This window comes from Flavobacterium quisquiliarum (genome assembly GCF_019308285.1).
Taxonomy (GTDB): domain Bacteria; phylum Bacteroidota; class Bacteroidia; order Flavobacteriales; family Flavobacteriaceae; genus Flavobacterium; species Flavobacterium quisquiliarum.
Genome location: NZ_WWEM01000033.1, coordinates 230,686 through 333,675 on the forward strand (window position 1 = coordinate 230,686; position 102,990 = coordinate 333,675).

The 102,990-nt window shown below is 33.3% G+C and carries 102 protein-coding genes and 3 tRNA genes (1 of these 105 only partly in view); 56 read left to right on the plus strand and 49 right to left on the minus strand.

Annotated elements, in window-relative coordinates:
- The 8 genes from GSY47_RS16330 to GSY47_RS16365 form a co-directional block, all read left to right on the plus strand.
- A protein-coding gene (locus GSY47_RS16330) for a hypothetical protein (RefSeq protein WP_179001341.1) crosses the window boundary here: on the plus strand, positions 1–180 show its 3' end. 285 nt of this gene lie to the left of the window's left edge; the window shows 180 of its 465 coding nt (coding positions 286–465); the start codon falls outside the window, past its left edge; it ends in the stop codon at positions 178–180.
- Between the two features lie 297 nt (positions 181–477).
- Complete coding sequence (locus tag GSY47_RS16335; RefSeq protein ID WP_246611343.1) at positions 478–1,746, plus strand: TMEM143 family protein; 1,269 nt, start codon at positions 478–480, stop codon at positions 1,744–1,746.
- 95 nt (positions 1,747–1,841) lie between these two features.
- A complete protein-coding gene (locus GSY47_RS16340) occupies positions 1,842–2,306 on the plus strand; it encodes an Mpo1 family 2-hydroxy fatty acid dioxygenase (protein ID WP_179001343.1) in 465 nt (154 codons plus the stop codon).
- Between the two features lie 7 nt (positions 2,307–2,313).
- Positions 2,314–3,180 (plus strand): class I SAM-dependent methyltransferase, encoded by an 867-nt coding sequence (locus tag GSY47_RS16345; RefSeq protein ID WP_179001345.1) that lies wholly within the window; start codon positions 2,314–2,316, stop codon positions 3,178–3,180.
- A gap of 166 nt (positions 3,181–3,346) precedes the next feature.
- Positions 3,347–4,549 carry a hypothetical protein gene (locus tag GSY47_RS16350; RefSeq protein ID WP_179001347.1) on the plus strand — a complete coding sequence of 401 codons (1,203 nt, stop codon included), beginning with the start codon at positions 3,347–3,349 and terminating at the stop codon, positions 4,547–4,549.
- On the plus strand, positions 4,546–5,175 hold the full coding sequence (locus GSY47_RS16355) for a TlpA disulfide reductase family protein (protein ID WP_179001349.1): 630 nt from the start codon (positions 4,546–4,548) through the stop codon (positions 5,173–5,175). Before GSY47_RS16350 ends, GSY47_RS16355 begins: the two co-directional genes overlap by 4 nt.
- Before the next feature lie 114 nt (positions 5,176–5,289).
- Positions 5,290–5,970 carry a metal-dependent hydrolase gene (locus GSY47_RS16360; protein WP_179001351.1) on the plus strand — a complete coding sequence of 227 codons (681 nt, stop codon included), beginning with the start codon at positions 5,290–5,292 and terminating at the stop codon, positions 5,968–5,970.
- Between the two features lie 148 nt (positions 5,971–6,118).
- The gene (locus GSY47_RS16365; protein ID WP_179001353.1) at positions 6,119–6,970 is read left to right on the plus strand and encodes an alpha/beta fold hydrolase; all 852 of its coding nucleotides are present in this window, start codon (positions 6,119–6,121) and stop codon (positions 6,968–6,970) included.
- Between the two features lie 36 nt (positions 6,971–7,006).
- Here GSY47_RS16365 and GSY47_RS16370 read toward each other — a convergent pair whose 3' ends face one another.
- Positions 7,007–7,720 (minus strand): zinc-dependent peptidase, encoded by a 714-nt coding sequence (locus GSY47_RS16370; protein WP_179001355.1) that lies wholly within the window; start codon positions 7,718–7,720, stop codon positions 7,007–7,009.
- A gap of 236 nt (positions 7,721–7,956) precedes the next feature.
- Here GSY47_RS16370 and GSY47_RS16375 point away from each other — a divergent pair, with 236 nt between their 5' ends.
- The 3 genes from GSY47_RS16375 (at position 7,957) to GSY47_RS16385 (ending at position 10,115) form a co-directional block, all read left to right on the plus strand.
- A complete protein-coding gene (locus GSY47_RS16375) occupies positions 7,957–8,559 on the plus strand; it encodes a dihydrofolate reductase family protein (protein WP_179001357.1) in 603 nt (200 codons plus the stop codon).
- A 27-nt stretch (positions 8,560–8,586) separates the two neighbouring features.
- Positions 8,587–8,784, plus strand: coding sequence for a hypothetical protein (locus GSY47_RS16380; protein WP_179001359.1), 198 nt, complete (start codon positions 8,587–8,589; stop codon positions 8,782–8,784).
- Between the two features lie 122 nt (positions 8,785–8,906).
- Entirely contained in the window at positions 8,907–10,115 is a 1,209-nt protein-coding gene (locus GSY47_RS16385; RefSeq protein ID WP_179001361.1) for an outer membrane protein assembly factor BamB family protein, read from the plus strand.
- Between the two features lie 43 nt (positions 10,116–10,158).
- Here GSY47_RS16385 and GSY47_RS16390 read toward each other — a convergent pair whose 3' ends face one another.
- Positions 10,159–10,563, minus strand: coding sequence for a winged helix-turn-helix transcriptional regulator (locus GSY47_RS16390; RefSeq protein ID WP_179001362.1), 405 nt, complete (start codon positions 10,561–10,563; stop codon positions 10,159–10,161).
- 100 nt (positions 10,564–10,663) lie between these two features.
- On the opposite strand from GSY47_RS16390, the gene GSY47_RS16395 reads away from it, so the two are divergent.
- Both GSY47_RS16395 and GSY47_RS16400 read left to right on the plus strand, forming a co-directional pair.
- Positions 10,664–11,104: a nuclear transport factor 2 family protein gene (locus tag GSY47_RS16395; protein ID WP_179001363.1), complete on the plus strand. Its 441-nt coding sequence runs from the start codon at positions 10,664–10,666 to the stop codon at positions 11,102–11,104.
- A gap of 262 nt (positions 11,105–11,366) precedes the next feature.
- Positions 11,367–12,158 (plus strand): hypothetical protein, encoded by a 792-nt coding sequence (locus GSY47_RS16400; RefSeq protein ID WP_179001364.1) that lies wholly within the window; start codon positions 11,367–11,369, stop codon positions 12,156–12,158.
- Positions 12,159–12,524: 366 nt separating this feature from the next.
- Here the strand turns inward: GSY47_RS16400 and GSY47_RS16405 are convergent.
- From GSY47_RS16405 to GSY47_RS16475, 15 genes are all read right to left on the minus strand, one after another.
- Positions 12,525–12,598 (minus strand) — tRNA-Arg (locus GSY47_RS16405).
- Positions 12,599–12,672: 74 nt separating this feature from the next.
- Positions 12,673–13,122, minus strand: a complete 450-nt coding sequence (locus GSY47_RS16410; RefSeq protein WP_179001365.1) for a GatB/YqeY domain-containing protein — start codon at positions 13,120–13,122, stop codon at positions 12,673–12,675.
- Between the two features lie 205 nt (positions 13,123–13,327).
- The gene (gene ftsZ / locus GSY47_RS16415) at positions 13,328–15,343 is read right to left on the minus strand and encodes a cell division protein FtsZ (RefSeq protein WP_179001366.1); all 2,016 of its coding nucleotides are present in this window, start codon (positions 15,341–15,343) and stop codon (positions 13,328–13,330) included.
- A gap of 91 nt (positions 15,344–15,434) precedes the next feature.
- Positions 15,435–16,841 carry a cell division protein FtsA gene (gene ftsA, locus GSY47_RS16420; RefSeq protein WP_109191954.1) on the minus strand — a complete coding sequence of 469 codons (1,407 nt, stop codon included), beginning with the start codon at positions 16,839–16,841 and terminating at the stop codon, positions 15,435–15,437.
- Positions 16,842–16,847: 6 nt separating this feature from the next.
- A complete protein-coding gene (locus GSY47_RS16425; RefSeq protein ID WP_179001367.1) occupies positions 16,848–17,570 on the minus strand; it encodes a cell division protein FtsQ/DivIB in 723 nt (240 codons plus the stop codon).
- Positions 17,557–18,906 (minus strand): UDP-N-acetylmuramate--L-alanine ligase, encoded by a 1,350-nt coding sequence (gene murC, locus GSY47_RS16430; protein WP_219071483.1) that lies wholly within the window; start codon positions 18,904–18,906, stop codon positions 17,557–17,559. The genes GSY47_RS16425 and murC overlap by 14 nt, the downstream gene beginning before the upstream one ends.
- Before the next feature lie 26 nt (positions 18,907–18,932).
- Complete coding sequence (gene murG / locus GSY47_RS16435) at positions 18,933–20,024, minus strand: undecaprenyldiphospho-muramoylpentapeptide beta-N-acetylglucosaminyltransferase (RefSeq protein WP_179001369.1); 1,092 nt, start codon at positions 20,022–20,024, stop codon at positions 18,933–18,935.
- A 45-nt stretch (positions 20,025–20,069) separates the two neighbouring features.
- Positions 20,070–21,380 (minus strand): FtsW/RodA/SpoVE family cell cycle protein, encoded by a 1,311-nt coding sequence (locus GSY47_RS16440; protein ID WP_179001370.1) that lies wholly within the window; start codon positions 21,378–21,380, stop codon positions 20,070–20,072.
- A gap of 85 nt (positions 21,381–21,465) precedes the next feature.
- Positions 21,466–22,797, minus strand: a complete 1,332-nt coding sequence (murD, locus tag GSY47_RS16445) for a UDP-N-acetylmuramoyl-L-alanine--D-glutamate ligase (protein ID WP_179001371.1) — start codon at positions 22,795–22,797, stop codon at positions 21,466–21,468.
- The gene (mraY, locus tag GSY47_RS16450) at positions 22,798–24,030 is read right to left on the minus strand and encodes a phospho-N-acetylmuramoyl-pentapeptide-transferase (protein WP_179001372.1); all 1,233 of its coding nucleotides are present in this window, start codon (positions 24,028–24,030) and stop codon (positions 22,798–22,800) included.
- 80 nt (positions 24,031–24,110) lie between these two features.
- A complete protein-coding gene (locus GSY47_RS16455; protein WP_179001373.1) occupies positions 24,111–25,574 on the minus strand; it encodes a UDP-N-acetylmuramoyl-L-alanyl-D-glutamate--2,6-diaminopimelate ligase in 1,464 nt (487 codons plus the stop codon).
- Positions 25,571–27,586, minus strand: coding sequence for a penicillin-binding protein (locus tag GSY47_RS16460; RefSeq protein WP_179001375.1), 2,016 nt, complete (start codon positions 27,584–27,586; stop codon positions 25,571–25,573). The genes GSY47_RS16455 and GSY47_RS16460 overlap by 4 nt, the downstream gene beginning before the upstream one ends.
- Positions 27,577–27,924 carry an FtsL-like putative cell division protein gene (locus GSY47_RS16465; RefSeq protein WP_008467159.1) on the minus strand — a complete coding sequence of 116 codons (348 nt, stop codon included), beginning with the start codon at positions 27,922–27,924 and terminating at the stop codon, positions 27,577–27,579. Before GSY47_RS16465 ends, GSY47_RS16460 begins: the two co-directional genes overlap by 10 nt.
- Before the next feature lie 23 nt (positions 27,925–27,947).
- On the minus strand, positions 27,948–28,856 hold the full coding sequence (gene rsmH, locus GSY47_RS16470; protein ID WP_179001377.1) for a 16S rRNA (cytosine(1402)-N(4))-methyltransferase RsmH: 909 nt from the start codon (positions 28,854–28,856) through the stop codon (positions 27,948–27,950).
- Entirely contained in the window at positions 28,831–29,304 is a 474-nt protein-coding gene (locus GSY47_RS16475; protein WP_179001379.1) for a division/cell wall cluster transcriptional repressor MraZ, read from the minus strand. Before GSY47_RS16475 ends, rsmH begins: the two co-directional genes overlap by 26 nt.
- 377 nt (positions 29,305–29,681) lie before the next feature.
- Between GSY47_RS16475 and GSY47_RS16480 the strand changes: the two genes are divergently transcribed.
- The 3 genes from GSY47_RS16480 to GSY47_RS16490 all read left to right on the plus strand — a co-directional run bounded on the left by GSY47_RS16480 (position 29,682) and on the right by GSY47_RS16490 (position 31,887).
- Positions 29,682–30,446, plus strand: coding sequence for an alpha/beta fold hydrolase (locus tag GSY47_RS16480; protein ID WP_179001381.1), 765 nt, complete (start codon positions 29,682–29,684; stop codon positions 30,444–30,446).
- 47 nt (positions 30,447–30,493) lie between these two features.
- Positions 30,494–31,126 carry a ribosome biogenesis GTP-binding protein YihA/YsxC gene (yihA, locus tag GSY47_RS16485; protein ID WP_179001383.1) on the plus strand — a complete coding sequence of 211 codons (633 nt, stop codon included), beginning with the start codon at positions 30,494–30,496 and terminating at the stop codon, positions 31,124–31,126.
- Between the two features lie 122 nt (positions 31,127–31,248).
- Complete coding sequence (locus GSY47_RS16490) at positions 31,249–31,887, plus strand: hypothetical protein (protein ID WP_179001385.1); 639 nt, start codon at positions 31,249–31,251, stop codon at positions 31,885–31,887.
- 951 nt (positions 31,888–32,838) lie between these two features.
- On the opposite strand, the gene gldC is transcribed toward GSY47_RS16490, so the two are convergent.
- Together gldC and gldB are read right to left on the minus strand one after the other, a co-directional pair.
- Positions 32,839–33,174 (minus strand): gliding motility protein GldC, encoded by a 336-nt coding sequence (gene gldC / locus GSY47_RS16495; RefSeq protein ID WP_167365406.1) that lies wholly within the window; start codon positions 33,172–33,174, stop codon positions 32,839–32,841.
- Positions 33,174–34,133: a gliding motility lipoprotein GldB gene (gene gldB, locus GSY47_RS16500; RefSeq protein WP_219071484.1), complete on the minus strand. Its 960-nt coding sequence runs from the start codon at positions 34,131–34,133 to the stop codon at positions 33,174–33,176. The genes gldC and gldB overlap by 1 nt, the downstream gene beginning before the upstream one ends.
- Positions 34,134–34,233: 100 nt before the next feature.
- Between gldB and nadE the strand changes: the two genes are divergently transcribed.
- Together nadE and GSY47_RS16510 are read left to right on the plus strand one after the other, a co-directional pair.
- The gene (gene nadE / locus GSY47_RS16505; protein WP_179001389.1) at positions 34,234–35,040 is read left to right on the plus strand and encodes an NAD(+) synthase; all 807 of its coding nucleotides are present in this window, start codon (positions 34,234–34,236) and stop codon (positions 35,038–35,040) included.
- Positions 35,041–35,133: 93 nt separating this feature from the next.
- Positions 35,134–35,763, plus strand: coding sequence for a response regulator transcription factor (locus tag GSY47_RS16510; protein WP_091492550.1), 630 nt, complete (start codon positions 35,134–35,136; stop codon positions 35,761–35,763).
- A 92-nt stretch (positions 35,764–35,855) separates the two neighbouring features.
- Here the strand turns inward: GSY47_RS16510 and dnaG are convergent, their stop codons facing one another.
- The 5 genes from dnaG to GSY47_RS16535 form a co-directional block, all read right to left on the minus strand.
- On the minus strand, positions 35,856–37,934 hold the full coding sequence (gene dnaG / locus GSY47_RS16515; RefSeq protein ID WP_179001391.1) for a DNA primase: 2,079 nt from the start codon (positions 37,932–37,934) through the stop codon (positions 35,856–35,858).
- Positions 37,935–38,063: 129 nt separating this feature from the next.
- Positions 38,064–39,092, minus strand: coding sequence for a hypothetical protein (locus GSY47_RS16520; RefSeq protein ID WP_179001393.1), 1,029 nt, complete (start codon positions 39,090–39,092; stop codon positions 38,064–38,066).
- A 75-nt stretch (positions 39,093–39,167) separates the two neighbouring features.
- Entirely contained in the window at positions 39,168–39,866 is a 699-nt protein-coding gene (locus GSY47_RS16525) for a hypothetical protein (protein WP_179001395.1), read from the minus strand.
- A complete protein-coding gene (locus tag GSY47_RS16530; protein ID WP_091492544.1) occupies positions 39,853–40,413 on the minus strand; it encodes an RNA polymerase sigma factor in 561 nt (186 codons plus the stop codon). The genes GSY47_RS16525 and GSY47_RS16530 overlap by 14 nt, the downstream gene beginning before the upstream one ends.
- A 198-nt stretch (positions 40,414–40,611) precedes the next feature.
- Positions 40,612–41,589, minus strand: coding sequence for a polyprenyl synthetase family protein (locus GSY47_RS16535; RefSeq protein ID WP_179001397.1), 978 nt, complete (start codon positions 41,587–41,589; stop codon positions 40,612–40,614).
- A 159-nt stretch (positions 41,590–41,748) separates the two neighbouring features.
- Between GSY47_RS16535 and GSY47_RS16540 the strand changes: the two genes are divergently transcribed.
- The gene (locus GSY47_RS16540) at positions 41,749–42,609 is read left to right on the plus strand and encodes a hypothetical protein (RefSeq protein ID WP_179001398.1); all 861 of its coding nucleotides are present in this window, start codon (positions 41,749–41,751) and stop codon (positions 42,607–42,609) included.
- 141 nt (positions 42,610–42,750) lie between these two features.
- Here GSY47_RS16540 and rlmN read toward each other — a convergent pair whose 3' ends face one another.
- Complete coding sequence (gene rlmN / locus GSY47_RS16545) at positions 42,751–43,797, minus strand: 23S rRNA (adenine(2503)-C(2))-methyltransferase RlmN (RefSeq protein WP_179001400.1); 1,047 nt, start codon at positions 43,795–43,797, stop codon at positions 42,751–42,753.
- 333 nt (positions 43,798–44,130) lie between these two features.
- On the opposite strand from rlmN, the gene GSY47_RS16550 reads away from it, so the two are divergent.
- The 7 genes from GSY47_RS16550 (at position 44,131) to GSY47_RS16580 (ending at position 49,679) form a co-directional block, all read left to right on the plus strand.
- Entirely contained in the window at positions 44,131–44,691 is a 561-nt protein-coding gene (locus GSY47_RS16550) for a YceI family protein (protein WP_179001402.1), read from the plus strand.
- A gap of 308 nt (positions 44,692–44,999) precedes the next feature.
- A complete protein-coding gene (locus GSY47_RS16555) occupies positions 45,000–45,569 on the plus strand; it encodes a YceI family protein (protein ID WP_246611344.1) in 570 nt (189 codons plus the stop codon).
- 5 nt (positions 45,570–45,574) lie between these two features.
- Positions 45,575–47,026 carry a hypothetical protein gene (locus GSY47_RS16560; protein ID WP_179001406.1) on the plus strand — a complete coding sequence of 484 codons (1,452 nt, stop codon included), beginning with the start codon at positions 45,575–45,577 and terminating at the stop codon, positions 47,024–47,026.
- 10 nt (positions 47,027–47,036) lie between these two features.
- Positions 47,037–47,588: a hypothetical protein gene (locus GSY47_RS16565; protein ID WP_179001408.1), complete on the plus strand. Its 552-nt coding sequence runs from the start codon at positions 47,037–47,039 to the stop codon at positions 47,586–47,588.
- A gap of 179 nt (positions 47,589–47,767) precedes the next feature.
- A complete protein-coding gene (locus tag GSY47_RS16570; protein WP_179001410.1) occupies positions 47,768–48,133 on the plus strand; it encodes a hypothetical protein in 366 nt (121 codons plus the stop codon).
- A 117-nt stretch (positions 48,134–48,250) separates the two neighbouring features.
- The gene (locus GSY47_RS16575; protein ID WP_111284805.1) at positions 48,251–48,892 is read left to right on the plus strand and encodes an O-methyltransferase; all 642 of its coding nucleotides are present in this window, start codon (positions 48,251–48,253) and stop codon (positions 48,890–48,892) included.
- 64 nt (positions 48,893–48,956) lie between these two features.
- A complete protein-coding gene (locus tag GSY47_RS16580; protein WP_179001412.1) occupies positions 48,957–49,679 on the plus strand; it encodes a phytanoyl-CoA dioxygenase family protein in 723 nt (240 codons plus the stop codon).
- 160 nt (positions 49,680–49,839) lie between these two features.
- Here the strand turns inward: GSY47_RS16580 and GSY47_RS16585 are convergent, their stop codons facing one another.
- The 8 genes from GSY47_RS16585 to GSY47_RS16620 form a co-directional block, all read right to left on the minus strand.
- Positions 49,840–50,403, minus strand: a complete 564-nt coding sequence (locus GSY47_RS16585) for a phosphatase PAP2 family protein (RefSeq protein WP_179001414.1) — start codon at positions 50,401–50,403, stop codon at positions 49,840–49,842.
- Positions 50,403–50,750 (minus strand): Sec-independent protein translocase subunit TatA/TatB, encoded by a 348-nt coding sequence (locus GSY47_RS16590; RefSeq protein WP_179001416.1) that lies wholly within the window; start codon positions 50,748–50,750, stop codon positions 50,403–50,405. The genes GSY47_RS16585 and GSY47_RS16590 overlap by 1 nt, the downstream gene beginning before the upstream one ends.
- Before the next feature lie 153 nt (positions 50,751–50,903).
- On the minus strand, positions 50,904–53,147 hold the full coding sequence (locus GSY47_RS16595) for a M1 family metallopeptidase (RefSeq protein WP_179001418.1): 2,244 nt from the start codon (positions 53,145–53,147) through the stop codon (positions 50,904–50,906).
- A 65-nt stretch (positions 53,148–53,212) separates the two neighbouring features.
- Positions 53,213–53,719, minus strand: a complete 507-nt coding sequence (locus GSY47_RS16600; RefSeq protein WP_179001420.1) for a DUF6702 family protein — start codon at positions 53,717–53,719, stop codon at positions 53,213–53,215.
- Complete coding sequence (locus GSY47_RS16605) at positions 53,716–54,471, minus strand: hypothetical protein (RefSeq protein ID WP_179001422.1); 756 nt, start codon at positions 54,469–54,471, stop codon at positions 53,716–53,718. Before GSY47_RS16605 ends, GSY47_RS16600 begins: the two co-directional genes overlap by 4 nt.
- A complete protein-coding gene (locus GSY47_RS16610; protein ID WP_317197935.1) occupies positions 54,461–55,189 on the minus strand; it encodes a carboxypeptidase-like regulatory domain-containing protein in 729 nt (242 codons plus the stop codon). The genes GSY47_RS16605 and GSY47_RS16610 overlap by 11 nt, the downstream gene beginning before the upstream one ends.
- On the minus strand, positions 55,176–55,946 hold the full coding sequence (locus GSY47_RS16615; RefSeq protein WP_317197936.1) for a hypothetical protein: 771 nt from the start codon (positions 55,944–55,946) through the stop codon (positions 55,176–55,178). The genes GSY47_RS16610 and GSY47_RS16615 overlap by 14 nt, the downstream gene beginning before the upstream one ends.
- A complete protein-coding gene (locus GSY47_RS16620; RefSeq protein ID WP_179001424.1) occupies positions 55,933–56,700 on the minus strand; it encodes a hypothetical protein in 768 nt (255 codons plus the stop codon). The genes GSY47_RS16615 and GSY47_RS16620 overlap by 14 nt, the downstream gene beginning before the upstream one ends.
- Positions 56,701–56,863: 163 nt before the next feature.
- Here GSY47_RS16620 and pepE point away from each other — a divergent pair, with 163 nt between their 5' ends.
- Entirely contained in the window at positions 56,864–57,571 is a 708-nt protein-coding gene (pepE, locus tag GSY47_RS16625; RefSeq protein ID WP_179001426.1) for a dipeptidase PepE, read from the plus strand.
- A 135-nt stretch (positions 57,572–57,706) separates the two neighbouring features.
- On the opposite strand, the gene GSY47_RS16630 is transcribed toward pepE, so the two are convergent.
- A tRNA-Gly gene (locus GSY47_RS16630) sits at positions 57,707–57,779 on the minus strand.
- 106 nt (positions 57,780–57,885) lie between these two features.
- A tRNA-Gly gene (locus GSY47_RS16635) sits at positions 57,886–57,958 on the minus strand.
- Between the two features lie 135 nt (positions 57,959–58,093).
- Here GSY47_RS16635 and GSY47_RS16640 point away from each other — a divergent pair.
- Both GSY47_RS16640 and GSY47_RS16645 read left to right on the plus strand, forming a co-directional pair.
- Positions 58,094–58,531, plus strand: a complete 438-nt coding sequence (locus GSY47_RS16640; RefSeq protein WP_179001428.1) for a GNAT family N-acetyltransferase — start codon at positions 58,094–58,096, stop codon at positions 58,529–58,531.
- A gap of 2 nt (positions 58,532–58,533) precedes the next feature.
- Entirely contained in the window at positions 58,534–60,117 is a 1,584-nt protein-coding gene (locus tag GSY47_RS16645; RefSeq protein WP_179001430.1) for a L,D-transpeptidase family protein, read from the plus strand.
- Here GSY47_RS16645 and GSY47_RS16650 read toward each other — a convergent pair.
- Positions 60,106–60,831 (minus strand): murein L,D-transpeptidase catalytic domain family protein, encoded by a 726-nt coding sequence (locus GSY47_RS16650; RefSeq protein WP_179001432.1) that lies wholly within the window; start codon positions 60,829–60,831, stop codon positions 60,106–60,108. The genes GSY47_RS16645 and GSY47_RS16650 overlap by 12 nt on opposite strands.
- Positions 60,832–61,128: 297 nt before the next feature.
- Between GSY47_RS16650 and GSY47_RS16655 the strand changes: the two genes are divergently transcribed.
- Together GSY47_RS16655 and gpmI are read left to right on the plus strand one after the other, a co-directional pair.
- Positions 61,129–63,558 carry a DUF5916 domain-containing protein gene (locus tag GSY47_RS16655; RefSeq protein WP_179001434.1) on the plus strand — a complete coding sequence of 810 codons (2,430 nt, stop codon included), beginning with the start codon at positions 61,129–61,131 and terminating at the stop codon, positions 63,556–63,558.
- A gap of 141 nt (positions 63,559–63,699) precedes the next feature.
- On the plus strand, positions 63,700–65,217 hold the full coding sequence (gene gpmI, locus GSY47_RS16660; RefSeq protein WP_219071485.1) for a 2,3-bisphosphoglycerate-independent phosphoglycerate mutase: 1,518 nt from the start codon (positions 63,700–63,702) through the stop codon (positions 65,215–65,217).
- Between the two features lie 115 nt (positions 65,218–65,332).
- Here gpmI and GSY47_RS16665 read toward each other — a convergent pair whose 3' ends face one another.
- On the minus strand, positions 65,333–66,583 hold the full coding sequence (locus GSY47_RS16665) for a DUF445 domain-containing protein (protein WP_179001438.1): 1,251 nt from the start codon (positions 66,581–66,583) through the stop codon (positions 65,333–65,335).
- A 236-nt stretch (positions 66,584–66,819) separates the two neighbouring features.
- Here GSY47_RS16665 and map point away from each other — a divergent pair, with 236 nt between their 5' ends.
- The 8 genes from map to GSY47_RS16705 all read left to right on the plus strand — a co-directional run bounded on the left by map (position 66,820) and on the right by GSY47_RS16705 (position 76,598).
- On the plus strand, positions 66,820–67,638 hold the full coding sequence (map, locus tag GSY47_RS16670; protein ID WP_179001440.1) for a type I methionyl aminopeptidase: 819 nt from the start codon (positions 66,820–66,822) through the stop codon (positions 67,636–67,638).
- Between the two features lie 125 nt (positions 67,639–67,763).
- Positions 67,764–68,111, plus strand: a complete 348-nt coding sequence (locus GSY47_RS16675; RefSeq protein WP_379786698.1) for a GxxExxY protein — start codon at positions 67,764–67,766, stop codon at positions 68,109–68,111.
- A 41-nt stretch (positions 68,112–68,152) separates the two neighbouring features.
- Positions 68,153–68,926 (plus strand): class I SAM-dependent methyltransferase, encoded by a 774-nt coding sequence (locus GSY47_RS16680; RefSeq protein ID WP_057117668.1) that lies wholly within the window; start codon positions 68,153–68,155, stop codon positions 68,924–68,926.
- Positions 68,927–69,048: 122 nt separating this feature from the next.
- On the plus strand, positions 69,049–71,949 hold the full coding sequence (locus GSY47_RS16685; RefSeq protein ID WP_179001442.1) for a DEAD/DEAH box helicase: 2,901 nt from the start codon (positions 69,049–69,051) through the stop codon (positions 71,947–71,949).
- 75 nt (positions 71,950–72,024) lie between these two features.
- Complete coding sequence (locus tag GSY47_RS16690; RefSeq protein WP_179001444.1) at positions 72,025–73,284, plus strand: type IX secretion system plug protein; 1,260 nt, start codon at positions 72,025–72,027, stop codon at positions 73,282–73,284.
- A gap of 79 nt (positions 73,285–73,363) precedes the next feature.
- Positions 73,364–73,750, plus strand: a complete 387-nt coding sequence (apaG, locus tag GSY47_RS16695) for a Co2+/Mg2+ efflux protein ApaG (RefSeq protein ID WP_008467225.1) — start codon at positions 73,364–73,366, stop codon at positions 73,748–73,750.
- A 155-nt stretch (positions 73,751–73,905) separates the two neighbouring features.
- Positions 73,906–75,531: an L-glutamate gamma-semialdehyde dehydrogenase gene (gene pruA / locus GSY47_RS16700; protein ID WP_179001446.1), complete on the plus strand. Its 1,626-nt coding sequence runs from the start codon at positions 73,906–73,908 to the stop codon at positions 75,529–75,531.
- A 335-nt stretch (positions 75,532–75,866) separates the two neighbouring features.
- Positions 75,867–76,598, plus strand: a complete 732-nt coding sequence (locus GSY47_RS16705; protein ID WP_179001448.1) for a hypothetical protein — start codon at positions 75,867–75,869, stop codon at positions 76,596–76,598.
- Positions 76,599–76,665: 67 nt separating this feature from the next.
- Here GSY47_RS16705 and rsmG read toward each other — a convergent pair whose 3' ends face one another.
- Positions 76,666–77,295 (minus strand): 16S rRNA (guanine(527)-N(7))-methyltransferase RsmG, encoded by a 630-nt coding sequence (gene rsmG, locus GSY47_RS16710; protein WP_179001450.1) that lies wholly within the window; start codon positions 77,293–77,295, stop codon positions 76,666–76,668.
- Positions 77,296–77,402: 107 nt separating this feature from the next.
- Here rsmG and GSY47_RS16715 point away from each other — a divergent pair, with 107 nt between their 5' ends.
- The 8 genes from GSY47_RS16715 (at position 77,403) to GSY47_RS16750 (ending at position 86,092) form a co-directional block, all read left to right on the plus strand.
- Positions 77,403–78,500: a fatty acid desaturase family protein gene (locus tag GSY47_RS16715; RefSeq protein ID WP_179001452.1), complete on the plus strand. Its 1,098-nt coding sequence runs from the start codon at positions 77,403–77,405 to the stop codon at positions 78,498–78,500.
- Positions 78,501–78,576: 76 nt separating this feature from the next.
- Positions 78,577–79,767 carry a pyridoxal phosphate-dependent aminotransferase gene (locus GSY47_RS16720; RefSeq protein WP_057123704.1) on the plus strand — a complete coding sequence of 397 codons (1,191 nt, stop codon included), beginning with the start codon at positions 78,577–78,579 and terminating at the stop codon, positions 79,765–79,767.
- 369 nt (positions 79,768–80,136) lie between these two features.
- Positions 80,137–80,592: a ferritin-like domain-containing protein gene (locus GSY47_RS16725; RefSeq protein ID WP_179001454.1), complete on the plus strand. Its 456-nt coding sequence runs from the start codon at positions 80,137–80,139 to the stop codon at positions 80,590–80,592.
- Between the two features lie 320 nt (positions 80,593–80,912).
- Positions 80,913–81,512 carry a hypothetical protein gene (locus tag GSY47_RS16730; RefSeq protein WP_179001456.1) on the plus strand — a complete coding sequence of 200 codons (600 nt, stop codon included), beginning with the start codon at positions 80,913–80,915 and terminating at the stop codon, positions 81,510–81,512.
- Positions 81,513–81,684: 172 nt separating this feature from the next.
- Positions 81,685–83,553: a peptidase U32 family protein gene (locus tag GSY47_RS16735; RefSeq protein ID WP_179001458.1), complete on the plus strand. Its 1,869-nt coding sequence runs from the start codon at positions 81,685–81,687 to the stop codon at positions 83,551–83,553.
- Positions 83,554–83,960: 407 nt separating this feature from the next.
- Positions 83,961–85,193 carry a formate-dependent phosphoribosylglycinamide formyltransferase gene (purT, locus tag GSY47_RS16740; RefSeq protein ID WP_317197938.1) on the plus strand — a complete coding sequence of 411 codons (1,233 nt, stop codon included), beginning with the start codon at positions 83,961–83,963 and terminating at the stop codon, positions 85,191–85,193.
- A 3-nt stretch (positions 85,194–85,196) separates the two neighbouring features.
- The gene (locus GSY47_RS16745; protein ID WP_179001462.1) at positions 85,197–85,517 is read left to right on the plus strand and encodes a DUF6370 family protein; all 321 of its coding nucleotides are present in this window, start codon (positions 85,197–85,199) and stop codon (positions 85,515–85,517) included.
- Positions 85,517–86,092, plus strand: a complete 576-nt coding sequence (locus GSY47_RS16750; RefSeq protein ID WP_179001464.1) for a Crp/Fnr family transcriptional regulator — start codon at positions 85,517–85,519, stop codon at positions 86,090–86,092. Before GSY47_RS16745 ends, GSY47_RS16750 begins: the two co-directional genes overlap by 1 nt.
- Positions 86,093–86,172: 80 nt before the next feature.
- Here GSY47_RS16750 and aceA read toward each other — a convergent pair whose 3' ends face one another.
- A complete protein-coding gene (gene aceA / locus GSY47_RS16755) occupies positions 86,173–87,453 on the minus strand; it encodes an isocitrate lyase (protein ID WP_179001466.1) in 1,281 nt (426 codons plus the stop codon).
- Between the two features lie 322 nt (positions 87,454–87,775).
- Positions 87,776–89,377, minus strand: coding sequence for a malate synthase A (aceB, locus tag GSY47_RS16760; RefSeq protein WP_179001468.1), 1,602 nt, complete (start codon positions 89,375–89,377; stop codon positions 87,776–87,778).
- A gap of 209 nt (positions 89,378–89,586) precedes the next feature.
- Between aceB and GSY47_RS16765 the strand changes: the two genes are divergently transcribed.
- The 5 genes from GSY47_RS16765 to GSY47_RS16785 all read left to right on the plus strand — a co-directional run bounded on the left by GSY47_RS16765 (position 89,587) and on the right by GSY47_RS16785 (position 93,576).
- Positions 89,587–91,068 carry a helix-turn-helix domain-containing protein gene (locus GSY47_RS16765; protein WP_179001677.1) on the plus strand — a complete coding sequence of 494 codons (1,482 nt, stop codon included), beginning with the start codon at positions 89,587–89,589 and terminating at the stop codon, positions 91,066–91,068.
- Between the two features lie 6 nt (positions 91,069–91,074).
- Positions 91,075–91,434, plus strand: a complete 360-nt coding sequence (locus GSY47_RS16770) for a hypothetical protein (protein WP_179001470.1) — start codon at positions 91,075–91,077, stop codon at positions 91,432–91,434.
- A 330-nt stretch (positions 91,435–91,764) separates the two neighbouring features.
- The gene (locus GSY47_RS16775) at positions 91,765–92,481 is read left to right on the plus strand and encodes a pirin family protein (protein ID WP_219071486.1); all 717 of its coding nucleotides are present in this window, start codon (positions 91,765–91,767) and stop codon (positions 92,479–92,481) included.
- 162 nt (positions 92,482–92,643) lie between these two features.
- A complete protein-coding gene (locus tag GSY47_RS16780) occupies positions 92,644–92,871 on the plus strand; it encodes a (4Fe-4S)-binding protein (RefSeq protein ID WP_179001474.1) in 228 nt (75 codons plus the stop codon).
- Between the two features lie 171 nt (positions 92,872–93,042).
- Entirely contained in the window at positions 93,043–93,576 is a 534-nt protein-coding gene (locus GSY47_RS16785; RefSeq protein ID WP_179001476.1) for a YceI family protein, read from the plus strand.
- 207 nt (positions 93,577–93,783) lie between these two features.
- Here GSY47_RS16785 and GSY47_RS16790 read toward each other — a convergent pair whose 3' ends face one another.
- On the minus strand, positions 93,784–94,647 hold the full coding sequence (locus GSY47_RS16790; RefSeq protein ID WP_179001478.1) for a helix-turn-helix domain-containing protein: 864 nt from the start codon (positions 94,645–94,647) through the stop codon (positions 93,784–93,786).
- Positions 94,648–94,778: 131 nt separating this feature from the next.
- On the opposite strand from GSY47_RS16790, the gene GSY47_RS16795 reads away from it, so the two are divergent.
- Positions 94,779–95,141: a DUF983 domain-containing protein gene (locus GSY47_RS16795; RefSeq protein ID WP_179001480.1), complete on the plus strand. Its 363-nt coding sequence runs from the start codon at positions 94,779–94,781 to the stop codon at positions 95,139–95,141.
- Positions 95,142–95,214: 73 nt separating this feature from the next.
- Complete coding sequence (gene fabD / locus GSY47_RS16800) at positions 95,215–96,087, plus strand: ACP S-malonyltransferase (RefSeq protein WP_179001482.1); 873 nt, start codon at positions 95,215–95,217, stop codon at positions 96,085–96,087.
- Between the two features lie 90 nt (positions 96,088–96,177).
- On the opposite strand, the gene GSY47_RS16805 is transcribed toward fabD, so the two are convergent.
- The 6 genes from GSY47_RS16805 to GSY47_RS16830 form a co-directional block, all read right to left on the minus strand.
- Positions 96,178–96,504 carry a hypothetical protein gene (locus GSY47_RS16805; RefSeq protein ID WP_179001484.1) on the minus strand — a complete coding sequence of 109 codons (327 nt, stop codon included), beginning with the start codon at positions 96,502–96,504 and terminating at the stop codon, positions 96,178–96,180.
- Positions 96,489–96,683 (minus strand): hypothetical protein, encoded by a 195-nt coding sequence (locus GSY47_RS16810; protein WP_179001486.1) that lies wholly within the window; start codon positions 96,681–96,683, stop codon positions 96,489–96,491. The genes GSY47_RS16805 and GSY47_RS16810 overlap by 16 nt, the downstream gene beginning before the upstream one ends.
- A gap of 53 nt (positions 96,684–96,736) precedes the next feature.
- Positions 96,737–97,642, minus strand: a complete 906-nt coding sequence (locus GSY47_RS16815; RefSeq protein WP_179001488.1) for a DMT family transporter — start codon at positions 97,640–97,642, stop codon at positions 96,737–96,739.
- Positions 97,643–97,719: 77 nt separating this feature from the next.
- Positions 97,720–98,736, minus strand: coding sequence for a UDP-glucose 4-epimerase GalE (gene galE / locus GSY47_RS16820; protein WP_179001490.1), 1,017 nt, complete (start codon positions 98,734–98,736; stop codon positions 97,720–97,722).
- A 14-nt stretch (positions 98,737–98,750) separates the two neighbouring features.
- Positions 98,751–99,191, minus strand: a complete 441-nt coding sequence (locus GSY47_RS16825) for a nuclear transport factor 2 family protein (RefSeq protein WP_179001492.1) — start codon at positions 99,189–99,191, stop codon at positions 98,751–98,753.
- Between the two features lie 3 nt (positions 99,192–99,194).
- A complete protein-coding gene (locus GSY47_RS16830) occupies positions 99,195–100,328 on the minus strand; it encodes a DegT/DnrJ/EryC1/StrS family aminotransferase (RefSeq protein WP_179001494.1) in 1,134 nt (377 codons plus the stop codon).
- Positions 100,329–100,463: 135 nt separating this feature from the next.
- Between GSY47_RS16830 and GSY47_RS16835 the strand changes: the two genes are divergently transcribed.
- Both GSY47_RS16835 and GSY47_RS16840 read left to right on the plus strand, forming a co-directional pair.
- Positions 100,464–101,705 carry a 3-deoxy-D-manno-octulosonic acid transferase gene (locus GSY47_RS16835; protein WP_179001496.1) on the plus strand — a complete coding sequence of 414 codons (1,242 nt, stop codon included), beginning with the start codon at positions 100,464–100,466 and terminating at the stop codon, positions 101,703–101,705.
- Positions 101,706–102,044: 339 nt separating this feature from the next.
- Complete coding sequence (locus GSY47_RS16840) at positions 102,045–102,260, plus strand: PG1828 family lipoprotein (protein ID WP_091492463.1); 216 nt, start codon at positions 102,045–102,047, stop codon at positions 102,258–102,260.
- 124 nt (positions 102,261–102,384) lie between these two features.
- Here the strand turns inward: GSY47_RS16840 and GSY47_RS16845 are convergent, their stop codons facing one another.
- Together GSY47_RS16845 and GSY47_RS16850 are read right to left on the minus strand one after the other, a co-directional pair.
- A complete protein-coding gene (locus tag GSY47_RS16845; RefSeq protein WP_179001499.1) occupies positions 102,385–102,768 on the minus strand; it encodes a DUF1508 domain-containing protein in 384 nt (127 codons plus the stop codon).
- 16 nt (positions 102,769–102,784) lie between these two features.
- Positions 102,785–102,990: hypothetical protein (locus tag GSY47_RS16850; RefSeq protein WP_219071487.1), on the minus strand; the 206-nt coding region annotated here is incomplete at its 5' end.

Sequence of the window (102,990 nt, forward strand, 5' to 3'; positions counted from 1 at the left end):
GTAGACTATCTTATACAGTATGCAGAAGAACTTTACCTCAAGCAAAACATGGATGCCGAAAGCATTGCAAATCTCTATTTAAGCACAGAGGAAGAAAACGCTACTTTTTCAGTTACTAAAGAAGAACTCATTAAATATGTTCAAGGCGTAATCGAATTAAAAAATTCTGAAAGGAATTAAGCAGAAACAAAATACCCCTGAATCTTTGTCTCTTTGTCTCTCAAAAAGAAAAATACCGTATAAATACGTATAGCCAGCCAAATTTATAGTGGTAATATTGCTATGAATAATTTTTAGTTTAAAATTTAGTTTTCACCAAGAGAGCTTTTTTAAATTTTTGTCACTTTTTTTGGAACATAAAATGGGATTTCAAATCGCTGGTAACGATTGGAAATCCCATTTTTTATTTTACTCTTTTTTGCCCTCCTAAAATTTTAAACTTCAAACCTGAAACAAAAAAATCAAACCTTTGTATCTTTGCAGCTTCCACGCCAGAAAAAATTAAAGCCTAGAATCGACATGATGCGAGAACATTATATTCCGTTTAACAAAGAGTTTTTATTAGAACAGCAGATTGCTTTAGCAAAAGATCCTAAAAGTGCAGATGATTTCAAAAAGTTATTCGATATCATCGAACATTATTATCACTACGAATCTTTTAATCTAAACCGAAATTTAAAACAGCACTATGCACTTTATGATCCTGATTTAAGCGAAAGAGAACGTGAAGGTTTTATTGGCAAAAGTGATTTCAGCATTTTCAAAAAAACACTGCTTACGGTTTTAGAGCGAGGCAATTATTACAGAATCGACGAAGAAACCTTAAAAGCCGCTTTTGAAGAATCGGACTTGATTGGCTTAAATCTCGCAATAGATTTTAATACTTTTAAAGATTTCGAATTATATGCCCGAGGTCATCATAAAGCGAAAGAAAAAGTTAAGAAGTTTTTTTTCTGGAAAAAAGAAGTTGAAATCGAATATTACGATCGTGTTTTAATTTACCTCAATTACAGCGATGCAGATTATCTCGCCGCTAAGAAAGTTAAACTAGGAAAAATGCCGATTGATCCAGGTTCTATCGCTTTGAAAATTTTTAAGCGTGTTCCTAAAAATGACCTCGAAACTGTATTCCCAAATGCCGTTCCTAAAATGTCTTTTAAAGACAAAATGCTGCTTTGGGTTCCTGGTGTTTTTGGCGGAATTTCACTCTTAAGTGCCAAAGTAATTCCGGCTCTTATCAACATGTACGAAGCTTACCAAACTGGTGAAACTATCGATTTGTTGAATAGTAAAACTTCATTAAATCAAGGTTTAATTGCACTAGGAATTTTATCAGCTTACTGTTTTCGCCAGTACAATAATTTTGTCAATAAAAAAATCAGATATTCTAAAACTCTTTCTGATAGTTTGTATTTTAAAAATGTCGGTAATAACAGCGGTGCGTTTTATTCACTTTTAAATTCGTCTGAAGAAGAAGCTTTAAAAGAAACTGTTTTAGCTTATGCCTTTTTAAACAGAAGTCAAAATTCTTTGACTGCATCTGAATTAGATTCTCAAATAGAATCTTGGTTTGCCTCTCATTTAAAAACAGATCTAGATTTTGATGTGAACGATGCTTTACTGAAACTAAAAAGCATTGGTTTAGGAATAGAAAATGATGGGAAATGGAATGTCATTCCGTTAAACGAAGCTCTAATTAAAATTGATGAACTATGGGACAACGTTTTTGACTATAATCAGAATTAGATTTATGATTTATGGTTAATAGTTTTAGTTTGTTGTTCTGATAATGTATAAGAAATTTCATTAGATTTACAGCAACTAACTATAAAACCACAAAAATGAGAACCTTAGACCAATGGTTTACAGAATATGCTGTAAGCCACCAAAACCCGACCAATAAAGCCATACACTATATTTGTGTTCCAGCTATTTTCTTTTCTATTGTAGGACTTTTAATGAGTATTCCGAGCGGGATTATTGCCAATATTTTAAAACTAAATTTACCCATTATCGAAAACTGGGCTTTTGTGGTTTTATTATTTGTTTTGGTTTTTTATATTCGGTTATCCATTGCAATGGCATTTAAAATTGCTTTGTTCTCAGGAATCTGTTTGATTCTAAATTATTATATCGGGCAAGTTGTGCCGTTATGGATATTTTCGATAGCTGTTTTTGTTATTGCTTGGATTGGGCAGTTTTACGGACATAATATTGAAGGTAAAAAACCTTCTTTCTTAAAAGATCTCCAGTTTTTATTAATTGGTCCTGCTTGGGTTGTAGAAAATTTATTTTCTAAGAAATAAGATTCCAATGAAAGCAGAAAAAACAAGTAGAACGGCACAATACATGGCGTTCTTTCGAGCATTGGAAACACAGCAAAAAAACAGCTTATTTTCAGATCCTTACGCTATACATTTTATAGATTCAAAACTGAGACTTGCAACGCGATTGTACCACTATCCAATTGTTGCAAAATATATTAATAATACAATAAACAAAAAGATTCCCGGTGCTTTCTCTTCTGGAATTGCGAGAACAAAATATATCGATAGTTTACTGGAAAATGCCATTTCAAAAGGAGTAAAACAAGTAATAATTCTAGGTGCTGGTTTTGATACGAGAGCTGTACGTCTTGATTTTTTAAAACCTATTCCTGTAATAGAAATTGATCATCCCAATACTTCCAATTTTAAAGCAGCAATCTATAAAAAACGAATTGGTAAAATACCGCAAAACGTAACCTTTCTTCAAATTGATTTTAACAAGCAGGGATTAGATCAATTAGCATCAGAGCACAACTTAGACTTTTCAAAACCTACAGCAGTAATTTGGGAAGGTGTAACGAATTATCTAACGGAAGAAGCAGTAAAAAGCACGTTTTCTTTTATTTCTAAATTCGCGAGCGGAAGTCATATTATTTTCACTTACGTACACAAAGATATTCTTCAAAATCCCGATTCTTTTTTAGGTGGAAAAAAATTACTAAAAGATCTCGAAAATATAGAGGAACATTGGACTTTTGGCTTTTTTCCTGAAGAACTTCCGGGATATTTACATCAATTTCATATTGAACTTTTAGAAGATTTAGGAGCCAATGAATATCGTGAAAGATTTCTTGCTAAACGTTCTGAAAGCGGCTATGAGTTCTACAGAACTGCAGCTGGGATAAAAAAATAATGATCCGTTTTCCGTTAAAAAAATATACTTTAAATACATAAATAAGCAAAACTATTCCATTCATATTGCTAATATTTTCTTAATAAAAAAACAACTGAATGTATAATATTTAATTTTACAATTCGTTAAACAATTAAGAAACAAACAAATAAAAAACTACAAAAAGATGAAAAAAATCTACATTTTGTTATTCTTTACCGTTGTTAGCAATCTATTTTCTCAAAGCGGAAAAATCTATCTAAAAAATTCAAAATTTAAAATTGGTGCCGAAAATACTTATGTTTACGAGCCTCCACAGGGAATCACTATTAATGATAATTTTAAAGCTACTTTTATAGATTCTTATTACGATTCTCACTCTCAAAAATTAATTAAAAAAGGAAAACTGTATGAGTTTTCAGCAAAAGTTGCCGACTCTGCAAGAACACTTCTGGTTATCATCACTAACGCACAACAAGTTATAGATAATAATAAAGACCAAGGTTATACTGTTTATCTAAAAACTCAAAATGCTTCCGAACTTGGCAAAACTCTGGCAAGTGAAATTAATATGAGAAATTATGCGAACTATTTTTTAAAACTAAAAATAGATATCAAACCTGAATCTCAGATTGCAGCGTACGATAAATTATTTGAAAAATATCCAGAGCTAAAAAGTGATAAATCGTATATGAGCTATCTTTTTCAAAAAAGCTTAATCAACAAAGAAGAAAGCAATAGAGAAGCTTTAATTTTTGCAGAAAAGTGTCTTAAAAAAGATAAAGAGGAATATTACATGCTGGCTAATGATGCCTATTCTATGAACAAAATGTCTGATGAAAAAGCTAAATTAGAAAAAGAAATTTTAGCCAAATATCCTTCAGGTACATTAGCAAAAAATCAATTTATTAATCGCTTTTTTGCTAAAAAAGATAAAACAGAAGATTACATTTTAAAATGTATTGACACTTGCCAAACAAAGTATAAAGGAACTTCGAGGAGAACTTTAGGCCTTTTTTATAACAGTTTAATGGTACAATATCTTAATGACAAAGATTTTGAAAAAGCACAAAAAATTGAATCCCAAACAGATAATCCTGCAGGGCTTTATAATGATTTTGCCTGGGGATTAACGGGAGGCGATTTAAGCTCTTCTGGAAAAGACATTGACTTTGCTTCCAAGATTTCTAAAAGATCATTAACTCTTCTTGCAGAAAAAGAAAAGGAAATCTTTAATCCGCAATACGAGTCACAATTTAATATGTATGCCGATACTTATGCCCTAATACTTACAAACAAGGTAATTATGAAGAAGCTTTTAAATATCAAGACAATATTAGAAAAGCGAACGGATTTGATTCTGGCGGAAAAGAACGTTATGTGGGCATGATGGAAAAAGTAAAAAGTAAAGATGAAGTAAGAACTTATCTTGAAAATGAAATTAACAGTAATACCGTTCCTCCTTCACTGGTTGCTAAATTAAAGGAGATTTATATTGCCGAAAACCTTCCGATTGCTGATTTTGAAAAACTAAAAGAAAAGTCAGACAAATTAAATGAGGAAGAAAAATCTAAAAAAATTATGGAGCAATTTGGAGGTACAACCCCTGCTGATTTTGCGCTGAAAAATTTAGAAGGTAAAGAAGTTAAACTTTCTGATTACAAAGGAAAAGTTGTGGTTCTAGACTTTTGGGCAACTTGGTGCGGTCCTTGCAAAGCTTCTTTCCCTAAAATGCAAGAATTAGTTACTAAATACAAGGATAAAGATGTGACTTTCTTATTTATAAATACTTGGGAAGATAAAAAAGAAGAAGAAGTCTTAAAAAACGTTACAAATTATCTAACGGAAAAAAAATACACTTTTCATGTAGTATTTGACTCCAAATCTGAAGTAGTAACTAAGTACAAAATACAAGGAATACCAACCTCTATTCTAATTGGAAAAGATGGAAATATTTTATTTTCAGGGCATTCTAATAGCAACTTAGGAGAACTTATTGATCAACAATTAAAATAATCTTTAAGAGTTTGAAAAAACTCTAAATGCGCAATAAAAACCTATTGCGCATTTTTAATGGTATCTTTATTGAATTCAAAATCAATAACTTATTAATCCTAAAAATATATTTTTATGAAAATAACTTATTACGGTCATTCTTGTTTTTCTGTTTTTGCTAATGGAAAACACCTTCTCTTCGACCCTTTCATCACGCAAAACGAATTAGCAAAAGATATTAATGTCGATGAAATAAAAGCCGATTATATTTTTATTTCGCACGCCCATTACGACCATATTCTAGATGTGGAAAGAATTGCTAAAAATACCGGAGCCAAAGTCCTTGGAAACTTTGAAATCTATAACTGGCTCTTAAAAAAAGGAATCGAAAATGCGCATCCTATCAATCCAGGCGGAAAGTTCAGTTTTGATTTTGGAACCGTAAAATGTGTCATTGCCCAGCATCCAAGCAGTTTTATGGATGGCAGTTACGGTGGTATTGCCTGCGGTTTTGTGTTGACAACTCCAGATGGAAATTTCTATTATAGTGGCGACACCGCTTTGACTTTTGATATGCAGTTTATACTGAAATTTACCAAACTTGACTTTGCCGTTTTCCCAATCGGTGATGGTTTGACAATGGGAATTGAAGAAGCTATTGAAGCTTCAAAACTGGTGGAAGTCAATAAAATTTTAGGCGTTCATTATGATACTTTTGGTTTCATTAAAATGGATCATCAAAAAGCTTTAGACGAATTTAAAAAAGCAAATCTGAATCTTTTCCTGCCTAAAATTGGCGATACAATCGAATTGTGAGTTGCTGTATTTCGTGAAAAGGTATTTTTTTTAGCGAAATAAAACCAGAAAACGGGCATCAAATTCTGTCAAACCCTGATATCCATTATTTTTTTCAGAAGGCATTAAAATTGTTTCTTATTTTATTATTAATCAAAACTTTAAAATAATGAACACATCAAAAATAAATGCCACCAATTCAGAAACGCAATATGCTGCTTTTTCAGACCGAACAATTGCGTATCGATCTATTGGCGAAGGAAATCCGATTATATTAATTAATCGTTTTAGAGGAACACTTGATACCTGGGATCCTCTGTTTTTAGATCTTCTTGCTGCAAAACATCAAGTCATTACTTTTGATTATTCAGGAATTGGATATTCAACAGGAACACTTCCGACTGATGTAAAAGTAGTTGCAAAAGACGTAAAAGATCTGGCCGATTTTCTAAAAATCAAAAGTGCCATTTTTATGGGCTGGTCTTACGGTGGCTTGGTTACGCAGGCTGCAACACACCAATATCCAGAATTGGTTACCCATACTATATTGTTAGGAACAGGTCCAATAGGAAAAAGAGTGGCGCCATTGGAGCAATCCTTTTTAGATCATGCCTTGAAACCAATCAATGATTTTAACGACGAAGTGATTCTTTTTTTCGAACCAGAATCTGAAGAAAGCGTAAAAGCGGCAAAAGCTTCTCATGACCGTATTGCGCAACGAATCGATGTCTCTAAAATCCCTTCGACTATGGAAGTGTTCCAACTGTATTTTGCTGGAGGCGAAAATGCTGCTGAAGACAAAGAGAACTACAGGGATAAACTGAAAACAACCCAAACACCAATATTAATAATTTCCGGAGATCACGATACAAGTTTTGCTGTAGAAAATTGGTATCCGCTGACCAAACAGCTTCCAACATCACAGTTAATTTTACTGCCGCAAACTGGGCACGCTCCCCAGCATCAAAATATTCCACTGGTAGTAAATTACATCGATAATTTTTTACAGTATACAAAATAGATTTCCAGAATTTCTTTTGAAAATAAATCCCTTATTTTAGAGGTCTTCTCTAAAGTTAATCATTGTTTTTACATTTTTATACAACTCCGGAAATTCAATTTTAAAGATTTCCGGGGTTTCAAAAAAATGCTCTAAAATCACTGCCAAAAATTCAAATTTATTAGTGTAGGCATACTCTCTAAAATACTGTTTTTCTCTAAGTTTATTCGTTAATTCTTCTTGATCAAAATACTTTTCAATTTCTGTAAATTCGTCATGAAAAATAAGTGCGCCAGGATAGGAACTTCTTCTGGAATGAACATGCAGTACATGCGTAAATTCATGTAAACCTAGATTGATATTGTCCTTGGTTTCATGTCCGCTTAAAAAATCTTCCCACGAAAAAACAATCGTTTTCATCCTTGGATTATATTCTCCTTTATGATACTCCTGATTTATAGTAGAATAATATACTGAGGGATAAACAACTATATTTTCGAATAACTCAAGAAGATAATTTCGCATTCCAAAAGTGAGCATAACATAAGTTCCGGCAATAATCAGTTTCATTTCCCTAGTCACTTCAATGCCTTTTCCTTCAAAATTATAATACTCAATAAAACTTTCTACGCGGTGTTCGAAATAACTTTTCTTTTTAACAGACAAATTAGAATAATACGAAAATTCACGTCTCAGCAGTGCTTTATCTTCTGGATCTAATTTCTTCAAAACGGGATACCAAAATATAAATAATGGTTTATTGAACAACATTAAATACATTGGTTCAATAATCCTGAATACAAGTATGAAAAGAAATAAGATTCCAATTAAAAGGAAAAACAGCATAGCTATAATGGCATGAAAAAGCAGAAACCTTTAGCGGTCTCTGCTTTGCTAAAATATAAAAATATTGAACAGTTTTAGTTAAAAAGATAGATTGCCTCAATAATCTTTTAATAAAAATTAGATTTGTTTGCTAAATTTGTATACACAAAACCATTACTATTATGAGAAAAATAATTGTTTTGTCCATGATTTCTTTAGACGGCGTCATGCAGGCACCAGGCGGACCAAAAGAAGACAAATCAGACGGTTTTAAATACGGAGGATGGACAGCTCCTTATGGTGACGAAGTGTATCGTAAAGCCGTAGAAAATGAACTTCAACCTTCGGCTTACCTTTTGGGGAGAAAGACATTTGAAATCTGGGAAAATTACTGGCCAAAAAACAAAGAATTCTGGCCAGGAATTAATGAAGGCAGTAAATATGTTCTCTCAAAAACCAGAAAAAAATCAGACTGGAAAAACACTATCTTTATCAAAAGTCTGGCAGATATAAAGAAACTTAAAAACTCGGATGGTCTAGACATTCAGGTTTGGGGCAGCAGTGAACTTGTTCATCTTTTATTAAAGAATGATTTAGTTGATGAACTTAGATTGAAAATTCATCCATTAATCCTTGGAAAAGGAAAAAAGCTTTTTGCTAATGATGCCCATCCGTCAGGATTTAGTTTAACAGAAAGTGTTGTTACAACCACAGGAGTAATTCTTGCCACTTATAAACGAACTGGCAAAGTAAAAACAGGAAATGCAGAAGATACTATTAAATAATCCTCTTTTATAAATCAAACCTAAAAAATGGAGAATAAAAATAATGCACCAATATTTACTTTACGAATTGTAGCAATCATAGTTGGAATAGCTTTGTATAAACAATTTGATTTTCAAACGATGCAGTTTCAAAAACCTGCATTAGCAGCCGTTTACGCCATTACTTTTCTGTTTTCAGTTTATGTTATAATAAAGGATTTTAGAAAAAAACGATCTGAGAAATAAACCTGATAAAATATAATAATTAAATAATCAAAAAGTTATAAAGAAATATTACAATATTTGTTTTTTTTGAAAGAGTAATTTTCTCTGCCTCAAAATAAAAATATCAACCCCAAATCTTAAAAATGAAAAAAAAACTAATAACTCTTTTATTTATATTTAGTGTTTTAAATATATTTGGACAGGCACCAGCGACTTCCAAAACGGGAAAAACCATTACTTCTAATGCAGGTTTATCTCCCGCTGAAATGGTTACCAATAAAGCCATTCGCCCGATAAAAAAAATTCCTTTAGACGATACCTCTATTCTGATTTATGATTACGACGGTTCTCTTTTTTCATTTGATTTAGTATCTGAATCTATTAATTGGACTGTAAAAGCTACAGATGCTCCTTCCGAAATGTGCGCTAATAAAATAACGCTATTGAATGGCGTTTTATATGTTCCGTTTATTAACGGTGAAATTTTTGCCATAGACAACCAAAGCGGTGATCTTTTTTGGAAATCAAGATTAGGCAATATTACAGATCAGATTGTTCTTAAAGATCAAACACCAATCATAAACGATGGAAAATTATTCATAACAGCTCAAAATCAAAATCAAGGCAGTAACCTTTATGCTTTGGATATAAAAGATGGCAGTTTGGTATGGAATTACAAATTAGATTCGGCACAAAACGACATTCAGCCTCTTTTCTTCAACAATAAAATTTTCCTTCCAAGTGCAACAAATCTTTATAGTTTTGATGCGAAAACAGGAAAAGTGCTTAGCCAAAAAACTTTTGAAGAAAATATAACCGGAAAACCAATAACGGATGGCGAAAATATATTTATCGCAAGTGAAAAAAATACTCTTTACGCCTTAAGTCCTGAAAAACTAGATATTTTATGGCAGTTTAAGTTTGATGAAAATCAAAATAATGTGAAGGAACGCATCTTATATAAAGACAAAAAAATCTTTATTGGCGTGCAAGGTTCACAAATTAGTTCGGTTTACGCTATTGATTCAAAAGCAGGAACACAAATCTGGAAAGTAGATTTTAAAGACGACAACATCGAATACATTACCGAAGAAGTGAATAACATTTGGGGCTATACCAAAAAGAAAAAACTTTTCCAATTAGACTTCAATGGCGAAACAGTATTCGAGACCAAATTGACAACGCTTCCAGTTTCAAACATTGAATTTCCTGCTGATGACAATTTACTTTATTATTATTGCGACGCTGGTTTAATTCAGTTCGATTTAACCGAAAAAGATGAAAACGTATATTATATGCGAACTACTCTTGGTGATAATGTTTATACATCATATTTGAAAATAATTCGATAATACAAAGAGCCACTTACTTAAGTGGCTCTTTTCATAAAATAACTTATTTAGTGTTTTTCTTCGAGATTTCCAGATGACTTTCGGTTCTAATTTTATCTCGATGTTGCATTCCCCATTTTTTCATCGCTTCTACAACTTCTTTCAGTGTTTGACTGTAAGGCAATAATTCATATTCAATAGTTACAGGATAACCTACAGCAACTTTCTTTACAATAAAACCATTAATTTCTAATTCTTTCAGTTCATTTGAAAGTACTCGAGCAGAAATACCATTCACCTTTCTTTGAATTTCTGTAAAACGTTTGTTTCCTCTAGCCATAGCAATGATTATCATCAATTTCCACTTACCTCCAATTGCATAAAGAGCATCAGATACCGCCATTAAAACAGTGTTACATTCGTCAGTAAACTCTTTATTATCAACCACTTCTTTTAATATTTTTTTCATAGATTCATTTTTATAAGCTACTAACCTTTAAGTAACTACTAACAAAAAGTAAGCTAATATACTATAATTTTGGCTTAATCAATTTTAAAAAATTAAAATCATGACATTAGAAATTTTCAAAGCTAAAGAAGAATTAAGAAACTTAATTGACAGTTATGCCTCTCTAGGAGATGAGAAAAAAATTGCAGCAGTAATGGATTTATTTACTGCTGATATAAACTACAAAGTTTATATGAATAACTTTTTAGTCTCAGATGTTTCTGGAAGAGAAAACATGGAAAAGGACTTTAATAAACATGCAAGCGAAGTAAAAACATATTTTACATTGAACGGTCAGCATCAAGTAGAAATTAACGGTAATAATGCAAATGGTGTTTCTTTTTCGCAACTAAAAATGGTTAGGGAAAATGACGGAAAAGATATATTAACAGATTATAGTGTTAAGTATGAGGATACCTATGTTTTACAAGATGGCAAATGGTTAATAAAAAATAGAATTGGCTATTTTTTTATTATTGAATCCAGAGTTCTAAATAATTAGACAAAAAAAGCCTGAGAATATAGATTCTCAGGCTTTCAAAATTTATAGTGACCTTGACGGTACAGAATTCGAACCTTTTATTGGGAGATTTAAAGATTTCAAATAAGGTGTAATTTCCTGTTTGATCGTTTATAAAATAAAAATCCTATTTTTGAAAATAAATAGCACTGACAATTGTCAGACATGGTGACCCAATCCAGCGTAGATAAGTCGTATGTAATCAGGCATATATGTAAGTTTCGTGATATTAAAGAAAGATAGAATGAAAACAAGATTTTTAATAGTAATATTGATATTCAGTTTAAATACAAGTTTATTTGGACAATCAGATTATTTTTTAGGTAAATGGACATACTGTGAGATGCCTTCTGATAGTAAAACTAAAGAATTATTTAATTTAGGTATGGATTGTATTAAACAAAACTACGCCATTGGAGCTGCAAATAATATTTTTCAAGATTTAATAAAAAAAGATAAAACATTTTGTGACGCATATTTCTTTGCAGGTTATACTTTTCGTTTAAGTAATATGAATAAAGAAGCGGTCGTAATGTATTACATGGCGGATAGTTTATCACAAAATAAATCAATAGAATTTAAACAAAATTTGGCAACAACAAGTATGTTAGTTGGTAAAATTGATTTATCAAGAAAAAAATTTAAAGAAATAACCACATTTTTTCCTGAAAGTCCCGAAGGATATTATGGTATTGCTTTGACAAGCACTGTAATTGGTGATATAGATTATGGATTAGAAAACATAAATATTGCGGAAAAAAAATATGCAACGGAAAATAAAGATGTTTATTTTCTAAAAGCCGTTTTACTTACTCTCAACAATAAGCATAAAGAAGCAATTTACTATTATGAAAAAGTAAAATCAAAATTTTCTAAAGATGATAATTTTAATGGAAATTATGCCTTGAGTCTTTACGAAGTTGGATTTATTGCAAATGACGAACAAATGCTAAAGAGAGCAACCAAACATTATGAAAAAGTGAAAGACAAAAGTGCTTTAACAGAATATGCGAAATCAAAATTTGAAAAAAAATAAACATCGTACGCCACACTCTACAAGCAAGCTGAGCATTTGGCTTAATTTAAAGTTGGTCTTGTACTTGGAGAATAGTTTTTAGCGAAAGTTTAGGCTTTCTTAATCCCTGCCTGAGTGTAGCGCCAGAACGTTATGGGTAAGCTAAAAACTAGATGTGCTAACATAGCATAGAATTCAAGTTGGGAACTAAATCTAAACTTTAGAACCTGAAAAAGAATCGTAAAGCTTAACAGATCCATGATGGGATTCGAACCAAAATCTCCTTTAAATACAGAACTCTTTCAAACTATAAAAAAATCTTAAAAATTTTCAAACCATAAAAAAAGCCTGCAAAATATACACTTTGCAGGCTTTCAAATTTTATAGTGACCCCGGAGGGGTTCGAACCCCCAACCCTCAGAGCCGAAATCTGATATTCTATCCAGTTGAACTACGAGGTCAGTTTTATTTTAGATTTATAATTTTAGAATTCAGATTCAATCTAAAATCTGAACTCTAAAATCTAAAATTATATTTACGAAAGTAATTTTTTCACAATTGTAGAAATGGTTTTTCCTTCAGCAGTTCCGCCTAATTGAGCAGATGCTAATCCCATCACTTTACCCATTGAAGCAATTCCAGAAGCGCCTGTTTCAGCAATGATTTTTGCTATTACAGCTTCTACTTCTTCTTCGCTTAATTGAGCTGGTAAAAACTTCTCGATTACCGCAACTTGCGCCAATTCTGGTTCAGCTAAGTCTGGACGGTTTTGCTCGGTAAAGATTCTTGCGCTTTCTTTACGAGTTTTAACCAATCTCTGCAATAATTTAATTTCTTCGTCTTCTGATAAATCTTCTTTAGAACCTGAAGCCGTTGAAGCTAATAACAATTCAGATTTTACTGCTCTCAAAGCTTCTAATGCTACTGTATCTTTTGCTTTCATGGCCGCTTTGATCTCGTCCATGATCTGTGTTTGTAAACTCATCTTTATGTTTTATTTTAAATAAGCCAACGCTTATTAATTGATATATTAATTTGGAATTCGTTCTTGACTCCTATCGAGCTGACAATAAGATTCACTTTAAAAACCTATTTAGGAAGTCAAATTTTTAAATTCTGTGCGAAGATAAAAAAAATAACCCGAAAATTAAATCCAATTTTCGGGTCATCCTATATTATGATGCTAAAAATTAATCTACGTTATCGTGCAAAAATGAATTGTTTGAACGCAATTGTAAATCATTATTGCTATCGGTTCCAACAGAGATTCTAGAATTTGTATTATTTGATTGCGAATTTGACAAATCAATTCCTAATCTTTTGTAAGCTGGTTCTTTTTCCAACTCATCAATTCTAGAAACATTGTTATGGAATTTATAGTTAAACTCTTTTAGTTTCTTTCTTCTTTCTTCAGCTCTTAAACGAAGCGTTTCTTCAATTGTCAATTCTAATGGAGAAACTTCAGAAGTTGTTGAAAAATCAGGCTGGCTAGCAAAATCAGTTCTTGGTTTCAAAGTGATATTCAATTCTTCTGGAATTGTATCTTCAACCTTTTTCTCTACTGGTTTAGAAGACAATAAGTCATTCTCCACTTCCATATATTCTTCAAGAGAATATTTGATGATTCCGTTCTCAGAAACTTCTGTTACAGGAACAAACTGTACTGGATCGTTTACTTTAATCTCACGAGTTTCATTTGTCAATTCAAACAAAACTCTGTTATCCTCAACAACTGGCTCTCTTTTTACAGGTTCTTGTTTAAACAAAGGAAGATCAAAAGAAAAAGCAGTTTGTTCTTCTTTTTCAAATACTCTTTGCTGCTGTACTGGCTGTTGTTGTACAGGTTGCTGTTGTTGAATTGGCTGTTGTTGCTGAAATTGCTGAACAGCTGGTTTCTCTGGTGAAGAAATTGTAAAATCAATATCCGTAATCGGCGAAACAATTTCAAAAGTCACATCTAGATTTTTAATAAACTCAGACATAACCACCAACTCTTCCTGATTAATTGCTGGAGCAACAGCATTTGTAGGAGTTGGAGTAAAAGTTTCATCGTCGTCTATTAAATCAAAAACAACTTTGTCTTCTACTTTTGTAGTTGGAGTATCCACTGTTAAGTCGAAAGATGAAATCGGTCTGTTTGTTAAATTATGAACACTTCTCTGCTCATCTTCTAACGTATGAATGATTTTCTTTGGTTCTGTATTTACAATTTCATTTTGTTGTTCCACATCAAAACCTGTAGCAATAATAGTTACAGCAATAGCTTCCCCAAGAGATTCGTCTTCACCAACTCCCATGATGATATTGGCATTGTAACCTGCTTCGGCCTGAATGTGATCGTTGATTTCTCCGATCTCATCAAGAGTAATCTCGTTAGTTCCAGAAACGATAAGCAACAATACGTTTTTGGCACCTGTAATCTTATTATCGTTTAACAAAGGAGAATCTAAAGCAGAAACGATAGCGTCTTTTGCTCTGTTTTCACCTTCTGACACAGAAGATCCCATGATCGCAGTTCCACTGTTAGCCAAAACAGTTTTTGCGTCACGTAAATCGATATTTTGAGTATAGTGGTGCGTAATTACTTCGGCAATACCTCTAGAAGCAGTTGCCAAAACTTCGTCCGCTTTAGAGAATCCTGCTTTGAAACCAAGATTTCCGTATACTTCTCTTAATTTATTATTGTTGATTACAATTAAAGAATCGACTTGCTTACGCAATTTTTCAATTCCAATAATCGCCTGCTCCTGACGTACTTTCCCTTCAAACTGAAACGGAATCGTCACGATACCAACTGTTAATATTTCTCTTTCTTTTGCCAACTGAGCAATTACCGGAGCTGCACCAGTTCCAGTTCCTCCACCCATACCAGCAGTGATAAATACCATCTTAGTATTTTTATCCAACATTTTTTCGATATCAGAAATACTTTCGATAGCCGACTGCTGTCCAACGTCCGGGTTTGCTCCTGCACCTAATCCTTCAGTTAAATTAAGTCCTAACTGAATCTTATTTGGTACTGAACTATTTTGAAGCGCTTGCGAATCGGTATTACAAACGATAAAATCTACGCCTTTAATACCTTGCTTAAACATGTGGTTAATTGCGTTACTTCCGCCTCCACCTACACCTATTACTTTGATTACATTTGATTGATTTTTTGGTAAATCAAATGAAATACTTCCAAATTCTGAGTTGCTCATCATCTTTTTGGTTTTTTGAAATTCTTATTAAGTACATTTTTTACTTCTTGACTTGGGGCCAGAAAGTAATTTCCTTCTTCTTGTTTTATTCTAATTACTCTGCGTTGTCTAAAAATTCTTTGATTTTGTCGACGTATCGATCAAAAAATGATCGTCTTATTTTGGTTTCGGTAGATTCATCTTTAGATGCCTTCTGGCTTACAACCTCTCTAGTTTCTTCGATAGTCTCTACTTTCTCAACGTAGTTTTCTTCCACTTCGTATCGCTGTACTGGCGGAGCATTTCTGTAAACAACTTTTGGCTGTTCATTAACCAACTCCATTCTAACAGCACTTTGAGAACTATTTTCAATACTATTCATTACTAATCCGACTGCTGTTGCAAATAATGGACTAGAAATTTCTTCTCCTGAGTTTCCTGCCAAATGCTCATTAGGATAGCCAATTCTAGTATCCATTCCCGTAATGTATTCAACCAATTGTTTGATGTGCTTTAATTGTGCACCTCCACCAGTTAAAACAATTCCGGCAATAAGCTTTTTGCGAGGATCTTCGTGACCGTATGCTTTTATTTCTGCAAAAACCTGTTCTACGATTTCCACTACTCTTGCGTGGATAATTTTAGAAAGATTTTTTAGTGAAATCTCTTTTGGCTCTCTTCCTCTCAGTCCAGGGATAGAAACAATCTCGTTGTCTTTATTCTCTCCCGGCCAAGCAGATCCGAACTTTATTTTTAGAAGCTCAGCTTGTTTTTCAATAATCGAACATCCTTCTTTAATGTCATCTGTAATCACATTTCCTCCAAAAGGAATTACAGCTGTGTGGCGAATGATGCCATCTTTGAAAATAGCCAAATCTGTTGTTCCACCACCAATATCGATTAATGCAACACCCGCTTCTTTTTCTTCCTGACTTAAAACAGCATCTGCCGAAGCTAATGGTTCTAATGTCAATCCAGACAATTCAATTCCTGAACTCTGAATACATCTTCCAACATTTCTGATAGATGATGCCTGACCAACTACAACGTGAAAACTAGATTCTAATCTTCCGCCGTACATTCCGATCGGCTCTTTAATTTCAGACTGTCCGTCGATTTTAAATTCCTGAGGTAAAACGTGAATGATTTCTTCTCCTGGTAACATCGCCAGTTTATTTACCTGATCGATTAGAAGCTGAATATCATTTTCGCCAATTACTTCTTCAGGATTGTTTCTGCTGATGTAATCTGTATGCTGAATACTTCTGATGTGCTGTCCGGCAATACCCACAACCACATCTTTAATTTTGTAACCCGAATTATTTTCCGCTTCGATTATAGCCTGTTGAATAGACTGAATCGTCTGCGTAATGTTGTTTACTACTCCTCTGGCAACACCCAAACTTTTGGATTTACCAATGCCCAAAATCTCCAACTTACCATACTCATTTTTTTTGCCAATCATGGCAACGATTTTGGTTGTTCCAATATCTAGACCTACTGCAATATTATCTTTTTCCATTTTCTATTATTTAGTGCAAACTACTTGTTCCGTAAACCTAAGGTCAATTTTTTTGTATTTGTATAACGAACTATCTAAAACTGCTTTTTGAAAAAACGCTTTATAGTTTCTAAATTTCTTATCAACATTCATCGTTCTGCCAAAATCGATGAAGTAATCGAAGTTTCGATTAAACATTTTTAAGCTTCCATTCGGCATAATCTCGATTGCAATGATGTTTTTTTTCAAAAACGCATCGTCGTAAATTGTGCGAAATAAAGCTGCTAAATCTTCGTTATTTTTTTCATTAATTGCCCCTGAAACAAGAGGAACTCTTGCAGTGAAATTGTCAGACAAAGGCATTTTATTACCCTCGTAATCAATATAAAAAGAAGCGCCGCCGTCATAAACTCTTGCTATGGGCGTCTTCTGTTTTACTACTGCTTTTAGAACTCCATCGATACTTACAAAAACATTTGACTTTTCAATCATCTCTTGTGTATCGAGGGTTTTCTCTATCTTATTCAAATCTAGTTCATCTTTTCTAATACTGGAAGCGTCTCTTTTATTTTCTATCAACAATTTATTAACCGTTTCCGGCTTCACAAAAAGCGTATTTTCTCCTACAAAAACGACCATTGATTTTTTCAATTTTCGATCGCCATTTCGATGCTGTGCGAAGGAATATAGAAACAAAACCAATCCGAAAATTAGTACTAATCGAATATTTGTCCAATTAAATATTTTCATTTAAAACCCTTTTAATTGACGGAACCATTTCTCCCAGATCACCAGCTCCAATTGTTACAATAATAGGTGCATCGCTGGCTTTGATTTCACCCAATAAATCTTCTTTTGCAACAATTTTTTTGTTCGAATTTGTCATTTTACCCAAAAGCCACTCAGAAGTTACTCCTTCCATCGGAAGCTCTCTTGCAGGGTAAATATCCATCAAAAACACTTCATCAAACTTTGACAAACTTTCTGCGAATCCATCCACAAAATCTCTTGTTCTGCTGAATAAATGCGGCTGGAAAATCGCTAAAACTTTCTTACCTGGATAAAGCTCCCTAACTGCTTGATGAACAGCATTTATTTCTGTTGGATGATGCGCATAATCATCAATATATACTAAATTTTCGCTCTTAATCTGATACGAAAAACGTCTTCTAATTCCGTTGAATGAAGCAATGGCTATTGCAATAGAATCGGTCGGGGTGCCGAAAGTTTTAGCCATTGCAATAGCCATCAATCCATTCATTAAATTGTGTTTACCAGGCAGTCCGAAACGTAAATCCTTCATGATTTCTGATGGCGTCTGCACATCAAAAACATAAGCCCCATCTTCAATACGAACGTTGAAAGCCTTATATACAGCATCTTCATTTATAGCACATTGAACTCCGTCAAGCGGTAATTCTTTTGTTATGAAGAGATTATTTTTATCTTCTACTTTGGAAGCAAATTCTCTAAAAGAAGCCTGAATTGCCTCACTGGTTCCATAAATATCCAAATGATCAGCATCCATAGAAGTCACACAAGCGATATCTGGACGCAAATGCAGAAATGATCTGTCAAATTCATCTGCTTCTACCACTGTTACCGTTTTACCGCTTCCAATTAAATTCGAATTATAATTTTCTACAATTCCACCAATAAAAGCAGTTACATCAGCACCACTTTGAAACAAAATATGTCCCAAAATACTTGATGTTGTTGTTTTTCCGTGTGTTCCCGCAACGGCAAAACAGAAAGTATCTTTACTTATAATTCCAAGAACTTCAGCACGTTTTTTAACCTCGTAATGTCTTTCTATAAAATAATTCCATTCTGAATGTGTTTTTGGAACTGCTGGCGTATAAATCACCAACGTATTCTCCACATAATACTCTTTTGGAATTAAGTTTATATCGTCTTCAAAATGAATATCAATACCGCTTTCTATCAATTCATTAGTCAGCATAGAAGGTGTTTTATCGTAACCTGAAACTTGTTTTCCAATAAATTTGAAATAACGAGCCAAGGCACTCATTCCGATTCCTCCGATACCAATAAAATAAACGTTCTGTATTTGATTTAAATTCATTCTAATTTGCTTTAGCCTTACTTATTTTATTTTTTAATTAACTTAACAATTTCTGCCACAATATCCTGTGTAGCTTTTGGTCTTGCCAGTTTTTTAATATTATCACTTAGTTGTTTCTGTTTTCCAGAATCTTTCAGCAGCGCTTCAAAAACAATGCTAAACTCGCTCTCTAATTCAGATTCTTTCAACAAAATTGCGCCTTTAGCATCAACAATTGCCTGCGCATTTTTAGTTTGATGATCCTCAGCCACATTCGGAGATGGAATAAAAATCACCGGTTTTCCAACAATACATAATTCTGATACCGAAGAAGCTCCTGCACGTGAAATTATGATATCTGATGCCGCGTAAACAAAATCCATTCTTTCAATAAAATCAACCACTTTTACATTTGGCTGATTGTACTTTTTATATTCTTCAAAATATAATTTCCCGCATTGCCAGATTACCTGAACATTTTGCGAAAGGAAATTTTGCAATTCTTTTTCAATTAACTGATTGATTCTTCGTGCACCTAAACTTCCTCCTAAAACCAATAATGTTTTTTTGTTTGAATCTAATCCATAAAAAGTAATTGCTTCATCACGTTTGCTTTCGATATCAATTAAATCCTGACGGACTGGATTTCCAGTTAAAACAATTTTCTCTTTTGGAAAAAAACGTTCCAAATTTTGGTATGCTACGCAAATTGCATTGGCTTTTTTACTTAGCAATTTATTGGTTATTCCAGGAAATGAGTTTTGCTCTTGAACTACTGTCGGAATTCCTGCCGAACCTGCCGCTTGTAATAATGGCCCACTAGCAAAACCACCCGTACCAATTACTACATTTGGCTTGAACTTTTTAATTATTCTTTTTGATTCCAATAAACTGCTTGCCAATTTAAGTGGAAACATTAAGTTTTGTAAAGTCAGTTTTCGCTGTAAACCCGCAATCCAAAGACCTTTTATTTCATAACCTGCCTGAGGCACTTTCTGCATTTCCATTTTATCTCTAGCACCTACAAAAAGAAATTCAGCATCAGGGAATTGTAATTTTAATTCGTTTGCAATCGCAATCGCAGGATAAATATGTCCTCCTGTTCCTCCTCCGCTAAGTATGAATTTATACTTTGTCATCTTTCTAAAAATTACAACTTTTTAAAAAACTTTTATATTTTAACTTTATTTGTTTAAAACCGCATTCATTGGATTTCTTGAATTGTCTTCTATCGAATACACTGGTTCATCTTCATATATTTCTTCAGAAACCAAATCTTCTTCTGCCAATTCCTTATCAATCAATCGCTGCAATGCTTCTTTTCGTTTTGCTTTTTCCTGTTTCTCCTCGGCAATTTCTTCTTCTTTCTTCGTTACGCTAATGATAATTCCTAAAGAAAAACAAGTCATCCAAATCGAACTACCTCCAGAACTTATTAATGGCAATGTCTGTCCTGTTACTGGCAATAATTCTACTGCAACCGCCATATTAATCATCGCCTGAAATATCATCGGAAATCCGAGGCCAACTACTACTAGTTTTCCAAATAATGTATTGGCTTTATGCGAAGCAACCACAAAACGGAATAACAACAACAGATACAAAACTAATATTGCAACTCCTCCAACTAAACCATATTCTTCAACTACAATTGCATAAATAAAATCGGAAGAAGATTGTGGTAAAAAGTTTTTTTGCACACTTTTACCTGGACCCAATCCTCCTAATTTCCCTGAAGCAATAGCAATTTTTGCTTTTTCAATTTGATAATCATCTTCATCTGGTTTATCCGTGGTAAAGTTCATAATACGACTTTCCCAAGTGGATACCCTGCTGAAAAACCTTGACTCTGGAAATGCTTTTGCCACCAAAAGGAAAAACGCCAGCATGGCAATTCCTGACCCGATAATAAAAGCAATATATTTTAATGGATATTTACCAATAAACGTTAACATCATTACCATCGAAAAAATCAACGCTGTGGTTGAAAAGTTCGCTGGTAAAATCAACGCCAAAGTGATAAACACCGGAATCCAAAGCTGAATAAACGAAGTCTGAAACGGCTCATTTTCTTCTTTGGTTTTCGACAAATAACGAGCTACGTAAATAAATAATACGCTTGCCGCTAAAGTCGAAGTCTGAAACGTAATTCCAATGAATGGCACCTGAATCCAACGACTTGCATTGGCTCCTGCGATTACAGTTCCTTTTAATAAAGTGTAAAGCAACAACAGCCAAACTACCGGAAGCGCAATTTTAGAAATCGCTCTAAAATAATGATACGGCACTTGGTGAACCCAATAAATAATCAAAAAACCGATACAAACGTGAGCTAAATGTTTAACCAAATAACCCAATGTATTTCCAGTTCCATGCCCTATATAAGCCAAATTACTACTCGCACTAAAAACAGGCATAAACGAAAACAAAGCCAATAAAGCCACGAATGACCATATTACCCTATCTCCTTTTAGTTTGTTTACCAGCTCTTTCATAATCGTTTTGTTTCAGGTTTCTTTTGTTTCAAGTTTCAGGTTCGGCTTAACGTGAAACCTGAAACTTGAAACTTTAAACTATCATCTATAAATTGTGCACCGCTTGCTTAAACTGTCTTCCACGATCTTCGTAGTTTTCGAATAAATCGAAACTTGCGCAGGCTGGAGATAATAAAACGGCATCTCCTTTTTCTGTTAATCTTTGAGCCGTTTTTACAGCATCATTCATATTGTTCACTTCAACCATAATATCCACTACATTTCCAAATGCATCAATAATTTTACGGTTGTCAACACCTAAACAAATAATTGCTTTTACTTTTTCACGAACCAATGACATTAATTCGTTGTAATCATTTCCTTTATCAACACCACCCACAATCCAAACTGTCGGTACATTCATACTGTCTAAAGCGAAGAACGTTGCATTTACATTTGTCGCTTTTGAATCATTGATATATTGGACGTTTTGTATTTTTAATACTTTTTCTAAACGGTGTTCAACACCTTGGAAATTAGATAAACTTTCACGAATCGTTGCATTTCTAATTTGCATCAACTTTGCTACAGAGCTTGCTGCCATGGCGTTTTTCATATTATGTTTTCCTTCTAACGCAATGTGTTCTGTATCCATTGTAAACTCTTCTTGGTTGATCTTTATTTCCATTTTGTTGTTATTTATAGAAGCTCCTTCATCAAATGTTTTTGTCAATGAAAAAGGAATTAATTTTGCTTTTGTTTTGTTGTTTTTTAACCATTCTACACTTGCCACATCATCTGCATCGTAAATGAGATAATCGCTTTCCGTCTGGTTCATCGTTATTCGGAACTTTGAATTGATATAATTTTCATATTTATAATCATATCGATCCAAATGATCCGGACTTATATTCGTTATTATCGCAATATCTGGCCGGTAATTTATTATTCCATCTAACTGAAAACTGCTTAATTCAAGAACGTAGGCATCAAATTTATTTTCAGCTACCTGCCAGGCAAAGCTTTTTCCTATATTTCCTCCCAATCCGACGTTTAATCCTGCATATTTCAGCAAATGATGTGTCAGCATCGTTGTGGTGGTTTTACCATTACTTCCGGTAATTCCGATTGTCATTGCTTCTGTATAAGGAATTGCAAATTCAATTTCCGAAATCACTTTAATTCCAGCTGCAATTAGTTTTTTTACTATCGGAGATTTATCTGGAATTCCGGGGCTTTTCATTACCACGTCTGCATTCAGGATTAAATCTTCTGTATGCTGTTCCTCTTCCCAGGCAATTTTATTAATGATAAGAACTTCTTTATAACTCTCTTTTATCTTTCCGAAATCGGATACAAAAACCTCATATCCTTGTTTCTTTCCGAGGATTGCAGTTCCAACACCGCTTTCTCCTCCACCCAATACAACTAATCTCATCTATCTTAGCTTTAAGGTAATGATTGACAATATGGCTAACATTACGGCTACAATCCAGAAACGGGTTACGATTTTACTTTCGTGATATCCTTTCTTTTGGTAATGATGATGCAAAGGCGCCATCAGGAAAATTCTTCTTCCTTCACCAAAACGTTTCTTCGTATATTTAAAATAAAATACCTGGATTACAACTGACGCACTTTCTGCTAAGAAAATTCCACAGAATAAAACAATCAGTATTTCTTTTCGAACTGCAATAGCCAAAACTGCAATGATCCCACCAATTGTTAAACTTCCAGTATCTCCCATAAAAACCGATGCCGGATAAGAGTTGTACCAAAGAAAACCAATCAATGCTCCCACAAAGGCCGATATAAAGACCGTCATTTCTCCTGAATTGGGGATATACATAATATTCAGATAATTCGAAAAAATGATATTTCCCGAAACGAACGTGAAAATCCCTAGCGCGAGGACAGAAATTGCGGAGGTTCCCGCCGCGAGTCCGTCAATTCCATCTGTTAGATTGGCTCCGTTTGAAACTGCTGTAATAATAAAAATTACTACAGGAATAAAAATTAACCAAGCCCATTTTTCGTATCCATTCCCCATAAAAGATAATACTTCAGCATAATCAAATTCGTTGTTTTTTACAAACGGAATTGTTGTTGCTGTAGATTTCTCTTCAATTGGCGCAGGAAGTACAACCGTTGTATTAGCAGCTGTTCTAAAAACATCCGTACGTCCCGTATCGGTTCTTACTGTAACTGCAGGATTAAAATAAAGAACTGTTCCTACAATGATTCCTAAACCAACCTGACCAATTACTTTGAAAATCCCTTTTAATCCTTGTTTATCTTTTTTGAATATTTTGATATAATCATCTACAAATCCAATCGTTCCCATCCATAACGTAGTTACAATCAGCAATACGATATAAATGTTATGCAGTCTTGCGAATAACAAAACCGGAATCAATGTGGCAAAAATGATAATTAGTCCCCCCATTGTTGGCGTACCTGCTTTTTCATTTTGACCTGCAAGACCAAGCTCACGAACCGTTTCTCCAACTTGCTGACGGCGCAAAAAGTTAATTACCCTTTTACCATAAATAGTTGACAAAAGCAATGAAAGCATAAATGCTAAAGCCGATCTAAATGTGATGTACTGGAAAACTCCTGTTCCAGGAACGTCCAATGTTTTGTCAAAATATTCAAATAAATAGTACAGCATAGTTTTCTATTTTTTAAATTCCAATTTTGAAATTCCAAATTCCAATCATTTTGGTGGTATTTGAACTTAATAATTGATTGTTATTTGTTTAATTGTTCTAAAATTTCTTTAATTGTTTCCATATCGTCAAAATGATGGCGAACCCCATTTATTTCCTGATAAGTCTCGTGTCCTTTTCCTGCAATTAGAATAATATCTTTTACTTCTGCTAATTGACAAGCGGTTTTAATTGCCTGTTTTCTATCTGTAATTCGAAGCATTTTTTTATAATTCTGAGGTTCCACTCCCTGCTCCATTTCATCCAAAATAACCTCTGGATCTTCATTTCTCGGATTATCTGATGTCAAAACTGCTTTATCACTTAAATCTGAAGCAATCTTAGCCATAATTGGACGTTTCGTTTTATCTCGGTTTCCGCCACAACCCACAACCGTAATTAATTGTTCGTTTTTAGTACGGATATCATTTATTGTTTTTAGAACATTTTCTAAAGCATCTGGCGTGTGCGCATAATCTACAACCGCTGTAATGCCACCATCGGAAACGATGTACTGAAAACGACCTGAAACACTTTCTAAATCAGACAATAATCGCAATGCTTCAAGACTGTCAATTCCAAGCTCTACAGCCGTTCCGTAAATGGCTAAAACATTGTACGCGTTGAAAGTACCGATTAGTTTTACCCAAACTTCATTATCATTAATTTTCAACAACAATCCAGATAATTGGCTTTCTAAAATCTGAGCTCTATAATCTGCATACGATTTTAAAGCATAAGTCAGTTTTTTTGCCACTGTGTTCTGAAGCATTACAGAACCATTTTTATCATCAATATTTGACAATACAAATGCTGATTTTGGAAGCGAGTCAAAAAATGATTTCTTAACATCTCTATATTCTGCAAACGTTGGATGGTAATCCAAGTGATCGTGAGAAAGATTCGTGAAAATGCCGCCCACAAAATGCAAAGCTTCTGTACGTTTTTGGTGGATTCCATGCGAACTTACTTCCATAAAACAATGTGTCACTCCAGCTTCAATCATTTCATTTAAATAATGATTGATGGTCAAAGAATCTGGCGTTGTATGTGTTGCAGGAAATTCCGTTTGATCTACTACGATTTTTACAGTTGATAATAACCCTACTTTAAAACCTGCTTTTTGAAACAATTGAAACAATAATGAAGCAATTGTTGTTTTTCCGTTCGTACCCGTTACACCGACTAATTTTAATTTTGCAGAAGGATCTTCAAAATAATTAGCGGCTATAAAAGCCAAAGCTGTGTTTGTATCTTTTACCTGAATATACGTTACTTCACTTGCTATATCCTCTGGAAGTGTATCGCAGATAATTGCTTTTGCTCCAAGCTGAATTGCTTTTTCAATATAATCATGTCCATCAGAAAGCGAACCTCTGATTGCCACAAAAACATCATTTGCTTCCACTTTACGAGAATCAAATTCAATTTTAGAAATAGCAATATCTGTTGAACCTTTAACAGATTCAATAGCTACTTTGTATAATATGTCTTTTAGTATTTTCACGATAATTCTAATACTATAGTTGTGTTTTTATTAATAGTCTCTCCCGCCTGAATAGATTGTTTTTTAACCTTTCCAACACCAATAATTTTCACTTTGATCTTAGTGTTAAGGTTTTCTAACAAAGCTACCGCATCCATTCCCGGCATTCCTTTTAAATCAGGTATCTGATTTGTTTTTTTACGTGATTCTAAATCATATTTATCATAACTGCTTTCTTGTTTTGCAATTTTAGAATCAAGTTGTTTTATTTTATTAGTTGAAGGTGCATCTGTAAAAATTTTTTGAGCAATTCTTTTAAAAACTGGCCCTGCAACGTCTGCTCCGTAGTAGTTATTCTTTGATGTATTTGGTTTATGAACCACTACGATACAAGAATATTTTGGATGATCAGCTGGAAAATACCCCACAAAAGAAGAGGCATAATACAAAGCTGATTTCCCTTCTTTTCCTCCGTAATTCATTTGAGCCGTTCCTGTCTTTCCTGCCATTGAAAAATCTTTCGAATACAACTTAGAACCTGTCCCTTTTTTTACCACATTAAGCAGAACCGCTTTCACTTTTTTTAATGTTTCTGGTGAACACACTTTCGGATTTATAACTTCAACATCAAATTTTTTAATGGTTTTGTTCCATTCCTTAATTTCGGATACAAACTGTGGTTTTACCATCACTCCACCATTTGCAACTGAATTGTAAAATGCTAAAGTCTGCATTGGCGTTACCGAAACTCCATATCCAAATGCCATCCAAGGAAGTGAAACTCCTGACCAATGTTTATCTCCTGGTTGCGGAATGTATGGTCTTCCTTCTCCTTTAAAATGTAACCCCAGCGTTTTATTTAGCCCGTAACTATTAATATGATTTACAAATTTTGACGGATTGCTTTTATATGCCTCATAAACTGCCTGAACCATTACAGTATTTGACGAAAGTTCGAATCCGCGGGCTAATGAAACTTTTCCATAACCTCCGTTATGCGAGTCACGCACAGATCTTCCATAATATTTAACTACACCATTGTGACTATCATAAACCGTACTTGTGTCAGCTACTTTATCTTCTAAAATCGCCATTAAATCAACTAATTTAAAAGTTGATCCTGGCTCGTGAGATTCAGCAATTGCATAATTTGTTGTTTCATAATATGATCCGTCTTCAGCTCTTCCTAAATTTGAAATTGCTTTTACATGTCCCGTTTCTGTTTCCATTACTACCACACAACCGTGATCTGCTTCATAATCTTCCAATTGTTTCAGCAAAGCATGATGCGCAATATCTTGAATAAAAACATCTATCGTAGAAATAACATCATAACCATCAACTGGATCTACTTCGTTTACATCACGAATAGGTTTCCACTGCCCTTTTGCAATTTTTTGTTTTAAAATTTTACCATCTTTTCCGTTCAGGTAATTTTTAAAAGCCCACTCAATTCCTTTTCCAACTTCTACACCAGTTGCAGGGTCAATTTTGTCATAACCAATAGTTCTTTCAGCAATTTTACCTATTGGATGTTTTCTAACGGTTTCTTGTTCAACTATAATTCCCCCTTTAAAAGCTCCTAAATTGAATAATGGAAAACTTTTAATTTTCACATATTCAGTATAACTCAATTTGCGGGCAATCAAATAATAACGGTTCTTATTCTCACGTGCTTTTCTTAATTCCTTTTGAAAATAACTGCTCGGTTTATCCAAAACTGTTGCCAATGAATCTGACAATGGTTTTACATATTTCTCAAACGTTTCTGTTTTTGGCGCTTTGGCATCAAAACGAATCTCGTAGTTCGGAATTGAAGTTGCCAGCAAACTTCCATCAGCAGAATAAATATTTCCTTTGTTTGCAGGGATTACAAAGTTTCTAACTGTACGCTGTTTTGCCAGTTGTCTGTAATAATCTCCCTGAACCCATTGAATATTGGTCAATTTAACAACAATAGCAATTGCCATCAAAAAGATGAAAACTGCTACGAGGTAAATTCTGTAGGATATATGTTTATCGTCTACTGCCATATTCTTTTAAAGAAACTTTTTTCTTCTTCTTTTTTAACTTCTATTTTCACTGGAGGAACTGTCGACGGAAAAATTTGCTTTTCTAACATTTTATCCGAAATGGTTGACTCCATTTTTAACTTCATCAATTCTGAACGTCGATCCACAAACTCTGATCTAAGTTCTTTTACTTCATTGTTTAATTTTGCAATTTCAAAAACCTTCTGCTCATATCGCTGTGTATTGGCAATCATCAAAATCGCCAGCAGAATTATAAAAACAATGAATCTCCAGTTTTTTACCGCATCTTCATGAATAAGGAATCTTGCTTTTAATATGCTAAATACACCACTTTTCATTCTTCTTTATACCTTAATATATATTATATCTTTTCTGCGATTCTTAATTTGGCACTTCTGGCTCTATTATTTATCTTGATTTCCGCATCATCCGGAACAATCAATTTCCCTATTGTTTTGAATGGAACTGAAAAATTTCCGTAAAAATCTCTTTCTGGTTCTCCTTCAAACATTCCGTTTTTGATAAATCTTTTCACCAATCGATCTTCTAAAGAGTGGTATGAGATCACCGAAAATCTTCCGCCCGGTTTTAAAATCTCTAATGATTGTTCAATAAACTCTTTTAAAACATCCATTTCCTGATTTACCTCAATTCTGATAGCCTGATAAATCTGAGCCAAGATTTTATTTCGAACTTTCTCCGGAAGATATTTCTTCAAAACTTCTTTTAATTCATCTGTCGTTTTGATTGGGAAATCTTTTCTTGCCTCAACAATTGTTCTTGCTAAAACCGGTGCGTTTTTCAACTCCCCATAATCAAAAAAAACACGACGTAAATCCTGTTCTTCATATTCGTTAACCACCCGATAAGCATTTAAATCATTTTTCTGACTCATCCGCATATCTAATTCGGCATCAAATCGGGTTGAAAAACCTCTTTCCGGAACATCGAACTGATGTGATGAAACGCCTAAATCTGCTAAGATTCCGTCAACCTCTTTTACTCCGTGAAAACGTAAAAATCTTTTTATGAACCTAAAATTCTCATTTATCAAAGTGAACCTTTCGTCTGGCAATGCATTAGCAAGCGCATCTTCGTCTTGGTCAAATGCAAACAGCCTTCCGTTTGGTCCCAATCTTTTTAAAATCTCTTTTGAATGACCACCGCCTCCAAACGTAACATCTACATACACACCATCAGGTTTAATATCTAAACCATCAACTGTTGGATGAAGCAAAACCGGATTATGATATTCCATTGTCGTCGTCATTAATATTTCCCATTACTTCTTCGGCTAAATCTGCAAAATCCATATCTTCGCCGCTTATTGATTTTTCGTATAAATCCTTATCCCAGATCTCTACTATATTAACCGCCGATGAAAAAACCACATCTTTAGAAATACTGGCAAACGTTACCAAATCTTTTGGAACTAGCAGTCTTCCCAATGCATCAACCTCAACCACTTTAACACCAGCAGTAAACCTTCTAATGAAATCGTTGTTCTTTTTTACAAAGCGATTAAGCTTGTTGATTTTTTTCATCATTGCATCCCACTCTACCATAGGATACAACTCTAAACACGGCTGAAACACAGAACGCTTCAAAACAAATCCGTCTTGAAGTGAAGCTGTCAACTGCTTTTTCAAAGGCGCAGGCATCATTAGCCTTCCTTTAGCATCGACTTTACACTCATATGTTCCAACAATTGTGTTCAAAAAAACTAGTTAACATGTTATACAGCAAAAATATAAAAAAAAATACCACATTTTACCACTTTATACCACTTTGTTAATAAGTTTAACCACTTTACTACCACTTCTGGTAATCAACAATCAATCAATACCTTAACTATTAATTAACAGATTCCCAGATCCATTATTCATTCAAAAAAATAATGCGCTAATTTTCTTAAAAAATTGATTATTATGCAGTTTCCTTAACATTTAGATAATTTAACAAACAAGACATTAATTACTGATTTTTAGTTATTTATAAATTCTACTGAAATTATGTAGTTAAAAAATGGCAGCAAAAATTCATTTTTATTTATTTAACCCTATATTTGTCGAAATTGAAATTGGCATAAAACTAGATGGACAAACACTACAAAAAAGAAGGCAAATACAGCTATTTTGAAGCTGGAGAAGGTACACCTATCGTTATTTTGCATGGGTTAATGGGAGGTCTAAGCAACTTTGATGGTGTAGCACAATATTTCCCAACAAAAGGATATAAAGTTGTTATTCCAGATTTGCCAATCTATACACAAAGCATTTTAAAAACGAACGTAAAAAGTTTTGCCAAATACGTTAAAGACTTTATCACATTTAAAGGTTTTGATAAAGTAATTCTTCTAGGAAATTCTTTAGGAGGACACATCGCACTTTACCACACAAAGCTTTACCCTGAAAAAGTTGCCGGCCTTGTAATAACCGGAAGCTCTGGACTTTATGAAAGCGCAATGGGAGACAGTTATCCGAGAAGAGGCGATTATGAATACATCAAAAAGAAAGCAGAAGAGGTTTTTTATGACCCAAAAATTGCCACTCCCGAAATCATTGACGATGTTTATGCAACTGCAAACGACCGAATCAAACTGATCAAAACTTTAACGATTGCCAAAAGTGCCATTCGCCATAATATGGCTAAGGATTTACCAAAGATGGACGTTGAAACTTGTATTATTTGGGGTAAAAACGATTCTGTAACACCTCCGAATGTAGCCGAAGAATTTGATAAATTATTACCAAATTCTACTTTATACTGGATTGATAAATGCGGACATGCCGCAATGATGGAACACCCTCAGGAATTTAATGAAATTCTTGAAAAATGGCTTACCGAAAAGAATTTATAAGCCATTAATTACTATTTACTTTTTAGGAGGTTTTAAAACGAAGAAACATGAAAATTAATACCGCCGAATTTATTGTCAGCAATTCTGATGCCTCAAAATGTCCGAAGGATTTTTTACCAGAATATGCTTTTATTGGAAGATCAAACGTAGGTAAGTCATCCTTAATAAACATGCTTACCAACAATAAAAACTTAGCGAAAACATCTGGAAAACCAGGGAAAACACAATTAATAAATCACTTTAAAATCAATAATAATTGGTTTTTGGTCGATCTTCCTGGTTACGGTTATGCTAAAGTTTCAAAAAAAACAAAATCAATTTTCCAGCAATTTATTACAGATTATTTTGAAAATAGAGAACAACTCGTATGTGCTTTTGTTTTGATTGACATTCGCCACGAAGCTCAAAAAATAGACATTGAATTTATGTCTTATATGGGGGAAAGTGAAATTCCGTTCTGCATTATTTTTACTAAAGCAGATAAAATCAGTAAAACAAAAATTGATTCTCATATTGCCGCTTATAAAAAACAAATGTTTGCAAACAACTGGGCCGAAATGCCACAATATTTTGTAACCTCATCTACAGAATCAATTGGAAAAGAAGACCTTTTATCTTATATTGATGAAGTAAATCAAGAGGTTTTTAAAAACAACAGCGGTTTTTTAAATTCGAATTAAGACAATAATTCCAAACATAAAATCTCTAAATTCCAATCGGTGCGATTGGAATTTTTATTTTAGAGAAAAATCTTAAACAAAATGTTTTTAGGTTATATTTGAACTCAATCAAACTTAACCCTATGCGTAATTTTAAATCAACTGGTTTTACACTTTGCATTTCTTTTATATTACTATTTTCTTCCTGTCAATCATCGCATTTTATGTTTACAACAGGCCAACGAACTGGAGTTGATTTTTCTTCTGGAAAATGGCTCTTAAACGAATTGGACTGCCCAAAAAATTCAAAAGAAAAATTGACCGAGGAATCCTTAAAATTCTTCAAAAAAAATGTAGGTGATCGAGTAACTTATATTCATGATGCAAAAGGATTACTCATAACCCGAAAGATTCCCTTAAACCCTAACAGCATAAAATTAAAAGAGCTAAAAGACGGAACAGGCTTTGATTTCTTCATCAACATTTCGACTAAAAAAGACAGAAGCGATTTATCTTCTATCGAACTTTATCAAACCGAATACGGTTCTGAGAAAAATGAAGCTTCGGTAACTTTGGAAATATACGATTTGAATTTACAGCAAATTATCTATTCTCAAAAAGTTGTAGGGATAACCAACAAAGGCAACACAAAATCAATGTGGGAAACTCAAAAGTCGGATAAACTTATAGACAATATAACCCTTTACAAAAATTCAGACGCTTTGATGACAGGTGCTTTAAAACGTATTTTTAAAGATTTAAATAAAAGATCTATAAAATAATATTCGAAAATATTCAATAATAAAAAATCCAAATTCTAAACTACAAGCAAGTTTTAGGAATTTGGATTTTGCTTTTCAGCACTTATCATCTTATGATTTTGTCATTTTTATATGCTTCAAAGCCTGCCATTCTTTAAAAATTAAAAATTGGTACAAGATGTAAAACAATGAATTAAAAAACCAAAAATCAAGCAGAAATGGTTCAGTAAAAATTACAGAATCTGTATTTCCGCTCAAGAAAATAGTCGAGCTACTTACTAGATAAATAATTAATCCATTAGAGAAATAAATATAGTTTGATTTGATATTCTTGAAATTCTGAAACAAATAAATAATTGCATACAGAACAAGCAATATTGATGTTGTGCCAATTTCAAACAAATTAAACTCCCAATAAAGACTGGGCGTTCTACAATATTGCACAGCCAACAAAACTACAACCAAACCTAGAAAAAAAAGTATTGTTTTCTTCAATATTGCATTTGTAAACAAACCACGAAAAAATATACTTAAAAGAATAAATTGGAAAATGAAATAATAATGTGAAAGGAAAAAATTGGATCCGGGAGCATAAAACCCAATAATATTACAGAACAATTCATTTACGAATAAACAAATCAAATAAACCATTAATACAAAATAATGGGAATCTTTATCTTTTCGTGTTCTATAAAAAGAAACAGTGTTTACCAATAAAAAAAACAATCCGACAAGACTTACGAGAAATGGGAACAACATACTATAAAATTTACTTCACTAAAATAACCTATTAAACATTTTTTTTCTAAAATCTAAGATCAAATTCTTTTAAATACTGTATTTAAACATTAACACGGGAAAATAAACTAAAAATTCTGACCTTCTCACTTCAAAACAAAACAATAAAAAAATCCAAATCCCAAGCTTTACAATTGGAATTTGGAATTTGATTTTCATTGCTTTTTAGACTTTTTACTGTTTTGTCAACTCCAGTTTCTCTGCAAAATAATCACAGAAATCTTTCATAGTGTCAGACATTTTTTCGTCATCTGTTGCACGTTTAAAAGTATCCGACATTGCCACTAAAGTTTGGTGAAAGAAAATCTTCATTTCGTCTACTGGCATATCTTTTGTCCATAAATCGATACGCATAGTTTCTTTTGCTTTGCTGTCCCAGATTGACAACATAATTGCCTTTGCTTCTTCGGCTTGTACACCGCCATCTTGTGCGCTCCAAGTTAATTTTTCTGGAACACGGTTTTCATCTAATTCTATATTGAATTTAATCTCTGAGTTTATATTTGCCATTATTTCTTAGGTTTATATTTTGATTTTTCGAAGATTTCTTTTGGCTCAATTTTAAATAATTCTGCTAAAGAAACATCACTATTGTTTTTCATGTAAGAACGTACCATCTGCCATCCAATCCAAGCGCCAACGCGGCCGGGAGAGTCGTTATCAATCTCTAAAAAGAATTTAGAAAAAGGCGCAGGAGCTATAAATCTTGATGTCAATTTCTGATCATCACTGTAAAGCATTTCATTTTCTATAAAATAACGCCACATGTAGGCTTCATTTTCTTCACACCATTTAATTTGTTCTGGTGTGTATCCCATTTTTTCTGCATCCGTATAATTTGGAAGAAGCAAATCTTTCGCATAAAGCTGTTTTCCTTCGAAAATCATTTTCGAAACCAAACTTTTATCTACTGAATTTGAAATATTTCGGTAAGAAAAACTAGAAACCACATCTGGCATAATCTGTTTTTCTTCAAAATTCTGTTTTAAATAATTCGGAAACTCATAAAACTTATGCTCTTTTCCTAAATACAATTCCAAAGCTACTATAACAAGGCTGTCTGCATAAATTGCCTTAGCGTTATAATCCATTTCTCCAATAACGGTAATCACTTTTGGAATTTTAGTTTTTGGAAAATAATATTTTACGTGCTGAAAAAGATTGTTGAATTCTTCTCTTACAGGTTCAAAGTTACCGTACTTTTTTTGCACTTCATCATACACTTCCCTCCAAATTGGTTCTTGCATTTTTTGCAGCCAAACATTATCATCATTCCCTGCCGGAAAGAAAAAAGGATATTGTTTTTTAATCTTTGCCAAATCTTCAGGTTTGGTTTCAAAAAACACCTTATCAAAACGTTCCACCTTAACATCTACAGGAATTTCTTCCACTTCTTTTTCAACCTTAGATTTTTGGCCGCAAGACAAAAAAAACAGGCATAGAACCACTGCAAAGCGATATAATTTCATTTTATTTTAATTAGATTTGTGTTACCAGAATTTTAAGCGACTATAGACTTAAAAATAATTCTGCAAATATACATCCCTGTACTTTAAAACTTAAACTATTATGGCTAAAAAAAGCACAATTCAGACAGAAAAAGTAAATACGCATATTGTAGAGTGGCTAAAAGATTATGCTGCTAATGCGAAAGTAAACGGTTTTGTAATTGGAATCTCTGGAGGCGTAGATTCTGCTGTAACCTCAACTTTATGTGCACAGACTGGACTGAAAGTTTTGTGTGTAGAAATGCCAATTCATCAGGCAGAAAGCCAAGTAAACAGAGCAAAAGAACATATTGAACAACTAAAAAAACGTTTCCCAAATGTTTCTGACGTACAAACGGATTTAACTACAGTTTTTGAATCTTTTAAAAGTGCCGTTCCAAAAACAGATGAGGAGGCAAAAGTAAGTTTAGCGTTAGCCAACACAAGAGCACGTCTAAGAATGACTTCTTTATACTATTTAGCAGGTCTTCATGGTTTACTGGTCGCTGGAACAGGAAATAAAGTAGAAGATTTTGGAGTAGGATTTTATACAAAATATGGAGATGGAGGTGTCGATTTAAGTCCGATTGCTGATTTAATGAAATCTGACGTGTATGCTTTGGGAGAATTTTTAGAAATTCCGCAATCAATTTTAACAGCAGCACCTACAGATGGATTATTTGGAGATAATCGTACCGATGAAGATCAATTGGGAGCAAGTTATGATGAATTAGAATGGGCAATGTTAGCCGCGGAGTCAGGAAATACGGCGTCTGACTTCGAAGGGAGAGAAAAATCTGTCTTTGAAATTTATAAACGATTAAACACCAACAACAAGCATAAAATGGACCCAATTCCGGTCTGCATTATACCAAAAACGTTAAAATAATTTTTTTTAACATTTGTCAGCTATAAACTACAGAATTTATTTATTAATTTTACAGTTCCAAAAACATGAACAATTCTAAAAAAGGTAAAAATTATGATTAAAGTATGTCTAGCAGACAATCATCCTGTGACGCACTTTGGCGTTAAGTCTTATTTCAAAGACCACGATCAAATTTCAATTGTTGCCAATGTAGGCAATTTTTCAATGGTTAGAGACATCCTTCAGACGAAGGAAATCGACATTCTAATCTTAGATTTAGAGCTTGAAGGTCTTTCAAGTATCTTCGAAATCAAATCGATTTTGAAAAATTTCCCAAAAACAAAAATTGTTATTTTCAGTGATCTTGCTGAGCAAATGTACGCTCCAAACGCAATTAAAGCAGGAGTTTCCGGGTATGTACACAAAACAGAAAAACTAGAAACTCTAGGACATTCTATTATTAAAGTACAAGAAGGAAAAATTATCATCAACGAAACAGTACGCAAAAACATGGCCCTTATCGCGAAACAAAGCAAAAGCGAGCGTCTGTACAGAAAACTTTCTAATCGTGAGATTGAAGTTTTACGTTACTTAAGTGATGGAAAGAAAAACAATGAAATCTCTAAAATCTTAAATCTGAACGAAAAAACGATCAGTACTTACAAACTAAGATTATTGACTAAATTAAATGTTACTAATTTAGTTGACTTAGTAAACAAAGCTAAGACTTTAGAAATTATCTAAATTTAAATCGAAAAGCTTAGTTTTAGGCTTTTTCAAACATTTATAAAACTCTATCTATTTTGGTCCCTCAAAAAAGATAGAGTTTTTTCTTTTTATTGGTAGTGGTAAGGTACTACTACACGACCTAATTTCTTCGAAAAATTATTCAATAGTTTAGAATAATCCATAACCATGCTCAAAGTTTCTGAGTTATCTTCTTGCGGATTGGTTAAAAGAGAATTCTTTAATTCTGCAATAATTGCTGACACCAAATACCATCGCAAAGCAAATATGGTCTCCGAAACATTCTGTTCGATTGTTTCACTTTTTTGTTTCGGAAAAATATTTTGCCCTTCCCAATTATGGATGGTCAACCTTTCGTCTTCCATTAAAATGTTGGTTACTTCCTGAGCAAATTCAGGTTCAAGACGCATCAAATATTTATCTAAACTAAAGGTCTCATTCTGATTGTAAAAATCAATAATATTATTGTAAATGTTTTGAAATAAAACATTTGACAATTGTATCTCATCTTCCTGAAGACTTAAGTATATTTTTTCGAATACTTTATATTGTCTTTTTTCCGAAACCTCTTTTACATTTCCTTCTTCATCTGCTTTCAAGAAAACATCTTCAAAATCTTCTACTACACTTCCATACAAAAGTAAAACCTCAATGACTTTCCTTTCGAAACCATATAAAATATCAACTTTTTGATTTTGTTCTTGCGGATAATATCCTGGATCTCCTGGATAATCATAACCTTCCGGCGGACCAGTTCTTGGATCTTCTGGATCTCCTCCGGAAAATGAGCCTGCATTTGGAGATTGGTTCCTATGAACTTCAAAAGGTTTTTGTTCTTGTCTTTGCTTTTTGTTCGCATCGGCAAGATCTTTTTGAATCAGCTGTGCTAATGTGCTTACTAAAACCTGCTCCGAAATATCCATAATCCGGGCACATTCCTGAATATAAACTTCACGCTGGATACGGTCTGGTATTTTTGAAATACTCGATACCATATCACGAATCAGGTCGGCTTTTTTGATGGGATCGTTTTTTGCTTCATCCATCAAGATAGAAGCTTTAAACTGTATGAAGTCTTTGCTGTTTTCTTCTAAATAAGAAACCAATGCATCGTGCGAATTTTTGCGGGCAAAACTATCAGGATCTTCTCCGTCAGGAAAAGAACAGACTCTTACATTCATCCCTTCCTCCAAAATCAAATCGATTCCTCGAATAGAGGCACGTAATCCTGCCGCATCTCCATCAAAAAGAACGGTTATGTTTCTTGTCAAACGATTTACTAAACGAATTTGATCCGGCGTTAAAGCTGTTCCAGATGAAGCCACCACATTTTCAATTCCTGCCTGATTAAACTGAATTACATCGGTATAACCTTCAACTAAATAACAGTTGTTTTGTTTAGCAATAGATTGTTTAGCGTGATAAATTCCGTAAAGCACTTTACTCTTATGGTAAATTTCGCTTTCAGGAGAGTTTAAATATTTAGCCGCTTTTTTATCATTGGTTAAAATACGTCCTCCAAAACCCAAAACACGTCCCGACATACTTTGAATAGGAAACATTACACGTCCTTTAAATCGATCAAACGGACGGTCTTCTCTTGGAATGGTTAAACCTGTACCTTCTAAAAATTCTAATTTGTATCCTTTTCCAAGGGCTTCTTTCGTCAAAGCGTCCCAGGTTTCTGGAGAATATCCTAAATTGAATTTTTTGATGGTTTCGTTTGTAAATCCTCTTTCTTTGAAATAAGAGTATCCAATCGCTTTTCCTTCTTCACTATTTAAAAGTACGTCGTTAAAATATTTAGCAGCAAATTCAGAAACCAGATACATACTTTCGCGAACATCTGTCATTGCTTTTTCTGCATCTGTCTGTTCGGTTTCTTCTATTTCTATATTGTATTTTCTGGCCAAATATCGAATGGCTTCCGGATAGGTAAATTGTGAATGTTCCATTAAGAATTTAACGGAATTTCCTCCTTTTCCTGTGCTAAAATCTTTCCAGATTCCTTTTGCAGGCGAAACCATAAACGAAGGAGAACGCTCATCTGAGAACGGACTCAACCCTTTGAAATTACTTCCTGCGCGCTTTAAATTCACAAAATCGCCGATAACCTCCTCTACTCGAGCAGTTTCAAAAACAGAATCAATGGTGGCTTGTGAAATCAAAGTGTATTAAAATTTAAAAGTTGAGAGCTTGCAAAAATACGCAAATCCTACTGGAATTTCGATGCTTTTTTAAAACAAAAAAGCATCTCGATATAAGATGCTTTTTTCACTAACTAAACGACCAATTTTTTAGTTTAAATCTACTCGAAGTCCTAACGATATGTTATTCTCTTTGATTAAATTATCCTGAAACAATGGGTTTAAATCGTATTTAAAATATAAACTCAGTTCTCTGTAGCCGATATACGAACTCAGACCATAAACAAAATTGTTTACATTGTAATCGCCTTTTATTCTCGTTTTATATTTCAAATCTTCTTCTTCATATTTTAAAATCTGTTTTGATTTTACATTGATTCCTGCATAACCTCCAACTCCAAAACGGAAACTTTTATGGGTTTTAAAATATTTTACACCATCTTTTTCTGTTGGTCTTGTAAAATCGAATTCCAAATGCACCGGTGCAACCAAATAAACATTTCTAAAACGAGATTCAGTTAAATGAATTGGATTTTCAACCAAATTGGTCTGATCTCCATCAACCACAAAACTTTTATTATTTGTTGGACGAATATTGTTATACATTAACGACAAACCATATTTTGCATGAAGCAGATTATCGTTTTTCATTAATCTTGAATTATACGTAAAACCCCATTCGTAAAAATGTGAACCTATAAAACTGTAATTGGAATCCTGAAGTTTTCCGTCGACAAGTGTATTATTTAATCCCATTGCAAAAACAAACTGAGATGTTGTTCTTCTTTCACCGCGAATAGAATCTTTATTACGATCTCCTGGTTTCCAGCGAATCATATATACTTTAGAAGAATCTTCTTTGATTTTTCCGTCGACTTTTTTCTGAACCAAATCGTTTAATTCATTTTGAGCCAGTGTAATTTTCTCTTCCATAATTACAGCTCTTGCTTCTGCTAATTCTTTTTTACGCTTTTCAGCCTGTTCCTGCGTAATCTTTCCTTCAGACAATTGAACGTTTACAGCTTCAACCTCTTCTTTTAAGGCTTCTTTTTCTTCTTTTGTAATCTTCTCGATTTTATTAGCAATTCTTTTCGTTTCAGATTCAAAAGTTTCTTGTCCCATTACTTTACTCACCAAAAGGAAAAAGAAAAGAATGAAATAAATAGTAAAATTTTTCATGATTGATTGATTTTTTAAAATGATTGATTAGTGATTGATGATTTTTTTTAATTGAGATTGACATTGGTATTCCAACTATTCCTGTTTATTTCTGTTTGATAAAGCGACTTTTACCTCTTGCAGGTTTTTATTTACTTTAGTAATTACTTTTTCTCTAAAAGAAAGTTCCAATTCGCCGTCTACCTGATTTAACAAATCGGCGGCATTGATTTTTACTTTTGCTTTTTTGGCACCGTTTTGAGCCAAAACTTTTTCTTCAGCAGTTTGTAATAATTGGTCAACATTTTCTTTTTTAGGAATTTCCGGAATTACAGTTTGATTGATTGTTGATTGATTGTTTTCGATGATGATTGAAGACTCCGCTATTTGATTTGATTCATTTTTACTGGTTTTATTTGAGATTGGATGGTTTGCTTTTTTTACTGTGTTTAAAGCCTCTTTCGAAGTCTCCTCAGAAACAGCAACTTCCGTTTTTACTGAATCCTCTATATCTAAAACAGGCTCAGTAACCGATTCTTTTTCAACCTCTTTTTCTACAACTATAGTTCTTGGCGTTTCAACAACATTTTTATTTTGATTAAAAAATAGAGTTCCAATCAATAAAAAACCTATGAAACTTGCTGCTATATACAGCCATTTTCTGTTTTTCTTTGTTTTCTTTTCTTCTTGAACGCTTAACATAGCATCCAATCGATCCCAGGCTTTATTGCTTGGTTCAATTCTGCGTTCGTTTAGCTTTTCACGGAAATCCTTTTCAAAATTATTCGGTTCCATTATCTTGTTTTTTTAAAATAGTAATTTGTGTTTGCAGCATTTTTCTAGCGTGCGATAATTGCGATTTTGATGTTCCTTCATTAATTCCTAACATCTTGGCAATTTCATTGTGTTTATAACCTTCAATAGCGTATAAATTAAAAACCATTTTGTACCCATCCGGCAAAGCATCAATTAAATACTGAATCTGTTCTACGGTAAACTGGCTGTCGATTTCATTAAAGCTTTCTTCAACAAAAAACTCATCTTCTGCAAATTTTACTTTTTTCTGAACTCGTAAATAAGAAATACATTCGTTAACCATAATTCGGCGGATCCAGCCTTCAAAACTTCCTTTGTGTTCAAAGTTTTTCAAATTTGTAAACACTTTCATGAAAGCCGTTATCATTACATCTTCTGCCAATTGAATATCCTTTATATATTGACGGCATACACTCAACATTTTTGAAGAATATTTACCGTAAATCTGCTGCTGTGCCTGACGATTGTTCTCGACAGCCAGCTTTATAATTTTGGTTTCTTCTTGATGTAACGAAATAATTTTCATTAATAAGCTTTTGGTTTTGGTTTTAGAAACAGACTTCTATTAGCATAGACGATTGTCGATTTGAAATGGTTGCATGAGGTTTGAAAAATTTCAATAAAAAAATTCCAAATACCAACGTACACAAAACAAACAATTGATTTACAACAAAGTAAACCAATTATCTAATTGACAAATTTTCTAATTATTTAATTGTAGGAATTATTTTTTTCTTTCAATGACGTAGTTAACCATCAAAGTCAAAGCGTCTTTGTATTCAGAATCTTCGAAGTTTTGAAGTAATGCAAGCGCTTCCTGCTGGAATTCGACCATTTTGTTTTCGGCATAAGCCAAACCATTATTATTTTTTACAAAGGCAATCACTTCTTTTACGCGTTTTTTGTCTTTGTTGTGGTTCTTGATAGAGTTAATCAACCACTTTTTTTCCTGCGGTGTACAAGTATTTAAAACATGAATTAAAGGCAAAGTCATTTTTTGCTCTTTAATATCGATTCCAGTTGGTTTTCCGATGGCTTCTTCACTGTAATCAAATAAATCGTCTTTGATTTGAAATGCCATTCCGATCAATTCACCAAACTTTCGCATGTTTTCTACCTGAACGTCGTCTTCGATTACGGCTTTCGCGCCAAGCGCACAACAAGCAGCAATAAGCGTTGCGGTTTTCTTTCTGATGATTTCGTAATAAACATCTTCCGTAATATCTAATCTTCTGGCTTTTTCTATTTGAAGTAATTCTCCTTCGCTCATTTCACGAACAGCAACCGAAATGATTCTTAATAAATCAAAATCGCCATTATCGATAGAAAGAAGTAATCCTTTAGACAATAAATAATCGCCTACTAAAACAGCAATTTTGTTTTTCCAAAGTGCATTGATAGAGAAAAATCCACGGCGGCGATTACTATCGTCTACCACATCATCGTGTACTAAAGTTGCGGTATGAATTAATTCGATAACCGAAGCTCCGCGATATGTTCTTTCGTTTACAGTTCCTCCAGAAACCATTTTTGCAGTAAGAAAAACAAACATCGGACGCATTTGTTTTCCCTTGCGGTTTACGATATAATAAGTGATTCTGTTTAGTAAGGCAACCTTGGAAGTCATCGATTCATGGAACTTCTTTTCAAAAAGTTCCATCTCGTTAAAAATAGGTTGCTTTATTTGAGACGTAATATTCATTTAGATTTCAAATATACTATTTTAAATAAAAATACGTTGTGTATTTTAGGTTAGGATTTAAAAAAAATACGCCTTAATCTAAAAATAACCACCAAAAATAGCTCTAACTAATACTGATTTGAATTCATTAATTAAAAGAAGAACCCAAAACTATTATTTATGAAAACAAAATTTTTATTAATTAGCACTTGTATTACGATGTCTTTTTTTATCAGCTGTAATTCTGATGAAAAAACAAATGATGGATCAGGAACAGCGATTACCAACGATGAAATTATCACCAATTCTAAAATCGATGCCACTGTAGATGATGTTACCAATATTGCCGAAGATCAATTTACCTCACAACTGAATATAAATTCAAAATATGGAGGACCTAAAAAGAATTTTCTTCCAAGCTGTGCCACTATAACAACCGTTTTAACCAATAATACTTGGACAAAAACAGTAGATTTTGGCGTTGAAGGTTGTACTTTAAATAATGGAAATACGGTTAAAGGAAAAATGATCGTTTCTTTTTCTAACGATTTTAGTTCTTCGACTCAAACTATTAGTTACACTTTTGAAGGATTTTATCATAACGGCAAAAAACTTCAGGGAAGCAAAAGTATTGTTCGAACTATTAAAGAAACAAATTTGTTAGTTACGCCTCATCCTGTATCTACCGCATCGATAGATTTAACGATTACATTTGATGATGGCGGCGTTTATACTAGAAAAGGAACTTTGGTTAAAGAAATGACTTCCGGATATGATACTTGGTACGATTGGGATGATAATGTTTTTATGGTTACTGGAAGTGGTTCTACAACTTTTCCTAACGGAGATACATACTCAGCTGAAATTACAACTCCTTTACAATTCAATGCTTCTTGCAGAAAATCTTTTGCGGTAAAAGGAATTGTTTCTATTACTAAAAATAGTGCTTCGGCAACTATAGATTACGGAAACGGAGATTGTGACTCTCTTGCAACAGTAACCAAAGATGGGGTTACAGAAGAAATTGATTTGAAAAAATAGAATCCTTTTTGCCCAAAAAAAGCATTAAAAACGAGGCTTACGCCTTGTTTTTAATGCTTTTTTTTTGATATTCCAAATATGTGAACGGACATATTTTTCTACCGATGAGATACTCCTAGCGGAGTATATTCTGGCGAATATTTATTCTGCTTCTTTGTTGGCTAGTTGTCCGCAGGCAGCGTCGATGTCTTTTCCTCGGCTTCTTCTTACTTTAACCACCACTCCAATATTTTCTAATGCTTTTATGTAGGCCATAATAGCTTCTTCTGAAGCTTGCTGGAATTCTCCGTCATCAATTGGATTGTATTCAATTAAGTTTACTTTGCATGGAACATATTTACAGAATTTCACTAAAGCATCAACCGAAGCTTTGTCGTCGTTAATTCCTTTCCAGACTACATATTCGTATGAAATTTTACTTTTGGTTTTTCTGTACCAATATTCTAAGGCTTCTCTTAGATCTTTTAACGGAAAGTTTTTACTGAAAGGCATGATTCGCGCACGAGTTTCATCAATTGCTGAATGCAGAGAAACGGCTAATTTGAACTTCACATCATCATCTGCCATTTTTTTGATCATTTTCGGAATTCCGGAAGTCGAAACCATAATACGTTTTGGAGACATTCCTAAACCTTCTTCTGAAGTAATCATATCAATTGCTTTAATGACATTATTATAATTCATTAAAGGCTCTCCCATTCCCATGAAAACAATATTCGAAAGCGGATGATTGTAATACAAACGGCTTTCTTTATCAATAGCCAGAACTTGATCGTAAATTTCGCCTGGTTCTAGATTACGCATTCTTTTTAATCTAGCTGTAGCACAAAAATTACAATCTAAACTGCACCCAACCTGACTCGATACACAAGCTGTAGTTCTGGTATCTGTCGGAATTAAAACCGATTCCACTACAAGTCCGTCATGAAGTCTTACGGCATTTTTTACAGTTCCGTCACTACTTTTTTGCATGGTATCAACCTTAATATGATTGATAACAAAATTATTCTCCAGCATAGACCTTGTAGTCTTGGCTACATTAGTCATATCTTCAAAACTGTGAGCTCCTTTGCTCCACAACCATTCATAAACCTGATTGCCACGAAACGCTTTATCTCCATTTTCAACGAAAAAATCGCGAAGCTGGTCTTTTGATAAGGCGCGTATGTCTTTTTTCTCCATTTGCATGCTGCAAAGTTAATCACTTTTGTCATTTTTCTTTGCATTTTAAATACATTCTTAAAATCTCATTCAAAAAAAGCGAATCATTACAGTTTTCGTAAAAAACACACAACTTAATAAAAGACAAATATTTACAACCGAAATTATTCTTCATAAATCCTACCTATATATATAACCTCAACAATTCATCCTTTACAATAAAGATTTAATAAAACTTTTGTCATGATTTTTATCATTCCGTTTGTTTTATGTCAGTCCTAATTTTGACCCAAGAAATAAGGTTAGTTCTCAACCACTTCATTGAACTCTCCTGATTAAAATTAACCTAACATAATCAAGATGAAAACAATTAAATCAATCCTATTAACGGTACTATTCACAACAGCTACTTTACAAATAAATGCACAACGAACTTATAGTGTAAATGCAAGTTCAACTTTTGAAGTTGCCGGAACTTCAACTGTACACGATTGGGTAATGAAATCTTCAGAAGGAACAGGAACGGCAAATTTAACTATCAAAGATTCTAAACTAACAGGGATAAACAGTTTAAGCATTTCATTATTAGCAGAAAGCTTAAAAAGCTACAAAGCCAGTATGGATAAAGTCGCTTATGAAGCTTTAGACACAGAAAATCATCAAAACATTGAATACGTTTTAAAATCTGCTGCTAAAATTGACGATACCACTTGGAACCTAACAGGAGTTTATACGATTGCTGGCGTAAGCAGAGAGTTTGTCACACAAGTAAGAATAACCTATAATAATGGAATTTTCACTTTACAAGGCTCAAACCAGATCACTTTCGCCGATTTTGAAATGGCTCCTCCAAAAGCAGCTCTTGGTGTTGTAAAAGCGGGAAAAGACTTGACAGTAATCTTCAACATCATTTTAAGCTAAACAAAGCACTTTTTAATTGTTAAAAATCCTCCAAATTATCCCTAGGGATTCTTACTTCTAAAATCTTAAAAATTCATAATTCAACAAATTTATACGTTCTTTTTTGCCTTAGTGATCGATTTCGTAAAAAATGAAAACGTTGTAGTTATTAAATACCTATTTAATAAAATTTTAACAATGATTTTTATCATGTATTTCTCTGATTTATAGGGGGATCTTTGATACAAGTTAAAACAACATTCTTAGTACTAAATAGAAACTGGCCGACTTATTAACTTATTTTTTTACAATAAAAAAACATGACTAACATGAAAACAAGTACAATAAAATTTTTCGCATTAGTAACAGCTTTCTTCGGAATTACATCAATTGTTACCGCACAAAAATCATACAATTTAGACAGCAAATCTACTTTCTCTGTTGCAGGAACTTCAACACTTCATGACTGGGAAATGAAATCGGCTTCTGGAACAGGAACTGCATCCTTAAATATCGCTAACGGAAAATTAACTGATATCGATGCATTAGCCATAACGCTTCCAGCAGAAACCGTAAAAAGCGAGAAAAAAAGCATGGATAAAGTAGCTTACGAAACTTTAAAAACAGACAAAAACAAAAACATTAAATATGTTCTAAAATCTGCTGAAAAAGTAAATGAAACTACTTGGGAACTAACTGGAACATATACTATCGCCGGAGTCAGCAAAGTGTACAAAACAACTGCAAAAACAACTGTTACAAAAGACGGTTTGAATCTGCAGGGATCTAATAAAATCACTTTCACAGATTTCGGAATGAAATCGCCAACTGCAATGTTGGGAACTATTAAAACAGGTCAAGACCTAACCATAAAATTTAATTTAAACTTTAATCTATAGCCGCCATGAAGAAGATTTATATCCTATTTATTACATTAATAAGTACGTTTGCTGTTAATGCACAAGTTAGCTTTGGAAACATGCAAAACCAAATCTCTAGAGGGAAAGACGGTATCAATGTTTTCGATGTACAAAAAGACACTAGAGAATTTAAAGGCCTTAGCATTGATCTTGGTGGTGCTTTCAACATGGATTTCCAGGCAACAAATTCATTCAACGACCAACCTGCCAGCATTACGACTACGACCACTACAGCTACTGGAACTACGACTAGATCAATTACAGGATATCGCTTAATGAATACTGAGAACAATTTTACCCTTCCTGCTGCTGATATGTATATAGGCGCTCAATTGTTTGACGGAGTAAGAGTAAACTTAGATATCTATTTAGCTTCAAGACACCACAATGATTCTTATGTAAAAGGTGGATACTTACAAATTGACAAGTTAGACTTCATCAAAAAAGACTTCTTAGCTGATTTCATGAAATATGCTACAATTAAAATTGGACAAATGGAGAACAATTTTGGTGATGCTCACTTCAGAGGTTCTGATAATGGTAATACCATCCGAAATGCATTTGTTGGGAACAACGTGATGTATTCTTTCACTACAGAAATGGGTATGGAGGTTTACTACAATAGAAATGGATTAGTAAGTATGTTAGGTGTTACAAATGGTAATTTAAATCAAAGTAATGAAGAAGTTTTCTACACTACTGGACCAAACACCAATACAACACACAGCCCTTCAATTTTAGCTAAATTGGGTTATGACAAACAGCTTAATGAAGATTTAAGAGTGAGATTAACGGGTTCTCTTTACCATAATGCAAATCTGGGAAATGCAAACATATATTCTGCTAATAGATCAGGATTTGGTTATTGGGGTATCTTGAATAACAACGCTTATAAAAATACCATTACTAAAACTGATGCTAGTGGTACTGTTATTTCTACCACTACTACTGATGTGGCTACTACTTTTAGTAAAACATCTACTCCAGAAGCAACGTTCAATCCTAATTTCAAAAACTGGGCTACTACGTACATGATTAACCCTTTTGTTAAATATAAAGGACTTGAATTCTTCGGAACAATCGAATTAGCTTCAGGAGGAGATAAAGCTGGTACTGATGACAAACGTACTGCTAATCAATATGCTTCAGAGCTTATTTACAGATTTGGAAACACTGAACAATTCTATATCGGAGGAAAATACAATACTGTATCTGGAAAATTATCTAATGCCGATGCCAAAAAGGTTACCGTAGATAAATTTGAAGCAAGTGCTGGTTGGTTTATGACTAAAAACATTCTAGCTAAATTAAACTACGTAAATCAAAAATATAAAGATTATTCACAATTTACCGGAGATCCTGCTACAGGAAATCTAAACAACTTTTACGGTGGTAAATTTGAAGGTTTAGTATTCGAAGCAACCATTGCGTTCTAATATAAAAAAAATGAAAACAAGATTTCAAATATTAATTATGGGTTTAGTACTATTCTTTTTACTAGGAAGTGCTAAACCCACTTTTTTCCCAGAAGATAGCGCTGTGGTAATTAATAAAATTAAAATAGAAATCACAGGACTATCTACAGTTGGCAAATACAATTGCTCTAATACCTTTACTATAAAGGATACGGTTTATGTTAACTGCATTAAAAAAAATACGTTTAATACCGAAATTAAAATGTCTGACTTTGATTGCGGCAACAAAATCATGACCAAAGATTTACAGGGAACTGTCAAAGTAAAAAAATTTCCAAACAGTACGGTTTCGATTTCAGACATTAAACCAAGCGGTAAAAATTACAAATGCAGACTTAATTTCTACATTACAGATAAAACTTTAAAATACAAAGATTTCATTTTATACAATACAGATGATAAAATTCAAGGAACATTGAGTTTAAAATTCTCTGATATCGAATTAGAACCGCCAGTAAAAATGGCTGGTTTAATCAAAGTAAAAGACGATATTGTAATCAATTTTAGTTTATACAAAAAATAACTTTTTTCTTCATAAAAAAATTAAATAGCGAACAGACAAAAATTAAAAATTTGGCACAGGAATTGTTTTGCTCTCAAAAGAAAAATAATCTTACAAAGAGCTCAATCATTTTAAAATTTGTATTTTTATTTTTCAGCCATATAACCTTTAAGTTTTATCAACCTAACAAAAATGTAATTATGAAAAAACAAATTTTAAGTTTAGCTGTTGTTGCTTTATTAACGTTTGCTGTTCAATCATGCGAGAAAAAAGAACCTAAACCAGCCGAAGATGAATTAACTCTTGGAAACAAAGTAGATTCTCTAACCACAGACATCAAAGAAGTAAAAGACAGCGCTGTAAGCAAAGCCGAAAGTGCAGCCACTAAAGCCAAAGACGCAACAGAAACTGCCGCTCAAGATGTAAAAAACGCAACTAAAAAAGCTGCTGAAGATGTAAAAGACGCCACTAAAAAAGGGGCTGAAAAAGTAGAAAATGCTGCTAAAGCTGCCAAAGACGGAACTGTAAAAACAGCTAAAGAAGTAAACGACGCTTTGAAAAAATAACCAAATTAAAAAAGCTAATAAACAGAAACCATTCGCTACAACGGATGGTTTTTTTATGCACAATAGTTCGTTACTATTTTTTGTATTTTTGCTTTTCAAATTACAAGATACTACAATATGCATTTTATATCACAAGAACTCGAAGATTACATCGAACAGCATTCTGAAAACGAACCAGAATTATTGGCAAAACTCAACAAAGAAACGTATCAAAAAATACTTTTACCGAGAATGTTAAGCGGTCATTTCCAAGGACGTGTTTTAAGTATGCTTTCGAAATTAATCCGTCCTGTAAATATTTTGGAGATTGGAACTTATACGGGTTATGCGGCGTTGTGTTTATGCGAAGGAATGCAGGAAAATGGGCAATTGCATACGATTGATATTAAAGAAGAATTAGTCGATTTTCAGCGAAAATATTTTGACGCATCACCTTGGGGGAAACAAATTTTTCAGCATTTAGGCGAAGCCGTAAATATTATTCCAGATTTAGATGTGAAATTTGATTTGGTTTTTATTGATGCCGATAAAGAAAACTACCTTAATTACTGGGAAATGATTGTTCCAAAGATGAATAAAGGCGGTATTATTTTGTCTGATAATGTTTTATGGAGCGGCAAAATTCTAGAACCAGTTCATCCAAATGATGTTAGTACAAAAGTGCTTTTAGAATACAATCAGCTTTTGAAAGATGATCCTAGAGTCGAGACGGTTTTACTGCCTATTCGTGATGGACTAACTGTTAGTCGAGTTCTATAATTTTTTAGTTTCTAAGTTGCTAAGATGCTGAGATTCTAAGTTTTTTTCTTTTCAGATTTTAAAAATGATTCACTCAAAACAAATTCATAGCGAAGGTTTTTCAATTATAAACAACATTTTTACTGAAAATGAGATTGAAAATTTGATCTCATTAATTGAAAATGCAACCAAAAATGATTCTGATAATGCTACTTTCAGAAAATCTCAAGATTTATTTGCTATCAGACAATTTCACAAAGAAGTCCCTGAGACTTTAGCTTTTATTTTTAATAAAAATTTAAAAGAAATTATCGAGTTAAATTTTGGAAAGAGATATTTCATAACCAAATCAATTTATTTTGATAAACCAGAAAAATCAAATTGGTTTGTGGCTTATCACCAAGATTTGACTATTTCAGTTGACAAAAAAATTGAAGTTGAGAATTTTGAGAATTGGACTTTAAAACAAAATCAATTTGCGGTTCAGCCTCCAACAGAAATTTTAGAAGATAATTTCACTATCCGAATTCACATTGATAAAACGACTAAAGATAACGGAGCTTTAAAAGTCATTAATAATTCACATTCAAAAGAAATAATCCGAATTGAAAATATGGATTTTGAAAATGAAAAAGAGACAATCTGTGAAGTAGAGAAAGGCGGTATTATGATTATGAAACCGCTACTTTTCCATGCTTCAAACAAAACCACAAACAACGAACGAAGAAGAGTGATTCATATTGAATTCAGCAAACAGCAACTCCCTAACGGCTTAGAGTGGAGCGAAAAAACATTTTTTGAAAATTAATTCACATAAAAAAACCTCCAGTTAAAGCTGGAGGCATTTTTTTATAATTTGAAATTTTCCAATCTAATGTTAGACGCACTGCGGTGCGTCTCTACAAAAAACCGTACTGAAAAGAAAACTTAGAATCTTAGCACCTCAGTATCTTAGCATCTTAAAAAAACTATCCTGGAAAATATTGTGGTTTAAGCTTTTTGTAAACTAAATAGATTAAGAAACCGAAAACAGCTCCAAAGAAATATCCTGCTAGAATATCACCCGGATAATGCAATCCTAAATAAATACGGCTGTAAGCAAAAATTAACGGCCATAAGAACAAGAATCCTAAATATTTGAAGTAACGTTTTAAAACCAAAAATAAGAATGTTGCAACAGCCATTGTATTAGCGGCATGTCCTGAGAAAAAGCTAAAGGATTTTCTAACTTGAACAACTCTAATAATTGTATTTACTTCTGGATCATTACATGGACGTAAACGCTGAAAAGTGTGTTTGAATAAATTACAAGTTTGATCTGTAAAAGCAATCAAAATAGCTATAAAAAGCAATAAATACAAGGTTTGTTTTCCTCCTATTTTTTTATAAATAAGATAGAATAGAAATAAGAAAAATGGCGTCCAATACAACTGATTGGTAATGACCAACCAAAGTTTATCGTATGTTTCAGAACCTAATCCATTAAGAAATATTAAAAGATCTTTGTCTAATTCCTGTATTTTTTCAAGCATTATCGTTGGCGTTTAATAGGTCCGGAAAGAGAATCAATATCTTCTTTTACTTTGTCAATTTCAGTCGCTGTATCTCCCAACAAGTTTCCTGTATCTCCAAGAAGATTTGATTTTGCATTGTTGATTTCTGCATTGATATTTCCAGTGATATCATTCAAAGATTTAGAATCAAGACCGTTAGCCTCGGCTCCTTTTTGAATTTCACTTTTAATATCATTAGTTGCATTTTTTAACTGAGCCATAGCTTTACCCATTGTACGAGCGATTTCCGGCACTTTATCTGAACCAAAAAGCATTAGCACTATAAATAGAATAAAAACTAATTCTCCTCCTCCTATACCAAACATAACTTTTATTTTTGTTGTCGCAAAGATATTAAATTTTGAAGCTTAGAGTTTTAAAATTAACTTAAAAAGTCCTTTAAAATTCATTTCTTCAAAAATAAAAAAGTTCATCAAGCTTTCCAGCCTGATGAACTTTTTCTATTATTCTATTTCTTTTTAGTCAAATTTTGACTTAGTCTCTACTTTTGGCCAAGAGTTATTGGTTACATCGATATCTGCTGTTAACAATTTTGGATCGATTTGAATACTCTTAATTGCTTTTGTTGTAGCATATACTTTTTTAGCCGTTTCGTTACTTTTTCTCCAGATTTGTGCTGGATATTGGTAATTATCTTTAGAACCATCTTCATAAGTAATCTCAACTAAAATTGGCATAATCATTCCGCCTGGTTTATTGAATTCTACCTCATAGAAATATTTAGGCGATTTGATGCTTGCTTTTTCTTCAGCTGTAAAAGTTTGATCTACATAATCTGCTAAAGGTTTGAAATCTTCAATTTTTAAAGCTTTTTTCTTAGATTGATTTACCTCTGCATTATCTCCTGCAACTAAGTAAACAAAAGGCCCTTTTTCATAACCAAAACGTCCTTTTCTCACTTTTACATCTTTAAGATCTGCTGTTGGAGTATCTGAAACGTAATATTGTTTTACATCTTTAATTCCGATATCTACAAAATCAGTTGAATAGAACCATCCTCTCCAGAACCAGTCTAAGTCTACTGCAGAAGCATCTTCCATTGTTCTAAAAAAATCTTCTGGTGTCGGATGTTTGAATTTCCATCTGTTTGCGTATGTTTTAAAAGCATAATCAAACAATTCTCTTCCCATTACCACTTCTCTTAAAATATTAAGACCTGTAGCTGGTTTTCCGTATGCGTTATTCCCAAATTGGTGAATTGTTTCAGAGTTAGACATAATTGGCTCTAAGAACTTTTGATCACCGCTCATATAAGGAACAATATTTTTTGCCGGCCCTCTTCTTGAAGGGAAATTGGGATCTAATTCCTGCTCGGCTAAATATTCTAAAAACGAGTTCAAACCTTCATCCATCCAAGTCCATTGACGCTCATCTGAGTTTACAATCATTGGAAAGAAAGTATGTCCTACTTCGTGGATAATAACTCCAATCATTCCGTTTTTAACTTCTCTACTGGTTACACCATTTTCGTCAGGACGACCATAGTTCCAGCAAATCATTGGATATTCCATTCCTTGATCTTCAGCCGAAACTGAAACCGCTTTTGGATAAGGATAATCAAACGTATGAGAAGAATAGCTTTTTAAAGTATGCGCTACAACCATTGTTGAAGTTTCTCCCCAAAGCGGATTAGATTCTTTTGGATAAACAGATTCTGCCATTACAGTTCTGTTTCCAATTTTTACCGCCATTGCATCGTAAATGAATTTTCTTGAAGAAGCAATTCCGAAATCACGAACATTTTTGGCACTGAATTTCCAAGTTTTTTTCTTTTCAGAGAAACCTTTTTCTGCCGCTTCTGCTTCTGCCTGTGTTACAATAACCACTGGTTTATCAAATGATTTCTGTGCTTGTTCGTAACGCTTAACCTGTTCAGCAGTAAAAACCTCGCTTCTATTCGTTAATTCTCCCGTTGCATCAATTACGTGATCTGCAGGAACGGTAATATTTACATCAAAGTTTCCGAAAGGAAGAGCAAACTCTCCACTTCCCCAAAACTGCATATTCTGCCAGCCTTCAACATCATTATAAACTGCCATTCTTGGATAAAACTGAGCAATAACATATAGTTTGTTGCCATCTTTTTCAAATAGTTCATATCCAGAACGTCCGCCTTCTTTTCTGTAATTATTGATATTGTACCACCATTTTATAGAAAAAGAAATTTTTTCACCAGGTTTTAATGGAGAAGCCAAGTTGATACGCATCATCGTTTCGTTGATTGTATAAGACATTGGATTTCCTTTAGCATCTTTTACCTGATCAATATTAAAACCACGCTCCAAATCTTTTTTCAAATATTTAGAAGAAAAACCTTCTAGCGGCAAAACCTGATTGATTTTTTCGCCTTCAGCCAATGAAGTTTGTCCATTTGCCTTTGCTTGATTTTGATCCAGCTGAATCCAAAGATATTCTAAACTGTCAGGTGAATTATTAGAATAAGTTATAACTTCAGATCCAGTTAATTTTGAATTTTTATCATCTAATTCAACATCGATTTTATAATCTGCTTGCTGTTGATAATATGCTGGCCCTGGAGCTCCAGAAGCAGTACGAAACATATTTGGAGTCGCCAGCAAATCATACATTTGACTGAACTTATTTGTATCGTATTTACCCTGCTGTCTTGTAGGTGTGGTTGTTGCTTTTTCCTGCGCAATCAACATTGCTGGAAAAAGCAATAATAATGAAATTTTTTTCATAAAAATCGAATGGTAATTTATCAGGGTGTGAAAATAGCAATTAAAACCATAATTTAACCCCCTATTTAATACTTTAACACTTCTTTCCTTGAAGATTCTGTAAAGAGAACACTCTTTTTAGTGTCAAATGCTGTAATATGTGTAATGTTTTGCTGTTCTGAGTTCCAATCTACCAAAATAGTATTTGCAATTTCCAGTGTTTTAAATTTATCTACATTTTGAATTCTGGAATAACAAACCAAAACATCATCTGCTTCCACTTCTTTAGACAAAAAAACTATTGTTTTGGATTGTCCGTTAACTTTGACTGAAAAATGTTCTGAGAGATATTTTTTTAATAATTCTACATCTTCCGGTCTTTCTTTACTTGTACCCGCAAAAGTCTTTTTGTGATATTTCTTTTCCATTGCATTATTCAAATCATCAATAAAAATGCGGGAAGTAATTTGCAACATCTTTTTTTCAGCAGCATAATTTACCTGAAAAACACCAACATAAAACTTATGAAATGCGAATGATGAAGACAATACAAATAAGACTGCCAGAAAACAGTAAACTAATTTATTTTTCATTTTTTAGAAGCTACAGCTTTCTTAAACTCTTTATTCTTGTTCACCATAAAGTCCATTAATTGAAATTTTTGGTCTGGATTAACAAATTCTCTTGAATGCGGGTCATTTGAACAATACATTAAAAACAACTCAATTTCATCATCTTTAAGCCCCAGTGTTTTGTTATAGAAGTCTTTTGTGAAATTATCTTTAGCATATTCCACAAAAGCAATATCTGTAATTTCTTCTTCTTTAACTTCATCTTTTTTGCTCAAAAGTTTTTTGACATCTTTAAAGATTCGAACAAAATCAGTTCCATATTTTATGGTTTGATCTGAAAGCATTGCTTTATTCTCTGGCGTAGAAAGATTATCACCTTCAAACTGCATATCAACAATTTTCTGAGAACCGCCCTGCAATGATTTTACTTTTAATTCTTTATGAACTACAACTTCTTTAAGCTGATTATTGACTAAATCTAATTTTGCTTTAAAAAGAATCTCAGCACAGTCTTTTTCAGTTAAAACAATTTTCTTTGATTGAAACGTCAGACCAGAGAACAGCAAAGTATCTTTTGGCTGTGCCATAATATCAAACAAACCGCCAGCACCAATAAATGTCCGAACATTTGCATTAATATTCATTACATAACCACTTTCTATGGTTAAAAAATCATTGATAACTTGACCGTGTAATGGTTTCCTGAAACCGTTTTGTCCTAATACAAATTGACAAAATAAGCAGACAACGAGTACTCCTAATTTATTTTTCATTTTCGAGAATTGTTAGATATTTTCTTGCTAGATCTGTGATTAAAAACATACTCATTGTTTTGTTTTTAGTATTCAAAGATACAGCAAAATCGGTATCTTCTATACAAAATAATTGAAATCCTTTTATATAATCCACAGGTATTTTCAATCTATCTGTATAATAATTCTCATCAAAAACGTATTCTAGTTTTCTAAAAAGCGCCTCTTTTTCCTCTACCTTTACTTCTTTTTTCAACATTGCAGTTCTTCCCGACATAGCATTCAAAAGCTTATCCACTGAGGTTGAAGTAGCGGTGTAAACTTTTCGTTCTGCAGGTGTATATTTTTTTTGTCCGTACGGAATAATCCCAAGATTCTCTGCTGTAATATTGGCATTTTCATTTACAATCACTTCTTTCAATTCGACTTCCTTTGCCGTCATTTTAACCACCAACAAACTAGAATTCAAATCTTCCAAAGTAATTCTCCGTCTAAGCGGATCTAAGTTTACTGCAGAAAAAACCAAAACCTCACCTTCACGCACTGAAATCGAAAAATTACCATCAGAATCTGAAACTGTAGCTACTTGAGTTGTATTATTAATAATATTCACCCCTTCAACTGGAGTGGATTGTTCCATTACTCTTCCAAGCAATTCCTTCGAATTTCCTTTTTGCCCAAAACCAAACTGAACAAAAAAGACAAACAGGACAATTAATATATTTTTACTTATTCTCACTCGAAATTATTTCTTTATACTTCACAGCCAGTTCTCCTAAAAGAAATTCAGTGGATGTTTTATTTTTAGAATTCATTACAGCACAAAAACGCTCGTCTTCCACCGCATACAATTTAAATTCGTTTATATTTTGTTCTGGTATTTTTAATTTTTGAATAAAATAACCCTCATCAAACAAATAACTCAATTTCGCAAAATTCTTTTCTTTTTTTTCTATTCCAACATTCGCTTTCAGCCGTTTTGTCCTGCCGTTTATTTTATTTATCAAAGGATCAAGTTGCATAGAACCACCTAAAAGCCCCAGTAATATAATTGGCTTAAAATCTCCTGCCGTTGCCAATTGTCTTTCGGCCTGCGTAAACTTTTTTTGACCATGCGGAACAATTCCTAAATTTTCAGCGGTGATATTAGTCTTTTCATTCACAATTACCTCATTCAATACCACTTCTTTTGGAATCATTCCTACTACAAATTTTTCTGAAGATTTCAAATCATCAGCACTAATTCGTCGTTTAATGGCTTCTAAATTGACAGAAGAAAAAATCAAAATCTGCCCTTCTTTGACAGGTATCGAAAAATTACCATCGACACCTGAAACAGCAGTTGCCTGAGTATCATTATTAACAATATTTACTCCTTCAACGACGTTCGAAAGAGCAGTTATTTTACCATATAGTGGCTTCATTTCTGTCTGCCCAATACTACTTTGAACAAAAAACAGAAAAAAAGCAGCTGATATGGTTTTATTTGTTTTCACTAGCAATTATCTCTTTATACTTCACAGCTAATTCTCCTAAAAGAAATTCAGTGGATGTTTTATTTTTAGAATTTAAAACTGCCGTAAACTTATCATTATCCACAGCATAATACTCAAAGCCTTTTACATATTCTGCTGGAATTTTCAATCGCTCAATAAAATGCTCTAAACTAAACATATTCTCCAAAAGCCTCATAAAGAACTCTTTTTTCTCTACCACAGCTTCTTTTTTCAGCATTGCCGTTCTTCCTGAGAAAAAATTCAGTAAAGGATCTGCAGAGATTGATCCACCAACCATTCCTCCTCCATTTGCCGTAGCATCTAATGCCGTTGCTGTTCTTAATTTTCTTTCGGCAGCAGTATATTTTTTCTGACCTTCAGGAATTATCCCGAGACTTTCAGCATTAATATTATCATATCTTTTTATCACAACTTCTTGCAATTGATACATCACCATATTAAGCGTAACTGTAAAATTAATATTTGAAAAATCCTCTTGTTTCACCATAATTCTTTTTTCTTTAAAAGTTACCGAAGAAAAAACAAGCACATCGTCTGCTTTAGCCATAATTGAAAATGATCCAGAGGCATCTGAAGTTACTGTTTCTTCTGTCTGCGCATTGATAACATAAACCCCATCGGCGTTTGAAACACTCGATACAATCTTACCATTTAAAACAGAACGATCCTGGGTTTGAGCTAAACAAGCCTGACCCGCAATAACAACTAAAAAACAAGTGATTTTCTGAAACAAAATGAAATAAATTAAAAATATTCTTAAAACGGTAAAAATATCTTAATCTCATCCAAATTTAATACTAATGAGTTGGTAAAAATATGTTAATTAAAATCTTAAAAAAATACGCCAAGAAAGAGTTTTTAATACCTTTATCGAACAAATTTTGAGTCAAAAAATCATGAAAAGCATTATTATTGCAAGCACCTCTACCTTGCACGGAGGAAAATATCTAGAATATCTTTTACCAACTTTAAAATCGCATTTTAAGAACTGTAAAACCATATTATTTATTCCTTATGCACGTCCAAGTGGCATATCACATGATGAATATACACAAAAAGCAAAAGAAGCTTTTTCATCAATCAACATAGAAGTAAAAGGGATTCATGAATTTGAAAATCCGCAAGATGCTGTAAAAAATGCAGAAGGAATTTTTACCGGCGGAGGCAACACTTTTTTATTGGTCACACAGCTTTATAAAAACAACGTCATGCAATTACTTTCCGAAACAGTAAAAAACGGAACTCCTTATTTAGGATCAAGCGCAGGAAGTAACATCTGTGGTTTATCAATGCAGACCACAAACGACATGCCTATAATTTACCCTCCAAGTTTCCAGACATTAGGATTAATTCCTTTCAATTTAAATCCGCATTATTTAGATGCCGATTTACAATCTAAACACATGGGAGAAACGCGCGAAACAAGAATTAAAGAATTTCATGCATTCAATGCCATTCCTGTTTTAGGATTAAGAGAAGGAAGCTGGCTTGACGTAAAAGGAGACAAAATCATTTTAAAAGGAGATTTATCTGCAAGATTATTTAAACAAAATCAAGAGGCTATAGAATTAAACCCAGAAAGCGACTTAAGCAATCTGAACTAATTTTAAACCATATAAGTCATATAAGTTCTTTAAAAAATTAAGCTTCAACCAAAACTTAATTTACTTATATAACTTATATGGTTCAAAAAAGAATAAAAACAAAAAAACCTCAAACAATGTTTGAGGCTTTTGAAGAGCGAAAGACGAGGCTCGAACTCGCGACAACCAGCTTGGAAGGCTGGAGCTCTACCAACTGAGCTACTTTCGCATTAACAGGGTGCAAATATAAATAATTTTTTATTATTAAAAAATAAAAATCAAAAAATATTTATTTTTGACAAAGAAATCAAAACTTATTTATTTAGATTTCTTAGAGCGAAAGACGAGGCTCGAACTCGCGACAACCAGCTTGGAAGGCTGGAGCTCTACCAACTGAGCTACTTTCGCATTGGTGGTGCAAATATAAAAAGAAAGTTCAGTTCAAAACAAGCTTTTGGGCAAAAAAAATCAATAAAAAACAACATTTTTTTATAACTAATTTAAAATTAAAAAGTTATAAATTCGCTATTTTTAAAAAAAATCATGATTACAATTAAAGAAATCCCATCCAAAGAAACTTATGCCGTTCGTCAACCTGTTTTAAGAAAAGGAAAACCAATAGAGAGCTGTATCTTTGATGGAGATGATCTAGAAACGACGCATCATTACGGGTTATTTGATAATAAAAATTTAATAGGAATTATTTCGTTATTCAAAAAAATCAATCCTATATTTGCCGAGCGAAATCAAGCACAAATTCGAGGAATGGCAGTTTTAGAAACCCACCAGAAAAAAGGATTTGGAGAAGCTTTGGTCAAACATTGTGAAACCTACTGCAATGAAAACAAAGTTGATTTGATTTGGTTTAATGCCAGAACAGCAGCTGTTGGCTTTTATCAAAAAATGAATTACCAGCCCCAAGGTGATGCTTTTGATATTAAAGACGTTGGCGAACATTATTTGATGTTTAAAAGATTATAATTATGAAGAAACTTTACTCTTTAGCAGTAATATGCATTTTTGTGAGTTGCAAAAAAGAAACTCCAAAACCTACTCCTGTCATCAAAAAACCGGTGCCAGCAATCATACTTACTGACGAAAGGAAAGTTGAAATAGATACTGCCGCAATTGGCACTTTTAAAAGCGAGACGCTGAAACAATTTTATATCGCTTCAGAAAACCAAACAGTTTGGGGAAATCTTGCAAAAAGAAAATACGTTTTAGCTCAATTAGAAAATTCAGATAAATTGGGTTTAAATCCTGAAGACTATAAAGCTTCTCAATTGAAGAAATTCGAAAGTAAAATCAGCAAGCTGAGCGATAAAGATTTAGCCACTTATGACATATTATTAACCTATAATTTTGAAAAGTATCTAAGTCATTTATATAAAGGAAAGCTAGATCCTAAAAAACTTTATAACAATTGGGACTTGGAAGAAAAAACATTTGATGTAAATAATGTTTTGATTAAAGCGTTCAACAAAGACAAATTAGACAGTATTGTTGACAACATTCAGCCAAAAACACAAACTTATAAGCAATTATTAAAAGCCCTAGAGATTATCAATACCTTTCCAGATGATAACATAAATAGTATTGAAGGTGTAGAGAAAATAGTTTTAAATGATACGAATTCAGCTTTAATAAATATCAAGAAAAGACTTTTGTATTGGAATGATCTATCAGGAAAAGATAGCCTTACAAAGATATACAACCAAAAAACTTTTGAAGCCGTGAAAAGGTTTCAGGAGAGACACGGACTTGCTTCTGATGGAGTTATCGGTGTTGGAACAATTAAAGCTTTAAATTTTTCAAAGGAAAAAAGAAAAGAGCAGATTATAGCCAATTTAGAGCGATGGAGATGGTATACAAGCGAATTAGCCGAAAACTATTTCATTATAAACATTCCAGATTATAGTCTAAATGTTGTTGAAAGCCAAGACACTACTTTGGTTCGAAATGTTGTGGTTGGAACCAGCAAAAGGAGAACTCCTGTGATTACTTCTTTTTTGAAAACCGTTGTTTTTAATCCGACTTGGACAGTTCCACCAACAATTTTAAAAGAAGATGTTGTTCCCGCAATGAAACGAAACCGAAATTATCTGGCTAAGAAAAACATCACTATTTATGATACTTCGGGAAATGTTGTTGATCCAATTGCTTGGAACGAAAACAAACCCAATAATTACCGTTATGTACAAAGCCCTGGATATTCTAATTCATTAGGACTTATGAAAATCTTATTTCCAAACCATCATAGCGTTTACCTTCATGACACTAATCATCGTAATATTTTTGGACGTAATAATCGCTCGATGAGTTCAGGATGTGTTCGTGTTGAAAATCCGCTTGAATTAGCGCAGCATATATTGGATGTTGATGGAAACTGGCCTCAAGACAGAATCGACACTATTATTGCATCTAAAAAGACGATGAGTTTCAAAATCACAAAGAAATACTCTTTGTATCAATGGTATTGGACTGCTTGGAGCAAAAAAAATCAGCTCCTGTTCAGAGCTGATATTTATAATTTAGATTCGGATTTATATGCTAAATTAAGAAATTAGCTTTTCCTCCATTGAGAAACTTCTTGATGGATGATAAATATATAAACACGATTTATCTTTTATTACTTCGATAATCTCATCAGTTAATTCAACTGGAACTGCAGGACAGCCTTGGCTTCTGCCTAATCTTTTATGATCTCTGATAAAAGACTCAGAAACATAATCTGCACCATGCATTACAACACCTCTTTGACGTGCATTGTCATTTACACCATCTTCTAATCCATCTAAACGTAATGAAGCACCATGTTTTCCTTGATAGATTTCGCCTGTAGCATAAAAACCTAAACTGCTTTTAAATGAAGAATTCAGATTTGAAAATGCCGTAGCAAATTCTTCTCCTGTATTTCTTCCATGCGCCACAAGAGAATTAAACAAAATAGTGTTGGTTGTTAAATCAATCACCCACAAACGTTTTGTGTTTGATGATAAACTGAAATCAATAAGAGTCAAAATGTTCTTCTTAATAACTCCTTTTTCTTTCAACAAATAAAATCCCTTTAAAGCTTCCGTAAAAGTTTTAAATTCTGGCATTTTAAAATTGTTTGAATTTAGGGCATTGTAAACGCTTTCAATTTTGGAATCAACTGTTACTTTTTCAACTTTAGCAATCGATTTTACAGTAGCGTTCTTTTTAAGATCTGTAGTGTTTTTTGAATCTTTTCCAAAAGACAATAGCAAAAACACAAATAGCGGATAAATTTTGTAAATCATTGAATTTCTTTAGGTTAAACAAAAATTTGGGTAAGACAAAAGTATAAAAAATTCATTCCTTGCAAAATACAACCCTGATTTTCAGGCCTTTTTTGTTTAAACTTTAACATAATTAACATAAAAATGTTATTTCTGTAAGATTTTTTCTTATGCTAAAAAACATAACATTTTAGCTGATTTTCTTAAAAAAACATCAAAAAAGTGGAAATCTTGAAACAAAAACTGTAACAAGTGAAAGAAAATGTAGTCTATTCTTTCTAAATTAAGAGAGTTTCCACTATTTCGGGTCAAAAATCGATGAAAAAAACATTTCTATTTTGTTTTCTATTTGCTGCTTTGTGTAGCTACAGCCAAAAAAAAGCACTTAAGGCTCAGGTAACTTCACAATATATTTCTGTTGACGGAAACCTAAATGAACCGGCTTGGGAAAATGCATCGATTGCATCAGATTTTGTAATGCTGGAGCCAGATAACGGAAAACCTATACCCCACGAAAAGAAAACAGAAGTTAAAATACTATATGATAATGACGCCATTTATATTGGCGCTATGATGTATGATAATGAACCTTCTAAAATTTTAAAAGAAATTTCGCAGCGAGACAACTTCGGAACAGCAGACCTTTTTGGCGTTTTTATAAATGGCTTTAATGACGGACAACAAGACTTTATGTTTTATGTTTCAGCAGCAGATGTACAGGGCGATTGTATAATGACCGATGCAAATGGTGAAGATTATTCCTGGGATGCCGTTTGGATCAGTAAAGCTTCTATAAAAGAAAACGGATGGGTAGTCGAAATTAAAATACCTTATTCTGCTTTGCGTTTTTCAGCAGAAAACAAACAAACTTGGGGAATCAACTTTTTCAGAGATATAAAAAGAGACCGTTTTAAGTATACTTGGAATTTTGTAGATAGAAAAATAGGCACTTTTACGCAACAGGCTGGAACTTTGGAAGGAATTGAAAACATTAAACCTCCTACTCGATTGTTTTTTATGCCTTACGCCTCTTATTATTTGAATGCGGCAGACGGACAAAAAACGTACGGAACCATGAAAGGTGGCATGGATATTAAATACGGAATTAATGACGCTTTTACTGTCGATGCGATTTTAATTCCTGATTTTGGGCAGACAAAATACGACGATCAAATTTTAAATCTAGGCCCGTTTGAACAGCAATTCAATGAAAACAGAGCCTTTTTTACTGAAGGAACAGATTTATTTAGCAAAGGAAATATCTTTTACTCCAGAAGAATTGGCGGCATACCATCAACAGAACCTGAACTTAATGAAAATGAAGAGATAACAGAATTTCCAGCAAGTGTAAACCTTGTAAACGCGCTTAAAGTTTCAGGAAGAACTAAAAATGGATTGGGAATAGGAGTCTTAAATGCCGTTACCGAAAAAACTTTTGCTACTATAAAAGATACTATTACAGGAGAAACTAGACGTGAAGTTGTAGAACCTTTGACTAATTATAATGTATTGGTTTTAGATCAGCGCTTTCGCAAAAATTCCTCTGTAACCTTTATTAATACAAACGTAACCCGAAATGGTCATTTTAGAGATGCCAATGTTACAGGTTTGGCTTGGAATTTAAATACAAAAGCCAACACTTATAGTTTGTTTGGAAATGTAAAATACAGTCAGATTAATGATATTGAAGACAAAAACGGCGTTTATTCTACAGTAAGTTTTGCAGAAACAAGCGGTAATTATCGCTATAGTGTTGGCACCGATTATGTCAGCAAAGGTTATGACCCTAACGACCTTGGCATAAACTTTTACACCAATTATTATAATTTTTATGGAAATGCCAATTACAGAATTTTAAACCCAACTAAAAAATTCAACACTTTCAGAATCAATTATAATATGTATACCGAATTCAATAAAGAATCCGGAAAACTACAGGATAACAGTATCAATGCTAATCTTAATTTAACTACTGTAAAAAACAATTATTACGGAACCGGAATTACTTTTTATCCGCTTGAAATTTACGATTATTATGAACCGAGATCCGAAGGAAGATATGTTGGAATTCCGAGAAGAATAGAAACTTGGGGAAGCATTTCTACCAACTACAACCATAAATTTGCCATCGATTTAAACGGAACTTTTAATATTTTTGACGAATCCGAAAGAATCACTTATGGCTTTGATATTGGCCCAAGATACCGTTTCAGCGATAAATTATTATTTACTTATTTCTTTAGTTATTTAAGAAAAAACAATAACAAAGGTTATATTGACCAAATCGATGATGACAATAATGAAACCACTCCAAACCAAATCATCTTTGCTAACCGAAATGTTATTACATATTCTAATACTTTAGGCGGAAAATATGCTGTAAACAGCGCTATTACGATTAATCTTGCGGTTCGTCAATATTGGTCTTATGCGGATAATAAAGACATTTTAATTTTAGAACCAAACGGAGATTTAGACCCTTATCCACAATATACCACGAACAAAAACTCAAGCTTTTATTCCTGGAATACCGATTTGTCTTTTTCATGGTGGTTCGCGCCTGGAAGTCAACTTTCTGCTTTGTATCGAAATAATGCTTCCAATTTCGAACGAATTATCGATAAAGATTTCAGACACAATGTTTCAGGACTTCTTAATAATGATGCTTTAAAACACATTTTTTCTGTAAGCGTAAAATATTTTATTGACTATAATGCTGTCAAAAATAAAGTCAGAAAGAGAGCTTAGCGTGAATTAATTTTAAAAAATAAAGACTTCTTTAATTAAATTAATATTTTTTATCTGAGTTCATTTTATTAAATATAAATGTCGTTATGCTTTCTCTTCAAAGTTTAGAAATGACTTATCTTTGTAGAAAACAAAAATATAATGAACAAAAAAGTTATCCTTATGATTTTAGATGGTTGGGGAAAATCTCCTGACCCTAAAGTATCTGCAATAGACAATGCAAATGTTCCTTTTATAAACAGTCTTTACAAAAATTACCCAAGCGCACAGCTTAGAACTGACGGTTTAAATGTTGGTTTACCTGAAGGGCAAATGGGAAACAGCGAGGTTGGACACATGAACCTTGGTGCTGGAAGAATTGTATACCAGGATTTAGCCAAAATTAATTTAGCTGTAGAACATAAAACTTTAGCAAAAGAACAAGTTTTGATTGACGCCTTTACTTATGCTAAAGAAAACAATAAAAAAGTACACTTTTTAGGATTAGTTTCAGATGGTGGTGTTCACTCACATACTTCACACCTTCGTGGCTTAATCGATGCTTCTCAACAATATGGTTTAGACCAGGTTTACATTCACGCTTTTACAGACGGACGTGACGTTGATCCAAAATCTGGAGCAAAATACATTCATGATCTTGAAGATTATATTAAAGATACTCCTGTAAAAATAGCTTCTATCATTGGTCGTTACTATGCAATGGATCGTGATAAAAGATGGGAACGTGTAAAATTAGCTTATGACTTAGTTGTAAACGGCGTTGGAACTCCATCAACAAATCCCGTTTCTAGTGTCTTGTCAAGCTATGAAAAAGATGTTACAGACGAATTTATCGAACCAGTTGTTATGGTTGATGCAAATGCAAAACCTCTTGCAACTATTGTTGAAGGTGACGTTGTAATCTTCTTCAACTTTAGAACAGACAGAGGACGTGAACTTACTGAAGCACTTTCGCAACAGGATTTCCACGAACAAAATATGCATAAACTAAACTTGTATTATGTAACATTGACCAACTACGATGAAACATACCAAAATGTAAAAGTGGTTTACAATAAAGATAATATCACTGAAACTCTTGGTGAGGTTTTAGAAAAAGCAGGTAAAAAACAAATCAGAATTGCGGAGACTGAGAAATATCCTCACGTAACTTTCTTCTTTTCTGGTGGTAGAGAAACTCCTTTTGAAGGCGAAGAAAGAATCTTAAGAAATTCTCCTAAAGTTGCCACTTACGATTTAAAACCAGAAATGAGTGCTTACGAATTGGCAGATGCTCTTGTTCCTGAATTGAACAAAGGTGAAGTTGATTTTGTTTGTTTAAACTTTGCCAACGGTGACATGGTGGGACATACTGGAATTATGGAAGCAGCTATTAAAGCTTGTGAAGCAGTTGACGCTTGCGCTAAAAAAGTAATCGAAGCCGCTCTTGCAAATGATTATACCACAATCGTAATTGCCGATCACGGAAACTGCGAAACGATGATTAATCCTGACGGTTCTCCAAATACAGCACATACAACAAACCCAGTGCCGATCATTTTGGTTGATAAACAACTGAAAAGTATCCAAGATGGTGTTTTAGGTGATATTGCTCCAACAATTTTAGAATTAATGGGTGTACAACAGCCAAATGCAATGACTTGTCATTCATTATTATAGAAAATATTTTTCTTAATAAAAAAGAGGTAAGTTTTTAAAATTTGCCTCTTTTTTTTATACCTGTTTTTTGTCATTTAGACTGAAAGGAGAAATGACAAAAATTACGAATATCTTATTATAAAAATAAATTATACAACTGTTCTACACCATAAATAATTAATCCAATAATCCCTCCAACCAAAGTTCCGTTGATTCTAATATATTGAAGATCTTTTCCAATTTCAAGTTCCAATTTTTCCGAAACCTCTTTTCCATCCCAAGATTTTACAGTTGACGAAATCAAATCTCCAATTACCTTTTTATTATTTAATAGAACCGAAAGCAGATCGTTTTTAATGAAATTATTGATTTTATCAATCATTACTGGATCTTCTTTGATTCCGTTTCCAAAGGTTTGAATTAAACTCGAAATACTATTTTTGATAGAAGATTCCTCTCCTTTATCCAAATCATTTGTGATTGAAAGTTTGATTTCGTCCCAAATTCCATTGATGTAATCCTGAACTTCTTTTTTTCCTACGAAACCTAAAATCATATCGTTGATTTTAACTCTCATTTCTTCTGAGTTTTTTACTTTCTCTAAAAAGTCAAAAATATATTCATCAATCTTTAAACGAACTGCACTTTCAGGCTTTTTGGCTTCATTTAAAAAATCCTGTAAACCATTAAAAACACCTTCGGTAATACTTTTATCGGCTAAACCAAAACTTAAAAGTGGCGTGGAAGCTTTTACTTTCTGCCTAATTAAATCTTTATTATTGGTTAATTCGGCGCTCATTACTTCCAAAAGATTCGTCAGCATCTGATTTTTCAAATCTCCCTTTTGAAGAGGTTCTAAAGCAACAGCAACCCAATTTCCGAAATTTATTCCTTCCATTTTTTCTTTGAACTGGACCTGAATAAATCTTTTGACATCTTCATCTTTTATAGTTCGCAAAATTCCCGGAATGATATTTACTGCAACAACATTGGCAATTTTATCTGCATTTTCTTTTTGCGAAAGCCAATCTGAAGCTTTTGTTGCAAAATTGAATTCATCCAGTTTAATTTCCAGTTTTTCTCGGTTTAGAAATTCTTCTGAAACAAAATTCCCAAGGTTCTCTCCTATTTCATTTTTTTTCGTCGGAATAATAGCCGTATGCCAAATCGGAATTCCCAATGGATGACGAAATAATGCCACAACCGCAAACCAATCGGCAATTCCGCCTACCATTGCGGCTTCACTAAAAGCCTGAAGAATTGGAATTTTATAATATATTGCTACGATAAACAATAAGACTGCAATGCCTAAAAGCGACAAAGCGTTTCTTTTCATTTTTTTTAAAGCCTTTACTTTTACTATATCCTGATCTGTAACAGTTTCCATAATTACATACGTTTTTACTACTAATTTAAGCCTTTTTTCTGAGACCGTTCTTCATTCTTTGTCTTTAAATAGCCACGAATTCACGAATTTTATTTAAAAATTAATTCATTAATTCGTGCAATCTGCATTTTTAAAAGTTTTGTTTTGAGATAATTCGTGAATTCGTGGCAGAAAAAAATAACTCAAAAAAAATTAATTAAAAATTGTACTTTTGCCAACTGAAAATCTGAAAAAATATGATCATCCAAAAAACCAGAGAGGAAATCGAATTAATGCGCGAAAGTGCTTTAATCGTATCAAAAACATTAGGAATGATTGCTTCTGAAATTAAAGAAGGAGTGACTACATTATATCTTGACAAATTAGCTGAAGAATTTATTCGTGATCACGGTGCGGTTCCAAGTTTCCTTGGACTGTATGATTTCCCGAATTCACTTTGTATGAGTCCAAATGCTCAGGTTGTTCACGGTATTCCTAATAATGTTCCGCTTAAAAATGGTGATGTTATTTCAGTAGACTGTGGTGCTTTTAAAAATGGTTTCCACGGAGATCATGCCTACAGTTTCGAAATTGGTGAAGTTGCTCCGGAAGTAAAAAAACTTTTAAGAGTGACTAAAGAATCTCTTTACGTAGGAATCACAGAATTTAAAGCTGGAAATCGCGTTGAAGATGTTGGAAATGCGATTCAGAAATATACCGAAGCTCACGGTTACGGAGTGGTTCGTGAATTGGTTGGACACGGTGTTGGACAAAAAATGCACGAAGAACCAGAAATGCCTAACTACGGAAAACGCGGACGTGGAAAACTTTTTGTAGAAGGAATGGTTGTGGCGATTGAACCGATGATTAACATGGGAACAAGAAACATCAAACAACTAAAAGACGGTTGGACAATCCTAACTGCTGACGGAAAACCAAGTGCACATTTCGAGCACGATGTAGCGTTAATTGATGGAAAACCAGAATTATTATCGACTTTCCAATACATCTATAAAGCTCTTGGAATTGAGAGTAATGAAGAAGATGAATTTAGAAAAGTGCCGTTAGTACTATAAAGTTCATTCCACAGAGATTCACTAAGATATACGCCGAGATTCACAAAATTTATTTATACGCCATTTGAAATGTATTCTAAAAATGTATTATCTCAAGAGGAACTAGATGCTATTTCGTATAAATTATTGGTTTAGCAATTGAAGTTCACAGACAACTTGGTCCTGGTTTATTAGAATCCGCTTATCAGGAATGTTTATATTATGAACTGGCAAATGCTGGCTTAACTGTTGAAAAACAAAAAGCACTGCCAATAATTTACAAAGATGTAAAACTGGATCATGGATATAGAATTGATTTACTTGTCGAAAATAAAATAGTGATTGAATTAAAAACTGTCGAAGCTTTTACAGATGTGCATTTTGCACAAATATCAACTTATCTGAAACTTGGAAATTATCCTTTGGGATTACTGATAAACTTTGATTCAAAAATATTAAAAAACAACATAAAAAGATTTATAAACACTTTGTGAAGCTCTGTGTCTCCTTTGTGTAACTTTGCGAAATAGCCCCCATGAAGAAACTTTTCAAATTAGTCCTTAATACAATCCCACGTCCACTATTAATTCGTTTGAGTTATGTGGCACGTCCAATTTTGGCTTTCTCTTTAAGAGGAGATAAATTTACTGATCCTATTGACGGAAGAAGCTTTAAATCTTTTCTGCCTTACGGATACGGAAAGCAACGTAACAATGTGCTTTCACCAAGTACACTTTCGTTAGAAAGACATCGTTTACTTTGGTTGTATTTAAACGATCAGACTGATTTTTTTACAGCTCCAAAAAAAGTATTGCATTTTGCACCAGAGCAAGCTTTTTACAAACTTTTCCGAAAACAGAAAAATCTGGATTACACGACAACTGATTTGTTTTCGCCTTTGGCAGATGTAAAAGCGGACATTTGTAATTTGCCATTTAAAGACAATGAATATGATGTGATTTTATGCAATCACGTTTTAGAGCATATTCCGGATGATACGAAAGCAATGCAGGAATTATTCCGTGTTTTAAAACCAGGCGGAATGGCTATTTTGCAAATTCCTCAGGATTTAAATCGTGAAGTTACCTTTGCTGATGATTCTATTACAGATCAAAAAGAGCGTGCTAGAATTTTTGGACAATACGATCACGTTCGTATTTACGGACGCGATTATTTCGACAAATTAAGAAGCATTGGTTTTATCGTAATTGAAGAAGATTATACTAATAAAATAGCACCAGAACTGGTTGAAAAATATTGTTTAGCAAAAGGAGAAATTATTCCGCTTTGCTTTAAACCTGAAAACTAATTTTTTTTTACCATATAAGTGATATAAGTTCATTTAAAAGAGTTTTCAAAATAGAAATAATTTGAAAACTCTTTCTTTTTTGCCCGATTCCCAAAATACAAGCCTAACCAAATCCCTAAATCTTGGAACCTACAAAATCATTTCAATTTTGCTTTGACATCAGTTTAGAAAAAAATCTAAATACTTATATTCCAACCGCCTACATTGTTGAGAATTCTGATGAAATTAAATATCTGGATAAAAAAGCAAGTCCTGGCGTAATACAAAGTTTCGGGATTGTTTACGATAATCTGGATTCTAATTCAAAAAAAATACTGACCGCCTGCGAATCTTTAAAACCTGAATTTATTTTCAAAAAATTCAGTGCCAAAATCAAATCGGCTAAGACTATTGCCGATTTGCAGAAAGATTCCAAAATTGATTTTGCAATTCGTCAGCATTTAAAATTTCATTTGGGTTCATTTTATGATTTAATTGTAAAAGAGCAATTTCCGTTGTCATTAAACCTTGGGCCTGAAAAAGATTTTTATCGTTCCAGAGTTGATGTGAGTCCGCTTTATTTTGAACCTCACATTCAATTTGACAAACACGACGAAGGAATTACCTATACCCTTTCTCTAAAAGAAAATGAAACTGCCTTTTTACCTATGGATAAAAAAGCCGAGATTCTTTTAGACGAGCCAGGCTGGTTAATTATCAATAAAAAACTGGGTCAGTTAACAGCGCTTAACGCTAAAAAATTGATGCCTTTTTTAAAGAAAAAATCAATTGAAATTCCATCAAAATTAGTTGATGATTATTTCAAAAGTTTTATTCCCGAAATCGCTAAAAAAATAGATATCGAATCGACAGGTTTTGAAGTCGAAAGTCGTGATCAAATTATTTCCTGTACGATTCAGCCGGTTCATGATTTCTTTAAAAACTGTTACTATCTTAATCTTTATTTTGATTATGATGGTTATACATTTGATGCTTCCAAAACAAAAAAAACACATTCGTTTGTTGATTTCAGCATTGCCAATCAGCCTAAAATAATTCAATTTAAAAGAAGTTCTGAAGAGGCTTTTTATACCGATAAATTGACAGAACTTGGCTTGACCATAATCAAAAATGAATTCTACGGACTAGACTCTGAGATAGAAACCCCAGATCCTTATATTAATATTCAATTCATTATTAATCATAAAGAAGAATTGGAGAATCTGGGCTTTACAATTGAAAAACTAAAAGCGGAAAGCAAAGAAATTATCACTGAAAATCATATTGTTTCAGCTTCAAAAGAAACAGCCGGAGATTGGTTTGATATTAAAATTATCATTACAATCGGAACGTACAAAATTAATTTCAGTGAAATTATTCCGAACATAAAAAGCAAAGAAAGACTTTTTCAATTGCCTGACGGAAACTATTTCCTGATTCCATTAGAATGGTTCAGCAAATACAGTTCGTTGGCAAAATTAGCCAAAACGGAAAACGGAAATCTTCTTTTACGCAAAAGCAATTTTACGGCGTTAGATGCTATTCCTGAAATTAAAGACGATATCACTACAAAAGCCGAATACAAAGCTTCTGATTTATTAAAAGCGACTTTAAGACCGTATCAAATTGAAGGTGTACAGTGGCTTTTAGGGCATTTCAACTCCAATTTAGGCGCTTGTTTAGCCGATGACATGGGACTTGGAAAAACCTTGCAGACTCTAGCTGTTTTGGTTGCCGTTCAAGAACAATTAGGCTTCACTACAAAAACAACAAATTTTGATCTGTTTTCGAACGAAACCACCATCGAAAGAGAACCGCTCAAAACACTGATTGTTTTACCTTCATCCTTAGTTTTTAACTGGTATAATGAATCTTTGAAATTCACTCCGCATTTTTCAAAAATGCAATATGTTGGCAATGACAGAAAACAATTAGCCAGCAGATTAGCCACAACAGATTTGATTTTTACGAGTTACAGCATTGTTCATCGTGATATTGCTATTTTAGAAAAATATGATTTCCGTTATTTGATTTTGGACGAAAGTCAATATATTAAAAATAAAGATTCTAAGATTTTTAAAGCAATCAACAAGATTAGCACAGCTCATAAAATTGCTTTGAGCGGTACGCCGATCGAAAATTCGCTTGATGATTTATGGTCGCAGATGCAGTTTATAAATCCTGATATTTTAGGAAATTATAAGTTTTTCATGTATAATTTCAAAACTCCAATTGAAAAAAGACAGGATGAAACTATTTTATCAGAATTAAAAACTCTTGTTCAGCCTTATATTTTGCGACGAACGAAAGAACAGGTTTTAAAAGATTTACCTGAATTATCAGAACAAATTTACTATTGTGAAATGGATCCTGAACAGGAGAAACTATACGAAAAAGAAAAATCGAAAGCCCGTAACTTTTTATTGAAAACAGATGGTTCAAGTCCAGATAAAATCAGTATCATTAATACGTTGATGAAATTAAGGCAATTGAGTAACCATCCGAAAATGGTTGATCAGGAATCAGAAATAGATTCCGGAAAATATATTGCGGTTACCAATTATCTCGAAACTTTAGTCCACGAAAAACAAAAGGTTATTATTTTCAGTTCGTTTGTAACCAATCTTGGATTTTACACCGACTGGTGCAAGCAAAACAAAATCCAATATTGTGAAATCACGGGAGAAACTCCGGCCAATAAAAGAGAACAACAGGTAAAAGTTTTTCAGGAAAAAGAAGAACCGTTGTTGTTTTTCATTTCGTTAAAAGCGGGAGGCGTTGGTTTAAATATTACTAAAGCTTCTTATGTTTTATTTTTAGATCCGTGGTGGAATCCTTTTGCAGAAAAACAAGGAGTTGGACGAGCACATAGAATTGGACAATTGAACAAAGTAAATGTTGTTCGATTTATTTCTAAAAATACGGTTGAGGAAAAAATCATTAAACTGCAGGAAAATAAAAAACTGTTATCTGATTCGCTTTTAGAGGAAAGCTATATTAACGATGAAATCGAAGCTAATTTAGAATACATTTTGAATTCGTAATACGTTAAACCAATAAATCTGGCTATTTTTCGTTGTATAAAATTGTTATATTTACAATCTTACAACATAAATAAGATGTCAAAATTTTTATATCAGAGCCTTTTATTTTTTTTCTTCTTTAGTTCAATAACTGCACAGCAAGTACAAAACGAGGTTGAACCACCTTATAATATTAAAACCGTTTCTTTTGTTCAAAACGGAAGTAATGTTGTTCCTATTTTTGAATTAGGTTCTTCGTTTGCTTTTCAGTTTGATGATTTATTTGGTAATGAAGCTAATTATTATTTTGAAATTCTGCATTGTGACTATAACTGGATACCAACCGCTATTCCGAAAACGGATTATATTGGCGGTTTAGACAATCAGAGAATTAATGATTATTCTAATTCATTTAATACACTTCAGATTTATTCGCATTACAGACTATCTTTTCCGAATCAGTTCACAACACAAATAAAGTTTTCGGGAAATTATATGTTGAGAATTCTAAATGAAGACCGAGAATTAGTGCTTTCGAGAAAGTTTATTTTATACGAAAATCATTCAACCGTTACAGCACAGGTAAAAAGAAGCCGAAACCTTAGCAATATCGACTATAAACAAAACTTAGATTTTGCTATTTTATCTAATGATATTGTATTTCAGACGCCTCTACAAAATGTAAAAGTTCTTTTATTACAGAATGGAAATTTCAATACAGCTATAAAAAATATTATTCCTCAATATACTATTGGTAATCAACTGGTTTATAAATACGATAAAGAAACTCAGTTTTGGGGTGGAAATGAATTTTTGTATTTTGAAAATAAAGATATTCGCGCTGCCAATAATAATGTTGCGAAAGTAGGTTCCAACGGCGATATTTATAACGCTCATTTATATACTAATGCCGCAAGAGGAAATCAGATCTACACGAATTATGAAGATGTAAACGGAAACTTTGTGGTTAAGAACATCAATGCATCTAACAATGATATTGAAGCTGATTATGCTTGGGTTTACTTCACATTATCTGCTCCAGCATTTCGATTAAACAAAGACATTTATATTACCGGAATGTTTAATAATTACAGCCTTTCGCCAGAATATAAAATGGATTACAATACTGATAAAGCAGTTTTCGAAAAAGCCATTATGATCAAGCAGGGGTTCACCAATTTCCAGTACACTGTTGCTGATAAAAAAGGTGCTATTGATTATGAAAATGCTATTGATGGAAACTTCTATCAAACTGAAAACGAATACACAATTTTGGTCTATTATAAAGAGGCAACAGACCGTTATCAGCGCGTTATTGGTAAAGGAAATGCAAACTCTATCAATATAGTCAATTAAAACAATGTTAAGGTTCTAGATTAAACGATTTTTTTTCTTAACTTTGCCACTATAACAACCACATATATACTGCGTTAGTATGGTTTCTCAAATTACACGAGGCATAAAAATATCCGTTTTGACTAGTTTTGAAGGTACTTACTTCAAGAACTACAAGATACATTTTGCTTTTAGTTATGTAGTTACAATTGAAAACCACAGTAAAGATTCTGTGCAGTTAACTTCACGCCATTGGGAAATTTTTGATTCTCTAAACGATCTAGAAGTAGTAGATGGTGAAGGCGTAATTGGTAAAAAACCAGTTTTAAAACCAGGTGAAAATCACACTTATAGTTCTGGTTGTTTATTATCATCTCCTTATGGTGCGATGAAAGGTCATTTCAATATGATCAATTTTACTACAACAAAAACATTCAAAGTAATTGTTCCTACTTTTAGAATGTGCGCTCCTTTTGCTTTAAATTAAAGACATCTCTTTAGTACGATTCTTTTTATCGTTATCTTAATCATAAAATTATCAATTTATTAATTTATCCTTTGTACTTTTGTGCAGCGTTAGATTATTCGTAACAAATCAAATTATCTAACTATAAATTATCTAATAATCTAATTTTAAATAACATGCTTAAAGGATTTTTTCATGTACCAAAAGCGGTAAACGAGCCCGTAAAAAGCTACGCGCCGAACTCTCCAGAAAAAGCAGCTGTTCAAGCAGCTTACACTACAATGTGGAATTCTCAAATTGACGTTCCTTTATATATTGGAAGCGAAGAAATCAAAACTGGAAATACAAGAAACATTACTGCTCCACACGATCACAAACATATCGTTGGAAAATACCACTTAGCTGAAAAACAACATATCGAAAAAGCGATTGCTAATGCACTTGAATCAAGAAAAGCATGGGCAAATATGGCATGGGAACAGCGTGCCGCTATTTTCTTAAAAGCTGCTGAACTTATAGCTGGCCCATACAGAGCTCGTATCAACGCTGCTACAATGATTGGTCAATCTAAAAATATCCACCAAGCAGAAATCGATGCTTCTTGCGAATTAATCGACTTTTTACGCTATAATGTTGAGTTTATGACTCAAATCTACAACGATCAGCCAAAATCAGATTCTTCTGTTTGGAATCGTGTAGAATACAGACCTCTTGAAGGTTTTGTTTACGCTATCACTCCATTTAACTTTACTGCTATTGCTGCAAACTTACCTGCAAGTGCTGCAATGATGGGGAACGTTGTAGTTTGGAAACCAAGTGACAGCCAAGTATTTTCTACGAAAATCATTTTAGAAGTTTTCAAAGAAGCTGGAGTTCCAGACGGTGTTATCAATGTAGTTTTTGGAGATGCTTTAATGATTACTGATACTGTTTTGGCTAGCCGTGATTTTGCTGGAGTTCACTTTACAGGTTCAACTCACGTATTTAAAGATATTTGGGCCAAAATTGGTGCAAACATTCATAACTATAAAACTTACCCAAGAATCGTTGGGGAAACTGGAGGTAAAGATTTTATCATTGCTCACCCAAGCGCAAACGTAAAACAAATAGTTACAGGAATTACTCGTGGTGCTTTTGAATTCCAAGGTCAAAAATGTTCTGCTGCTTCTAGAGCTTATATCCCGCAAAGTTTATGGCCAGCTGTAAAAGAGCAATTGATTACTGATGTAAAATCTATGAAAATGGGTTCTCCAGAAGATTTTGGAAACTTCATTACAGCAGTTATCCACGAAGGTTCTTTTGATAAATTAGCTAGTTACATTGACCAAGCTAAAAAAGATGCTGATGCTGAAATTATTGTTGGAGGAAATTATGATAAATCTGTTGGATACTTTGTTGAGCCAACGGTTATTGTAACTACAAATCCAAAATATACTACAATGGAAACTGAGTTGTTTGGACCAGTTATCACAATTTATGTTTATGAAGATGCTAAATGGGAAGAAACTTTAGAATTAGTTGATACTACTTCTGAATATGCTTTAACTGGAGCAGTTTTCAGCCAAGATCGTTATGCTATTGAAGTAGCAACTACGAAATTACAAAACGCTGCTGGTAACTTCTATATCAACGACAAACCAACTGGAGCCGTTGTAGGAATGCAACCGTTTGGTGGAGCAAGAGCTTCTGGAACTAACGACAAAGCAGGTTCTGCATTGAACTTATTGCGTTGGGCTTCTCCAAGAACGATCAAAGAAACTTTTGTAACTCCAGAAGATTACAGATATCCATTTTTAGGATAATTTCTATTTCAAATTTTAGATTTCAAATTTTGAAATCTGTCAATATAAAAAGCCGAATCTTCAAAAGATTCGGCTTTTATTTTTTTTCCTTTTCACATTCATTTTACACCGTTTTTTTTTAGTAACAAGACATAAAAAAACAAATTATCTACATTAAAACAACTTAAATATAGTTTTGTAGTAATTTTCTTATTTAATTGATTACCAACCATATAGCTTCTTAGAAAAACTTATTTTGATACTTTTAAAACCTCTTGTTCCTTTTCAAAAAAAAACATCATAATACATTTGTTCTACCAAAATCAATTAGTATTATTTAAACATTGTTTAAACTTATGAAAAATTTAAACAATGTTCCTAAAGTCATTTTAGAATCAAAAAGTATTGGACACGCTATTGATTTTAAATGGAATAAAAAGAAAATAAATGAATTATTAGATCCTTTTGAAGAAAACGAAGATCTCGAGAATTTATTAACTCAAATAAATCATAAAGCTTCGGTTGGACTTGCTGCCGCCTTATTAGAATGGATTTATTGGCGCTTTACTGGATATACAAAAGACACAAACGATACCCAAAAACGCATTGAGGCACTTTGGTGTTCTGTTGATAATCCTGAACAAACAAATCCATTGTTATTTGATATCGATTTTGAAATTCCAGCTTCAGGTTGTGTTAATGGAGCACTTTGGATCGCCCATATGAATGTTAGAATGATAGATACTCTATATAAAAAGGGTTCTTATCATCTTCAGAACGAACTTATTGGGCTAGTACTATTAGTGCGTCATGTCACTCCTAAAAAGAAAGTATTTGATCATTGGTTTAATCGTATTATGATAGAGCTTATTTGTTTATATCCTTGTGAATATCAAAATTTAGATTTAAACGAAATAGATGAAGAAATATACGATTCTTCCAACGAGCCTGTAATATGCCGTGATTTTTTCTTTGATTCAGAATTTAAGGCGACTACTGAAGCATCTAAAAACGCAATACATAGCTTTATTGATAATCTAAATTATCAGGCAAACCAATTTTTGAATCTTTCAAGAGTACATTCTTAATTTTTTAATAGTTTTTATTTATTCAAAAAAATAACCCGGAGAGTAAAATCTGCCGGGTTGTTTCTTTTTAAGGTTTAAATTTTAGTGGTAGATGCACCACCTTTTTAGTTTCAAAAAACTCATCTTCAAACACATCTGCTAAATCATATAAAGTGGCATTTGGAAAATCTTTTAGTTCTTCTGTCAAATCACCACCTTTCAAATAAAGAATTCCATTTTTTAATTTATGTTTATGCTGTTTCTTTATTTTATCATGTATCCAAGAAACAAAATCAGGCATATTGGTAACGGCACGGCTTACGATAAAATCGAAATCGCCTTTGACTAATTCGGCGCGTTTTTGCTCTGCTTTTACATTCTTTAACTCTAATGCATCAGCAACACCTTGAACTACTTTTATTTTTTTAGCAATTACATCAATTAAATAAAAACGAGTTTCCGGAAAAAGAATCGCTAACGGAATTCCTGGAAAACCGCCTCCTGTTCCAACATCCAAAACTGTTGTTCCAGGTTCAAATTTCATAATTTTAGCAATCCCTAAGGAATGTAAAATGTGTTTTGTATATAATGAGTCGATGTCTTTACGAGAAATAACATTGATTTTCTCGTTCCAATCGTGGTATAAAAAGTCTAATTTTTGAAATTGTTCGATTTGAAGATCGGTCAAATTTGGAAAATATTTCAATATCTCATCCATTGCTGTAAATTTTTAACAAAAGTACTACTTTACGATTGAAATATTTAACTCAATTTTGCAAATTGAGAATTTATAATAATTACCTTTGAAAACTATTTAAATTAATTATGAATAACACGGCTCCGACATTTGCTAGGCAAGACAATCTGAAGTTCTTTAGAACACTTAATTCTCGGGTAAACAATTACTTCAAGGAAAATAATATTCAGAAAACCGGAAATTGGAAATTACACCTAAAAGCTGTTATTCTATTTGCTGTTTTCTTAACTCCCTATTTTTTAATCCTTACACTTGGCATGCCTTTTTGGTTAATGTTGTTGCTATCAATTGTAATGGGCGTTGGAATGGCTGGTGTCGGAATGAATGTAATGCATGATGGAAATCATGGTTCTTACTCTAATAAAAGCTGGATTAATAAATTCATGGGTGGAACCATTTATGTTTTGGCTGGAAACGTATACAACTGGCAGGTACAGCACAATGTATTGCATCATACTTATACTAATATCCCTGGACATGACGAAGATTTAGATGCTGGAAGAATTATCCGTTTTACAGAGCATGCGGAATGGCATCGTTTTCATCGTTTTCAGCATTACTATTCTGTTTTCTTATACGGTTTATTGACTTTTAATTGGGCATTAACAACCGATTTTAAGCAGATGAGAAACTATTTGAAAAGAAAATTGTCTTACGGAGAACCAAAGAATCCTAAAATCTTGTGGACTACTTTAATCATTACTAAACTTATCTATGTTTCAATTTGGATTGTTCTACCAATGGTAATCGGAATTACATGGTGGAAAGTACTTATTGGATTTTTCGCAATGCACTACACAGCAGGATTAATCTTAAGTATTGTATTCCAGTTGGCACACGTAGTAGATCATACTACAAATCCAACTCCAAATGATTTAGGTGAAATGGATAATACTTGGGCTATCCACCAATTGTATACCACAACTAATTTTGCACCAAAAAATGCAATCGTAAACTGGTACACTGGCGGATTAAACCATCAAATCGAACATCATATTTTTCCAAATATCAGTCATATTCATTACGGTAAAATTGCCAAAATTGTAAAAGAAACAGCAAAAGAATGCAACTTACCTTATTACGAATACAAAACAATGCGAAGTGCTGTTATTGCTCACTTCAAGCATCTACGTGATTTGGGAATGAAACCTGAATTATCAGTTTAAAAACTAAAAAAAATCTATTAATAATTAACCTTCCTTAAACAACACAGCAAATTTAAGGACATTCAAAATTTTTATAATGAATCATATTCTTTCGGACAGAATCAACAATCTTGCGACTTCGCAGACATTAGCAATGGCCGCTTTGGCAAGAGAATTAAAAGCACAAGGAAAAGACATTATCAGTTTAAGTTTAGGTGAGCCAGATTTCAACACACCTGACTTTATTAAAGAAGCTGCTAAAAAAGCAATCGATGATAATTACAGCACTTATTCTCCAGTTGATGGATACCAAGATTTAAAAGAAGCAATTTGCAGAAAATTCAAAAGAGATAATGATTTAGATTACAAACCATCTCAAATCGTAGTTTCTACAGGAGCAAAACAATCATTATACAACATTGCTCAGGTAATGTTAAACGACGGTGACGAGGTAATTTTACCAGCACCTTACTGGGTTTCTTATTTCGAAATCGTAAAACTTTCTGGCGGAGTTCCAGTTGAAGTCCCAACTTCTGTTGAAACAGATTTCAAAATCACTCCAGAACAATTAGAAGCTGCCATCACACCAAAAACAAAAATGATGTGGTTTTCTTCTCCATGTAATCCTTCAGGATCTGTTTACAGCAGAGAAGAATTAACAGCACTGGCAAAAGTGTTAGAAAAACACCCAAATATTTACGTAGTTGCTGACGAAATTTATGAGCACATCAATTTCTCAGGAACTTTCTGCAGCATTGGTTCTATTCCAGGAATGTTAGAAAAAACAATCACTGTAAACGGAGTTGCAAAAGCATTTGCCATGACAGGATACAGAATTGGTTACATTGGAGCTCCTGAATTTATTGCAAAAGCATGTACAAAAATCCAAGGGCAAGTAACATCTGGAGCAAATTCAGTTGCTCAAAGAGCTACCATTACCGCTGTAGATGCTGACCCTAGTGTATTAAACGAAATGGTTCAGGCTTTCCACGGACGTAGAGATTTAGTAGTTGGATTATTAAAAGAAATCCCAGGTGTAAAAATCAACGTTCCAGAAGGTGCTTTCTACGTATTCCCAGACGTTTCTTCTTTCTTTGGAAAAACATTAAAAGGACACGAAATTAAAGATGCAAACGACGTTTCAATGTATCTTTTAGCTGAGGCAAATGTAGCAACAGTAACTGGAGATGCTTTCGGAAATCCAAACTGTATTCGTTTCTCTTACGCAACAAGCAACGATATTTTAAAAGAAGCATTACGCAGAATCAAAGAAGCTTTGACTGCATAACAATATTCTAAGTTTTATTAAAACGGCTTAAGGTTCAAAAGTTTCATCACTTTTATACTTTAAGCTGTTTTTTTATGGGCTTATTTTGGGCGTGTCCCTCCGGGTCGGGCTATCCGTTACAAGTCCTCGCCTGTTCGTTCCTCACGGCTGTGGGCTTTTCACTCCTATCCCTCACGCAAACCGTAAAACGAGAAAATTCATTTCCAAAAGAAAAAATCAGCTAAATCTCCAAAATCTGCGGGAAACATAAAATATAAGTTTCAAAATTCCCATTCTACAATATTGTAAAAGCTCAATCGTAATCCTGTAAGACATAACGTTTTAGAAATCGACAACTTTGTAATGTATTAATTTAAAAACTATTACGTCATGATACATACAGATGAAACCACAAAAGAAGCAGTTAAAACTCTGGAAGGATTAATTTCAATTCTTGAAGATGGAAAATTAGGATATACAAACGCGGCCGAACATGTAAACAACGCGGCAATGAAAACTGATTTTCTGGAATACGCACGCGAAAGAGCCTTATTTATTGTAGAATTACAAGACGAAATCAATAAACTCGGAAAATCAACAGACACTTCTGGCGGAGGTCCGTTAGGAGCTTTACACAGAACTTGGATTGACATCAAATCGTCCTTTACTGATGGAGATCCTGAAGCTATCATCAACGCCTGTATTACTGGAGAAGAAGCCGCGATTGAAAAATACAAAAAAGCACTCGATGATAATGAATTGGAACATAGTCAAATTTATGTTGTTTCCAAACAATTAAATAGTATTCAAAATACTTTATCCCAAATTAAAATGAAAGGAATTTAATATCATTGTTTTTTTTGTTTTTTTTCATTTTAGAAAACTACTTAGTTGAAAAACTGGGTAGTTTTTTTTGTTTTGTAAAAATTAAAAAATAAATCTTACTTTCGTCACAACCAACATCTAGCCAAAACTCTTACGTGACTATAACCTTACGCAGTTTATCTACTTCTTTTCTTTTATGACAAATGCTCAACCAAGAGTAGTACAATTTAATAGATTATGGTTCAAGCACCTCGCATCATGAAGAAGAAAACCCAGCCTGAATACTTTTTTCCTTGTAGATTAATTACTAAAGTTTAGCTTTTTGTAAAATTCATAAAAAAATGACTCAACAAAAATTTCCAATTGCTATTTATCAAAAACCAACTATAATTGAAGGCTTCTTTGCTATTGTTTTAACATTAATCATTTTCGTTCCTTTCATTTACGGAATAAATACTAAACAGCCAATTTTCTGTTTCAGTATGGTTTTAGGACTTATTGGTTTTAAAATCTTTAATACTATTACAAAAGGCAAATACTTACCTTTAGGAATTATACAAAAAGATATGCAAATTAGCTTTTCTGAAAATGGTATTGAATTTTGTAATAATCAAGAAACTACAATACATAAATGGAGTAATCTCGAAAAAATTCAAATAAACATTTACGCTTATAAGGGAAGATTGTTTTCAGGAAGTAATAGATCTTCTTATAATGGTTTTGAAAATTCAATCCATTTTATCGAAAACGGAGAAAAAATTAAATACCGATTTTATATTGAAAACGTCAATCAATTCAAAGCATTAAAAGAACAGTTTCATAAAACGATTTTACCATTATTAAATCAATATCAAAACTTAAAAGAGGAAAGCTATTTAGATGCTCAATTGAATTTTGCAAGAAATTACAATAATTTAAACAATGATACACATTATCTTTAAAAACACTTTTTAGAATTACTGAAGCAAAAAATTAATCTATTAATTTTTAGTATCATTCCATATTGCGTTAACAAATTCAAAAAAATCGCTTCATCACTAGCAAACTCGGAATATTTATTAGACCTTTGCACACTTTTTTTCGGGAATACCACAAAAGTCTAAAGTTTTAGTAATGAAGAAGAAAATCGAAATATTAGCTCCTGCTAGAGATTTAATTGGAGGAATCGCAGCCATAAATAGTGGTGCCGATGCCGTATATATTGGTGCACCGCAATTTGGCGCACGTTCTAATGCTAACAACTCAATCGAAGATGTTGCTGAACTAGTAAAATATGCGCATTTATTTAACGCACAGGTTTTTGTGGTAATGAATACCATTTTATACGACAACGAATTAGAAACGTGTCGTGCCATGATCTGGGAACTGTATGATATTGGTGTTGATGCCTTGATTATTCAAGATATGGCAATTATGGAAATGGACTTGCCTCCTATCGTACTTCATGCCAGTACACAAGCCAATAATCGTGATGCTGATAAAATCAAATTCCTGAAAGACGCTGGTATCAAACGTGTGGTTTTAGCACGTGAATTAAACCTGCATCAAATTAAAACAATCTACGACCACGCAGATGTTGAATTAGAGTTTTTCGTAACGGGAGCTTTATGTGTATCCTTCAGTGGAAACTGTTATATGAGTGTGGCAAACGGAGAACGAAGCGCAAATCGTGGTTCATGCGCACAAAACTGCCGTTTACCTTATAACTTAATTGACGGTAACGGAGATACTTTAATTAGAAACAGTCACTTACTTTCGATTAAAGATTTAGATATTTCAGATCAAATTCCTAATTTGATTGAAGCTGGAATTGTTTCTTTCAAAATCGAAGGCCGTTTAAAAGACGTCGCTTATGTTAAAAACAACGTTTCTTATTTACGTCAAAAATTAGACAGCTATCTAGAAGGAAGCGACAAATACATTAAAGCTTCTTCTGGAAAATGCACTTATACTTTTGATTCTGCATTAAACAGGACTTTCAATCGTGGTTATACCGATTATTTCGTAAACGACAGACACAGTTCAATTGGTTCTTGGGAAAGCCCAAAATCAAAAGGACAATATATCGGTAAATTAATCCGAACAGTTGGCGGTGCTTACGAAATTGAAAACGGCGAATTATTAAACAACGGTGACGGACTTTGCTTCATCAACGAAAATAACGAAGCCGACGGAATCTACGTAAACAAAGCCGAAAACGGGAAGGTATATCCAAACGTTTTAAAAGAAGTAAAAGATGGAACTTTCATATACAGAAATAACGACGCTGCTTTCATCAAAATTGTCGAAAGAGAAGATAGTGCCGTTCGTAAATTGAGCACGACTTTATTGCTTACAGAAACAGAAAATGGTTTCCAATTAATCGCAACTGACGAAGACGGGAATGTAAGTACCGTAGATTTAGAACATCCAAAAGAGCAGACAAAAACTGGCGAGTCTATCGAAGAAAACATTAAAACACAATTAGCAAAAACAGGTTTTACACCTTATACTGCTGACGAAATCAACATTATGTTTTCTCAAAACTGGTTCCTTCCAATTTCAAAAATCAATGAAATGAGAAGAACGGTTTACGAGCAATTATCAGAAATTCGTTTGGCAAATTACAAACGCGAAGAACACCAATTGGTAAAAACGTCACATCCATATCCTGAAACCAAATTGGATTTCATGTACAACGTTTCGAACAAAACCGCTCGTAAATTCTACGAACGCCACGGTGTAACTGAAATCGAAAAAGCATTCGAATTACAATGGGATCCAGGAAAATCTCGTGTAATGACAACCAAATATTGTATCAAATACGAATTAAAAAAATGCCCGATTCACCAAAAAGACATAGTTGGTGTTAAGGTAAAAGAACCATTAGTATTGAAACAAGGTGAACTTGAATACAAATTAAAATTCAACTGCAAACCCTGCGAAATGGAAATCTGGGAAAAAGATGCCGAATTTGAGATTGAAGAAGATCATTTTCATTAATATTATTTAACCGCAAAGAACGCAAGGACATACGCAAGGTTCGCAAAGATTTTAAAATTAATCTTTGCGAACCTTTTCTTTTACTTAAAAACGAAACCTTGCGTTCTTTGCGTAATTCTTTGCTCCCGATAGCTATCGGGATTGTGGTTAAATAATCTGTTATTTCCACAATCTTGTCATTTCGACGAAGGAGAAATCTTCGCAAGTAACTCCGTTCCAATAAGCCAATCTTTGTAGAGCTACTCTTAGAGATTTCTCCTTCGTCGAAATGACAAACTGTATGGTGACTTTGTCTTAAAACTAAAATCAATTACAAAATTAAATCTGCTGAATCTGCAAAATCTGCGCGAGAAATTCGTTGAGCACTTCTTTAACTTTAAAACAAAAACTTAGCGTTCTTTCCGTAAATCTTTGCGAACTTTGCGGTTAAAAAAAGCTTTTTCCCTACTTTTACTACTCAAACATTACAACACTACAAAATGAAAATACTACTCCTAGGTTCAGGCGAATTAGGCAAAGAATTTGTCATTGCCGCACAACGAATCGGACAAACTATAATTGCAGTTGACAGTTACGAAAATGCACCAGCAATGCAAGTCGCACACGGCTTCGAAGTCATCAATATGCTCGATGGCGATGCACTTGACCGAATCGTAGCCAAACACCAACCCGATTTTATAGTTCCCGAAATAGAAGCCATTCGTACTGAACGTTTTTACGATTACGAAAAACAAGGAATCACGGTTGTACCTTCAGCGAAAGCGGCAAACTTTACCATGAATCGCAAAGCCATTCGTGATTTAGCCTCGAAAGAACTTGGGCTAAGAACTGCTAAATATCAATACGCAACTTCAGCAGAAGAACTACAAAAAGCCGTTCAGGAAGTTGGAATTCCTTGTGTAGTAAAACCATTAATGTCTTCATCTGGAAAAGGACAATCAACCATCAAAACAGAAAGCGATATTGAAAAAGCATGGCAATATGCCGTTGCAGGTTCCCGTGGTGATGTTATCGAAGTTATTGTAGAAGCTTTTGTTGATTTTGATTCGGAAATTACGCTTTTAACGATCACTCAAAATAATAACCCGACATTATTCTGCGCTCCAATTGGACACAGACAAGAAAGAGGCGATTATCAGGAAAGCTGGCAACCGGCTTTGGTTTCAGAAAAAGATTTATACGAAGCGCAGGATATGGCCGAAAAAATTACTGAAGCCCTTGGCGGTGCCGGACTTTTTGGCGTTGAATTTTTCCTAACCAAAGAAGGCGTTTATTTCTCAGAACTTTCTCCACGTCCTCATGATACTGGAATGGTAACGTTGGCCGGAACACAGAATTTTAACGAATTCGAATTGCATTTAAGAGCTATTTTAAGTCTTCCAATTTTCGAAATTACTTTAGAAAAAGTTGGAGCAAGCGCCGTAATTTTAGCATCAGAAGATTCGACAAACCCAACTTTCAGCGGAATCGAAAAAGTAGGTGCTTTACCAAAAACTGATTTCAGGATTTTCGGAAAACCAACTTCAAGACCTTACCGCAGAATGGGAGTTGTTTTAAGCCATGATTCGCTTTCAACTCCAATAAACGAAGTAACCGAACGCGCTAAAGAAACAGCAAAATTAATAACTGTAAATTCTTAGAAAATGAAAAAACTTATATTTATGATTTTCCTTTTTATTGGAATTTCAGTACAAGCACAAGACAAAAAGAAATTTGACAAACCCACAATTGTTGAAGCTTCTTGTGGAGAATGCCAATTCGGAATGAAAGGCAAAAGCTGTGATTTAGCAGTTCGCATTGGCGGAAAATCGTATTTTGTTGACGGCACAAAAATCGATCAGCATGGCGATGCTCACGCAGAAAACGGCTTCTGCAATGCTATCAGAAAAGCTTCTGTTACTGGAGAAATCAAAGGAAACCAATTTATCGCCACTTCATTCACTTTAATAGACGATAAAAAATAATGGCATTAATATTAGAAAACATTGCTAAACACGTTTCTCTGACACCAGAAGAACAAGAACTGTTTTTATCTAAATTAGAAACCAATACATACAAAGCCAAAACACTTTTATTAAATGCTGGCGAAGTCTGCAAACATTCTTATTTTGTAAATTCAGGAATTTTAAGAAGTTTCAATATCAACGATAATATTGTAGAACACGTTCTATCATTTGCCTGTGAAGGCTGGTGGATGAGTGACATGTACAGTTATTTTTCGCAGAAACCAGGACAGCTTTTCATAGAAGTTTTAGAAGAAGCTGAAGTTGTTTCTTTATCTAAAGAAAATCAAGAACAATTGTATCTTGAAATCCCAAAACTGGAACGTTTTTTTAGAATTTTAATTGAGAATTCTTTAGTTGCGAATCAACAGCGATTAATGGATAACTTGAGTTTGCCTGCGGAAGAACGTTTCGAAAAATTCACTAAAAAATACGGAACATTAGTTCATAAAGTTCCTCAAAAACAAATCGCTTCTTTCATTGGCGTAACACCAGAATTCTTTAGCAAAATGAAAGCGAGACTTTTGAAAAAATAAGATTTTCCGCCACGAATTCACGAATTATTTTTTATAATCTTTGAGAATAAAAATTCGTGAATTCGTGGCGGAAAAAAAAATTAAAATTGCTCAACCTCCGTAGAATGTTTCATCGCTGTTATGGTTGATTTTCCAATCATAACGGTATTTTGAACCGCATCAAAATAAGAAGTCCCAACAAAAGCCTGGTGTTTTACCGCTCTGAATCCGTTTTTTTGCAAAGCGAATTCACGTTCCTGCAATTCAGAATATCCTGCCATTCCGCGTTCTTTGTAGGCTTTAGACAATTCGAACATACTTGTGTTTAAAGCATGGAATCCTGCTAAAGTGATAAATTGGAAACTATAGCCCATTGCTGCCAAATCTTCCCTGAATGTTTCCATTTCTGCAACTGATAATTTTGCTGCCCAATTGAAAGATGGTGAACAATTATAAGCCAACATTTTATCTGGAAATTCTTTTTTCATTGCTTTTGCAAACTTTCTCGCATAATCTAAATCTGGATTACTGGTTTCCATCCAGATTAAATCGGCATAGGGAGCATAACTTAAACCTCTTGCAATTCCCTGCTCTATTCCGTTTTTTACATAGAAAAAACCTTCAGCTGTTTTTTCTCCCGTTAAAAACTTTCTATCTCTTGGATCTGCATCGCTCGTTAATAAATTAGCCGCATCCGCATCTGTTCGGGCAACAATTAATGTTGAAACTCCCATAACATCTGAAGCTAATCTTGCCGCAATTAGTTTATTAATCGCCTCTTGCGTTGGCACCAAAACTTTTCCGCCCAAGTGTCCGCACTTTTTAGCAGAACTCAACTGATCTTCAAAATGCACTCCAGAAGCTCCAGCTTCAATCATCGACTTCATTAATTCGAAAGCATTTAGGTTTCCACCAAAACCAGCCTCGGCATCAGCCACAATCGGAACTAAATAATCTTTTCTATTTTCAATATTATTTACAGTCTGAATTTGATCAGCGCGCAGTAAAGCGTTGTTGATTTTTTTCACCACCATCGGAACGCTGTTTACCGGATAAAGTGATTGATCAGGATACATTTCGCCTGCTAAATTTGCATCAGCAGCAACTTGCCATCCGCTTAAATAAATCGCTTCTAAACCCGCGTCAACTTCTTGAATCGCTTGATTTCCAGTCAACGCTCCCAAACCCGCAACATAATCCTGACTTTTTAACTTTCTCCATAATTTCTCTGCACCCATTTTTGCAATAGAATGCTCAATATGATACGATCCCTGAAGCGTCACAACTTCAGTCGCAGTGTAAGGACGTTCAACGCCTTTCCATCTTGGGTTCGTAATCCAATCGTTAATCAATTCCTGAATTCTGTCTTCTGTTGTTTTCATAAATAGTATAGTTAAGTTGGTTAGTAAGTAATAGTGTTCAGTTCACAGTTAAAAGTGTTCAGTTTTTAACTGGATGCATTTTTTAAACACATAGAAACATAGTTCATCTTTGTGGTTAAAGGCGTTTCACTTGTTTCAATGCACATAGCTATGTGTGAAAAACTAGTTTTTTTCTTCTTCCTTTTTATGTAAAAACTAAAACCTATGTTTCTATGTGTTTAAGCTATTTAAGACTAAATTTTATCTGCCTGATCTGCTAAATCTGCGGGAAAAAATTATTCGCTCGCAGATTTGGCAGATTGAGCAGATTTTAAAAAAGCTTTTATAAATATTTATAGCATGGAATCGTCAAGAAATCCACAAAGTGCAGGTTTACAACCAATCTTTCCAGCATTTTTTCAGCTAATGGAAATTGCTGTTTTTCGTGATTTTCTGTTCCTAATTCTTCCTTGATTTTTCTGAATTCATCTAAAGCCAATTCATGATAATACGCTAAATCTAATTTTCTACCATTATCCAAAATCACTTTATTCTGAAGCCATTGCCACAATTGCGATCTCGAAATTTCCGCAGTTGCTGCATCTTCCATTAAATTGTGCAAAGCTGCAGCGCCTTGTCCGTTCAACCATGAAGCCAAGTACAAAATCGCAACATTGATGTTTTTCCTAACACCGTTTTCTGTAATCAATCCAATTGGTGGTTCGATCAAATCTGTTTCTGTAATTCTTCGATGTTCTCTTTTTACATGAATCTGATTTGGCGTTGGCATTCCTTTATCAAAAATGGCTTTCGCTATTGCAACTAAATCTGGATGCGCGACCCAGGTTCCATCGTGGCCGTTTCGAACTTCACGTTCTTTATCGGTTTTTACTTTCGCGAAAGCGACAGCATTTGCTTCTTCATTATTCTTAATTGGAATCTGTGCTGCCATTCCGCCAATCGCATGAATACCACGTTTATGACATCTCTGGATAACCAAATTGGAATAGGCATTCATAAATGGCGAAGTCATATTTACCTGATCACGATCTGGAACGATGAATTTTGGATTTTTTCTAAACTTTTTGATATAAGAGAAAATATAATCCCAGCGTCCACAGTTCAAGCCAACGATATGTTCTTTTAATTCATAGATGATTTCGTCTAACTGAAAACTTGCCGTTATGGTCTCAATTAAAACCGTCACTTTTACTGTACCTCGTTTCAGATTCAGATAATCTTCTGTAAAATCAATTACAGTATTCCACCATCTTGCTTCCAGATAATGTTCCAATTTCGGAATATAGAAATATGGGGCAGAGTTGTTTTCTAGAAGTTTTTTATGATTATGAAACACATACAAACCAAAATCTACCAAAGAACCCGAAACTTCATTTCCTTCAATTAAAACATGCTTTTCAGGCAAATGCAGACCTCTTGGTCGAACAATCAACGTAGCAATTTTTTCATTCAAATGATAGGATTTTTGTTTTACCAAATCTGTAAACGTGATGGTCTTGTTTACTGCATCAATTAAATTCACTTGTCCGTCCATTAGATTTTGCCAGGTTGGCGAAGTGCTGTCTTCAAAATCGGCCATGAAAGTTTTTGCACCGGAATTCAATGCATTGATAATCATCTTGCGATCAACCGGGCCGGTTATTTCTACTCTTCGGTCTAATAAATCTTTAGGAATTTCACCAGCAGTCCAATTTCCTTCTCGGATACTTTTTGTTTCCGGAATAAAAACCGGCATGATTCCCTGATCAAAAGTGACTTGTTTTTGTTCTCTCTGTAAAAGCAATAGTTTTCGTTGTGATTCGAATTTTCTATGCAATTCGGTTATAAAAACAATCGCTTCTTCTGTCCAGATTTTTGGATAACGAAGCTTTTTTTCGGCTAAAAATTCCATTGCCGTTTCGATAATTTCAGTTTGGTTTTTCATAGCTGTGGTTTTATTTTTTTATTGACCAGCCATTGAATTGTTTTTGAGTTCGACTTGCCTTAAAAAAGCAAAAACAACTTAACAAATTAATAGCTAATAAGTTTTACACCACAATGTTACAAAAAGTTTTTGATAAAAATAGCGAACGTTCGCTAAAATTTAAAAATATTTTTTTGGCGATTATTTTTAAATCGATTACATTTGATATTATGGATATCGAAAAAGACTATATAAAGCTGATATTTGGGCTAAAACTAAAGCAGGTTAGGATTCAAAAAAATCTTTCGCTTTTTGGCTTAGCCAAATTGACCAATCTTTCAAAATCGTACTTAAACGAGATTGAAAAGGGAAAAAAATATCCAAAAACAGATAAAATTTTGCTGCTATGCGAACATTTGGACGTGACTTACGACCAAATGGTATCATTAAAACTTGATAACAACCTTGCTCCTATTGGAGAAATCTTAAAATCCGGAATTTTAAAAGAGATTCCGCTAGAGTTATTTGGAATTCAGGAAGCCGATTTAATTGATATTATTGCCAATGCTCCGGCAAAAGTTAATGCGTTTATCAGTACAATTTTTGAAATTGCCCAGCATTATAATTTAAGCCGTGAAAGTTTCTTTTTGGCTTCTTTACGTTCGTATCAGGAAGCGCACAGCAATTATTTTGAAGATTTAGAAGAGAAAGTAATTTCGTTTTCAAAGTCTTTTCAGATTAATCTGGATTCTAAAATCAGCATTGAGGAATTAGAAGCCATTTTAAAAGAAGAATACGAATACATCATTAAAGACATTGCTTTTACCGATCAGGAAGCATTGGGCGATTTACGTTCGATTTATGTTCCAAAAAGCAAGACTTTATTACTTTCTACAGAACTCGATGCGCCGCAGAAAGCTTTTATTTTAGCAAAAGAAATTGCCTATAATTATCTAAAAATATCAGATCGTCTACTGACTTTCAGCTGGATTAAATTTGACAATTTTGATCAAGTTTTAAACAATTTCTACGCTTCTTATTTTGCAGGTGCTTTAATACTTCCCAGAAAATTAGTTGTCGATAAAATCAATTCTTTTTTAGAAAATGAAAATCCAAAACCCGAGGAATTTGTTCAGTTAATTGAAAGTTTTGAGGTTTCGCCTGAATCTTTTTATCAGCGATTGACTAATTTACTGCCAAAGGATTTCCAATTAAAGAATCTTTTCTTTTTAAGATTATCACACCGAATTGGTTCTGATGTCTATCAAATCAACAAAGAATTACACATTACACATCAGCAGGAACCGCACGCTAACGAAACCAACGAACATTATTGCAGAAGATGGGTTTCAGTAAAAACAATTGACGAAGCCATCAAACAAAACAAATCTCATTTTTTTGATGCACAAATATCTAGTTACGCGAATAGCGGAAACGAATATTTAGTATTTTCATCGGCTACAAAAGATCCTTTTTTGCATGATACTATTCGAAGTATTTCTGTTGGGATCTTGATAAATCCAACAATGAAAAAGAAATTCAAGTTTATTGAAGGCAAACCTTTGGTCAAAAGAATTGTTGGTGTAACTTGCGAAACCTGTGCCGTTCAGGATTGTTTAGAAAGAGCTGCTCCTCCTGTAGTTTTAGAAAGAAAAAAACGCCATGAGAATACAGATTTGGTGGTGCAGCAGTTTATCAATCAATACAGTTAGAATCTTATGAAATATTTTGCTTTAATAATGACTCTGTTTTTCATCAACTTCAACCAGAAAACAGATAAGCTCACTGGCCGTTACAATTATTTGATTGAAGACGAAGGTTCTTATATCCTGAAAGACAAAATTACTTTTAACGATAGTGTTTTTAAGTTTGATAACAAATTCCTGCCAAAAGGAAAAGTATCTTATGGCAATGCAATATTGCTGGATAATTTCATTAATACCGATTTGATTATTACCATTCCAAAAGATCAGATTACAAAAGATACGATTCCTTTTTTTATGCACGACAAGCAAAGTCCTGTTGCAAATTATCTTGATGTAATAACCGGAAAAGGAAAATTGATTAGGATTAAATAGTTTATTCTGTTTCCTATCCGCATACTTGTCATTCCTGACAAACTATACGATTATACTTTACGTCCAAAACAAAACTTCTGAAAACAAAAACCTCTAATCTAGCCCCGATAGAAGTGGAAATCCTTTTGTGTCTCGTTTCTTTAACGAGACACAAAAGATTGTAACGGATAGCGGGACTAATGGTCTTTTGAAAACTAAAATCTCTGCTCCAAAAAAAACTTAACCTTTCAGCACCTTAGCTCCTTAGAATCTTTTCTTAACCTAGATTAAGTGCTTTTCGCTTACCGTGGTGGTATCTTTGTACTATCAAAATAAATAAAAGACAAAATCATGGAAAATATAGTATTGCACAAAGCAGAATCAAGAGGAAATGCAAATCACGGATGGCTGAACGCTTATCATAGTTTTAGTTTTGCAAGCTGGTACAATCCAGACAGAATTCAATTTGGAGCGCTTCGTGTTTTGAACGATGATACGATTGCGGGCGGAATGGGCTTTGGAACGCATCCTCATGATAATATGGAAATTATTACGATTCCGCTTGAAGGAGATTTGGCTCATAAAGACAGCATGGGAAATACTGAAATTATCAAAAATGGTGATATTCAGGTTATGAGTGCTGGAACTGGAGTTCAACACAGTGAGTTTAACCCAAATGCAGATCAACAGACTAAATTGCTGCAAATATGGTTGTTCCCAAACAAAAGAAATGTTACGCCACGTTACCAACAAATTACTTTGGATGTTGCGGACAGACATAATAAATTATCTCAAATTTTATCTCCAAATGCTGATGATGAAGGAGTTTGGATTCACCAAAATGCTTGGTTCAACATGGGGAATTTTGATGCCGGAATCGCAACTGAATACAAAATCAAAAAAGAAGGAAACGGAGTTTATGCTTTCGTTTTAAAAGGAAATGTTACGATCAACGGTCAGGAATTAAAAAGCCGTGATGCAGTTGGAATTTCAGGAACTGACATTTTAAACATTAAAGCGAATACAGATGCTGAATTTTTATTAATGGATGTTCCGATGAATTATTAATTCGTAAAACAATATTTTTACCTGTACCTTGAAACGATAAAAAATCTGTTAATCAGACTATTATCGTTTCTTTTTTGTGCAATTTTAAAAAAGAAAGGCTAACTTTATAATAAAAAAATTGGTCTGACTTTAAAATTAAACTAATCCTTAAAATTTTAAACCATGAACCCAAATAACCTCACTAAAGAATATACAAACGGAGAAGTTACTATTGTATGGCAATCTGGAAAATGTATTCACTCGGCCAATTGTGTCAAAAACAATCCGGATGTTTTTCGCCCAAAAGAAAAACCGTGGATTACTCCAGAACAATCTACAACTGAAAAAATAATTTCTACTATTAACAAATGTCCATCGGGAGCGTTGACATTTTATATGAATAAACAATAAATAACCAAAAAACCTAACAGATTTTAAAAACCTGTTAGGTCTCTACACAAAATGTGATAACCAAAAACTTATCGCATTTTTTATTTCTTAATCTAGGTTAAGTGCTTCAGGACAACTGTCACCGTAACTTTGTCCTATCACAATGAAATTAATTATTTAAAAAATAAAATTATGGCAACTACAAAATGGTCAATTGACCCAACTCACTCAGAAATTGGTTTTAAAGTTAAACACATGATGTTTACTAATGTTTCAGGAAAATTTGGAACTTATGATGCTTCTGCAATCACAGAAGGAGATAGTTTTGATAATGCAGATTTCAGTTTTTCTGCGGATATCGCTTCAATCGACACGGCAAATGCAGATCGTGACGGACATTTAAGAAGCGGTGATTTCTTTGATGCTGAGAATCATCCAAAATTAACTTTCAAATCTTCTGCTTTCAAAAAAATCAACGATGGAGAATATGAATTAACTGGAGATTTAGACATTAAAGGTGTTTCTAAAACAGTAAAATTCCCGGTTGAATTTAGCGGCATCATGACTGATCCTTGGGGAAATACAAAAGTAGGTTTAAGCATAGAAGGAAAAATCAATCGTAAAGATTGGGGTTTAAACTGGAACTCAGCTCTTGAAACTGGAGGTGTTTTAGTGGGCGAAGAAGTTCGTTTGAACATTGAATTACAATTTGTAAAACAAGCCTAATCAGGTTTTAGATTTAATTGGTTGGTTATTAAAAGCTCTGCATTTTGCAGAGCTTTTTTTGTTAGCCACGAATTCACGAATTTATTTATCCGAAATGCTGGAAATATTTAATGCCACAGATTAAAATGATAATTTGGATTAAATCTGTGAAAATCCTCTAATCTATGGCAAAATAAAAAATAATTCGTGAATTCGTGGCTAAAAAAATCAACGCACAGTGTTTCTAAATTCTGTTGGCGAGATTCCTGTTTGTTTTTTGAAGAATCGGGAGAAATAGGAATAATCTTCGTAGCCTACTTTAAAAGCTACTTCGTTTACCGCTAATTGTTTGTCGATTAGCATTCGTTTTATTTCTAGGATTACGCGGTCTGTGATCACTTCTGTGGCTGTTTTTTGAAGAATTTCATTGCAGATTCTGTTTAGATGTTTTAGCGTGATATTTAATTTTTCTGCGTAGAAAGAGGGCAGTTTTTCTGTTCTGAAATATTCTTCTAAAAGCGATTCGAACTTGTTGATTTTAATGTTGTACGAATGAGTTTGATGCGAATAAGTTTCACTGTATTTTCTTGACACTTCAATATGAATACAGTCTAGCAGATTTAGTAATTTATCTAACTGAAATTTATTGTCCTGACTGTTTTCCTGAATCAGCAGATCGAAATACGGAAGGATTTTTGGAAGTTCTTTTTCTTCAAAAACCATTTCCGGTCTATTATGAATAGAGTGATAAAAATTATAATCGTTGATTTTTTTCTGTCCGAAATACAAATTATACAATTCCTGCGAAAAGATAATTACAAAGCCTTCAATATCTCCGGACAAACTCCAATGATGCATTTGTCCTGGCTGTAACACAAAAAGACTCCCTCTTTTTATTTCAAACTGATCAAAATCGACTTCATGCAATCCAGAGCCTTTAGTAAAAAACACCATCAAATACGAATCGTGCCGATGCGGTTCTTCGACAAAACTGTGGCTTTTTAAATGTTCTTTAAAAGTATTCACATAAAAATCCCTGTGAATATCGTTACAGCTAAAGCTCTGAACACTATAAATGGGATACTTTTTCATTTTGGAATTTGGATTTTATTTTTTGAAATTTAAATCAAAAATGTCTTTATTGTGCTATAATAAGCGAAGATATAAAAAAGAGATTTATAAAACTCTGATTTACTTTTGTATAAACAAAAAATAGCAAGATCATGTCAAATGCATTAACTCATATTTTTAAAAACGAATGTCCTGTTTGTCACAAAGGAAAAGTATTTACAGATAAAAACATTTTTCTGAATTTTAGCTTTCCCAAAATGAATGAATACTGTAGTCACTGTCATTACAAATTCCAAAAAGAACCAGGTTATTTCTTTGGCGCCATGTACGTAAACTACGGATTAACCGTGGCTCAGGGAATTGCAACGTATTGCATTGCACAGTTTTTCTTTGAAAAGAATTTTGATTTTAGAATCTTTCCAATCATCGTCGCTGCAATTGTTTTATTCACTCCTTTTAATCTGAGATTTTCAAGATTAGCATGGATTTATATGTTTAAGGATTATACAAGCTAAAAAAATAGTACTTTTGCGCACCAATTGAAACTAATTTTCAATTTTAAAAAAAAGCAAAAATTAAATTAGACAAATGAAAGCATACGTATTTCCAGGTCAAGGTGCGCAATTCACAGGAATGGGTAAAGACCTTTATGAAAATTCGGCTTTAGCCAAAGAATTATTTGAAAAAGCTAATGAAATATTAGGTTTCAGAATCACAGATATCATGTTTGAAGGTACTGCCGAAGAACTAAAAGAAACTAAAGTTACACAGCCAGCTGTATTTTTACACTCTGTTATTTTAGCGAAAACTTTAGAAGATTTCAAACCAGAAATGGTTGCAGGACATTCATTAGGCGAATTTTCAGCTTTGGTTGCTAACGGAACTTTATCTTTTGAAGATGGTTTAAAATTAGTTTCTCAACGTGCTTTAGCGATGCAGAAAGCCTGTGAAATTACTCCATCTACAATGGCGGCAGTTTTAGGTTTAGCTGATAATATTGTGGAAGAAGTTTGTGCTTCTATCGACGGTGTTGTGGTTGCAGCAAATTACAACTGCCCAGGACAATTAGTAATTTCAGGAGAAACTTCAGCAGTTGAAAAAGCTTGTGAAGCGATGAAAGCAGCTGGAGCAAAACGGGCGCTGATTTTACCAGTTGGAGGTGCTTTCCACTCTCCAATGATGGAACCTGCAAGAGAAGAATTAGCAGCTGCAATCGAAGCAACTACTTTCTCTACTCCAAGCTGTCCAGTTTACCAAAACGTTACAGCAAACGCTGTTTCAGACGCTACAGAAATTAAAAAGAACTTAATCATTCAATTAACCGCTCCTGTAAAATGGACGCAATCTGTACAACAAATGATTGCCGACGGTGCTACTTTGTTTACTGAAGTTGGTCCTGGAAAAGTTTTAACTGGTTTGATTAACAAAATTGATAAAGAAGCTGCTACGGCTAATGCTTAATTAGTATTCAGTCGCAGTCACAGTTTTCAGTTACTGCTTTATAAATAAAAAATCCTCATAGCCTTTAATTGGTTTATGAGGATTTTGTTTTTATAGCTCTTTTGCTTCTTCGTTATGATTATTTAAAATTCCGGTTATTAAATAATTTTGATTTCTTTTTTCAAAGAAAATATACCAAGTGGTTCTTGAATTGGATTTATAAAAAATATAATCAGCTCCTAAATACTGCAACGAATACGGGGTTTTCTTTTGAGGAAATTTCTTTATTCTTTCCGAAACAGCATCGTAGATATTAGAAACATATTCTTCCGCAGATTCTATGAAGCCAAAATACTCTTCTTTATATAAAGTTATAACCAAATCATCTAAAAATTGTATTACCTCTGGCGTATAAATAACTCCTATTTCCCCCACCATTCTCTAATCCTTCTAATCGATTCTGCTTTTGCCTGCTCTGGAGTTAATCCCTTTGCAAATTCAGCATCAAAATCAAAAGTTTCACGGTCAATTCCTTTGAATTTCGTTTTTTGAGTTTCGTAGTCAGTTGCAGGTTCTTCAACCTTATTTTTCTTTTCATTTTCATTATCCGAATTCATAATTCCTACATTTTTAATTCTTACAAATTTATAAAAATAAATTGAATCAAAATTTACAAAGCTTTCTTTTCCTTCTTCTTATAATTTACAATAAAAACTCCAAGAATAATAAGCACGGTAGCAATAATAAAATCAACTGTAATTATTTCATCCAAAAGCAACCAGCCTAGAAAAACAGCAATTATTGTATTTACATAAGATAAAATAGAAACCTGAACTGCTGTAACATGTTTTAAAGCGTAATTATAACAGAAAAAAGCAATCACCGAACCAAAAACAGATAAATACAAAGCCGCAAAAACACTCTTTGAACTCCAAGAATTAAAGTCTGGATTTGGCGAAAAAATCGAAGCCAAAACTAACTGAATACAAGATGCGATTATAAATTGGTAAAACAAATTGAGCGTTATATTTTTCGATTTATTAGCATGCGTTTTGGTATAAATTGTTCCAGCTGCCCAAGCTAAAATTGCAAATCCCATAAACATCATTCCTGTTCTATAATTAGCATCTAAAAATGATCCGAGTCCATCTTTAAAGATAAAAACTACTCCTGAAAATCCAATAATTACACCTACAAATCCTTTTAAACTCATTTTTTGCAATCTAAAAAGAATACTTCCTAAGAAAATAAGAATTGGAGTCAGCGCATTTATAACCGATGCCAGTCCACTAGGAATATTCTGCTCTGCAATTGTCGTAAAACCATTTGCAATCACAAGCATTAAAACTGAAGCAATAAGCTGTTGTTTAAAATTCTCCCATCCAATCCATTTTAATTCTTTTTTGAATAATAAAATGGTCATCATAATTAATCCCGCAAGACCCTGACGAATTGAAGTTACAAACCAAGGCGGAATAGTTTCAACCGCAACGCGGATTCCTAAAAACGTTGTTCCCCAAATAATTCCAACAGCGGCAAGAGAAAATATTAATTTATAATCTAAATTTTGTTTCATAAAAATACCATTAAAAAAAGATCCCAAACTATATTACTATAATCTGGGATCTTAAAAATTTATAATTTTATTAAAAATTATTTATTCCTCACTTTTTGTTCCCATTTCCAAGCACTAGCCATAGCTTCATCTAAACTTAGTTCAGCCTTCCATCCTAAGACATTATTTGCTTTATCTGTATTTGCATAAGCTTCCGTAACATCTCCCTCACGGCGAGGCATAATTTTGTACGGCAGTTTTTTATCGCTAACTTTTTCAAAACTATGAATCACTTCTAAAACAGAACTTCCCGTTCCTGTTCCTAAATTGAAAGTTTCAACTTTTGCTAAATTCTTTTTATTTAATAATCGTTGTAAGGCAATTACGTGGGCTTTTGCTAAATCCACTACGTGAATGTAATCACGAACAGCTGTTCCGTCTGATGTTGGGTAATCATTTCCAAAAACAGATAATTCCTGGCGTAAACCAACTCCTGTTTGTGTAATAAACGGAACTAAATTCTGAGGAACTCCCAAAGGCAATTCCCCAATTTGAACTGATTCGTGTGCTCCAATCGGATTAAAATAACGTAATAAAACAGCGCTGATGTTGGTAACTTTTGCAGTATCTGTAATAATTTCTTCTCCAATCTGTTTTGTATTTCCATAAGGAGACATTGCTACCTGAACTGGAGCATCTTCTGTAATAGGCATTTTTTCGGCTTGTCCGTAAACTGTACAAGAAGAGCTGAAAATAAAACTAGCTTCTGGTTTTTCTTTCAATTCCTGCAATAAATACACTAAACTGTTGATATTGTTTTCATAATACAACAATGGATTTTCAACACTTTCACCAACCGCTTTTGAAGCAGCAAAATGAATTACTCCTGTAACATCATTGTGTTTTTTAAAGAAATCCTGAACGGCACTTTTTTCTCTTAAATCAATTTTCTCAAACAAAGGTGTTTTTCCCGTAATGGCTGTAATACCACCTAAAACATCTTCTGAAGAATTGGAAAGATTATCAATTATCACTACGTCATAGCCTTCATTTTGCAATTCGACTACAGTATGAGATCCAATAAACCCAAGTCCTCCTGTTACTAATACTTTCATTTTGCGGTTGTTTTTTATGTAGTTAATTTATAAGCCTGCCTAGCAATAAGAATCCATTTGTTTTTTTGCTTTTGCCAAACCAGCATTATCCCTATTTTAATATCTCTATCTATTCCATCATCTTTGGTATGAGCCGACAAAACATGCCTAACTATAGCCACATCATTCTGAACACTTATAGTCTGATTCTGAAAATCAATTGACACAAAATCAGATTTACCACTTACGATTCCGTCTATAAATTCAGCTTGGTTTTGAAAATTACCATTAGAATGAACGTAAGATAACTGAGCTGAAGTTAAAGCTTTTAATTTTGCACCATCAGCATCAATCATTGCTTGACGCAATATTTCCACTTGACTACTCACAGCGTTCTCTTCTTTAGAATTCGTTTTTTGAGCCAAAACCGAAAACTGAAGAAATACCATCAAAATTAAAAGACCAGCTCTTCTCATATTTTATTTATTTAAAAATTCTAAAACAGAATCAGTTATAAATTTAATCTGCTCATCATCAAGCTCTGTATGCATTGGCAAAGCGATTACTTCCTGCACTAATTGATTTGTAACAGGAAACTGTTCTTCTTTGTAACGAGGATCTAGATATGCTTTTTGAGAGTGCAACGGAATTGGATAATAAATAGCACAAGGAATTCCTTTGTCTAACAAATGCTGCATTAAAGCATTTCTATCAGCATCTAAAATTCTTAACACATATTGATGGAAAACGTGATCATTTTCGTTTGCATCAAAATCAGGAGTAATAATTTTTGCATTTCCAGCAAAAGCCGCATTGTATTTGGTTGCAGCTAAACGACGCGCCGCATTATACTCATCTAAAAGAGGAAGTTTTGTATTTAAAACTCCAGCCTGAATACTATCTAAACGAGAATTTACCCCCACAACATCATGATGGTAACGCTCGTACATTCCGTGATTTACGATTCCGCGGATGATGTGAGCCAATTTATCATCATTTGTAAAAATTGCTCCTCCATCTCCATAACAACCTAAGTTTTTAGAAGGAAAGAATGAAGTTGCCGCAACATGTCCAATTACACCAACTTTTGTTTTTGCACCAGATTTAGAAATATAATCAGCACCAATTGCTTGTGCATTATCTTCAATTACATATAAATTATGCTCAGCAGCAATTTCCATAATCGCATCCATGTTTGCGGCACGTCCAAATAAATGAACCGGAACAATTGCTTTTGTTTTTGGTGTAATAGCTTTTTTTAGTGCTTCAACATCAATGTTCATGTTATGCAAATCAACATCAACCAAAACTGGAGTCAATTGCAACAAGGCAATTACCTCAACTGTAGCCGCAAAAGTAAAATCGGCTGTAATAACCTCGTCACCTGGTTTCAAATCTAACCCCATCATGGCAATCTGTAAAGCATCGGTACCATTTGCGCAAGGAATAACATGTTTCACCCCCAAATAGTCTTCAAGATTTTTTTGAAACTGATGAACTAAAGGTCCGTTAATATAGGTATTGGTATCTAAAACTTCTTGAATTGAAGCGTCTACGGTAGATTTTATTTTTTCGTATTGACTCTTTAAGTCAACCATTTGTATTTTTTTCATTTTTGAATAATGTTTAAAATTAAAGACTCTATTTCAGACAGAAATCTCTAAAAGGAGGAACAAAAATAGTTATTAATAGCTTCAAACCAATGAAAATAGTAGAAAGAAATGTAATTTAGCCACAAAAAAAATTACATGCTTTTTTTATACAACCTAACCCTATACGTCGCAGGATTTTTCTTAAGAATAATAGCACTATTTAGTCCGAAAATTAAGCTTTTTATTGAAGGCCGAAAAAACGTCTTTTCGATATTGGAAGAAAAAATCAAAACAGAAGACAAAACCATTTGGTTTCATTCTGCTTCGCTTGGCGAATACGAACAAGGCCTGCCTGTTATAGAAAAAATCAAAGAAAAATTCCCTTCTCATAAAATAATTGTAACCTTTTTTTCTCCATCTGGATACGAAGTGCGTAAAAATAACACAGTTGCTGATGCTACAGTCTACCTTCCTCTTGACACTAAAAGCAATGCCAAACGTTTTTTAAAATTAGTACACCCAGAATTTGCATTTTTCATCAAATACGAATTTTGGCTCAACTATTTGAAAGAGCTGGAAAAAAGCAAAACCCCAACTTATTTAATTTCTGGTATTTTCAGAGACAACCAAATGTTTTTTAAATGGTACGGCGGATTTTATCGAAATGCCTTAAAAGCTTTTACTTATTTCTTTGTTCAGAATGAAAGTTCAAAACAAAAAATTGAAGCTATTGGTTTTAATAATGTAATTGTTTCTGGCGATACTCGTTTTGATAGAGTTGCCGCAATTTTAGAAAGAGATAATTCTCTTGATTATGTCGAAAATTTTAAAAACAATCAACAAACTATTGTAATTGGAAGTTCTTGGCCAAAAGATGAAGTTTTAATTGCTGAATACATTAATCAAGCGCCTGAAAACGTAAAATTTATCATTGCACCGCATAACATTAAAGCAGATCAGATTTCAAATCTTAAATCACAACTTAAAAAACCGACTATTTTATTTTCAGAAAAAGAAAATAAAGATTTATCTAAGTACAATGTCTTTATAATTGATACTATTGGAATTTTAACAAAAATCTACAGCTACGGAACAATTGCTTATATTGGAGGGGGATTCGGAAATCCAGGAATTCATAACATCTTAGAACCAGCGACCTTTGGAATTCCAATAGTAATTGGCCCCAATTACGCCAATTTTGCCGAGGCCGTTTCTCTGGTAGAATTAAAAGGATGTACCGTTATTTCCAATACAAATGAATTAAAAGCAATTTTTGATAAATTACTTTCCGACAGTTCTTTCTTTAAAGAGAAAAGTGAAATATGCAAATCGTTCATTCAAAGCAACAAAGGAGCAACTGAAACCATATTAAAAAACGTCTTACAGGCTATCAAATAGTAAATTACAAAGCAATCTAAGACGTTTTTATGAAAATTAAACTGACTAAAACCTGTTTTCAGAAAACATGATTATTTACAAAAACGCTTAAAAAACAAAACAAACCACAACAAATCCAATTAAAAGAGCCAAAACAACGATAGAATTTTCAACAAAAAATAATTTACACAAAACATACAATAATATATATTATTTTTCATATTTTGGCATATTATTTGATAACTAAGATAATCGTGAGTAAGGAAAATATTTTAAAAAAAAAGTGAAAAAATATTTTACGTATTAAAAAATTTATATCTTTGCCACGAATTAATAATTAACCTTTTATAATAAAGTAAGATGAAAAAAGTATTTTTAAGTTTAGCTGTTGTTGCTGTTTTAACTGTTGTATCTTGTAAAAAAGCTGACGCTGCTGCTACAGAAGCTGCTGTAGATTCTACTGCTGTAACTGTTGATTCTGCTGCTGCTGTTGTTGATTCTGCTGCTGCAACTGTTGATTCTGCTGCTGCTAAAGTTGATTCTGCTGCTGCTAAAGTAGAAGAAGTAAAAAAATAATTAGAACCTAAGTTCTAACGATTTTAAAACCATCTTTAGAAGATGGTTTTTTTTATGATCAATTTTAAAAAAAAATGATCAAACCCAAATAAAAAAGCGTCTGCAACTGCAAACGCTTTTTTTTCTATTCCGCCGCCTCTTCAAGTTCCTCTTCTATATCTTCATCCCCAAAAATTGATTCACTCGAAGAAAAATCTAAAATTTCCGACCTAGAAGAATAAGTCACAATCTCTTTAATTCCTTTCTGCAAAAGCAATTCCGTACTATATTTTCGACTTGTAGCAAAGTGAGCATCCCCAAGCATCAATTTAAAAAAATACTTCCCTCCAGAACCTTTAAATTTCAAAAACCTTGCCTGCTCAATATTTGCTTTAAATTTCTCAATATCTTCTTCACACTCAAATCGCAGCTCATAACTCAAACTCGTAAAAATTACTTTTCCTCTTCGAGAAGTAAACGTAAATTTGTATTCATCATTAAACCGCTTACTAATTACAAAAGCACCCATTTAGAAATTTTAGATTTTAGATTGTTGATTTTTTCTGAGATTCTGAGATTCTGAGATTCTGAGATTCTGAGATTCTGAGATTCTGAGATTCTGAGATTCTGAGATTCTGAGATTCTGAGATTCTGAGATTCTGAGATTCTGAGATTCTGAGATTCTGAGATTCTGAGATTCTGAGATTCTGAGATTCTGAGATTCTGAGATTCTGAGATTCTGAGATTCTGA

Bases quoted from the DNA above. Each gene is read 5' to 3' on its own strand.
- mraY (WP_179001372.1), bottom strand. From the start codon at position 24,030: ATGCTGTACTATTTATTTGAATATTTTGACAAAACATTGGACGTTCCT.
- GSY47_RS16780 (WP_179001474.1), top strand. From the start codon at position 92,644: ATGAACCCAAATAACCTCACTAAAGAATATACAAACGGAGAAGTTACT.
- GSY47_RS16340 (WP_179001343.1), top strand. From the start codon at position 1,842: ATGAGAACCTTAGACCAATGGTTTACAGAATATGCTGTAAGCCACCAA.
- GSY47_RS16400 (WP_179001364.1), top strand. From the start codon at position 11,367: ATGAAAACAAGATTTTTAATAGTAATATTGATATTCAGTTTAAATACA.
- GSY47_RS16565 (WP_179001408.1), top strand. From the start codon at position 47,037: ATGAAAACAAGATTTCAAATATTAATTATGGGTTTAGTACTATTCTTT.
- GSY47_RS16650 (WP_179001432.1), bottom strand. From the start codon at position 60,831: ATGATTTACAAAATTTATCCGCTATTTGTGTTTTTGCTATTGTCTTTT.
- GSY47_RS16425 (WP_179001367.1), bottom strand. From the start codon at position 17,570: ATGAAAATATTTAATTGGACAAATATTCGATTAGTACTAATTTTCGGA.
- GSY47_RS16550 (WP_179001402.1), top strand. From the start codon at position 44,131: ATGAAAACAATTAAATCAATCCTATTAACGGTACTATTCACAACAGCT.
- GSY47_RS16840 (WP_091492463.1), top strand. From the start codon at position 102,045: ATGAAAAAAGTATTTTTAAGTTTAGCTGTTGTTGCTGTTTTAACTGTT.
- GSY47_RS16815 (WP_179001488.1), bottom strand. From the start codon at position 97,642: ATGAAACAAAATTTAGATTATAAATTAATATTTTCTCTTGCCGCTGTT.
- GSY47_RS16380 (WP_179001359.1), top strand. From the start codon at position 8,587: ATGGAGAATAAAAATAATGCACCAATATTTACTTTACGAATTGTAGCA.
- GSY47_RS16770 (WP_179001470.1), top strand. From the start codon at position 91,075: ATGAAATATTTTGCTTTAATAATGACTCTGTTTTTCATCAACTTCAAC.
- GSY47_RS16775 (WP_219071486.1), top strand. From the start codon at position 91,765: ATGGAAAATATAGTATTGCACAAAGCAGAATCAAGAGGAAATGCAAAT.
- GSY47_RS16810 (WP_179001486.1), bottom strand. From the start codon at position 96,683: ATGAATTCGGATAATGAAAATGAAAAGAAAAATAAGGTTGAAGAACCT.
- murC (WP_219071483.1), bottom strand. From the start codon at position 18,906: ATGAATTTAAATCAAATACAGAACGTTTATTTTATTGGTATCGGAGGA.
- gldB (WP_219071484.1), bottom strand. From the start codon at position 34,133: ATGAAATTATATCGCTTTGCAGTGGTTCTATGCCTGTTTTTTTTGTCT.
- GSY47_RS16690 (WP_179001444.1), top strand. From the start codon at position 72,025: ATGTCAAAATTTTTATATCAGAGCCTTTTATTTTTTTTCTTCTTTAGT.
- GSY47_RS16735 (WP_179001458.1), top strand. From the start codon at position 81,685: ATGAAGAAGAAAATCGAAATATTAGCTCCTGCTAGAGATTTAATTGGA.
- GSY47_RS16385 (WP_179001361.1), top strand. From the start codon at position 8,907: ATGAAAAAAAAACTAATAACTCTTTTATTTATATTTAGTGTTTTAAAT.
- pruA (WP_179001446.1), top strand. From the start codon at position 73,906: ATGCTTAAAGGATTTTTTCATGTACCAAAAGCGGTAAACGAGCCCGTA.
- GSY47_RS16465 (WP_008467159.1), bottom strand. From the start codon at position 27,924: ATGAAAAGTGGTGTATTTAGCATATTAAAAGCAAGATTCCTTATTCAT.
- GSY47_RS16715 (WP_179001452.1), top strand. From the start codon at position 77,403: ATGAATAACACGGCTCCGACATTTGCTAGGCAAGACAATCTGAAGTTC.
- GSY47_RS16835 (WP_179001496.1), top strand. From the start codon at position 100,464: ATGCTTTTTTTATACAACCTAACCCTATACGTCGCAGGATTTTTCTTA.
- GSY47_RS16705 (WP_179001448.1), top strand. From the start codon at position 75,867: ATGAAAAATTTAAACAATGTTCCTAAAGTCATTTTAGAATCAAAAAGT.
- GSY47_RS16795 (WP_179001480.1), top strand. From the start codon at position 94,779: ATGTCAAATGCATTAACTCATATTTTTAAAAACGAATGTCCTGTTTGT.
- aceA (WP_179001466.1), bottom strand. From the start codon at position 87,453: ATGAAAACAACAGAAGACAGAATTCAGGAATTGATTAACGATTGGATT.
- GSY47_RS16480 (WP_179001381.1), top strand. From the start codon at position 29,682: ATGGACAAACACTACAAAAAAGAAGGCAAATACAGCTATTTTGAAGCT.
- gldC (WP_167365406.1), bottom strand. From the start codon at position 33,174: ATGGCAAATATAAACTCAGAGATTAAATTCAATATAGAATTAGATGAA.
- GSY47_RS16590 (WP_179001416.1), bottom strand. From the start codon at position 50,750: ATGTTTGGTATAGGAGGAGGAGAATTAGTTTTTATTCTATTTATAGTG.
- GSY47_RS16600 (WP_179001420.1), bottom strand. From the start codon at position 53,719: ATGAAAAATAAATTAGTTTACTGTTTTCTGGCAGTCTTATTTGTATTG.
- GSY47_RS16765 (WP_179001677.1), top strand. From the start codon at position 89,587: ATGGATATCGAAAAAGACTATATAAAGCTGATATTTGGGCTAAAACTA.
- GSY47_RS16555 (WP_246611344.1), top strand. From the start codon at position 45,000: ATGAAAACAAGTACAATAAAATTTTTCGCATTAGTAACAGCTTTCTTC.
- GSY47_RS16395 (WP_179001363.1), top strand. From the start codon at position 10,664: ATGACATTAGAAATTTTCAAAGCTAAAGAAGAATTAAGAAACTTAATT.
- gpmI (WP_219071485.1), top strand. From the start codon at position 63,700: ATGAACAAAAAAGTTATCCTTATGATTTTAGATGGTTGGGGAAAATCT.
- GSY47_RS16530 (WP_091492544.1), bottom strand. From the start codon at position 40,413: ATGAAAATTATTTCGTTACATCAAGAAGAAACCAAAATTATAAAGCTG.
- GSY47_RS16370 (WP_179001355.1), bottom strand. From the start codon at position 7,720: ATGTTGTTCAATAAACCATTATTTATATTTTGGTATCCCGTTTTGAAG.
- nadE (WP_179001389.1), top strand. From the start codon at position 34,234: ATGGCTAAAAAAAGCACAATTCAGACAGAAAAAGTAAATACGCATATT.
- GSY47_RS16535 (WP_179001397.1), bottom strand. From the start codon at position 41,589: ATGAATATTACGTCTCAAATAAAGCAACCTATTTTTAACGAGATGGAA.
- GSY47_RS16585 (WP_179001414.1), bottom strand. From the start codon at position 50,403: ATGCTTGAAAAAATACAGGAATTAGACAAAGATCTTTTAATATTTCTT.
- GSY47_RS16845 (WP_179001499.1), bottom strand. From the start codon at position 102,768: ATGGGTGCTTTTGTAATTAGTAAGCGGTTTAATGATGAATACAAATTT.
- GSY47_RS16345 (WP_179001345.1), top strand. From the start codon at position 2,314: ATGAAAGCAGAAAAAACAAGTAGAACGGCACAATACATGGCGTTCTTT.
- GSY47_RS16350 (WP_179001347.1), top strand. From the start codon at position 3,347: ATGAAAAAAATCTACATTTTGTTATTCTTTACCGTTGTTAGCAATCTA.
- map (WP_179001440.1), top strand. From the start codon at position 66,820: ATGATCATCCAAAAAACCAGAGAGGAAATCGAATTAATGCGCGAAAGT.
- rlmN (WP_179001400.1), bottom strand. From the start codon at position 43,797: ATGCAAATGGAGAAAAAAGACATACGCGCCTTATCAAAAGACCAGCTT.
- GSY47_RS16790 (WP_179001478.1), bottom strand. From the start codon at position 94,647: ATGAAAAAGTATCCCATTTATAGTGTTCAGAGCTTTAGCTGTAACGAT.
- GSY47_RS16390 (WP_179001362.1), bottom strand. From the start codon at position 10,563: ATGAAAAAAATATTAAAAGAAGTGGTTGATAATAAAGAGTTTACTGAC.
- GSY47_RS16680 (WP_057117668.1), top strand. From the start codon at position 68,153: ATGAAGAAACTTTTCAAATTAGTCCTTAATACAATCCCACGTCCACTA.
- murD (WP_179001371.1), bottom strand. From the start codon at position 22,797: ATGAGATTAGTTGTATTGGGTGGAGGAGAAAGCGGTGTTGGAACTGCA.
- GSY47_RS16580 (WP_179001412.1), top strand. From the start codon at position 48,957: ATGATTCACTCAAAACAAATTCATAGCGAAGGTTTTTCAATTATAAAC.
- GSY47_RS16355 (WP_179001349.1), top strand. From the start codon at position 4,546: ATGATGGAAAAAGTAAAAAGTAAAGATGAAGTAAGAACTTATCTTGAA.
- fabD (WP_179001482.1), top strand. From the start codon at position 95,215: ATGAAAGCATACGTATTTCCAGGTCAAGGTGCGCAATTCACAGGAATG.
- GSY47_RS16570 (WP_179001410.1), top strand. From the start codon at position 47,768: ATGAAAAAACAAATTTTAAGTTTAGCTGTTGTTGCTTTATTAACGTTT.
- GSY47_RS16640 (WP_179001428.1), top strand. From the start codon at position 58,094: ATGATTACAATTAAAGAAATCCCATCCAAAGAAACTTATGCCGTTCGT.
- GSY47_RS16560 (WP_179001406.1), top strand. From the start codon at position 45,575: ATGAAGAAGATTTATATCCTATTTATTACATTAATAAGTACGTTTGCT.
- GSY47_RS16805 (WP_179001484.1), bottom strand. From the start codon at position 96,504: ATGGTGGGGGAAATAGGAGTTATTTATACGCCAGAGGTAATACAATTT.
- ftsA (WP_109191954.1), bottom strand. From the start codon at position 16,841: ATGGAAAAAGATAATATTGCAGTAGGTCTAGATATTGGAACAACCAAA.
- GSY47_RS16825 (WP_179001492.1), bottom strand. From the start codon at position 99,191: ATGAGAAGAGCTGGTCTTTTAATTTTGATGGTATTTCTTCAGTTTTCG.
- GSY47_RS16785 (WP_179001476.1), top strand. From the start codon at position 93,043: ATGGCAACTACAAAATGGTCAATTGACCCAACTCACTCAGAAATTGGT.
- rsmH (WP_179001377.1), bottom strand. From the start codon at position 28,856: ATGACGACGACAATGGAATATCATAATCCGGTTTTGCTTCATCCAACA.
- murG (WP_179001369.1), bottom strand. From the start codon at position 20,024: ATGACAAAGTATAAATTCATACTTAGCGGAGGAGGAACAGGAGGACAT.
- GSY47_RS16540 (WP_179001398.1), top strand. From the start codon at position 41,749: ATGAAAACAAAATTTTTATTAATTAGCACTTGTATTACGATGTCTTTT.
- galE (WP_179001490.1), bottom strand. From the start codon at position 98,736: ATGAAAGTATTAGTAACAGGAGGACTTGGGTTTATTGGATCTCATACT.
- GSY47_RS16725 (WP_179001454.1), top strand. From the start codon at position 80,137: ATGATACATACAGATGAAACCACAAAAGAAGCAGTTAAAACTCTGGAA.
- GSY47_RS16510 (WP_091492550.1), top strand. From the start codon at position 35,134: ATGATTAAAGTATGTCTAGCAGACAATCATCCTGTGACGCACTTTGGC.
- GSY47_RS16645 (WP_179001430.1), top strand. From the start codon at position 58,534: ATGAAGAAACTTTACTCTTTAGCAGTAATATGCATTTTTGTGAGTTGC.
- GSY47_RS16520 (WP_179001393.1), bottom strand. From the start codon at position 39,092: ATGAAAAATTTTACTATTTATTTCATTCTTTTCTTTTTCCTTTTGGTG.
- GSY47_RS16595 (WP_179001418.1), bottom strand. From the start codon at position 53,147: ATGAAAAAAATTTCATTATTATTGCTTTTTCCAGCAATGTTGATTGCG.
- GSY47_RS16360 (WP_179001351.1), top strand. From the start codon at position 5,290: ATGAAAATAACTTATTACGGTCATTCTTGTTTTTCTGTTTTTGCTAAT.
- apaG (WP_008467225.1), top strand. From the start codon at position 73,364: ATGGTTTCTCAAATTACACGAGGCATAAAAATATCCGTTTTGACTAGT.
- GSY47_RS16525 (WP_179001395.1), bottom strand. From the start codon at position 39,866: ATGGAACCGAATAATTTTGAAAAGGATTTCCGTGAAAAGCTAAACGAA.
- rsmG (WP_179001450.1), bottom strand. From the start codon at position 77,295: ATGGATGAGATATTGAAATATTTTCCAAATTTGACCGATCTTCAAATC.
- GSY47_RS16490 (WP_179001385.1), top strand. From the start codon at position 31,249: ATGCGTAATTTTAAATCAACTGGTTTTACACTTTGCATTTCTTTTATA.
- GSY47_RS16655 (WP_179001434.1), top strand. From the start codon at position 61,129: ATGAAAAAAACATTTCTATTTTGTTTTCTATTTGCTGCTTTGTGTAGC.
- ftsZ (WP_179001366.1), bottom strand. From the start codon at position 15,343: ATGATGAGCAACTCAGAATTTGGAAGTATTTCATTTGATTTACCAAAA.
- GSY47_RS16830 (WP_179001494.1), bottom strand. From the start codon at position 100,328: ATGAAAAAAATACAAATGGTTGACTTAAAGAGTCAATACGAAAAAATA.
- GSY47_RS16730 (WP_179001456.1), top strand. From the start codon at position 80,913: ATGACTCAACAAAAATTTCCAATTGCTATTTATCAAAAACCAACTATA.
- GSY47_RS16605 (WP_179001422.1), bottom strand. From the start codon at position 54,471: ATGAAAAATAAATTAGGAGTACTCGTTGTCTGCTTATTTTGTCAATTT.
- GSY47_RS16750 (WP_179001464.1), top strand. From the start codon at position 85,517: ATGGCATTAATATTAGAAAACATTGCTAAACACGTTTCTCTGACACCA.
- GSY47_RS16375 (WP_179001357.1), top strand. From the start codon at position 7,957: ATGAGAAAAATAATTGTTTTGTCCATGATTTCTTTAGACGGCGTCATG.
- GSY47_RS16460 (WP_179001375.1), bottom strand. From the start codon at position 27,586: ATGGCAGTAGACGATAAACATATATCCTACAGAATTTACCTCGTAGCA.
- GSY47_RS16410 (WP_179001365.1), bottom strand. From the start codon at position 13,122: ATGAGTTTACAAACACAGATCATGGACGAGATCAAAGCGGCCATGAAA.
- GSY47_RS16575 (WP_111284805.1), top strand. From the start codon at position 48,251: ATGCATTTTATATCACAAGAACTCGAAGATTACATCGAACAGCATTCT.
- yihA (WP_179001383.1), top strand. From the start codon at position 30,494: ATGAAAATTAATACCGCCGAATTTATTGTCAGCAATTCTGATGCCTCA.
- GSY47_RS16745 (WP_179001462.1), top strand. From the start codon at position 85,197: ATGAAAAAACTTATATTTATGATTTTCCTTTTTATTGGAATTTCAGTA.
- GSY47_RS16720 (WP_057123704.1), top strand. From the start codon at position 78,577: ATGAATCATATTCTTTCGGACAGAATCAACAATCTTGCGACTTCGCAG.
- GSY47_RS16665 (WP_179001438.1), bottom strand. From the start codon at position 66,583: ATGGAAACTGTTACAGATCAGGATATAGTAAAAGTAAAGGCTTTAAAA.
- aceB (WP_179001468.1), bottom strand. From the start codon at position 89,377: ATGAAAAACCAAACTGAAATTATCGAAACGGCAATGGAATTTTTAGCC.
- GSY47_RS16365 (WP_179001353.1), top strand. From the start codon at position 6,119: ATGAACACATCAAAAATAAATGCCACCAATTCAGAAACGCAATATGCT.
- GSY47_RS16440 (WP_179001370.1), bottom strand. From the start codon at position 21,380: ATGAAAGAGCTGGTAAACAAACTAAAAGGAGATAGGGTAATATGGTCA.
- pepE (WP_179001426.1), top strand. From the start codon at position 56,864: ATGAAAAGCATTATTATTGCAAGCACCTCTACCTTGCACGGAGGAAAA.